Origin of the sequence: Roseisolibacter agri (assembly GCF_030159095.1) — a bacterium.
In the GTDB taxonomy this organism is placed as follows: domain Bacteria; phylum Gemmatimonadota; class Gemmatimonadetes; order Gemmatimonadales; family Gemmatimonadaceae; genus Roseisolibacter; species Roseisolibacter agri.
This window is the reverse complement of record NZ_BRXS01000005.1, coordinates 114,748-227,974: the sequence shown is the minus strand read 5'-3', so window position 1 is coordinate 227,974 and position 113,227 is coordinate 114,748. Positions and strand designations below refer to the sequence as shown.

103 protein-coding genes (2 of these 103 running past the window's edge) are annotated in these 113,227 nt (G+C 74.5%); 47 read left to right on the top strand and 56 right to left on the bottom strand.

What is annotated here, in order from left to right; genetic code table 11:
* The 6 genes from rosag_RS16605 to rosag_RS16580 form a co-directional block, all read right to left on the bottom strand.
* Positions 1-795 carry the 5' portion of a tetratricopeptide repeat protein gene (locus tag rosag_RS16605; protein WP_284351278.1) on the bottom strand. The gene continues 549 nt to the left of window position 1, outside the view, so 795 of the gene's 1,344 nt are visible here — the first part of the coding sequence; it begins with the start codon at positions 793-795; its stop codon lies beyond the left edge, outside the window.
* A 29-nt stretch (positions 796-824) separates the two neighbouring features.
* On the bottom strand, positions 825-1,412 hold the full coding sequence (locus tag rosag_RS16600) for a DUF4331 family protein (protein ID WP_284351277.1): 588 nt from the start codon (positions 1,410-1,412) through the stop codon (positions 825-827).
* A 45-nt stretch (positions 1,413-1,457) separates the two neighbouring features.
* The gene (locus rosag_RS16595; RefSeq protein ID WP_284351276.1) at positions 1,458-2,210 is read right to left on the bottom strand and encodes a DUF4331 family protein; all 753 of its coding nucleotides are present in this window, start codon (positions 2,208-2,210) and stop codon (positions 1,458-1,460) included.
* Positions 2,211-2,670: 460 nt separating this feature from the next.
* On the bottom strand, positions 2,671-2,991 hold the full coding sequence (locus rosag_RS16590) for a putative quinol monooxygenase (protein ID WP_284351275.1): 321 nt from the start codon (positions 2,989-2,991) through the stop codon (positions 2,671-2,673).
* A complete protein-coding gene (locus tag rosag_RS16585) occupies positions 2,985-4,127 on the bottom strand; it encodes a maleylacetate reductase (RefSeq protein ID WP_284351274.1) in 1,143 nt (380 codons plus the stop codon). The genes rosag_RS16590 and rosag_RS16585 overlap by 7 nt, the downstream gene beginning before the upstream one ends.
* A 105-nt stretch (positions 4,128-4,232) precedes the next feature.
* Complete coding sequence (locus tag rosag_RS16580) at positions 4,233-4,412, bottom strand: hypothetical protein (RefSeq protein ID WP_284351273.1); 180 nt, start codon at positions 4,410-4,412, stop codon at positions 4,233-4,235.
* A gap of 170 nt (positions 4,413-4,582) precedes the next feature.
* On the opposite strand from rosag_RS16580, the gene rosag_RS16575 reads away from it, so the two are divergent.
* The 4 genes from rosag_RS16575 to rosag_RS16560 all read left to right on the top strand — a co-directional run bounded on the left by rosag_RS16575 (position 4,583) and on the right by rosag_RS16560 (position 8,407).
* On the top strand, positions 4,583-5,911 hold the full coding sequence (locus rosag_RS16575) for a tetratricopeptide repeat protein (RefSeq protein WP_284351272.1): 1,329 nt from the start codon (positions 4,583-4,585) through the stop codon (positions 5,909-5,911).
* The gene (locus rosag_RS16570) at positions 5,908-7,683 is read left to right on the top strand and encodes a M48 family metalloprotease (RefSeq protein WP_284351271.1); all 1,776 of its coding nucleotides are present in this window, start codon (positions 5,908-5,910) and stop codon (positions 7,681-7,683) included. The genes rosag_RS16575 and rosag_RS16570 overlap by 4 nt, the downstream gene beginning before the upstream one ends.
* Before the next feature lie 149 nt (positions 7,684-7,832).
* Positions 7,833-8,051, top strand: a complete 219-nt coding sequence (infA, locus tag rosag_RS16565; protein WP_284351270.1) for a translation initiation factor IF-1 — start codon at positions 7,833-7,835, stop codon at positions 8,049-8,051.
* Between the two features lie 59 nt (positions 8,052-8,110).
* Positions 8,111-8,407: a hypothetical protein gene (locus tag rosag_RS16560; RefSeq protein WP_284351269.1), complete on the top strand. Its 297-nt coding sequence runs from the start codon at positions 8,111-8,113 to the stop codon at positions 8,405-8,407.
* Positions 8,408-8,447: 40 nt separating this feature from the next.
* On the opposite strand, the gene rosag_RS16555 is transcribed toward rosag_RS16560, so the two are convergent.
* Complete coding sequence (locus rosag_RS16555; RefSeq protein ID WP_284351268.1) at positions 8,448-10,958, bottom strand: hypothetical protein; 2,511 nt, start codon at positions 10,956-10,958, stop codon at positions 8,448-8,450.
* 103 nt (positions 10,959-11,061) lie between these two features.
* Between rosag_RS16555 and rosag_RS16550 the strand changes: the two genes are divergently transcribed.
* The gene (locus rosag_RS16550) at positions 11,062-11,703 is read left to right on the top strand and encodes a TetR/AcrR family transcriptional regulator (RefSeq protein ID WP_284351267.1); all 642 of its coding nucleotides are present in this window, start codon (positions 11,062-11,064) and stop codon (positions 11,701-11,703) included.
* 7 nt (positions 11,704-11,710) lie between these two features.
* On the opposite strand, the gene rosag_RS16545 is transcribed toward rosag_RS16550, so the two are convergent.
* The 7 genes from rosag_RS16545 to rosag_RS16515 form a co-directional block, all read right to left on the bottom strand.
* Positions 11,711-13,114 (bottom strand): aminotransferase class V-fold PLP-dependent enzyme, encoded by a 1,404-nt coding sequence (locus rosag_RS16545; protein ID WP_284351266.1) that lies wholly within the window; start codon positions 13,112-13,114, stop codon positions 11,711-11,713.
* On the bottom strand, positions 13,108-13,680 hold the full coding sequence (locus rosag_RS16540; RefSeq protein ID WP_284351265.1) for a rhodanese-like domain-containing protein: 573 nt from the start codon (positions 13,678-13,680) through the stop codon (positions 13,108-13,110). Before rosag_RS16540 ends, rosag_RS16545 begins: the two co-directional genes overlap by 7 nt.
* Positions 13,677-14,273, bottom strand: coding sequence for a YeeE/YedE thiosulfate transporter family protein (locus rosag_RS16535; protein WP_284351264.1), 597 nt, complete (start codon positions 14,271-14,273; stop codon positions 13,677-13,679). Before rosag_RS16535 ends, rosag_RS16540 begins: the two co-directional genes overlap by 4 nt.
* Positions 14,270-14,788: a YeeE/YedE thiosulfate transporter family protein gene (locus tag rosag_RS16530; protein ID WP_284351263.1), complete on the bottom strand. Its 519-nt coding sequence runs from the start codon at positions 14,786-14,788 to the stop codon at positions 14,270-14,272. Before rosag_RS16530 ends, rosag_RS16535 begins: the two co-directional genes overlap by 4 nt.
* Positions 14,785-15,774, bottom strand: coding sequence for a sulfurtransferase (locus rosag_RS16525; RefSeq protein ID WP_284351262.1), 990 nt, complete (start codon positions 15,772-15,774; stop codon positions 14,785-14,787). Before rosag_RS16525 ends, rosag_RS16530 begins: the two co-directional genes overlap by 4 nt.
* A 126-nt stretch (positions 15,775-15,900) precedes the next feature.
* Complete coding sequence (locus tag rosag_RS16520; RefSeq protein WP_284351261.1) at positions 15,901-16,605, bottom strand: response regulator transcription factor; 705 nt, start codon at positions 16,603-16,605, stop codon at positions 15,901-15,903.
* Positions 16,605-18,350: a sensor histidine kinase gene (locus rosag_RS16515; protein ID WP_284351260.1), complete on the bottom strand. Its 1,746-nt coding sequence runs from the start codon at positions 18,348-18,350 to the stop codon at positions 16,605-16,607. The genes rosag_RS16520 and rosag_RS16515 overlap by 1 nt, the downstream gene beginning before the upstream one ends.
* A 142-nt stretch (positions 18,351-18,492) precedes the next feature.
* On the opposite strand from rosag_RS16515, the gene rosag_RS16510 reads away from it, so the two are divergent.
* The 3 genes from rosag_RS16510 to rosag_RS16500 all read left to right on the top strand — a co-directional run bounded on the left by rosag_RS16510 (position 18,493) and on the right by rosag_RS16500 (position 23,521).
* Positions 18,493-19,815 (top strand): pyridoxal phosphate-dependent aminotransferase, encoded by a 1,323-nt coding sequence (locus rosag_RS16510; RefSeq protein ID WP_284351259.1) that lies wholly within the window; start codon positions 18,493-18,495, stop codon positions 19,813-19,815.
* A 311-nt stretch (positions 19,816-20,126) separates the two neighbouring features.
* Positions 20,127-20,660 (top strand): DUF6496 domain-containing protein, encoded by a 534-nt coding sequence (locus rosag_RS25425; protein ID WP_345784846.1) that lies wholly within the window; start codon positions 20,127-20,129, stop codon positions 20,658-20,660.
* A gap of 284 nt (positions 20,661-20,944) precedes the next feature.
* Positions 20,945-23,521: a TonB-dependent receptor domain-containing protein gene (locus rosag_RS16500; protein ID WP_284351257.1), complete on the top strand. Its 2,577-nt coding sequence runs from the start codon at positions 20,945-20,947 to the stop codon at positions 23,519-23,521.
* Between the two features lie 384 nt (positions 23,522-23,905).
* On the opposite strand, the gene rosag_RS16495 is transcribed toward rosag_RS16500, so the two are convergent.
* The 5 genes from rosag_RS16495 to rosag_RS16475 all read right to left on the bottom strand — a co-directional run bounded on the left by rosag_RS16495 (position 23,906) and on the right by rosag_RS16475 (position 27,170).
* Positions 23,906-24,352, bottom strand: coding sequence for a DoxX family protein (locus tag rosag_RS16495; protein WP_284351256.1), 447 nt, complete (start codon positions 24,350-24,352; stop codon positions 23,906-23,908).
* Between the two features lie 33 nt (positions 24,353-24,385).
* Complete coding sequence (locus rosag_RS16490; protein ID WP_284351255.1) at positions 24,386-25,009, bottom strand: hypothetical protein; 624 nt, start codon at positions 25,007-25,009, stop codon at positions 24,386-24,388.
* Positions 25,010-25,118: 109 nt separating this feature from the next.
* On the bottom strand, positions 25,119-25,688 hold the full coding sequence (locus tag rosag_RS16485) for a ComEA family DNA-binding protein (RefSeq protein ID WP_284351254.1): 570 nt from the start codon (positions 25,686-25,688) through the stop codon (positions 25,119-25,121).
* Complete coding sequence (locus rosag_RS16480) at positions 25,685-26,164, bottom strand: hypothetical protein (protein WP_284351253.1); 480 nt, start codon at positions 26,162-26,164, stop codon at positions 25,685-25,687. Before rosag_RS16480 ends, rosag_RS16485 begins: the two co-directional genes overlap by 4 nt.
* A 7-nt stretch (positions 26,165-26,171) precedes the next feature.
* A complete protein-coding gene (locus tag rosag_RS16475; RefSeq protein ID WP_284351252.1) occupies positions 26,172-27,170 on the bottom strand; it encodes an LLM class flavin-dependent oxidoreductase in 999 nt (332 codons plus the stop codon).
* Between the two features lie 110 nt (positions 27,171-27,280).
* On the opposite strand from rosag_RS16475, the gene rosag_RS16470 reads away from it, so the two are divergent.
* Both rosag_RS16470 and rosag_RS16465 read left to right on the top strand, forming a co-directional pair.
* A complete protein-coding gene (locus rosag_RS16470) occupies positions 27,281-27,688 on the top strand; it encodes a PCYCGC motif-containing (lipo)protein (protein ID WP_284351251.1) in 408 nt (135 codons plus the stop codon).
* 18 nt (positions 27,689-27,706) lie between these two features.
* Complete coding sequence (locus rosag_RS16465; RefSeq protein ID WP_284351250.1) at positions 27,707-28,591, top strand: DUF2911 domain-containing protein; 885 nt, start codon at positions 27,707-27,709, stop codon at positions 28,589-28,591.
* A 358-nt stretch (positions 28,592-28,949) separates the two neighbouring features.
* Here rosag_RS16465 and rosag_RS16460 read toward each other — a convergent pair whose 3' ends face one another.
* The 8 genes from rosag_RS16460 to rocF form a co-directional block, all read right to left on the bottom strand.
* Positions 28,950-30,506 carry an amidase family protein gene (locus rosag_RS16460; RefSeq protein ID WP_284351249.1) on the bottom strand — a complete coding sequence of 519 codons (1,557 nt, stop codon included), beginning with the start codon at positions 30,504-30,506 and terminating at the stop codon, positions 28,950-28,952.
* Positions 30,503-31,837, bottom strand: coding sequence for a Zn-dependent hydrolase (locus rosag_RS16455; protein WP_284351248.1), 1,335 nt, complete (start codon positions 31,835-31,837; stop codon positions 30,503-30,505). Before rosag_RS16455 ends, rosag_RS16460 begins: the two co-directional genes overlap by 4 nt.
* A gap of 14 nt (positions 31,838-31,851) precedes the next feature.
* Entirely contained in the window at positions 31,852-32,901 is a 1,050-nt protein-coding gene (locus rosag_RS16450; RefSeq protein WP_284351247.1) for a DUF1028 domain-containing protein, read from the bottom strand.
* Positions 32,902-32,993: 92 nt separating this feature from the next.
* A complete protein-coding gene (locus rosag_RS16445) occupies positions 32,994-33,842 on the bottom strand; it encodes an ion transporter (RefSeq protein ID WP_284351246.1) in 849 nt (282 codons plus the stop codon).
* A 67-nt stretch (positions 33,843-33,909) separates the two neighbouring features.
* Positions 33,910-34,320, bottom strand: coding sequence for a hypothetical protein (locus rosag_RS16440; protein ID WP_284351245.1), 411 nt, complete (start codon positions 34,318-34,320; stop codon positions 33,910-33,912).
* Between the two features lie 107 nt (positions 34,321-34,427).
* Positions 34,428-35,651, bottom strand: coding sequence for a metallophosphoesterase (locus tag rosag_RS16435; RefSeq protein WP_284351244.1), 1,224 nt, complete (start codon positions 35,649-35,651; stop codon positions 34,428-34,430).
* Positions 35,652-35,710: 59 nt separating this feature from the next.
* Positions 35,711-36,925, bottom strand: a complete 1,215-nt coding sequence (rocD, locus tag rosag_RS16430) for an ornithine--oxo-acid transaminase (protein WP_284351243.1) — start codon at positions 36,923-36,925, stop codon at positions 35,711-35,713.
* A 168-nt stretch (positions 36,926-37,093) separates the two neighbouring features.
* A complete protein-coding gene (gene rocF / locus rosag_RS16425; RefSeq protein ID WP_284351242.1) occupies positions 37,094-37,996 on the bottom strand; it encodes an arginase in 903 nt (300 codons plus the stop codon).
* 265 nt (positions 37,997-38,261) lie between these two features.
* Between rocF and rosag_RS16420 the strand changes: the two genes are divergently transcribed.
* The gene (locus rosag_RS16420) at positions 38,262-38,684 is read left to right on the top strand and encodes an Lrp/AsnC family transcriptional regulator (protein ID WP_284351241.1); all 423 of its coding nucleotides are present in this window, start codon (positions 38,262-38,264) and stop codon (positions 38,682-38,684) included.
* 11 nt (positions 38,685-38,695) lie between these two features.
* Here rosag_RS16420 and rosag_RS16415 read toward each other — a convergent pair whose 3' ends face one another.
* From rosag_RS16415 to rosag_RS16380, 8 genes are all read right to left on the bottom strand, one after another.
* A complete protein-coding gene (locus rosag_RS16415) occupies positions 38,696-40,234 on the bottom strand; it encodes a tetratricopeptide repeat protein (RefSeq protein ID WP_284351240.1) in 1,539 nt (512 codons plus the stop codon).
* A gap of 157 nt (positions 40,235-40,391) precedes the next feature.
* Positions 40,392-41,246 carry an oxidoreductase gene (locus rosag_RS16410; RefSeq protein WP_284351239.1) on the bottom strand — a complete coding sequence of 285 codons (855 nt, stop codon included), beginning with the start codon at positions 41,244-41,246 and terminating at the stop codon, positions 40,392-40,394.
* A 26-nt stretch (positions 41,247-41,272) separates the two neighbouring features.
* Positions 41,273-42,172, bottom strand: a complete 900-nt coding sequence (locus rosag_RS16405) for an HAD-IIB family hydrolase (protein ID WP_284351238.1) — start codon at positions 42,170-42,172, stop codon at positions 41,273-41,275.
* A 69-nt stretch (positions 42,173-42,241) separates the two neighbouring features.
* On the bottom strand, positions 42,242-42,718 hold the full coding sequence (locus tag rosag_RS16400; protein WP_284351237.1) for a hypothetical protein: 477 nt from the start codon (positions 42,716-42,718) through the stop codon (positions 42,242-42,244).
* Positions 42,715-43,974 carry a metallophosphoesterase gene (locus rosag_RS16395; protein ID WP_284351236.1) on the bottom strand — a complete coding sequence of 420 codons (1,260 nt, stop codon included), beginning with the start codon at positions 43,972-43,974 and terminating at the stop codon, positions 42,715-42,717. The genes rosag_RS16400 and rosag_RS16395 overlap by 4 nt, the downstream gene beginning before the upstream one ends.
* Positions 43,964-45,298 (bottom strand): protein kinase domain-containing protein, encoded by a 1,335-nt coding sequence (locus rosag_RS16390; RefSeq protein WP_284351235.1) that lies wholly within the window; start codon positions 45,296-45,298, stop codon positions 43,964-43,966. Before rosag_RS16390 ends, rosag_RS16395 begins: the two co-directional genes overlap by 11 nt.
* Positions 45,299-45,311: 13 nt before the next feature.
* The gene (locus rosag_RS16385) at positions 45,312-46,289 is read right to left on the bottom strand and encodes a vWA domain-containing protein (protein WP_284351234.1); all 978 of its coding nucleotides are present in this window, start codon (positions 46,287-46,289) and stop codon (positions 45,312-45,314) included.
* Positions 46,290-46,350: 61 nt separating this feature from the next.
* On the bottom strand, positions 46,351-48,801 hold the full coding sequence (locus rosag_RS16380) for an ABC transporter permease (RefSeq protein WP_284351233.1): 2,451 nt from the start codon (positions 48,799-48,801) through the stop codon (positions 46,351-46,353).
* A gap of 160 nt (positions 48,802-48,961) precedes the next feature.
* Between rosag_RS16380 and rosag_RS16375 the strand changes: the two genes are divergently transcribed.
* Complete coding sequence (locus rosag_RS16375) at positions 48,962-49,582, top strand: nitroreductase family protein (protein ID WP_284351232.1); 621 nt, start codon at positions 48,962-48,964, stop codon at positions 49,580-49,582.
* Between the two features lie 91 nt (positions 49,583-49,673).
* Here rosag_RS16375 and rosag_RS16370 read toward each other — a convergent pair whose 3' ends face one another.
* Together rosag_RS16370 and rosag_RS16365 are read right to left on the bottom strand one after the other, a co-directional pair.
* Positions 49,674-50,753, bottom strand: a complete 1,080-nt coding sequence (locus tag rosag_RS16370) for an alpha/beta fold hydrolase (protein ID WP_284351231.1) — start codon at positions 50,751-50,753, stop codon at positions 49,674-49,676.
* An 87-nt stretch (positions 50,754-50,840) separates the two neighbouring features.
* Complete coding sequence (locus rosag_RS16365; protein WP_284351230.1) at positions 50,841-52,874, bottom strand: M20/M25/M40 family metallo-hydrolase; 2,034 nt, start codon at positions 52,872-52,874, stop codon at positions 50,841-50,843.
* A gap of 195 nt (positions 52,875-53,069) precedes the next feature.
* On the opposite strand from rosag_RS16365, the gene rosag_RS16360 reads away from it, so the two are divergent.
* From rosag_RS16360 to rosag_RS16340, 5 genes are all read left to right on the top strand, one after another.
* Positions 53,070-53,681 carry an RNA polymerase sigma factor gene (locus rosag_RS16360; RefSeq protein ID WP_284351229.1) on the top strand — a complete coding sequence of 204 codons (612 nt, stop codon included), beginning with the start codon at positions 53,070-53,072 and terminating at the stop codon, positions 53,679-53,681.
* Entirely contained in the window at positions 53,678-54,577 is a 900-nt protein-coding gene (locus tag rosag_RS16355; protein WP_284351228.1) for a zf-HC2 domain-containing protein, read from the top strand. The genes rosag_RS16360 and rosag_RS16355 overlap by 4 nt, the downstream gene beginning before the upstream one ends.
* Positions 54,578-54,716: 139 nt before the next feature.
* Positions 54,717-56,057, top strand: coding sequence for a hypothetical protein (locus rosag_RS16350; protein ID WP_284351227.1), 1,341 nt, complete (start codon positions 54,717-54,719; stop codon positions 56,055-56,057).
* Positions 56,044-56,748: a cupredoxin domain-containing protein gene (locus rosag_RS16345; protein ID WP_284351226.1), complete on the top strand. Its 705-nt coding sequence runs from the start codon at positions 56,044-56,046 to the stop codon at positions 56,746-56,748. Before rosag_RS16350 ends, rosag_RS16345 begins: the two co-directional genes overlap by 14 nt.
* A 1-nt stretch (position 56,749) precedes the next feature.
* A complete protein-coding gene (locus rosag_RS16340) occupies positions 56,750-58,840 on the top strand; it encodes a protein kinase domain-containing protein (RefSeq protein WP_284351225.1) in 2,091 nt (696 codons plus the stop codon).
* Between the two features lie 21 nt (positions 58,841-58,861).
* Here the strand turns inward: rosag_RS16340 and rosag_RS16335 are convergent, their stop codons facing one another.
* Positions 58,862-59,374 carry a CHRD domain-containing protein gene (locus rosag_RS16335; protein WP_284351224.1) on the bottom strand — a complete coding sequence of 171 codons (513 nt, stop codon included), beginning with the start codon at positions 59,372-59,374 and terminating at the stop codon, positions 58,862-58,864.
* A gap of 228 nt (positions 59,375-59,602) precedes the next feature.
* On the opposite strand from rosag_RS16335, the gene rosag_RS16330 reads away from it, so the two are divergent.
* The 3 genes from rosag_RS16330 to rosag_RS16320 all read left to right on the top strand — a co-directional run bounded on the left by rosag_RS16330 (position 59,603) and on the right by rosag_RS16320 (position 62,837).
* A complete protein-coding gene (locus rosag_RS16330; RefSeq protein ID WP_284351223.1) occupies positions 59,603-60,130 on the top strand; it encodes a QcrA and Rieske domain-containing protein in 528 nt (175 codons plus the stop codon).
* A 5-nt stretch (positions 60,131-60,135) separates the two neighbouring features.
* The gene (locus rosag_RS16325) at positions 60,136-60,690 is read left to right on the top strand and encodes a QcrA and Rieske domain-containing protein (protein WP_284351222.1); all 555 of its coding nucleotides are present in this window, start codon (positions 60,136-60,138) and stop codon (positions 60,688-60,690) included.
* 89 nt (positions 60,691-60,779) lie between these two features.
* Positions 60,780-62,837, top strand: coding sequence for an Ig-like domain-containing protein (locus rosag_RS16320; protein WP_284351221.1), 2,058 nt, complete (start codon positions 60,780-60,782; stop codon positions 62,835-62,837).
* A gap of 29 nt (positions 62,838-62,866) precedes the next feature.
* Here the strand turns inward: rosag_RS16320 and rosag_RS16315 are convergent, their stop codons facing one another.
* From rosag_RS16315 to rosag_RS16305, 3 genes are all read right to left on the bottom strand, one after another.
* Positions 62,867-63,304: a hypothetical protein gene (locus rosag_RS16315; RefSeq protein WP_284351220.1), complete on the bottom strand. Its 438-nt coding sequence runs from the start codon at positions 63,302-63,304 to the stop codon at positions 62,867-62,869.
* Positions 63,305-63,490: 186 nt separating this feature from the next.
* Positions 63,491-63,982, bottom strand: coding sequence for a MarR family winged helix-turn-helix transcriptional regulator (locus rosag_RS16310; protein WP_284351219.1), 492 nt, complete (start codon positions 63,980-63,982; stop codon positions 63,491-63,493).
* Complete coding sequence (locus rosag_RS16305; RefSeq protein ID WP_284351218.1) at positions 63,979-64,536, bottom strand: PAS domain-containing protein; 558 nt, start codon at positions 64,534-64,536, stop codon at positions 63,979-63,981. The genes rosag_RS16310 and rosag_RS16305 overlap by 4 nt, the downstream gene beginning before the upstream one ends.
* A 194-nt stretch (positions 64,537-64,730) precedes the next feature.
* Between rosag_RS16305 and rosag_RS16300 the strand changes: the two genes are divergently transcribed.
* The 7 genes from rosag_RS16300 to rosag_RS16270 all read left to right on the top strand — a co-directional run bounded on the left by rosag_RS16300 (position 64,731) and on the right by rosag_RS16270 (position 73,988).
* Positions 64,731-65,900 (top strand): chemotaxis protein CheB, encoded by a 1,170-nt coding sequence (locus tag rosag_RS16300; protein WP_284351217.1) that lies wholly within the window; start codon positions 64,731-64,733, stop codon positions 65,898-65,900.
* Positions 65,901-65,926: 26 nt separating this feature from the next.
* Positions 65,927-67,804, top strand: a complete 1,878-nt coding sequence (locus rosag_RS16295) for a CheR family methyltransferase (protein ID WP_284351216.1) — start codon at positions 65,927-65,929, stop codon at positions 67,802-67,804.
* A 26-nt stretch (positions 67,805-67,830) separates the two neighbouring features.
* Positions 67,831-68,895, top strand: coding sequence for a patatin-like phospholipase family protein (locus tag rosag_RS16290; protein WP_284351215.1), 1,065 nt, complete (start codon positions 67,831-67,833; stop codon positions 68,893-68,895).
* Between the two features lie 170 nt (positions 68,896-69,065).
* The gene (locus rosag_RS16285; protein WP_284351214.1) at positions 69,066-70,700 is read left to right on the top strand and encodes a S8 family peptidase; all 1,635 of its coding nucleotides are present in this window, start codon (positions 69,066-69,068) and stop codon (positions 70,698-70,700) included.
* 25 nt (positions 70,701-70,725) lie between these two features.
* Positions 70,726-71,712 carry an alpha/beta fold hydrolase gene (locus rosag_RS16280; protein ID WP_284351213.1) on the top strand — a complete coding sequence of 329 codons (987 nt, stop codon included), beginning with the start codon at positions 70,726-70,728 and terminating at the stop codon, positions 71,710-71,712.
* 168 nt (positions 71,713-71,880) lie between these two features.
* A complete protein-coding gene (locus rosag_RS16275; protein WP_284351212.1) occupies positions 71,881-72,684 on the top strand; it encodes a matrixin family metalloprotease in 804 nt (267 codons plus the stop codon).
* Positions 72,685-72,884: 200 nt separating this feature from the next.
* On the top strand, positions 72,885-73,988 hold the full coding sequence (locus tag rosag_RS16270; RefSeq protein ID WP_284351211.1) for an NAD(P)/FAD-dependent oxidoreductase: 1,104 nt from the start codon (positions 72,885-72,887) through the stop codon (positions 73,986-73,988).
* Positions 73,989-74,167: 179 nt separating this feature from the next.
* Here rosag_RS16270 and rosag_RS16265 read toward each other — a convergent pair whose 3' ends face one another.
* From rosag_RS16265 to rosag_RS16255, 3 genes are read right to left on the bottom strand one after another with little or no spacing between them, the layout of a single operon-like run.
* Complete coding sequence (locus rosag_RS16265) at positions 74,168-75,352, bottom strand: PDZ domain-containing protein (RefSeq protein ID WP_284351210.1); 1,185 nt, start codon at positions 75,350-75,352, stop codon at positions 74,168-74,170.
* Between the two features lie 41 nt (positions 75,353-75,393).
* Positions 75,394-76,221: a hypothetical protein gene (locus rosag_RS16260; protein WP_284351209.1), complete on the bottom strand. Its 828-nt coding sequence runs from the start codon at positions 76,219-76,221 to the stop codon at positions 75,394-75,396.
* A complete protein-coding gene (locus rosag_RS16255; protein ID WP_284351208.1) occupies positions 76,202-76,954 on the bottom strand; it encodes an RNA polymerase sigma factor in 753 nt (250 codons plus the stop codon). Before rosag_RS16255 ends, rosag_RS16260 begins: the two co-directional genes overlap by 20 nt.
* Before the next feature lie 674 nt (positions 76,955-77,628).
* Here rosag_RS16255 and rosag_RS16250 point away from each other — a divergent pair.
* The gene (locus rosag_RS16250; RefSeq protein WP_284351207.1) at positions 77,629-79,236 is read left to right on the top strand and encodes a serine hydrolase domain-containing protein; all 1,608 of its coding nucleotides are present in this window, start codon (positions 77,629-77,631) and stop codon (positions 79,234-79,236) included.
* Between the two features lie 139 nt (positions 79,237-79,375).
* Complete coding sequence (locus rosag_RS16245; RefSeq protein WP_284351206.1) at positions 79,376-79,759, top strand: metal-sulfur cluster assembly factor; 384 nt, start codon at positions 79,376-79,378, stop codon at positions 79,757-79,759.
* 66 nt (positions 79,760-79,825) lie between these two features.
* Here rosag_RS16245 and rosag_RS16240 read toward each other — a convergent pair whose 3' ends face one another.
* Positions 79,826-80,539, bottom strand: a complete 714-nt coding sequence (locus tag rosag_RS16240; RefSeq protein WP_284351205.1) for a signal peptidase II — start codon at positions 80,537-80,539, stop codon at positions 79,826-79,828.
* Between the two features lie 253 nt (positions 80,540-80,792).
* The gene (locus rosag_RS16235) at positions 80,793-82,088 is read right to left on the bottom strand and encodes a ribonuclease D (RefSeq protein ID WP_284351204.1); all 1,296 of its coding nucleotides are present in this window, start codon (positions 82,086-82,088) and stop codon (positions 80,793-80,795) included.
* Between the two features lie 260 nt (positions 82,089-82,348).
* Between rosag_RS16235 and rosag_RS16230 the strand changes: the two genes are divergently transcribed.
* From rosag_RS16230 to rosag_RS16215, 4 genes are all read left to right on the top strand, one after another.
* Entirely contained in the window at positions 82,349-83,743 is a 1,395-nt protein-coding gene (locus rosag_RS16230) for an AI-2E family transporter (protein WP_284351203.1), read from the top strand.
* 1 nt (position 83,744) lies between these two features.
* Entirely contained in the window at positions 83,745-84,158 is a 414-nt protein-coding gene (locus tag rosag_RS16225) for an acyl-CoA thioesterase (RefSeq protein WP_284351202.1), read from the top strand.
* Positions 84,159-84,326: 168 nt separating this feature from the next.
* Positions 84,327-85,133 (top strand): alpha/beta fold hydrolase, encoded by an 807-nt coding sequence (locus rosag_RS16220; RefSeq protein WP_284351201.1) that lies wholly within the window; start codon positions 84,327-84,329, stop codon positions 85,131-85,133.
* Between the two features lie 203 nt (positions 85,134-85,336).
* Positions 85,337-85,978 carry a methyltransferase family protein gene (locus tag rosag_RS16215; RefSeq protein ID WP_284351200.1) on the top strand — a complete coding sequence of 214 codons (642 nt, stop codon included), beginning with the start codon at positions 85,337-85,339 and terminating at the stop codon, positions 85,976-85,978.
* Positions 85,979-86,074: 96 nt separating this feature from the next.
* Here rosag_RS16215 and rosag_RS16210 read toward each other — a convergent pair whose 3' ends face one another.
* Positions 86,075-86,338, bottom strand: coding sequence for a ferredoxin family protein (locus tag rosag_RS16210; RefSeq protein ID WP_284351199.1), 264 nt, complete (start codon positions 86,336-86,338; stop codon positions 86,075-86,077).
* 224 nt (positions 86,339-86,562) lie between these two features.
* Between rosag_RS16210 and rosag_RS16205 the strand changes: the two genes are divergently transcribed.
* The gene (locus rosag_RS16205) at positions 86,563-89,754 is read left to right on the top strand and encodes a basic secretory protein-like protein (protein ID WP_284351198.1); all 3,192 of its coding nucleotides are present in this window, start codon (positions 86,563-86,565) and stop codon (positions 89,752-89,754) included.
* A gap of 284 nt (positions 89,755-90,038) precedes the next feature.
* Entirely contained in the window at positions 90,039-90,452 is a 414-nt protein-coding gene (locus tag rosag_RS16200) for an energy transducer TonB (protein WP_284351197.1), read from the top strand.
* Positions 90,453-90,537: 85 nt separating this feature from the next.
* Here rosag_RS16200 and rosag_RS16195 read toward each other — a convergent pair whose 3' ends face one another.
* The gene (locus rosag_RS16195) at positions 90,538-90,849 is read right to left on the bottom strand and encodes a YhbY family RNA-binding protein (protein ID WP_284351196.1); all 312 of its coding nucleotides are present in this window, start codon (positions 90,847-90,849) and stop codon (positions 90,538-90,540) included.
* Between the two features lie 196 nt (positions 90,850-91,045).
* Positions 91,046-91,486 (bottom strand): thrombospondin type 3 repeat-containing protein, encoded by a 441-nt coding sequence (locus tag rosag_RS16190; RefSeq protein ID WP_284351195.1) that lies wholly within the window; start codon positions 91,484-91,486, stop codon positions 91,046-91,048.
* A 725-nt stretch (positions 91,487-92,211) separates the two neighbouring features.
* Here rosag_RS16190 and rosag_RS16185 point away from each other — a divergent pair.
* The 3 genes from rosag_RS16185 (at position 92,212) to rosag_RS16175 (ending at position 94,528) form a co-directional block, all read left to right on the top strand.
* Positions 92,212-92,520 (top strand): hypothetical protein, encoded by a 309-nt coding sequence (locus rosag_RS16185; RefSeq protein ID WP_284351194.1) that lies wholly within the window; start codon positions 92,212-92,214, stop codon positions 92,518-92,520.
* Positions 92,521-92,991: 471 nt separating this feature from the next.
* A complete protein-coding gene (locus rosag_RS16180; RefSeq protein ID WP_284351193.1) occupies positions 92,992-93,798 on the top strand; it encodes an SOS response-associated peptidase in 807 nt (268 codons plus the stop codon).
* A 172-nt stretch (positions 93,799-93,970) separates the two neighbouring features.
* Positions 93,971-94,528: a hypothetical protein gene (locus tag rosag_RS16175; RefSeq protein ID WP_284351192.1), complete on the top strand. Its 558-nt coding sequence runs from the start codon at positions 93,971-93,973 to the stop codon at positions 94,526-94,528.
* A gap of 59 nt (positions 94,529-94,587) precedes the next feature.
* Here rosag_RS16175 and rosag_RS16170 read toward each other — a convergent pair whose 3' ends face one another.
* The 4 genes from rosag_RS16170 to rosag_RS16155 form a co-directional block, all read right to left on the bottom strand.
* A complete protein-coding gene (locus rosag_RS16170) occupies positions 94,588-97,638 on the bottom strand; it encodes a serine/threonine-protein kinase (RefSeq protein ID WP_284351191.1) in 3,051 nt (1,016 codons plus the stop codon).
* A gap of 86 nt (positions 97,639-97,724) precedes the next feature.
* The gene (locus tag rosag_RS16165; RefSeq protein ID WP_284351190.1) at positions 97,725-98,315 is read right to left on the bottom strand and encodes a hypothetical protein; all 591 of its coding nucleotides are present in this window, start codon (positions 98,313-98,315) and stop codon (positions 97,725-97,727) included.
* A gap of 354 nt (positions 98,316-98,669) precedes the next feature.
* Entirely contained in the window at positions 98,670-99,101 is a 432-nt protein-coding gene (locus tag rosag_RS16160; RefSeq protein ID WP_284351189.1) for a hypothetical protein, read from the bottom strand.
* A 374-nt stretch (positions 99,102-99,475) separates the two neighbouring features.
* A complete protein-coding gene (locus tag rosag_RS16155; RefSeq protein WP_284351188.1) occupies positions 99,476-100,258 on the bottom strand; it encodes a M23 family metallopeptidase in 783 nt (260 codons plus the stop codon).
* 232 nt (positions 100,259-100,490) lie between these two features.
* Here rosag_RS16155 and rosag_RS16150 point away from each other — a divergent pair, with 232 nt between their 5' ends.
* Complete coding sequence (locus rosag_RS16150; protein ID WP_284351187.1) at positions 100,491-101,099, top strand: hypothetical protein; 609 nt, start codon at positions 100,491-100,493, stop codon at positions 101,097-101,099.
* A 358-nt stretch (positions 101,100-101,457) separates the two neighbouring features.
* Here the strand turns inward: rosag_RS16150 and rosag_RS16145 are convergent, their stop codons facing one another.
* A complete protein-coding gene (locus tag rosag_RS16145) occupies positions 101,458-103,122 on the bottom strand; it encodes an alkaline phosphatase family protein (RefSeq protein ID WP_284351186.1) in 1,665 nt (554 codons plus the stop codon).
* A 126-nt stretch (positions 103,123-103,248) separates the two neighbouring features.
* Here rosag_RS16145 and rosag_RS16140 point away from each other — a divergent pair, with 126 nt between their 5' ends.
* Together rosag_RS16140 and rosag_RS16135 are read left to right on the top strand one after the other, a co-directional pair.
* A complete protein-coding gene (locus rosag_RS16140) occupies positions 103,249-104,307 on the top strand; it encodes a DUF4956 domain-containing protein (protein WP_284351185.1) in 1,059 nt (352 codons plus the stop codon).
* Positions 104,308-104,319: 12 nt separating this feature from the next.
* Positions 104,320-105,411, top strand: a complete 1,092-nt coding sequence (locus rosag_RS16135; protein WP_284351184.1) for a CotH family protein — start codon at positions 104,320-104,322, stop codon at positions 105,409-105,411.
* A 181-nt stretch (positions 105,412-105,592) separates the two neighbouring features.
* Here the strand turns inward: rosag_RS16135 and rosag_RS16130 are convergent, their stop codons facing one another.
* Together rosag_RS16130 and rosag_RS16125 are read right to left on the bottom strand one after the other, a co-directional pair.
* Positions 105,593-107,269, bottom strand: coding sequence for a capsule assembly Wzi family protein (locus tag rosag_RS16130; protein ID WP_284351183.1), 1,677 nt, complete (start codon positions 107,267-107,269; stop codon positions 105,593-105,595).
* A 79-nt stretch (positions 107,270-107,348) separates the two neighbouring features.
* A complete protein-coding gene (locus tag rosag_RS16125) occupies positions 107,349-107,759 on the bottom strand; it encodes a hypothetical protein (RefSeq protein WP_284351182.1) in 411 nt (136 codons plus the stop codon).
* A gap of 148 nt (positions 107,760-107,907) precedes the next feature.
* Here rosag_RS16125 and rosag_RS16120 point away from each other — a divergent pair, with 148 nt between their 5' ends.
* The 6 genes from rosag_RS16120 to rosag_RS16095 form a co-directional block, all read left to right on the top strand.
* Positions 107,908-108,726, top strand: coding sequence for a helix-turn-helix transcriptional regulator (locus rosag_RS16120; RefSeq protein ID WP_284351181.1), 819 nt, complete (start codon positions 107,908-107,910; stop codon positions 108,724-108,726).
* On the top strand, positions 108,723-110,159 hold the full coding sequence (sufB, locus tag rosag_RS16115) for a Fe-S cluster assembly protein SufB (protein ID WP_284351180.1): 1,437 nt from the start codon (positions 108,723-108,725) through the stop codon (positions 110,157-110,159). The genes rosag_RS16120 and sufB overlap by 4 nt, the downstream gene beginning before the upstream one ends.
* A gap of 99 nt (positions 110,160-110,258) precedes the next feature.
* Entirely contained in the window at positions 110,259-111,011 is a 753-nt protein-coding gene (gene sufC, locus rosag_RS16110; RefSeq protein WP_284351179.1) for a Fe-S cluster assembly ATPase SufC, read from the top strand.
* A complete protein-coding gene (gene sufD, locus rosag_RS16105; protein WP_284351178.1) occupies positions 111,008-112,399 on the top strand; it encodes a Fe-S cluster assembly protein SufD in 1,392 nt (463 codons plus the stop codon). Before sufC ends, sufD begins: the two co-directional genes overlap by 4 nt.
* A 94-nt stretch (positions 112,400-112,493) precedes the next feature.
* The gene (gene sufU / locus rosag_RS16100; RefSeq protein WP_284351177.1) at positions 112,494-112,970 is read left to right on the top strand and encodes a Fe-S cluster assembly sulfur transfer protein SufU; all 477 of its coding nucleotides are present in this window, start codon (positions 112,494-112,496) and stop codon (positions 112,968-112,970) included.
* Positions 112,967-113,227, top strand: the 5' portion of a protein-coding gene (locus tag rosag_RS16095) for a Rieske (2Fe-2S) protein (RefSeq protein WP_284351176.1). Its footprint extends 69 nt past the window's final position; the window shows 261 of its 330 coding nt (coding positions 1-261); the start codon lies at positions 112,967-112,969; the stop codon falls past the right edge of the window. The genes sufU and rosag_RS16095 overlap by 4 nt, the downstream gene beginning before the upstream one ends.

Sequence of the window (113,227 nt, the reverse complement as noted above, 5' to 3'; positions counted from 1 at the left end):
CATCAGCCGCGCCACCGCGGCGTGCAGCCGGTGGTCCTCCGGCGACGCCGCGAGCCCCGCACGCAGCGCGCGCTCCGCCGATCGCGCGCGGCCCTGCCGCAGCTCGAGGTCGGCCACGCGCAGCTGCCACCACGCGACCCGCTCGCGCGGCACGCCGGGCTGCGACAGCGCGACCGCGCGCGCGCGATGCAGCAGCACGCGCGCGGTCGCGCTGTCGCCGCGCAGCTCGGCCCACCGCGCGAGCGTCGGCGCGACGATGCCGGACGTGCGCGCGCGCCCGTCGATCGAGTCCAGCGCCGCGCGCGCGCAGGCGTAGTCACCCAGCTCCAGGCACGCCTCGCCGAGCAGCGCGCGGTGGGCGGCGACCCACGGCGCGGCGGCCGAGAGCGGCGCCGCGACGCCGCGCGCGTCGGCGAAGCGGTGCTGCGACATCAGGCTCGACGCGAGCGCGACGGCCGCCGCCTCGTTGTGCACCGTGCGCAGCGCCAGCGACGCCCGCGCCGACCGCTCGGCGCGCAGCACGTCCGCGAAGTCCGCCGTCTCGCGCGAGCGCTGCAGGTACAGCGCGGCCAGCGTCGCGCGATCGATCGCGCTCTCCGGATCGCCGGCCGCGCGCGCCTCGTAGAACGCGACGTCGCGCGTGCGAACCTCGCGCTCCGCGGCGGCCGACGCCGTCGCCTCGCGCTCGTGCGTCGCGCGCTCCATCGCGAGCAGGCGGCGCGTCGTCCACCAGCCGCCGCCACCACCGACCGTGAGCGCGAGCAGCAGCCCCGCGCCGAGTCTCCGCCCGTTCATCCGTCACTCCTGGCGCGGTCCGCGCGGCCTCACAGCGTCGGGGAGGCGAGGTACGGGAACGCGTTCGAGAACGGCTTGTCGTTCGCGCCCACGTTGTCCGTGCACAGCGGCAGCGCGCCCGGTGCGCAGCTCGCGCCCGCGGGGCTCAGCAGGCTGCTGAAGATCGCGATCAGCCCGACGTCGACGACGTCGTCGGTCAGCTTGCGGCCGCCATAGCCCTCGGCCAGCGCCCACGAGAGCCAGCCCGCGGTGCTCGCCGGCTTCGACGCGTCGACGACCAGCATGTCGGGATAGAGCACGCCCGACACGGTCTGCGCGTAGGCCGCCGGACGGCCCGCGACGCCGGTGATGAACTGGTCCGTCTGCGGACGGAACGTCGCGGTGTTGTAGGGCTGCGTGCGGTTGTACGCCTCGTGCTGCGCCTTGACGATCGTGACCTCGCTGACCAGCGGGTTGCCGAGGAACTCGACCTGATCGTAGACGACGTCGCTGGCGGGATTGCCGGCGGCGAGCATCCCGGCGTCGGGACCGCTCACGCCGCTCGTGTTCGTGTCGGCGCATCCGGCGGCGACGAGCGCCAGGGCCGCGACGGCCGCCCACTGCATGGATTTCGACATGGCTCGCGTGCTCCTCGGGCGTGGGGTGTCGGCGTGCGGGCGCATTCAGCTCGCCCCGCCCGTGCGGGCGCGACTCGTCGTGCCCCACACGCCGAAGCGCTGCTGCTGGCCGTTGGTGAGCTCCTTGAGCGGCAGCTCGATCACGATCGCGAGGTCGTTGAGCCCGCGGACGAAGTCGACCGCGCTGCCGGCGGGCCGGAACGTCAGCGGCCCCTGCGTGATCGTCGACAGCGGGCCCGACTCCGGCTTCCGGTCGGGCAGGATGCGGAAGAACGCCTCGAGGTCGATGAAGAACGGATCGTCGCGCGGGCCGGCGAACACCTGCATCCCGTCCGCGCTGCCGAGCACCTGGTTCACGGGCCCCTCGACCTCGCGTCCGCCCTCGCTGCGCAGCAGCGTGTTGGCCGTGCCGACCTGTCGCGGCTTCGCGGGGCCGCGCACGTGCACGCGCTGCGCGCCGGGCCCGCCGGTGAACGTCACCTGGAGGACGAGGTCCTCGCGGGCGTCGCCGGTGTTGTCGATCTTGAGCTGGTAGAGGATCTGGCTCTCGTCGCCGAAGCGCGCGGTGGGCGTGCCCGCGGGCGTGAGCGGCGACGACGTCCCGAGCACGAGCGCGACGCGATCGGGGCTCGAGCCGGGGAAGGCGTAGACGTCGTTGACGTCGTAGCGCGGGTTGAACTCGACGAACGCGGTGTCCTGGTGGTCCGACGCGACGACGACGCCGGCCACGACGGTGGTGGCGAGCAGTGCGGCGGTCGTCGCCCTGATCGTCCGCCCGCGTGAGCGTGGGCTGCGCATGGGCTCTCCGGCTGCGTGGGTGCGGGAGCGGTCCTCGCTCCCCGAGGCGGCCTGGAGTGCCGATGCCGGACGCGGCGGCGGCGACAGGCCGTGGTGGGTGCGTGCGTGTGGGCTACGCCACCGACTCACGGCCGGATTGGAAAGAGCTGCGTGCTGCGTGCCGCGTGCTGCGTGTGGGCTCCTGCCCTCGGCAGTCGATGCCATGCCCGGCCTGCCCGAACTACTCGAGGGGGATACGGATGCTCCGGATGAGCCGGATCATCCGTGAACGGCGAACGGCTTTGACAGGATTGGACGGATTGAACGGACAGGAGCCGGATTACCTCCCGTGTGGTGGCGACGTTCTACGTGCCACGCGGAGCGTAATCCGGCTCCTGTCCGTCTAATCCGTTGTAATCCCGTCCAATGCCGTTCGGGTCTGGCGAGCCGATGTCGGCCACGCAGCACGCAGCACGCAGCGTTACTCCGGCGCCATCTCCCACCCCGCCGGCGCCGGCGACAGCGCGTGGTACTTCACGCTCCGCCGCGGCTCCGCCATCATCGGCTCCACCGCGTCGCGCCACGTCGCGTAGTGCGCGGTCGCCTTGTGCCGCGCCGGGTCCTCGCTCGTGCGATAGATCTCGACCAGCACGAAGCGCGTCGGGTCGTCCTGCTGCTGCACGACGTCGAAGCGCACGATGCCCGGCTCCTCGCGGCTGTGGCGCGCGTTCTCCAGCGAGGCCCTCGCGAACGCGTCGACGGCGTCGGGCTTCACGTGGACGTGCACGTGGACGATCAGCATGGCGGCTCGGAGTGAGGGTCGTCGGCCGGCGGCGCGCCGTCCAGCGCGCGCGCGAGCAGCGCGAGCAGCGCGCGCGGCTCCACCGGCCGTGGGTTGGGATACGGACGCGCGGTCGCCAGCGTCACCGCGCGATCGAGGTCGGCCTCGCGAAGGCCGAGCGCGCGCAGCGACGTGCGCGTGCCCGCGGCGTGCGCGACGTCCGCCAGCAGCGCGTGCAGCGCGCGCACTGCGTCGTCGGTCCCGAGCGCGCGCGCGGCCGCATCCATCGCGTCGCGCGCGGCCGGCGCGTTGTACGCCACCGTGTGCGGCAGCATCACCGCGTGCGTCTCGGCGTGCGGCAGCCCGAAGCTCCCGCCCAGCACGTGGCAGAGCTTGTGGTGCAGCCCCATCGTCGAGGCGCCGAGCGCGAGGCCCGCGAGCCACGCGCCATACAGCGCGCCGGTGCGCGCGGCGAGGTCGTCGGGCGCGCGCACGACGCGCGGGATCGCAGTGGCCAGCGCGCGCAGCCCCTCGGCCGCCAGCAGCGCGACCACCGGGTTCACGTCGGGCGCGTACAGCGCCTCCATGCAGTGCGCGATCGCGTTCAGCGCGCTCGGCCCCGACACCGCGGGCGGCAGGTCGAGGGTCAGCGCCGGGTCGTAGAGCACCGCGCGCGGCCGCACGCGCTCGTCGCGCCCGGTCTCCTTCGCGCCGTCGCGCGTGACGCCCCAGATCGGCGTCATCTCGGAGCCCGAGTACGTGGTCGGCACCGCGACGCTGCCCGGCCCGCCCGCGAGCGCGATCGCCTTCGCCATCCCGATCGCCGATCCGCCGCCGATCGCCACCACCAGGTCCGCGCCCACGTCGCGCGCGTTCGCGGCGACGGCGTCGGCGACGGCGGCGGGCACGTGCATCACCGCCCGCCGGTCGAGCCCCGCCAGTCGGGCGCCCAGCAGCGCCGATGCGCGCTCCACGAGGGCGGCGCGCCCCGCGCTCGCGACCAGCAGCACGCGCCGCGCGCCCAGCTCGTCCACCACGGACGGCAGCCGCTCGAGCGCGCCCGCGCCGAAGACCACGCGGGCCGGCATGGGCGCGACCGTGAAGCCGCCGCGCAGCAGGGCGTCGGTGAGGGGGGCGGGGCTGGACGGACCGCTCATGGCGCCTGGGTTCATGGCGCCTCAAGTATACCCGGCGCGCGCGACGACCGTCCCCGCACGAGTGGTGCGGGGACGGTCGTCAGATCGGCGGCCGCTGGCGGCGCCTCAGACCGTGAGCGCCGACGCGAGCTCCAGCTCGCGCTCGGCCAGCTGCTCGCGCAGGAAGCGCGACTGCGGGTCGTCCCGGTCGCGCGGCGGCAGCGCCTGCCGCACGTCGCGCAGGTCCCTCAGGTACCGCGCCTCACGGATGGCCAGCAGGTTCTCGATGTAGGCCGCAGCGGTCATGCGGAGCTCTCCCGGGTCAGGGGTCTGTCGGCCGCACATGCAGGCCCGGGGCCACGGCCGGCCGCGAGGCCCGACTGCCCCACCCTCGCCTCCGCCATGTCCGGCGCCGCCGGGGAATGCTACTATCGGCCGGTCGGACTCCAGCCGCCCCCCTCGCCGGCAGGTGAGCCATGCCCCTGCAGGACCCCACCGCCTGGATGGACGACCTCAACGTCTACCTCGACGACGAGGAGGTCGCCAGCACCGCCGCCCTCTGGGAGCCCGAGCTGCTCTACCGCGGCTCGCGCGTCGGCGCCGCCCTCTGGCTCGCGGTCGTCGGCCTCGTCGCCGGCGTGCTCGGCGCCGTCACGTTCAGCCCCGGCATCCGCGGCTCGCTCGCCGCGTTCGGCGCGTACCTGCTCGCGGTCCTCGTCGTGCTGCGCGCCGTGGGCCCGCTGACGCGCCGCCTGCTCGACGCGTCGATGACCTTCCACGCGAAGTCCACGGTCTTCTGGGCCGTGCTGCTGGCGGCGGCGGCGATGCTCGGCGCCGCGCGCGACGCGACGTGGGCCGCGTACGCCATCAGCGTCGGCGGCGGCGTGCTGCTCGGCATCGTCCACGGCGGCAACACGCCGCGCACCGTCCGGCGCGAGGACGCCTGGATGATGGCCGCGCTGCCGCTCGCGCCGCTCTGCACGGGCGTGGCCACCTGGGTGCACCGCAACGCGCTCGGATCGATGGGGAGCATCGCGGCGGCCGCGGTGGCGGGCGCGATCGCCGGCGCGTACTTCGTGCCGATGTCGGCGCTGCTGGCGTGGTCGCGCAACGAGGCGCACGGGCTCGCGCAGCTCGCGAAGCTCTACCTGCACAACGAGAACTTCGCGGCGCGCGCGGTGGCGTGCCTCGACCGCGCGATCGCGCTCGCGCCGGACGACGCGGAGCTCTACAACCTGCGCGGCACCGCGTACTCCAAGCTCGACGACGCCGAGCGCGCGGCGGCCGACTGGGCGCGCATGACGGCGCTCCTGCCGCAGCGCGCGGAGCCGATCATGAACCTGGGCGTCGACCACCTGCGGCGCGGGCAGCTCGACCGCGCCGTGGAGCTGCTGGAGCACGCGCTGCAGCTCGACGGCAACGACGCGACCATCCACAGCAACCTCGGCGCGGCGCTGGAGCGGCGCGGCGACCTCGATCGCGCCATCGCGCACTACGACCACGCGATCGCCATCCGCCCGCGCTACCCGAACGCGTTCGCCAACCGGGCGTTCGCGCACTTCCGCCGCGGCGACCACGCACGGGCGGTGGCGGACTGCGAGCGCGCGCTCACGCTGCAGCCGCACTTCGCCAACGCCGCCGTCAACCGCGCGCACGCCCTCGGCGCGATGGGCGAGCACGCGGCGGCGGCGCGGAGCTACCGCGAGGCGCTCGAGATGGACCCGTCGCCGGAGGTACGCGAGGAGGCGCTGCGCGGGCTCGAGGCGCTGGGCGCTGCCGCCGACGACGACTCGGCGCCGTCGTGACGCGGCCGGCGCGCGACACGTCGCCGTGGCGGCTCGCGCTGCTCGTCGCGGAGGGCTACGCCTGGCTGCTGGGCATCGTCGCCGCGTTCGCGGGCGTGGTCGCGTTCCTCGCCTGGGGCCTGCTCGCGCGCCGTCCGATGGTGGCGGTCGTCGCGCTCTTCGTCGGCGTGCCGTCCGTGCTCGTCACCGCGGCGGCGATCCGCGCGCTCTTCTTCCGGCTCCCCGCGCCGCGCGGCGTGGCGCTCGCGCCCGGCGACGCGCCCGCACTGGCGGCCGAGGTGGAAGCGCTCGCGCGCGCGATGGGCGCGCCGCGCGTGGAGCGCATCGTCGTCACGACCGCGTTCAACGCCAGCATCGTGCAGACGGGCTTCCCGTTCGGCCGCCCGCGCGGCACGCTGCTGCTGGGCTTCCCCGTGCTGGCGACGCTGTCGGTCGCGCAGCTGCGCGCCGTCGTCGCGCACGAGCTGGCGCACCTCGTCCACGCGCACGGCTGGCTCGCGGGCCTCGTCTACCGCACGCGCCGCTCGTGGATGCAGCTCGCCACGGCGGTGCACGAGCGCGGCACCATGCCGATCTTCGTGCGCTGGCCGCTCGCGCGCTACGTGCCGCGCCTGGAGGCGCAGTCGGCCGCGGTGGCGCGCACGCAGGAGCTGCTCGCCGACGGCATCGCGGCCGCGCACACCGACGCGCGCACGACCGCCGACACGCTGGCGCTCATCGACGTCGGCGGCCGGCTGCTGGACGAGCGCTTCTGGCCCGCCGTGCGCGCCGCGATCGACGACGAGCCCGAGCCGCCGCACGCGTTCGCGCGCCTGCGCCGCGACGGCGTGCGCACCGCCGACGACGCGGCCGAGCCGTCGCTGCTCGCGGAGCTGCTGGCGTCGTCCACCGAGCCGCACGACAGCCATCCCTGCCTCGCGGAGCGCCTCGCCGCGCTCGGCGAGCCCGCGCGCCTGCCGCCGCGCACCGAGCGTTCGGCCGGCGAGGCGCTGCTCGGCGCGCGCTTCGACACGCTCGCCGCGCAGCTCGACGACGAGTGGCGGGCCGCCTGCGCCGGCCCGTGGCGGGCGCGGCATGAATCGGTGCGGCGCCGGCGCGCCCGCCTCGCCGCGCTGGAGGCCGGCCCGCCGTCCGCCGACGCGACGTTCGAGCGCGCGACGCTCGTGGAGGCGCTGCGTGGCGCCGACGAGGCGCTCCCGCTCTACCGCGCGGCGCTCGACGCCGATCCCGAGCACGCGCGTGCGGCGCTGGCGATCGGCCGCCTCCTCCTGGACGCGGACGACGAGGCGGGCGTGCCGCTCGTGGAGCGCGCGCTGGCGCGCGATCCGGCGCTGGAGGGCGAGGGGTGCGCGCTGCTGGAGCGCTTCCACGCCGATCGCGGCCGCGAGGTCGAGGCGCATCGCTGGCACACGCGCGCCACGCGACACGCCACGCGCACCGCCATGGCGGAGGCCGAGCGGACGACGGTGAGCCCGCTCGACCGCTTCGTGCCGCACGAGCTGGACGCGGCGGCGCTGGCCCTCGTGCGCGAGGCGCTGGCCCGCGAGCCCGCGGTGCGCGAGGCCTTCCTCGCGGTGCGCGAGCTGCGCCACTCCCCCGGCCGGCCGTGCGTGCTCGGGCTGACGGCCGCGGGCGACGGCGCGGACGCCGTGGCGGACCGCGTGCGCGGCGCCGCGGCGCTGGGCGAGGAGACGGCGGTCGTGCTGCTGGACCGGCGGCAGCAGGCGCTGCGCGAGGTGCTGGCCGGCGTGCCCGGGGCGCGGATCGGCTGAGCGATCTGCCATGCCGCGCGCATTGCCCCAACCGGTGCGCCCGTCTAGCTTTAGGTCAGCGACACATGCGCCGACGCGCATACACCGCTGATGGACAAGGGCCCTCGCTCTCGCGGGGCCCTTTTTTCGTTCCGCCAAGGAGAGTGCGCTTGAAGGAAGAGGCCATCGAGCTCGAGGGCGTCATCACCGAGGTGCTGCCCAGCGCCATGTTCCGGGTCTCGCTCGACGCCGGCCACGTCGTCATGGCGACGCTCGCCGGGAAGATGCGGAAGTTCCGCATCCGCGTCCTCGCCGGGGACCGCGTGAAGGTCGACGTCTCGCCGTACGACCTCTCGCGCGGCCGCATCACGTTCCGCCACAAGACGTGATCGCGCGCCGGTCCGCCGCCGTCACCGATCCCGATTCCCTTCCGGTCCGAGGAGCAGCCATGAGCCAGACGCCCCAGCCCTTCGCCTTCGTCGACGCCGATCGCACCTTCACGTGCGTCGTCGAGGCGTCGCGCCACGCCCGCAACGACGCGTGGTGGTGGTTCCAGGTCTCGACCGAGCAGCACCAGCGCCACGCGCCCTTCCGCGCCGAGCCGGACGACACGCCCGCGACGGTCCAGGCGCGCGTGGTCGCGTACTACGACGAGCTGCTGGCGCGCCGCGCCGCGCCGGCGCCGAGCCGCTGGAACCGTCGCCCCACGACGACCGCGGCCGCCACGCCCGAGCAGACGTCCTGACCGTGCCACGCCGACGGTGCGCGTCGCGACGCGCGCACCGTCAGCGGAACTGCACCTCCGCGCCCGCCACCACGGTGCGCTGCGCGAAGAACGACGGTACCAGCGTGCGCGTGCGGTAGCGCGCGTCGTACGTCACGGCCGTCGCGTTGGCCCGCCCCGCGACGTTGAGCACCTCCACGAAGGGCGTCAGCAGCACGCTCGGCGTGCGCACGAAGCGCATCACGCGCAGGTCGGCGCGCGCGTGCGCCGGCAGCCGGTCGCCCATCGTCGCGCCGTAGGCCGGCGCGAACCGCCCGTCCGCCAGCGCGGTGCCGCCCACGACGGGCGTGAGGGGCGTGCCGGTGCCGTAACGCACCGTCGAGCCCACGCTCCACTCGCGCGGCAGCGCCACGGTCGCCGACGCGGTGACGGAGTGCGTGACGTCGAACGGCGCGCGCACGCGGGTGCCGTCGGCCAGGCGCACCGTCGCGTCCAGCAGCGACCACGCGAGCCATCCCGTGACGCGCCCACTGCCCGTGCGCTGCGCGATCAGGTCGAGCCCGCGCGACGTGCCGGACGTGATGCGCGGCCCGTCGCCGTGCGCGGCGTAGTCCGCGTACGCCTTGTGGTACCCCTCCACGCGGAGCGTGCCCGTTGGGGCCTCGCGCTCCAGCCCGACGACGAGGTGGCGCGCGGTACCCGGGATGCCGGACGGCGTCCCCGCATCCGGGACCGTCGGCGTCGCGCGCCAGCGGCCCTGGTGGAACACGCCGCCGCTCACGCGCCCCGTCCACGCGCCGCGCCGCGCGGCGACCGCCACGCGCGGATCGAGCGTCGTGCGCGACTCGCCGGGCAGACGGTCCGCGCGCACGCCCGCGGTCAGCGTCGCCGCGCCCTGCGTCCACTCGGCCTCCGCCCACCCGCCGTGGTGCCGCGCGCGGCTCGTAGCCCCGCCGAGCCCGCGCGTCGGTGAGGTCGGTGCGACGCTCGCCGTCGTCGGCAGCGTGCCGCGCTCGGTGCGCGCGAACGCGCCCTCCTCCGCGCCGCCGCGCACCGTGAGCGCGGTCGACGCCGTCCACTCGACGTCGGCGCGTGCGACGAGGCTTCCCTCGTCGCGGTCGCGCGCCAGCACGCCGAAGTCCCACGCGTTGTCGCGCCGGCTGCCCGCCACGCTCGCGCGCACGAGCACCGGCGCGCGCGGCGCCACCCAGCGCGACGACACGAGCAGCGCGCGCGTGCCGCCCGCCGAGTGGAACGGGCCCGTCCACCCGTGCGCGCCGACGATGCGCCGTGCCTCGTCGCGCTCGACGAGCGCCGTCGCGCGCAGCTCGCTGGTCGGCGACGGCGACGCGACGAACGATGCGATCGCCTCCTCGGAATGTGGCGCGCCGTCGAACTCGCGCGTCCGTCCGTGCGTCGCCAGCAGCGCGCCGGTATGGCTGACCCGCGCACTGGCCCACGCGCCCGCGCGCCGGCCGATGGGCGCGCGCGCGGTGCCGCTGGCCTGCACGAGGCTCGCGCCGGCACGCAGCTGCCGCTCGCGCGGCCGGCCGTCAGTCTCGATCTCGAGCACGCCCGAGAGCGCGTTGCCGTGGCGGGCCGAGAAGCCGCCGCTGGAGTAGCGCACGCCGCGCACGACGAAGGGCTCCAGCGCGCCGAACATCCCGCCGCCGAGCCCCTCGAACCGCGCGATCGAGAGCACGCGGCCGCCGTCCAGCGAGAGCGAGGTCTCGGCCGGGTCGCCGCCACGCGTGTAGACGTCGCTCCCCTCGCCCACGCGGGTCGCGCCGGGCTGCAGCTGCACCGCCTGCAGGACGTCGGCGCCCGCGCCAGCGGCCATCAGCACCTGCGCGCGCCCCACGGTCCGCACGGACGGCGTGGCCAAGAGCGGCGCGGACGCGGTGGCGACCACGCGCACGGCGTTCAGCGCCGCGGCCGACGACGGAGCGACCGGCGCCGTCGTGGCGCCCGCACTGTCGGCGAGGGCGCGCAGTGCGCCATCCGACGGGAAGAGGCGGGCGCCTCGGGCCCACACGGCGCGGGCGCTGTCCGCGCGACCGGCGCGACTCCACAGGACGCCGCGCATCTCGAAGGCGCGCGCGAGCCGCGGGTTGGCCGTCGCGTCGCCGGAGTGCTGCAGGAGCACGTCCAGCTCACGCGCCGCGCGCGGCGCCCGGCCCAGGAATGCTGGCGACCGGAAGTGGATGGACGCGAGCACGAAGCGGGCGACCCAGTGGTTCGTGTCGAGCTCGAGCGCCGTCTCCAGCAGCTCGATCGCCTGCGCGCTCAGCTCGCCCTGCGTCGCGAAGTCGGCGGACGGGAGGACGCACTGGCTGAGCGCGCGGGCGAGGCCGACGATCGCCTCGACGTCGCGGGGCTGGCGGGCGAGCCGCGCGCGGAAGAGCGCCTCCGCCCGACGCCCCGGCGGGAGGGCGGCCGCCGCCTGACCCCGCTCGGCCAGCCCGACGCACTCCTGCAGGTCGGGGTTCGGCGCGGCGGCCTGGGCAGCGGCGAGGGACGGGACCGAGCACAGGAGGGCGAGGACGGCGAGCGAGCGGCGGGCGGAGCGCATGGCGGGCACCTCAGGATGCGACGGGGTCGGCGACGGCCGGCGGAATGTTTACAGCGTCAACATTGTAGCGGATGTTGACGCTGTCAACACATATTTTCCGGACATGTCTCCCCGAGCCCGCTCCGACTCCGCCGCCGCCGACGAGCCGCGCGCCTACCACCACGGCGATCTCCGGCCCGCGCTCATCCGCGCCGCGCTGACGCTGCTGCGGACGGAGGGGCCCGAGGCGCTGACGCTACGCGGCGTCGCCCGAGCGGCCGGTGTCAGCCAGACGGCACCCTACCGCCACTTTGCCGACAGACGGGAGCTGGTGGCTGCGGTGGCGGAGGACGGCTTCCGCCGCATGCGCGAGGCGATGCTGGAGGCGGCGCGGTCGGCCGAGGGCCCGGCGGGCTTCCGGCAGGTGGCCTTCGCCTACGTGCGCTTCGCCCACGCGCACCCGGCCGAATACCGCGTGATGTTCGGGCCGGAGGTGGCGCGGCACGCCGACTTTCCCGATCTGCGCGCCGAGTCGCACGGAATCCTCGGCTTCGTGGCCGAGGGGATCGGCGCGCTGCAGACGGCGGGACTCGTGGGCCCCGGCGACCCCGCGATCATGGCCGTCGCGCTCTGGTCGATGCTGCACGGCCTCGTGATGCTCTCGCTCGACGGGCAGACGGCCGGCGTCGCGCCGTCGCTGGAGGCGCTGGTCGAGGAGACGACGCGGCTGATGATGTTCGGGATGGCGCGGCGGCCGGCGCCCTGACGCACCCTCAGCGGCCGCCCGGGTCGTCGGCCATCGCGGCCACCACCTCGACCAGCCGGTCGAGGTCCGCATCGCTCGTCGGGATCCCGACCGAGGCTCGCACCGCGCCCACCGCGTGGCCGCGCAGGCAGTCCGCGAACCGCTCCAGGCTCCACCCCGCGCGCGTCGTCGCCGCCAGACAGCGCGCGGTCGCCTCGAAGGGGAAGCCGAACGCCGCCTCCGACGCGCCCGGGTTGCAGAAGCAGCCGCCGCGCACCGACACGCGCGCCGCGCGCGCCCGCGCCTCCACGTCCGAGAACGGAATGGCGTCGCCGCGCGCGTCGAGCACGTTGAACGTCACCGTGCCGCCGCGGTCGCAGGGGTCCGCCGGGCCGTAGAGCCGCACCAGCGGCGCGCCGTCGCGGTGCGTGAGCGCGCCCAGCGCGGCGACGAGTCGCGCGGTGAGCGCCGCGACGCGCGTGCGCACGCGGTCGAGCCCCACGTCGTCGAGGAAGTCGAGCCCCGCGCCGATGGCACCGAGCGCGAGGAAGTCCGCCGTGCCGTCCTCGAAGCCGTCGGCGCCGGGCCGCAGCAGGTGCGTGCCGTGCTGCACCGAGACGTACTCCACCGTCCCGCCCGCGAACCACGGCCGCCGCAGCGCCGCCAGCGCGTCGTGGCGCGCGACCAGCGCGCCGACGCCGGTGGGATAGCCGAACATCTTGTAGAACGAGAGCGCGACGAAGTCCGCCGGCACCGCGCGCAGCGAGAGGGGGCTCGTCGGCACCCAGGCGGCTGCATCCAGCAGCACCGCGTAGCCCAGCGAGCGCGCCGCGCGCACGAGGGACAGCGGATGCCGCGCGCCCGAGAAGTTGGACTGCGCCGGAAACGCCAGCAGCCCCTGCCCCGCGTGCGTCGCGCGCAGCGCCCGCAGCGACGCCTCGGGGCGCGCGAGGCGGAGCTGTTCGTCCAGCGGCAGCACGTGCACCGCGGCGCCCGCGCGACGTGCGTGCTCGCGCAGCCCGTTCACCGAGTTGTGGTTGTCGGCCGAGAGCACGAGCGGTGCCTCGCGCCCGAACGCGTACGCCTCGCCCACCAGCCGCAGCGCGCCCGTGGCGTTCGGCGTGAAGACGACCGCGTACTCCGACGGATCGGCGTCGAGGAAGCGCAGCACGCGCGCGCGCGCCTCCGCGATGAGCGCGGAGCTGGCGAGCGACGCCGGGCTCTCCGCGTGCGGGTTGCCGAGCACGGCGCCGCGCAGCAGCTCCGCGTGCGCGGTGACCAGCGACTCGGGATAGAGCGCGCTGCCCGTGTAGTCGAGGTACGCGTGGGAGTCGGCGTCCAGCCGCGCGAACTCGCGCGCGCGCAGCGCGGCGAAGTCCACGTCCGCATCGATGCCGAATGCCTGCGTGCGGCGCAGCGTCTCGGTCAGCATCCGCGCCTCCGCATGCGCGCCACCGCGCCGCTGGCCGGGGTGAGCGTGGCACCAGGCTCCGGCACGGCGCCCGCGCGCGGGACGCCGCCGAAGTAGCGGCTCAGCTCCGCGACGCGCGCGTCGGCGTTCACCGGGTTCATCACCTGCTCCATCCAGTCGAGCAGCCCGCCGCGCAGGAAGTAGACGCGCTGGTGGCCGGCCGCGCGCAGCAGCACCCAGGCCTGCGCCGCGTGCGCGCCGCCCTCGCTGTAGAGCACGAGCGTCTGGCCCGCGCTCGGCCGCAATGCCGCCACCTCCGCCATCCCCAGTCGCTCGGCGCTCGGGATGTGGTAGGCCGCGTACTCGGAGTCCGCGCGCACGTCGATCACGCGCAGCCCGTCCTTCCGCTCGCGGATCCACTGCGCCAGCTCGACGGCGGTGACGTGGTCCGCCTCGCGGTCGATCTCGCGCGCCAGCGCCGCAACGTCGACGGCGCCACCGCGCGGCGCGGGCGCGGGGCTTCCCATGAGCGCCGCGCCGACCGCGAGCAGCGCGGCCACGCCCGCGAGGATGCGAGTGGTCGTCATGCGACGCGCCGCGCGCCGCGCGCCCGCTCGATCCGGCCCGCGACCGCGAAGCCGGCGAGCGCCAGCGCGACGATCAGCAGCACGACCGCGCCCTGCGACACGCCGAGCCGCGCGGGCAGCGTGTCCACGCCGCGCGCCGTGCTCGTGAAGAAGCCGGCGATGCGCGGCAGCGCCGCACCCGCGAGCAGCACGCCGGCGAGGAAGCCGGCGACGACCGCGAGCCCGTCGCCGCGGCCGGTCGCCGCGCTCACGCACGCGGTGCCCGGGCACAGCCCCGCCGTCGCCATCCCGACGCCGAACTGCGCGCCGCCCGCGAGCTGCGGCAGCAGCCACGTCTCGGGCACGTGCACCAGCGACAGGTCCAGCACTCCGAGACGCGACAGCCAGAACGCGCCCAGCATCGCCGTCACGATCGCGCTGAACATCACCTTGAAGACGGCGAGGTCCGTGAGGTAGAACTGCGCGACGAGCTTGCGCGCGTTCCCCAGCCCCGCGCGCTCCAGGCACCAGCCGAACGCGATGCCGACCAGCAGCGCGGCCGCGAGCGCGCCGGCCGCGCCCAGCGCGCCCGTCTCGGTGAGCGGGGCCGTCACGTCCACACCCGCCGCAGCGCCCACGCCGCGCCGTACGCCGTCGCGAACGCCGCCCCGACGAAGAGCCAGCTGCCGACGCTCAGCAGCGCGCCCCCGGTGAGCGCCTGGCCGCTGGTGCAGCCGCGCGCGAGCACCGCGCCCGCGCCCATCACCGCGCCGCCGCCGATCGCCAGCAGCACCCGCTCCGCGATCGACGTGCGCGGCCCGCGGTCCACCGCGAGGCGCAGCCGCCCCGCCAGCGCCGCCGACGCGAAGCCGCCGATCATCACGCCGAGGATCTCGACCACCAGCCAGTCGCGCAGCAGGCCGCCGGCGTCCAGGTGGTCGGCGAAGAACGCGTTCGCGCGCGCGGCCGCCGGCGACGCGGCGTCCACCACCGTCGCCGCGGCGGTCGCGAACGCGCCGGAGGCGCCGAGCCCGCGCCCCACCAGCACGAACGCGGCGAGCAGCACGAGCCCCAGGCCGACGCCGGTGAGGTACGGATCCGCGTACGGACGCGGCGCGCGAGCGCTCACGGCTTCGCGCTCCCGCTGGCGCCGCGGGCCGCCGGGTTCTCGACCGGCAGCTCGGGGCGGCGCCCCCACTCCTGGTACGAGCCGTCGAACAGCCGGACCGGATGCCCCAGCGTGCGCGCCGCGAACAGCACCGCGGTGGCCTGCTGCCCGATGTGGCAGTACGCGACCACCGTGTCGCGCGGCCCCACGCCCGCCGCGCGGAAGAGCGCCGTCAGCTCCTCGGCGCTGCGCAGGCGCATGCGGTCGTCGGTGACCTGCGTGAACGGCAGGCTGCGCGCGCCGGCGACGTGACCGCGGCGCGCGTCGTTCCCCTCCACGCCGTCGTAGAACACCGCCGCGCGCGCGTCGATGACGCGGCTGCCGGGCGCGTTCACGTGCGCCTTCACGTACTCGGCGTCCACGACCAGCGGCCGCGTGCGCAGCGGCGACAGCTTCCCGACCGTGCGCGCCGGCACCTCGGCCGTCGTCGGATGGCCGGCCGCCGACCACGCGCTCATGCCGCCGTCCAGCAGCGACGTGCGCGCGCCGAGCCCCGCGTGGTCGAGCGTGAAGACGATGCGCGTCGCGGGCGACACCCAGTCGTTGCCGTAGTACACGACCACGCGCGACCGGTCGGAGATGCCGAGCGCCTGCAGCTGCGCGCGGAGGGAGTCGGGCGAGGGGAGCTCCAGCATCAACCCGTTCGCGTGGTCCATGCTCGACACGGAGACGTCGCGCATCGACACGTAGCGCGCGCCGGGCAGGTGGGCGCGGTCGTACTCGGCCTTGTCGCCGACGTGCAGCAGCACGAGGTCGGGATCCCTCAGGTGCTCGGCCAGCCAGGTGGGCGTCACGAGCAGCGCGGCGCGCGAGTCGACCTGCGGCTGGCGGCCGGTCGATCGGTCGGTCGATCGGTCGGTCGTGCGGTCCGGCGGCAGCTCGAGGACCGGCGCGAGGAGCAGCGGGGCCGCCGCGAGGAGGCGGGCGGTGTGGCGTGGGATCGGCATCGGGGCTCCCGTCGGGGTGGTGCGCCGCGGTGTGCGGTGCGCAGGCCCACGATGCCGCGAACGCCGGCGGGAGTGGTGGAAGCCGGATGCCGAGCTTGTGCGGGAACTGTGACGTCCTAGGACGTCTCAGGACGTCCGCGGCGCCGCGTCGAAGCGGTAGCCCGACTTCCACACCGTGACGATGTGGCGCGGGTGCGCGGGATCGACCTCCAGCTTGCGGCGCAGCTCCGCGACGTGCGAGTCGACCGTCCGCGACAGCACGAACGCGCCGTAGCCCCACACCTCCGTCAGCAGCTCGACGCGCGTGGCGACCGCGCCGTCGCGGTGGATGAGCGCCAGCAGCAGCTCGAACGCCTTGGGCGTGAGCGCACACGGGCGCCCGCCCCGCGTGACGGTGCGCGCGGCGGTGTCCACCACCACGTCGCCGAAGCGGATCAGGTGCGCCGGCGCGGCGACCGGCGCCCGCGCGGCCGCGCGCCGCAGCAGCGCGTTGACGCGCTCGATCAGCTCCAGCACGCCGAACGGCTTGGTGACGTACTGGTCGGCGTCCAGGCGGAAGCCGCGCACCTTGTCGGCCTCCTCGCCGCGCGCGGTGAGGATGATGACGGGCACCGCGTTGCGCTCCTTCCGGATCGCCTGCAGCACCTGGTAGCCGTCGAGCTCCGGCAGCATCAGGTCGAGGATGACGAGATCGGGCGACCACGCGCGCACCGCCTCCAGCCCCGCGCGCCCGTCCTCGGCGATGCGCGCCTCGTGGCGCTCGTGCTCGAGGTTGTACGCGATCCCCTCGGCCAGCGGGAGGTTGTCCTCGACCACCAGGATGCGCGCCATCAGCCGTGCACCGGCTCGGGTGCCGTGTGCGACGCGACGGTCGACTCGACGGCGTCGGCCGGATCGACCGGGAGCACGACCACGAACGTCGCGCCGCGCCCGTCTGGCGTCGCCTCGATGAAGGCGCGGCCGCCGTGCTGCGCCGCGACGTCGCGCACCACCGCGAGGCCGATGCCGCTGCCCGCGGTGTGTCCCACCGTGCGCCCACGCTGGTAGGGCTTCCACACGCTCTCGCGCTCGTTCGCGGGAACGCCGGAGCCCTCGTCCGTCACCTCGAGCCGCAGGGCGCCGTCGGCGTGGCGCAGCCGCACGCGCACCGTCTGGCCCACCGGCCCGTACTTCACGGCGTTGTCCAGCAGGTTGAGCAGGAGGTGGCGCAGCGCGGACGGTCGCAGCCGCAGCACGGGCACCCGCGCGGCGTCCACCGCGAGCTGCGCGCGGCGCGCGGCCGCCAGTGGCGCGAACTCGCCGACGATGCGCGTCACCTCGTCGCCGACGTCCACCGGCGCGCGGGCGCCGTCGTCGTCGCGGCCGAGGCGCGAGAAGCGCAGCACGCGCTCGACGAGCTGGCCCAGCCGCATCGTCTCGCGCTCCACGTTGTCCAGCGAGCGCGCGCGCTGCGCCTCGGTCGTGAAGCGGCCCAGCCGCAGCGTCTCGAGGTAGAGGCGCATCTGCGCCAGCGGCGTGCGCAGCTCGTGCGAGATGCTGTCGACGAAGTCGCCGCGCATGCGCGCCAGCTCGCCCTCGCGGCGGATCTGCCCGACGGCCACCAGCGACAGCGCGGCGGCGACCGAGAGCAGCCCCACCAGGAACGGGAGCCGCGAGCGCGGCAGCCCGCCGATGACCAGCGTGCCGGCGAGCGCCGGCTGGATCTGCGCGCGCACGCGCAGCGAGCCCACGCCGGGCGGCAGGCGCGTGCTGTCGTCGAGCGTCCAGTCGCGCACCGGCGCGGAGGCGAACAGCGTGGCGCCGGTGGCGTCGTCCACCTGCAGGTGCACGACCTCCGTGGCCGCGCGCCCGCGCGTGAACGCCTCCGGCAGGAGCCCGCGGTCGTTCATCACGCGGCGCAGCATCCCCGCGAAGGCGCCGCGCGAGTACTCCGCGCCGTAGACCAGCGTGTCACCCCACGCGGTGGGCATCAGCGTGTAGACCAGCACGCGCGGCACCGAGTCCAGCCGCGCGATCACGAGCGGGAAGCGTCCGACATCGCCGCCCCGGCGGATGTGCCGCGTGAGCGTGTCGTTGATCCACGCGCGCTCCTCGGCCGTGAACGGCGTGCGGCGGTCGGCGGAGGCCGGGTACGCGAGCGGGCGGTCGACCTCCCACCCTTCCATCGGATCGGCGTGCGAGTTCACGCCCAGCCCCAGGGTGTCGGTGCCGAGCTTCCACCCGAAGAACACCGCCGGGCTCGGGCCGTGGCGCGGCCGGTGGCAGCCGCACTGCGCGTCCATGGGGATGTAGTGCGCCAGCTCGCGCGCGTCGGGCACGCGCGGCGACGTGTGCATCCCCTCGCCGTGGTTCACCGCGCCCAGCAGCTCCTGCGTGGCGGCGCCGAGGCTCTCGCGGAGGTGCTGCTGGTAGCTCCAGGCCGCGAAGCCCGCGTAGTCCCGCAGCGCATGCTCGGCCACCGCGCGGTGCGACCGGATCGCCCGGTTCGCCTCGACGACTCCCACGGTGGTGAGGGCGACGCTCGCGAGCAGCAGCAGCGTCGGCCAGCGGAGGGGCGGGAGCCGCCAGGGTCCCATCGACAGCGGGAGGGGAGAGTGCGCGTGGACGGACGGAGGGCACGTCCACGATGCGTCGCCGTGGCCGCTGCCGCCAATGGGGGGAGTGTGCGAGAATGATGAATCGCGCCGCTCGTCCCCCACTCTCCAGCCACCGCTGCCGATGCCCACGGGACCGTCCACCCTCGACGCGCACGGCACGGCCACCGCGGCCGTGCGCCCTGGCCGGCGGCTCTCCGCCGTGGCCGACGCGCTGGTCGGCTCGGAGATCCTGAAGATCGCCGGCGAGGTCCGTGCGATGGTCGCGGCGGGCGCGCCGGTGTGCAACCTCACGGTCGGCGACTTCAGCCCGAGCGAGTTCCGCATCCCGCCGCACCTGGCGACGGAGATCGAGGCGGCGCTGCTGGCCGGCGAGACGAACTACCCGCCGTCGGCGGGCGTGGCGTCGCTGCGCGAGGCGGTGAGCGCGTTCTACCGCGAGTGGCTGGGCCTCGACTATCCGGCCGAGCAGGTGCTGATCACGGGCGGCGCGCGGCCGGCGATCTACGGGACGTACCGCACGGTCGTCGATCCGGGCGACCGCGTGGTGTACCCGGTGCCGTCGTGGAACAACAACCACTACTGCCACCTGTCGGGCGCGACCGGCGTGGCGGTGGAGTGCGACGCGGCGCACGCGTTCCTCCCATCGCGCGACGCGCTGGCGGGCGTGCTGCGGGGCGCGCGGCTGCTGGCGCTGAACTCCCCGCTCAACCCGGCGGGCACCGCGTTCACGGCGGACGCGCTGGCGGACGTGTGCGACCTGGTGCTGGAGGAGAACCGCCGCCGCGCCGCCACGGGCGAGCGCGCGCTCTTCCTGATGTACGACCAGGTGTACTGGATGCTGACCTTCGGCGAGACGCGGCACGTGATGCCGACGGTGCTGCGTCCGGAGATGGCGGACTACACGATCTACGTCGACGGGATCTCGAAGGCGTTCGCGGCGACGGGGCTGCGCGTGGGCTGGGCGGCGGGCCCGAAGGACGTGATCGCGCGCATGAGCGACCTGCTGGGCCACGTGGGCGCGTGGGCGCCGCGTGCGGAGCAGGTGGCGTCGGCGAAGGTGCTGGCGGCGACGGCGGAGGTGCGCGCGTACCAGCGGCAGATCGTGGACGGCGCGCGGCAGCGGCTGGACGCGCTGTACGACGGGCTGCGCGCGATGCGCGACGCGGGCCTCGCCGTCGAGGCCATCCCCCCGATGGGCGCGATCTATCTCAGCGTGCGCTTCGCGCTGCTGGGCCGCCGCACGCCGTCGGGCGCGGTGCTGCGCACGAACGAGGACGTGCGCGAGTACCTGCTGGAGGCCGCGGGGCTGGCGATCGTGCCGTTCCAGGCGTTCGGGCTGATGGAGGACACGGGGTGGTTCCGCATGTCGGTGGGCGCCGTGTCGCCCGCGGAGATCGCGGCGATGCTGCCGCGGCTGCGCGCGGCGCTGGAGGCGGTGGCGTAGCGCGGCATCGACGCGCCGGACCCGAACTGCATTGGACAGGATTACGACGGATTAGACGGACAAGATCGGATGTACGCTCCTCGCGGCGCATCGAGCGTCGCCGCCACATGGGAGGTAATCCGATCGTGTCCGTTCAATCCGTCCAATCCTGTCAAAGCCGTTCGTAGTTCCGGGTCCGCTGCGACACGCGTTAGGCTCGACGGGCGACAAAATCGCGGGTCGGCGACGCGCGGGCCCTCGGTTTGCAAAGGCGCGCGCTCGCGCGGCGCCGGATCGAGCTGGCGTACGCCTCACCGCACGCGGGAGGAACGATGGCAACGAAGCGAGCGTCGGGACGTCGATACGGGAAGGCCGCCGGCAAGCGGGTGGCGAGCGCGATGCGGCGCCGGAAGTCGGGCACGCTGAAGCGCGGCAAGGCGGGACACGGCGGCCGCGTCACGAGCCGCGAGCAGGCGATCGCGATCGGCCTGTCGGAGGCCCGCGAGGAGGGCGCCAAGGTGCCGCGCAAGCGCACCGGCGCGAAGAAGTCGACGGCGAAGAAGTCGACGGCGAGGAAGTCGACGGCGAGGAAGTCGACGGCGAAGAAGTCCACCGCGAAGCGCGGCACTGCGAAGCGCGGCACCGCGAAGAAGTCGACGGCGAAGCGCTCGACCGCGAGGAAATCGTCGGCGCGCAAGTCGACCGCGAAGAAGTCGACGGCGCGGAAGTCGACGACCAAGCGCTCGACCGCGAAGAAGTCGACCGCGAAGAAGTCGACCGCGCGGAAGTCCACCGCACGGAAGTCGACGCGCAAGACGGCCGCGAAGCGCGGCGGGGGCCGCAAGCGCGCCACGTCCCGGTCGTAATCCGACGTAGCGACCGGTCGCGGGACCGGCCGACGGCGGGCCGGATCGAGGGCCCGGGGAGCGGATCCCCGGGCCCTCGGCCGTTTCCGGACGGTCCGGGTTTGTTCGCATTTCGTCATGCGGACCATCCCGCTGAATCCCGATTGTCAACGATGCGTATGGCGACGGGTCCGCTGGCATCCCTCCGCGCGCGGCCGGCTGTCGAAGTCCGGACCCTGCGCGCGACCCCACGGCCCCTCCTCCGGGGCCGTCGGTGCGCTCCACCCGTCGCCGTTCGCCATCCCATGCGTCCACTCGGTCGCCGTCTCTCCGCGCTCGCCCTCCTGGCGCCCGCCACGCTCGCCGCCCAGCAGCCCGCTGCCCAGCCGCCCGCCCAGCAGCAGCGCGCGCCCGGCGCCGGCGCTCCGCCGGCGGGCGCCCGTCCGGGTGGTCCGGGTGGCCCCGGCGGTCCCGGCGCCGCCGCGCGCGCCCAGGTCCCGGCGGGCCCCGGCCAGATCGGCGGCGTCGCGTTCAACGCCACCAGCGGCCAGGCCATCCCGTCGGCCGCGGTCACCATCCGGTCGGCCGCCGACTCGTCGCTCGTGGGCGGCGCGCTGGCCAAGGCGGACGGCACCTTCCGCATCGAGGGGCTGCGGCCGGGCCGCTACACGGTCCGCCTGCGCGCCCTCGGCTACACGCCGCTGCTGAAGACGAACGTCGTCGTGACGCCGGACAACCCGCGCATCGACCTCGGGCGGCTGGCGCTGGAGCCCGCGCCGACCCAGCTCTCCGGCGTGCAGGTGCAGGCCGAGCGCGAGGAGGTGGCGCTGGCGCCGGACCGGAACGCGTACTCGGTGAAGGACATGCCCGCGACGTCCGGCGGCACCGCCGTCGACGTCCTGCGCAACGTCCCCGCGGTCGAGGTGGACGGCGACAACAAGGTGAGCCTGCGCGGCAACAGCAGCGTCGTCGTGCAGATCAACGGCCGCGTCACGCCGATGCGCGGCGAGCAGCTCGGCAACTTCCTCGCGCAGCTTCCGGCCAACATCGTCTCCAAGGTCGAGGTGGTGTCCAACCCGTCGGCCAAGAACGACCCCGAGGGGATGGCCGGCATCATCAACCTCGTGCTGAAGCAGGAGGCCGACCTCGGGACGAGCGGCGCCTTCTCGTTCGGCGGCGGCAGCACGCGCCAGATGACCGCGAACGGGAACCTCGGCCACCAGGAAGGCCGGTGGACGTTCTTCTCGAGCTACGGCTTCATGAAGGACCGCCGCACCGTCGAGGGCTACTCGACGCGCGCCATCGTGTCGTCGGCGTTCCCGGGCTCGCTCGACTCGGACCTCGACGGCGTGATGCGCCCGCAGTCGCACAGCGCGACGCTGACGGCGGAGTACAAGGCCGACAAGGTGAACACGTTCAGCAACAACCTCGTGCTCAACAAGCGCGCGATGGGGCGCCTGAACGGGAGCTTCTACCGCGACGTCGACGGCGCGGGCGCGATCACGTCGCGCAGCAACCAGTTCACCGACCAGGACCAGGGGGGCCTGATGGCGGACTACGCGGCCACCTGGCGCCGCACGGTCAAGCCGAACGCCAACCAGCTCGTGGTCGAGGGGCGCGTCAACCACACCCGCGACGAGAACGACGTGCTGTTCACGCGCGAGACGCTGAGCGGCACGGGCGCGTCAACGGGCACGCCGGCCGGCCTCGAGACCAACGAGACGCAGGAGCGCAGCACCAACGCCTTCGCGCAGGTCGACTGGACGCGCGAGCTGCGCAAGGGCACGAAGCTCGAGTCGGGCTACAAGGGCACGTTCCGCCACCAGACGAGCGACTTCGACGTCGCCACGGGCGTGCAGGGCGGCACGCTCGGCGCGGACCTCGCCCGCAGCAACGCCTACACGTACGACGAGCAGGTCAACGCCGGCTACGCGGTGCTGAGCCAGAACGTGGGCAAGTTCGACCTGCAGGGCGGCCTGCGCCTGGAGCAGGCGGCCAGCACCTTCGACCTGCGCACGACGAACAAGACGTACGACAACGACTACAAGAGCGCGTTCCCGAGCGCGATCGTGTCGTACAACCTCGACCCGCAGCGCCAGCTGAAGGCGAGCTACTCGAAGCGCATCCAGCGCCCGTTCGTGCAGCAGCTCAACCCGTTCGGCTTCCGCGAGGACGCGCTGACGGTCTTCGAGGGCAACCCGCGCCTGCAGCCGGAGTACACGCACTCGTACGAGCTGGGCTACCAGCAGTCGCTGCCGCGGAACCTCGGCTCGCTGCAGATCACGCCCTACCTGCGCCACACGGTCAACGCGGTGCGTCAGATCGGCGTCGTGGACGAGGCGGGCATCCTGCGCATCTCGTTCCAGAACGCGGCGACGAGCGACTCGTACGGCACGGACGCGAACCTGACCTTCCGCGCGGGCAAGCTCACGGGCTTCGGCGGCGCGAGCGTCTTCGAGAACCGCACGGACGCGGCCAACCTGGAGAACGCCACGTCGGTGAAGGCGTTCGGCTGGGCGACGCGCGCCAACGTGACGTGGAAGATCCTCCCGACTACGGACCTGCAGGCGTTCGGCTCGTACCGCGCGAAGATGAAGACCGAGCAGGGCACGCAGTCGCGCTTCCTGATGACGAACCTGGCCGTGCGCCACAAGCTGCGCGGCGACAAGGCGACGGCGACGCTCCGCATCATGGATCCGCTCGGGACGATGGGCTGGACGATCCACGCCAGCGACGGCCGCGTGATCCAGCTGATGGACCGCCGCTTCGGCGCCCGCGGCGCGTTCCTGAACTTCAGCTGGAACTTCGGCCAGGCGCCGCGCCTCCGCCCGCGTCCGCAGGAGGAGTCGGTGCCGCAGGCGGGCCAGCCCGGGCTGCCGTGATCCGCCCGCGGACCGCGGAACTGCAACTGCATCGGCAAGGATGAAAGTCTGACAAGATCTGATGACAGCGGAGGGCTCCACGTCGTGGCGAGGAACGTCGCCCGACGCGGAGCCCTCCGTCGTTATCAGACGTTCTCGGACTTTCATCCTTGCTGCAGTTCCAGTTCGGGTCCGGCGCGCCGGACCCCTTTGGCATTTGGGGCGGACACGGATGCTCCGGATGAAGCGGATGCGTCGGATCGTCCCGCGTGGTGGCGACGTCCCGTGCGCCGGCGTGGAGCGATCCGAACGATCCGGCGCATCCGGAGCATCCGTATCCTCCCCAATAGGCCAACCGAACGGGCGCGACGTCGGATGCCAGCGCTCGACGCTGCGTCGCAGACGTCAGCGCAGCGCCGCGTTGCGCCGCCGCTCCGCGAGCAGCCAGTCGAGCGAGTAGTCGCCCGGCCCCGCGATCGCGAGCGTCACGCACGCCCCCAGCAGCGCGAGCACGAACTCCATCCCGTTGGGGAGGAAGAAGCCCGCGGGCAGGTGCACGATCAGGATCGCGCCGAGCATGTCGAGCGACACGCCGATCGCCGCCAGCCGCGTCAGGAGCCCGACGATCAGCGCCAGCCCGCCGAGCAGCTCCGTCAGCGTCACCAGCGGCCCGGTGAGGGCGGGCAGCGGGGCGCCCATCTGCGCGAGCGCGCCGCTGACGCCCCTCAAGCCGAACACGAACGCCTTCTGCGCGCCGTGCGCCAGCACGATGCCGCCGATCACCACGCGCAGCACGAGCAGCGCGAGGTCGGCGCGCGACGTGTCCTGCGGGACGCGGACGGGAGTGGCCATCGGGTCCTCCGAGCGGGCCGGTGGGCCGTGCGGTCAGGACTGGCCGAGCAGGGTCGCGGTGTGATGGACGAGCCGCGCGCCGACGACGATCGTCGCGCCGCCGAGCAGCAGCTCGACGCCGTGGAACAGCCGCGCCGGGAGTCGCGCCGAGAGCCGGAGCGGGACCGCGAGCGCCGCCGCCAGCGCGACCATCCCGACGATCGAGCCCGCGCCGAACAGGCCGATGTAGGCGAGCCCCGTCCACGGCGAGCGCGCGGCGGCCAGCGTCAGCACCAGCAGCGCCGCCGACCCGGCCAGCCCGTGCACCGCGCCCACCACCAGCGCGCGGCGTGGCAGCGCGACGACGTGCACGTGCGGCGTGTGCCGCGGCCGCCAGCGGCGCCACAGCACCTGCGCGCCGAGCAGCACGAGCATGACGCCGACGCCCAGCTCCAGCGCGGCCGAGGTGCGCTCCGGGATCGCGGCGCCGAGCAGCAGGCACACGCCGCCCACCAGCAGCAGCGTCGCCGTGTGTCCGAGCCCCCATGCGGCGCCCTGCAGCATCACCGACCGCGCGCTGCGCCCGCTGGTGGCGAGGCTGGCGACGGCGGCCAGGTGGTCGGCCTCCAGCGCGTGGCGCATGCCGGCCAGCAGGCCGAGAACGAGGATGGGGTGCATGGGGACTCGGCGGGAGACGGAGGCGCGGCGCCCCAACATCCACCGTTCGCCGGGATGCTACAAGCCCTGCGGGCTGCGGCTCCGAACCGCAGCCCGCAGTCCGCAGCCGTCACTTGATCGTCACGTACTTCTCGAGCCGCGCGACCTCGGTCGAATCGACGTACTTGCCGATCTCGCGGCGAAAGCGCGCGATGTCCTTGTACGGCCGGTACTCCTCGAACTCGTGGCGCATCTTGCGGCCGACGCCCGGGATCAGGACGATCTCCTCGCCCGTCGCCGTGTTCAGGTCGAGCGGCTTGAAGACGCGCGCGTACACCGTGCGGCGCGTCGCGGAGTCCAGCTGCGCGGTGGTCAGCACCTTGTCCACCGCGCGCATGTCGGCGTACGGGCGGCCCGCCACCAGCGCGTCGGCGGAGCCGGGCGTCATCCCGGGCACGGCGGCCAGCTGATCCCGCGTGGCCGAGTTGGGATCGAGCAGCGCACCATCCGCGGGCGCGGGCGTCGTGGCCGCCGTGGCGCTGTCCGTGGGCGCGGTGGCGGTGGGCGCCGCGGCGGCCGGCGCGACGGTGTCGCCGGCGACGGCGGCGGCGCTGTCGGCCGGCGCGTCCTTGGCGCCCGAGCAGGCGGTGAGCGCGAGCGCCGCGAGCGCGGCCGGCAGGAGCGTGGAGCGACGGATCATGCGGACTCTCCGGCGTGGTCGAGTGAGGGATCGCGTGGTGGATCGGTCAGCAGCGGATGGCGATGTGCGTACAGCAGGCCGAGCAGCCCGAGCTGCGCCAGCGCGCCCGGCGCCAGCGCGGGCGTCGCGCCGCGCACGGCCTCCCACAGCAGCGCGACGCCCGCGAGCGTCGGCTCGCGCTCCAGCTCGAACTCTACGTTGCCGCGGTAGTGCAGGTACACCCCGAGCACGCCCGCGATCAGGCAGGCGCCCATGAGCGCGCGGAACGCGCGCAGCAGCCCGCGCGTCGGCCGGCGCGCGAGCAGCCCGCCCAGCGCGAGCACGAGGCCGAGCAGCACGAGCGGCGTCCACTGCCACGGATCGTCCCAGTGCTCCAGCAGCAGCAGCTCGGCCACCAGTCCCACGGCGCCGAACAGCACGAGCAGAAGCAGCAGCCGCCGCAGCGGCGCGTCGCCCGTCGGGAGCGGGGCGTGCACGCGCGTGCTACGCGGCCCGCGCCATGCGCGCGCGCACGTCGGCCACGATCTCGAACGAGCGCAGGCGCGCCGCGTGGTCGTGCACCTGCGCGGTCACCATCAGCTCGTCCGCGCCCGTGTGCGCGACGAACGCGCGCAGCCCCTCGCGCACCGTGTCCGGCGCGCCGACGATGGAGCACGCGAGCGCCTGCTGCAGCCCCGCGACCTCCAGCGGGTGCGCCGTCCCCTCGAAGTCGTCGACGGGCGGCGGGAGCGGGCCAGGCGCGCCGCGGCGCAGGTTCACGAACGCCTGCTGCACCGACGAGAAGAGCCGCCGCGCCTCGGCGTCCGTGTCGGCGGCGGTGACGTTGACGCCGAGCATGACGTACGGCCGCTCCAGCCGCGCGGACGGCTCGAAGCGCTCGCGGTAGAGCGCGATCGCGTCCTCCATCATCGCCGGCGCGAAGTGCGACGCGAACGCGAACGGCAGCCCGAGCGCGGCGGCCAGCGACGCGCCGAACAGGCTGGAGCCGAGGATCCACACCGGCACCTCGAGCCCCGCGCCGGGCACCGCCTGCACCGCCTGTCCCGGCTCCGCCGCCTGGAACCAGCCGAGCAGCTCCATCACGTCCTGCGGGAAGCTGTCGGCGGCCGCGGGGCTGCGGCGCAGCGCGCGCGCCGTCGTCTGGTCGGAGCCCGGCGCGCGGCCGAGCCCGAGATCGATGCGGCCCGGATGCAGCGCGGCCAGCGTCCCGAACTGCTCGGCGATCAGCAGCGGCGCGTGGTTGGGGAGCATGATCCCGCCCGCGCCCACGCGGATCGTCGACGTGCCCGCCGCGACGTGCGCGATCACGACCGACGTCGCCGCGCTCGCGATCCCCGTCATGTTGTGGTGCTCCGCCAGCCAGAAGCGGTGGTAGCCCCACCGCTCGGCGTGCCGCGCGAGGTCCAGCGTGCGACGCAGCGACTCGCCGGCGTCGCTGCCGGCCGCGATGGGCGAGAGGTCGAGGACGGAGAGCGGGATCATGACGGGACAGTCTAGCGCGGGTGCAGGCTGGCCGACGGCGCCGGCCCGATGCTACCTTCGCGCCGCACGTGCCCGGATCGCCGAACGATCCTCCTGCTACGCGAGCCGCCATGCCGGGTTCCTCCCGACGGGACTTCCTCGTGCGCTGCCTGATCGCGGGCGCCGCGCTGCTGCCCCGGCGCGCCCTGGCCCTGCGCACCCGCCCGCCACACCCGGCGCCGCGGCCCGGCATCACGGGCGCGAAGGTCCTCACGCGCGCCCAGCTCGGCGACCATGCGCACCTCGCGCCGCTGTTCGACGGCGTGCGCGCGATCCCGCAGGTCGTCGACGGCATCGCCTGCAGCTGCGGCTGCGCCGAGCTGGCGGGCTTCTACTCGCTGCTCTCGTGCTACGAGGGCGACGGCATGGCGCGGCACTGCGAGATCTGCCAGGGGCAGGCGCGGCTCGCCGTGCGCATGCAGCGCGAGGGGAAGACGCTGCAGCAGATCCGCACCGCGATCGACGCCAAGTTCGGCTGACCCCTCACCTTCGGTCCCATGCTGCGTCGCCTCACGCTCGCCGCGTGCATCGCCCTCGCGATTCCGGCGCCGGCACGCGCACAGATCCGCGCCAGCGAGCCCGCGTCCGTCTCGCAGACGATCGACGGCACGAAGCTCACGGTCACCTACTCGCGCCCACGCGTGCGCGGCCGCGACCCGATCTTCGGCAGCCGCGCGGTGCGCTGGGGCGAGACGTGGACGCCGGGCGCCAACTGGGCCACCACGCTCGACGTGAGCCGCGCGATCACGCTCGGCGGCCGGCCGGTGCCGAAGGGCACCTACTCGGTGTGGATGGTCGTGCGCCAGGGCGGCGACTGGACGATGGTGCTGGAGCCGAAGGCGCGGCTGTTCCACATGGACCCGCCCGACAGCTCGGCGAAGCAGATCCGCTTTCCCGTCCGCGCGGAGACGGGCCCGTTCACCGAGGTGCTGACCTGGTCCTTCCCCGACGTGCGCTCGACGGGCGGCACGCTCGCGCTCCAGTGGGCGACGACGCGAGTGGCGATGGAGATCGGCGTCGAGCCGTCGCTCGTCACCACGCTGCCCGAGACGGAGGCGGCGCCGTACCTCGGCCGCTACGCCTACACCGAGATGGACACGCTCGGCAGGCCGACGCGCACGATCGAGCTCGTGGTGCTGTACGAGAACGGGACGCTGAAGGGCGAGTTCGTGCCGGAGGACGGCTACATGAAGCGGTTCGCGCTCATCCGCACGGGCCCCGACTTCTTCTTCCCGGGCATCTACGACCGGGACGGGAAGATCTACGAGGTGATCCGCCCCGACATGTCGATCGAGTTCACGCGCGCGAACGGGAAGGCGGAGACGCTCGAGGTGCGCTACGACACGGACTATCTCGCGGCGCGCGGGAAGCGGAAGCAGTGACACGAGACAGGCTCCGGCGCGGCAGCCCTGGACTGCAAGAGCAGACAGGATGACAGGATGAACCAGGAGGCTCCGTGAGGCGCGCTGTCCCGTGCGCTCTGCGGAGCCTCCTGGTCATCCCGTCATCCTGTCAGAGCGGTTCGCCGTTCACGGCCCGATGCACCGGACCCGATTTCCTGGTGGAGAGGACGCGGATGCTCCGGATGATGGCGGATGCTTCGGATCGTCCCGCGTGGCGACGGCGCCCCATGCGCCCCATACGCCCCATGCGCCCCATGCGCCCCATGGAGCGATCCGAAGTATCCGTTCTGATCCGCAGCATCCACCTCCCCCAAGAGGCAACAAGGGGCCGGCGCGCTCAGCGCAGCGGTGGCGTCGAGCTCGGTGGCCGCCGGTGCCGCGTCGCCTGCTCGTACGCGTACGCCAGCTTGAACAGCGTCGGCTCGCTCCACGCGCGGCCGAAGAACGTCATCCCTGCCGGCAGCGTGCCGCGCGTCCAGCCCATCGGCACCTGCACCGCGGGCCAGCCGGTGAGCGGCGAGAAGACCTGGCTGTTGTCGCCCGCCGGCGTGTTGAGGTCGCCGATGAGCCGGGGCGGGTTGCTCCACGTCGGATAGACGAACGCGTCGATACGCGCCGCATCCATCGCGCGCTGCAGCGCCACGCGCAGCGCCGCGCGCCGCCGCTCGCCCGCCTGGCAGCCGGGCTGCGAGTCGGGCGGCACCGTCGCGCGCTGCGCGTACTCCAGCCGCGTCTGGATGGTCGGGTGGAAGCGCCGCGAGCGCACGATCTCGTCGAGCGTCTTCACGGGCGCGCGGCCGCTCGTGCCGGCGAGGTACGTCTCGAGGTCGTACCGGAAGCGGTTGCACTCGCCGGTGCTCACGCGCAGCAGCGAGTCCACCGCGGGCATCGGCAGCGAGTCGAGCACCGTCGCGCCGGCGCGGCGCAGGTCCGCGACCGCGCGGCCGAAGACCGCCAGCACCTCGTCGTCCGCCGACGGGCGCTCGTACGCGGGGCGCAGCACGGCGATGCGCGCGCCGCGCAGCCCGTCGGCCACCAGCGACGCCGCGTAGCTGGGGATCGCGCGGCCACGCGCCGCCTCGGTGGCGGGATCGTCCGGATCGTGGCCCGCGATCGCCTGGAACACCGCGACGGCATCGGCGACGGTGCGCGCCATCGGACCCGCGACGTCGGCGGCGAAGTTCAGCGGCACCACGCCCGCACGGCTGGTGAGCCCCATCGTGCTGCGGATGCCGACCAGCGCCTGGTGCGACGACGGCCCGCGGATCGAGTTGCCCGTGTCGGTGCCGAGGCCGACCTCGCCGAAGTTGGCGGCGACGGCGGCCGCGGTGCCGCCGCTGGAGCCCGCGGTCACGCGGTCCAGCGCATACGGGTTGCGCGTGTAGCCGGGGAGGATCGAGCTCACGGTCTCGAACGGCGTGAACGCGAACTCCGCCATGTTCGACTTCGCCAGCACGATCGCGCCAGCCGCGCGCACGCGCCGCACCTGGAACGCGTCGCGATCGGGCACGAACGCGGCCATCGACAGCGAGCCCGCCGTCGTCGCCAGCCCCTTCGTCTCGAAGTTGTCCTTCACGATCACCGGCACGCAGTGCAGCGGGCCGACCGGGCCGCCCGCACGCATCCGCGCGTCCAGCGAGTCGGCGACGGTCAGCGCGTCCGGCGCGACGACGACGATCGCGTTCACGCCGGGGCCGTTCTTATCAAAGGCGTCGATGCGGCGCAGGTAGCGCGACACCAGATCGCGGCAGGTCAGCGTGCCCGCGCGCATCGCCGCGTGCACGTCGGCGATCGTCGTCTCCTCGATCACGAACGACGCGGGCGCACGCGGGGCGGCGGGCGCCTGCGCACCGAGCATCGCGGGCGCGAGCAGCAGGAGCGAGGCGCGCCTCACGCGGGCAGCCCCGCGTCGAGCTTCAGGAGCGTCTGCAGCAGCACGTTCGCACCGTTCACGATGTCCTCGGGCGTGCTGAACTCCTTCGGCGAGTGGCTGATGCCGCCGATGCTGGGGATGAAGATCATCCCCATCGGCCCGAGCGTCGCCATCGTCTGCGCGTCGTGCCCCGCGCCGCTCGGCATCACCTTCGTCGACAGCCCCAGCTCGCGCGCCGACGCCGCGATCAGCGCGCGCACGCGCGGATCGCTCGGCGCCGGGTGGTTGGTGTGCAGCTCCGTGTACGCGAACGTCGTCCCCGTGGCCCTCGCGATCGCGTCGGCCTCGGTGCGGATGCGCGCGTAGAGCGCCGCGATCTTCGCCGCGTCCAGGTCGCGCAGCTCCAGCGTGCACACCACGCGGCCGGGGATCACGTTCGGCGCGCCGGGGAACGCCTGCATCCGGCCCACGGTGCCGACCTGCCGCCCCGCGGTCGCCGTCACCACGCGGTGCACCATGTCGACGAAGCGCGCCGCCGCCAGCAGCGCATCCTGCCGCCCGGGCATCGGCGTCGTGCCGGCATGGTTCGCGAAGCCGGTGACCGTGACCTCCCACTGCCCGATGCCGACGATCCCTTCCACCACGCCGATCGCGATCTTCTCCTTCTCCAGCGTGCCGCCCTGCTCGATGTGCAGCTCCAGGTAGCCCGCGATGTCGCCCTTCCGACGCCGCGCCTCCGCGAGCCGCGCCGGATCGCCACCGAGGAAGCGGATGCCGTCGGCGATCGACTTGCCGCTGCGGCTGACGTTCGCCAGCTCCTTCTCCGTGAGCCCGAGCGCGACCGCGCTGCTGCCGTAGAGGCCCCCCTCCTCGTTCTGCCAGATGGTGACCTCCAGCGGATGGCGCGTCAGGATCCCCTGCTCCGCCAGCGTCTGCGCGACCTCGATCGCCGCCAGCGATCCCACGGGCCCGTCGTAGTTGCCGCCATCCGGCACGCTGTCCACGTGCGAGCCGAAGAGGATCGGCTTCAGCGACGCGTCGCGTCCCGCGCGCCGTCCGATGATGTTGCCCGCCGCGTCCACGCTCGGCTCCAGCTTCGCCGTGCGCATCGCCTGCATGACGTACGCGCGCGCCTCGCGGTCGGCGTCGCTGTAGGCCACGCGGTTCACGCCGCCCGCCTCCGTGCGCCCGAAGCGCGACAGCGCGGTGAGGTGCTCGTTGAGGCGTGCGCCGTTCACGCGGCGCGCGGGCTGCGATGCGCTGCCGATGTCCGTCCCTCGCGCGCCGCTCGGGATCACGGACGCGGCCGCGGCGCCGAGCAGCGTGGCGGAGAACTCCCGTCGATTCATCATCGTCGTCGCTCCGGTCAGCGCCGCACGGCGGTAATGTCGAGCAGCTGCGCGCGCACCGCCTGCGCCTTCCCCGCCCGCTCCAGCGCGGCCCACAGCCGCTCCACCGTCGCCGCGTCCACCAGCCCCGCCGGCGACCCGAGCGAGGGTGTGGCCAGCTGCTCCGACGCGCGGAACGCGTCCACCGCGGCCACCGCCTCGGGCGTGTAGAGCAGTGCCGTCGAGTCGCGCGCGAGCGTCGGCGTGCCCGCGCGGAAGAGGCCGAGCGCGTGCAGCATGATCTTCAGCTGCCAGACGTCGTTGCCCGACGGCTGCTCCAGCGTGCGGAAGCCGAGCGTCTGCGAGATCGTGTTGTAGATGCGGCGCATCTCGGCCACCGGCTCGGGATGCTCGCAGACGTTGATGAACGCCGTGATCCTGTCTGGCCGGCGCGAGCGCCCGGGGCGCGGATCCGCGACGACGACGGCGGCCGACTGCGCGCGCCCCTTGCGCGCGTCGCCGCCGGCCGCGTGTCCGGCCGCGACGGCGTCGATCAGACGGTCCGCGAGGTGGCGCGGCGCGCCCTCGCTGGCGGTGAAGCTCGCGGCGACCGCGTCGAGCACCGCGGGGCCGACGAGCAGGTTGCCCTGCGTGACGAAGTTGCGGCCCGCGCGGTGGCCCGCCCACGCGGTGGTGCCCGCGCCCGTGTGCTGCGCGCTCCGCCCGTCGAGCGCGATCACGCCCACCTGGCGGCTGGCCGCGTTGCTGTCGGCGGTGAGCGCGCGCTTCAGCGCCTCGTCGGGCGACGCCCCCTTGGCCATCGCGTCCAGCAGCTCCTGCCCGTACTCGGTGCGCGTGTTGGCCTGCGTGGCCACCGCGCCCACGCCGGCGCGCACCCAGGGCACGCCGTTGCCGACGCACGGCACGCGCGTGGTGACCGCGACGCCCGTCTCGCCCGTGCGCGGGTCGACGGCGGCGATGGAGAAGGTCGCGAAGTTCAGCGACGCGCCCCACGCCGCCGGCTCCTGCGCGGCGGCGATGGCGGGCGCGAGGAGGGCGAGGGCGAGCAGCGAGGCGAGGCGGGACATGAGGGCGGGACGCGGGGAGCGGACGCGATGCTGTCCCGCATACAGTCGCGCGCCGTCGTGCCGTCGGGCAAGTGCGTTCCTGCGTCGGCGCGTCAGAGCGCCGCGCCGCACATCCGACAGAAGCGCGCGTCCACGTCGTGCCCCTCGGCGCCGCACGACGGGCAGGCCTGCCCCGACACCGGTGCGGCGCGCGCGCCCTGCGTCAGCTCCGCCGTCACGATGCCGGTGGGCACGGCGATGATCCCGTAGCCCATGATCATCACGACCGACGCCAGCAGCTGGCCGAACGGCGTCTTGGGCGAGATGTCGCCGTAGCCGACCGTCGTGAGCGTCACCACCGTCCAGTACATGCTGACGGGGATGCTCGTGAAGCCGTGCGCCGCGCCCTCGACGACGTACATCAACGTGCCGATCACGACCACCAGCGTGCACACCGCGAGCAGGAAGACGGTGATCTTGCGCGAGCTGGCACGCAGCGCGCGGCCGAGCGTGTGCGCCTCGGTGAGGTGGCGCGAGAGCTTGAGGACGCGGAAGACGCGCAGCAGCCGCAGCACGCGCACCACCAGCAGCGCGTGCGCGCCCGGGAAGATCAGGCTGACGTACGTCGGCACGATCGCCAGCAGGTCCACGATGCCGAAGAAGCTGGCCGCGTAGGCCAGCGGGCGGCGCACCGCGACCAGCCGCACCACGTACTCGATGGTGAAGACGATCGTCAGCGTCCACTCGGCCGCCCGCAGCGCGCGGTAGGTCGCGGGCGCGAAGCCGCTCACCGTCTCGAGGCTGACGATCGCGACGCTCGCCAGCACGAGCGCGATCAGTGCCAGGTCGAAGGCGCGGCCCGCGGGCGTGTCGTTCTCGAAGACGACCTGATGGACCCGCGCACGCCAGGGTGTGCGCGCGGGCAGCTCCTCGCGGATCGTGCGGTGGTCGGGTCGGGGCATGGGCGGCGGCAGGCGCCGGCGGTGGCGCGCATCGCATGCTAGCGATGCGCGCCACCGCGCGCCGCGCTCAGTACAGGCGGGCCAGCACCTGGCGCAGCAGCGCGTCCGGCACGTTCTGGAACGTCAGCCGCTCCGTGCCCGGATAGACCACGGCGCGCCGCACGTCGCCGTCGGCCGCGCGGTAGTAGACGTAGCGGCGGTCGCCGTCCGCGCTCGTGCGCACGACCGTGTAGCCGTTGCGCCCGAAGACGTCGCGCAGCGCGACCACGCCGTCGTCCGCGCGGTAGAGCTTCTTCGCCTGGCCCGGCGGCAGGCCGCCCTTCTTCGCGAGGCCCGGCGGCACCTTGTGGCCGTTGCCGTGGCCGTTGCCGTGCCCCTGCCCGTGTGCGCGGCCCTGCGCCTGCGCCGGGTCGGCGTGCAGCAGCATCGCGGCGGCGACGGCCGCGGTCCCGAGGATGGTGGAGAGCGATCTGCGCATGCGCGCCTCCTTTGGTCGATGGTGAGGGGCGCGCCCACGCTCCAGCGCGCCATCGCCTCCCTGAGTGCAGGATCGGCGCCCGCGGGGCGGACGGACCACGTAAGTGCTTACGGGCGTGGGGGTTCCGGTAGGCCCAGCGGCACGAACCGGCCCGCGTCCACGACGCCGTCGCGCACGGTGTAGACGGTGATCCCCGAGGGGAAGCGCAGCCCCCGGACGGCGACCGACCCCACCACCGCCGCGGACTGCTCGAAGCGCGTCCGCAGCCCCTCGACCTCGTGCGAGATCCGCTCGGCGTGGTGGATGTGGCCGCCGAGCGCGAGGACGTGCCGCCGGCGCCGCAGGAGCGCGAGCACGTCACCGGCGTTGGAGACCGTGTGCCGGAAGACCGTGCGCCCGCCGACCGTGATGAGCGACGGCGCGGGCGGCCGGTCGGTGTAGCCGTGCAGGATCTCCGACGCCGAGAGCAGCGGGATGTGGTCGAAGGTGACGACGGGCATGTCGGGCGGCACCAGCGCCAGGTCGCGCTCCAGCCACGCCAGCTGCAGGCTGTCGACGTGGCCGTAGTACCACTGGTCTGCGACGTCGACGGTGTTGAGCCCCACGAAGTGCACGCCGCCGTACGTGAACGAGTAGTGCTCGGGCCCCAGGTAGTGGCGGTACATCCGGTGGCCGTAGAGCGGATGCGACGCGTCGACACCCGATTTGTCCCGCTCGATGCCGAACACCTCGTGGTTGCCGGGCACCGTCCACAGCGGCGTCGCGAACGCGGCGGCCTCGCGCGTCCACAGCTCGTAGTAGCCGCGCGCCTCCGCCTCGGGCACGCGCAGCGCGTCGCGCACCAGGTCGCCCGTGACGAGCGCGAACGCCGGTCGCAGCGAGTCCACCAGCGCGCGCAGGCGCTGCGTGCGCGCGACGACCGCCGGCGCGACGTGCGGATCGGACGCGTGGACGAAGGTGAACGTGCGCGCGCGCGGCACGGGCGCCAGCGCGAACGTCAGCGCGGTCGTCGTGTCGTGCAGCGCGCGCCAGAAGCGCCCGACCGACCGGTAGCCGTCGGGCACCGAGACGAACGCGACGCCGCGCCCGGCGCCCGGCAGCGCGAACGCGCCCGACGCGTCGGTGACGACGACCGCGTCCTGGTTGGAGACGGCGACGCCGGCCAGCCCCTGCTCTCGCGGGCCGCGCACGCCGTCGCCGTTCGCGTCCACGAAGACGACGCCGCGGACCGCTGCTGCGGCGGCGCGTGGCGTCTGCGAGAGGAGGCCCGCGGGCGCGGTCGGCGCGAGCAGGAGGAGCGCGAGTGAGGCGACGCGGCGTGGGGTGCGCATCGCGCGAATGTACGGCCGGCCACGCGCGGCGGCGACCGGCCGAGCATTGCCGGCGCGGCTCAGCGCGCGAACACCGCGCGGATCTGCGCCACCGCCCACGCCAGGTCGTCGCGCTTCACCACCAGCGGCGGCGCGAGGCGGATGACTGTGTCGTGCGTCTCCTTGCACAGCACCCCGCGCTCCTTCAGCGCCTCGCAGTACGGGCGCGCGGGCACGCGCAGCTGCAGCGCGGCCAGCAGCCCGCGCCCGCGCACCGCGACGAGGTCCGGATGCGCGATCGTGCGCAGCTCGTCGAGCAGCCACGCGCCCAGCTCCGCCGAGCGCTCCGCGAGCCGCTCGTCCTGCAGCACGCGGAGCGCCGTGCGCGCGACCGCGCAGCCCAGCGGGTTGCCGCCGAACGTGCTGCCGTGCGACCCCGGCCCGAACACGCCGAGCACCTCGCGCCGCGACACGACGGCGGAGACCGGATAGAAGCCGCCGGAGAGCGCCTTCCCGAGGATGTAGAGGTCGGGCCGCACGTTCTCGTGGTCGCACGCGAACGTCTGTCCGGTGCGGCCCAGACCCGTCTGGATCTCGTCGGCCATCAGCAGGACGTTGCGCTCGGTGCAGAGGGCGCGCAGCGCGCGAAGGTAGCCCGGCGGTGGCAGCAGGATGCCGGCCTCGCACTGGATCGGCTCGAGCAGCACCGCGCACGTCTCAGGCGTGATCGCCGCGCGCACCGCGTCGATGTCGCCGAACGGCAGCAGCCGGAAGCCGGGCGCGAACGGTCCGAACCCCTCGCGGTACGACGGCTCCGACGAGAAGCCGACGATGGTCGTCGTGCGCCCGTGGAAGTTGTTCGTGAACGCGAGGATCTCGGCGCGGTCGCGCGCGATCCCCTTCCGCTCGTACCCCCACCGCCGCGCCGCCTTGATGGCCGTCTCCACCGCCTCGGCGCCGGTGTTCATCGGGAGCACCATCTCCATCCCGCACAGCGCCGCCAGCTCCTCGCAGAACGCGGGCAGCTGCTCGTTGCGGAAGGCGCGCGACGTCAGCGTGACGCGCGACGCCTGCTCGACCATCGTGGCGAGGATGCGCGGATGGCAGTGCCCCTGGTTGACCGCGGAGTACGCGCTCAGGCAGTCGAGGTAGCGCCGCCCCTCGACGTCCCACACCCACGCGCCCTCGCCGCGCTCGATGACGAGATCCAGCGGATGGTAGTTGTGCGCGCCGTACCGCTCCTCACGCGCGATGAATTCCTGCGTGCGCTCGTGGTCGATCGACAGGGTCGCCATTGGAGTCGTCGGGTGGGCTGCGTGCCGAGTGCTGGGTGCGGGCCGTTCAGGTGTCATCCCCGGCCTGACCCTGAGCGGAGCGAGGGGGAAGGAGAGGGATCCGTTCCCCTGGCGAGGGGCATCCAACGCGTGACGCATACGAGGTCCCTCGCTGCGGTCGGGACGACCTCAGATAATCCGTCGCCCGAACGCGGAGGCCAGCAGATCGACCGCCAGCTCCGCCGTGTGGTTCCGCCGATCGAGGATCGGGTTGATCTCCACCAGGTCCATCCCCAGCATCGCGTCGGAGTCCGCGAGGATCTCCATCGCGAGGTGCGCCTCGCGCAGCGTCGCGCCGCCGCGCACCGGCGTGCCGACGCCCGGCGCCTCGGCCGGATCGATCCAGTCGGCGTCGCAGCTGACGTGGACGCCGCCCGTGCCGCGCGTCGCGATCTCGAGCGCGTCGCTCATCACCGCGCGCAGCCCGCGCTCGTCGATGTCGCGCATCGTGAACGCGCGGATCCCCGCCTGCCGGATGAACGCCTGCTCGGGCGGATCGAGGTCGCGCAGCCCGACGAACACCAGGTGCTCGGCCTTCACCGCGGGGCCCGGCTTCGCGAGCCCCGCGAGCCGCGGGTCGCCGAGTCCGAGCAGGTGCGCGACGGGCATCCCGTGCACGTTGCCGCTCGCGCTCGACTCGGGCGTGTGCAGGTCGCCGTGCGCGTCCAGCCAGATCAGCCCCAGCGCCTCGCCGCGCTCCGCGAGCGCGGTCGCGACGCCCGCCACCGATCCCGCGCCGAGCGAGTGGTCGCCGCCGAGGATCAGCGGCGTGCCGCCGCGCCGGACGACGCTCGCCGTGAACGCCGCCAGCTCCTCGCACACCTGCGCGATCGCGGGGAGGAACTCGCGTCCCGAGCCGGTCAGCGACGTGCGGTCGGGGACGCGGACGTTGCCGTGGTCCTCGACCGCGTGCCCGAGCGCGCGCAGCCGCTCCGCGACCCCCGCCAGCCGCATCGCCGACGGCCCCATGTCCACCCCGCGGCGGCTGGCGCCGAGGTCCATCGGGACGCCGACGACGTGGACGTCGCGCACGCGCCGGCGGGCGTCGGCGGAGGCGCCGGCCTCGCCGGAGGCGTGGCGCGGGCGGGGGGTGGGATGGGCAACGGACAGGGTCGCGGCGGACATCGGCTGGCGCATCGGTCGGCGGTGGGCGGACGCGGGATCGTCGCCCCCGTGGACGCAGGATGCCGGCCGGCGACGTCAGCAACAAGCCAGAAGTCCGTGCGATCAGCACGCCCATTCTCGCGATTCGCCAGCGTTCGTTGACATTCTGCGCAACCAGGGGCACTCATGCCCCATGGATGCCACCGACCTCCGCCTCGTCGGCCTGCTGCGTGAGAACGCCCGCGCCTCGGTCGCCAGCCTCGCCCAGCAGCTCAAGGTCTCGCGCGGCACGGTCCAGAACCGGATCGACCGGCTGACCGAGCGCGGGATCATCCTCGGCTTCACGGTCCGCACGACGCCGGACGCCGAGCCGCAGCCGGTGCGCGCCGTGATGATGATCGCGGTCGAGGGGGAGCGGGCGCGCGAGATCCTGAAGACGCTGCGCGGCTACCCCGAGGTGCGCGCGCTGCACACGACCAACGGCCGCTGGGACATCGTGGCCGAGCTGGCGACCGACAGCCTGGAGGCGTTCGACGAGGCGCTGCGGCGGATCCGCGAGATCCGCGGGATCTCGAGCTCCGAGACCAGCCTGCTGCTGTCGACGCACAAGCTGTAGGCGGCGCGCGATCAGCGCGCGGCGCCGCCCGTGCGAGCCACCGGCCGCGCCTTCATCGCCTCGCGCAGCTTCGCGATCACGTCGGCGCGCGCGCTGTCGCGCGCCGCGATGTCGAGCAGCTCCGATGCGCGCGCGAAGCCGCCAGTGCGCGCGTGCATGCTCGCCGCGTTGAACGCCGACGTGTGATAGCTGCGCCGCTGCTCCGCGCTGTCGGCCGCCAGCCGCGCGACGCGCGCGGCGGTGTACTCCGGGTTGCGCGCCGCGCTCGCCAGCAGCTCCTCGATGCGGGCGCGCAGCTGCGACACCTTGCCGTCGAAGCAGCCCATCGCGCCCTCGAACTGGGTCGCCGACTCGCGCCAGCGCTCCACGCGCGACAGCACGCGCGCCAGGTACGACGCCGCCGTGCAGTTCGCCGGCCCGCTCGGCGCATCCAGCGCCTCGCGCAGATCCCGCTCCGCTACCGGCAGGTCGCCCTGGTCGTGCTCGATCACGCCGGCCAGCGTCAGGACGTTCGCCGCGCGGCTGCGCGCCTTCGCGGTGTCGGCGTCGCCGCGTGCCGCCGCCAGCTCGGTGCGCCGCAGGTGGCTCAGCGCGCGCCAGTAGTAGCCGTCGCTCGCGTACGCGGAGCGCAGCGCGATCAGGCGCGTCGCCGACGCGATGGCGGCCGAGTCCTGGTGCATCGCGGACAGGCAGACGGTGCGTTGGAGCCACGCGCGCTCGTGTGCCGGCTCGCGCGCGATCGTCTCGTCATAGCGGCGCACCGCCGCCTCGCAGTCGCCGACGATCGTCTCCAGCCACCCGAACGCGAACGTCAGCCCCGGCGCGTCCGGGAAGCGCGCGTACGCGACCTCGAACAGCGCGCGCGCCTCGCCGCCGCCCGTCTCCGCGGCCAGGCCGGTCGCGGACTGCGCGCGGTAGTACGCGGTCTCGACGAAGCCGGGCACCTGCTCGTGCACGCGCCGGAGCGCCGCCGTGTCCACGCGCGCGCAGAAGCTCATGCGGTACGTGACGAGCGGCGGATCGCCCGCCGGACGCTCCCTGGGACGCCGCCCGTTGGAGCACTCGAGCGCGAGCGCGAGATACGCGCGCGCGGCGGGCGACCAGCCGCTCGCGGCCAGCCACCGGACGTCGCCGTCCATGCGGCCGAGCGCGGGCAGGTTGCGCCGGCGATGGCCGGCCATGACCTGCAGCGGGAGGCCGTCGGGATCGGGCAGCACCGCGTCCACCATCGCCAGCACGCGCGCGGGCTCCAGCGCGGCCGGCAGCCGCGGCGCGAGCGTTCGTGCGCGCTCCAGCGGCGCGGTCGCGTCCAGCGCGAGCTCCTTCTGCCGCAGCGCGAGCAGCACCTCGGTCTCGAACAGCCGCACGCGCACCGAGTCGGCGCCGCCTCCCGCGGCCAGCCGCTCGTACGCGTCGCGCGCCGCGCGCAGGCAGTCGTAGCAGCCCGCGAGCACCTGCGCGTCGGCGGCCGCGAGGGCGCGCGCGTCGGCCGCGCGCCGGGCACGGGCGGCGCCGCCGCAGCCGATGGCGAGGACGGCGGCCGCGAGCACGGCCACCCGGCTTCCGATCCCCCTGCAAACGGCACGCGTCCGGCGGTCCATGCGCGTCTCCCGCGAGGTCGGCCACCCGTCAGCACGAAGCGCCGCGGCAGCCGCCGCGGCGCTTCATACTATGCTGATAGTTGGTGCGCCGGGCGTCAAGAGGCGGTCAGCTGCCCTCCGGGAAGTCCGCGCCCACGGTCGTCGCCTCCCACGCGTCGAAGTTCGCCTTCAGCAGGTCGAGCTTCCACCGCGCGCCGCGCATCGCGCCCTTGCCCAGCAGCAGGTGCAGCGGCGGCTCGGGCGCCTCGACGGCCGCGATGATCGCCGCCGCCGCGCGCACCGGATCGCCCGGCTGCTTGCCGCTGTAGCCGCGGATGGTGCCCTGGTTCGTGTGCGCCGTCTCCGCGTAGTCGGCGATGCGCGTCGTCGCGTCGTTCGCGCTGCGGCCCGCCCAGTCGGTGCGGAACCCGCTCGGCTCCACGACGGTGACCTTGATGCCGAGCGGCGCCGTCTCGAGCGAGAGCGCCTCGGAGAGGCCGACGACCGCGAACTTCGTCGCGTTGTACCAGCCCACGCCCGGGAACGCGCGGATGCCGCCGATGGACGCGATGTTCACGACGTGGCCGGCGCGCCGCCGCCGCATGCCGGGCAGCACCGCGTTCGTCATGCGGCCCAGCCCGAACACGTTGATCTCGAACATGCGGCGCACCTCGGCCTCGTCGCTCTCCTCGATCGCGCCGAAGTAGCCGATGCCCGCGTTGTTCACCAGCACGTCGATGCGGCCGAAGCGCTCCTCGGCCGCGCGCACGCTCGCCTCGACCTCCGCGGGCACCGTGACGTCGAGCTTCGCGACCAGCGCGCGCTCGCCGTGCGCCTCGGCGATGTCGCGCACGCTGTCGGGATTGCGCGCGGTGACCACGCAACGGTAGCCGCGGTCGAGCACCGCGCGCGCCAGCTCGCGGCCGAAGCCGGTGGAGCAGCCGGTGATGAACCAGACGGGCGTGTCCTTCGTATCCTGCATGCGTTCCTGTCTCGAGTGGTGAAGCGTCAGCGATCGCCGTGCGAGTTGCCGTGCGTGGCCAGCGCGCGCGCCAGTGCATCGGCGAGGCCACCATCGTCCACGTGCGCGAAGACGTCGTGCGCGCGCTCCAGCGCCTCCGGCTCGGCGTTCGCGGGCGCGACGGGCCAGCCGCCCGCCTCGCCGACCGCCGTCATCGCCGCGGCGTCGTTGCCGCCGTCGCCCGCGAACATCACCGCCGACAGCGGCACGCCGTACGCCTCGGCCACGGTGCGCACGCCCACCACCTTGTCGATCTGCGGATCGAGCACGCTCACGAACGTCGTCTCGGGCATCAACGGGGAGAGCGACGGCACCAGCCGCGCGCGCGGCGCGGGATCGGCGAGCACCGCGTCCAGCTCGTCGTGCGCGAGCATCCACTGGCCGCGCACGATGACGCGGCCCGGCGTGCGCGCGAACGCGTCGGCGTCCACGGGCTGGTACGGCTCGCCGATGAGCGACGCGTGGCGCTGCGCGCGCTCGACGGCCTCCGCGCGCCCCGCGAGCACCGCGTAGCCGTCGTCGGAGTACAGCTCGAGCGCGCGCCCGGTCGCGCGCGCCTGCGCGAGCAGCGCCGCGACCGTCTCGTCGGAGAGGCCGGCCGAGCGCGAGCCGCCGTTGCCGAGGTGGGCGATGCTGGCGCCGTTCTGGAAGACGTGCCACGCATCGCCGTCCAGCCGCGTCGCGAGCGCGCGCGTGATGCCGAAGCCGGGCCGGCCGGTGCACACCGCGAGGTGCACGCCGGCGGCACGCAGCCGGTCGGCGGCGTCCCACACCGCCTGGTGCACCGTGCCCGAGGAGCCGACGAGCGTGCCGTCGACGTCGATGAAGACCAGCCGGATCGCGCTGCGTGCGGCGCTGCGCGTGGTGTGTGGCGTCGCGTGCGTCATGCGTCGCATGCTAGCGGGTCCGCGACGCGCATGCGACGTCGGCCATCAGCGGCGAGAATCAGTACCACCTCAATACCACACGACGTACACGAAGCCGGCCAGCAGCAGCGCCAGCAGGAAGAGCACGACCATCACGAGCCGGCCCATGCAGCCGAGGAACGACGGCAGCGCGACGCGCACGGCCGGGGGAATCACGTCGGGCACGACCGGTCCCGTCCGGGGCGGCGCGTGGGGCCGGGTCGTCGGGCGCCAGTCGGGCGCGATCGGCGGCACCGACATCGGATCGCGGCGCGTGACGCGACGCGGCGGCGGCGGCTCGGCCGGTGGTGGCGCGAAGGGCGGTGGCGGCGCGGGCGGGCGCGCGACGACGATGGGGCCGGCGTCGCGCGTGGCGCCGCACGCGTCGCAGCGCGGCGCGTCGAGCCAGCGGCCCGGCACGTGGTTCGGGCAGAAGAGCCGGACGTCTGCCTCGTGGCAGGTCTCGCACGTGCCCTCGTCGTCCTGCACCGAGCCGCAGTTGGGGCAGCGGAGGACCAGCGCGCTCACGCGTCGGGCTCCGTCGGCGCGTCGGGTGCCCCGTCCGCTTCGATCTCCTCGGGATAGAGCTCGCGCACGAGGGCCTCGGGCACGTGCAGCCGGTGCACCTGCGGCAGCGCGCCGGGCACCCAGCGCGCGATCGTCGGGATGCGCGCGTACGGGCCGAACACCTCGCGCGGCAGGCGACGCGCGAGCGCGACGGTGGTGAGCACGGGATGATCGGACGCGTAGTAGACGGCCCAGCGGTCGTCGACGTGGTCGTGCCCGCGCACCATGTGCGTCACCGGGCGCCCGAGCCGGCCGGCGAGCGCGCAGAAGTCCGCGAAGTCCTCGCGGCCGAACTGGCTGCCGCGCGACGCGCGGTTGGGCAGCTTGCGCCGCGCCTTCGGATGCGCGCGCGTCCAGACGAAGTCCGCCAGCGCGCGCGGATCGTTGAAGTCGCCGCTCGCCTCCAGCTCCGCGTGCAGGTCGACGAGCGGGAAGCCGCCGTGCGCGGCCAGCAGGCCGTCCGGGAAGAAGAGCGCGCGCGGCGCCCGCTCGAAGAAGCGCACGGCGAGCCGGCCCGCGCGCGGCCCCAGCGCGTCGGGCGATTCGCCCGCCAGCCCATCCGCGAAGTCCGACGGCGACACGCCCGACGCCAGGCGCTCGCCCGTCCAGCGCAGCGCCTCGTCGTGGTTGCCGGCGATCACGCACACGCGTTCCGGATGCTCCGCCGCGAGCTCGAACACGCGCAGCAGCAGCGCGAGCCCGAAGCCGCCGTCGTCGAACAGGTCGCCGAGGAAGACGAGGCGCGCGGCCGGGTCGTCGGCGCGCACGAGCGCGAGCGCCGCCTCGAGCGCCAGCAGGTCGCCGTGCAGGTCGCCGACGAACCAGAGCGGCGCGTCGCCCGGCTCCGTCACGCGGATCGCGCGGTCCTCCGGCGTCGCGCGGTCGGCGTCGAACAGGAAGCCCGGTCCGTCGGGCCGATCGAGGAGCGCGGTCATCGTCGCGACGATCGCGTCGCCGCGCGCGAGGATCGCGTCGGCATCGACCGCCTGCCGGATCGCCGCCCAGTCGAGCGACTCGACGTCCACCACCGGCGGGATCGCGATCGTGGACGGCGGCGGTGGCGGCGCGGGGTCCGGCACGGGCGCGTCGGCAGGCGCGGCGACGGGCGGCATCACGTGCCCCAGCACGCGCTCGGGCGGCGTGACGTCGGACGTGAACGCGCGCGGCGTCGAGTCGCGGGGCTGTTCGGGCGCGTCGCCCGGCGGCTCAGAGCGCACGGACCGTCAGTGGAAGCTTCACCACGCCCTTCGCCTGCCGCCCGACGGCCAGCACGTCGCCGTCGTGCAGCGCGCGCGGCGCGGCCAGCGCCTCGCCGTTCACCAGCGTCTCGTTCGTGGTGCCGGGCAGCGGCGCGACGTGCCATCGCCGATCGGGTCCGCGCTCCAGCACCATCTGCCGCGCGTCCCAGAACTCCGCGTCGGCGCCGAACTGCCGCGCGAGGTGCTTGCCGAGCTCCGTGCGCACGCCCAGCTGCAGCACGTGGCCGCTGGCGCCGACGAGCTGCACGCGGTCGCTCGTGAGCGCGGCGCGCGGCCCTGCAGCCGCCGCGGGCTGCGGACTGCGGACTGCGGGTTCCTTGGGGGGCGCGGGTGCCGTCGCGGCGACCGGTGCCGCCGCGGGCTTCGCCTCGCGGCCGCTCAGCACGGCGCGCAGCTCCGCGGCCGTGGGGCGCGCCGCCGGATCGGGCGACAGGCAGCGATGCAGCGCCGCCGACACGGCGGCGTTGTCCGCGGGCTTCGGCATCACGCCCGCGAGCACCGGCGGCTTGGCCGCATACGCGCGCACCAGCGCCGCGTACTCCGCCTGGTCGTCGCGCCAGTACGGGTGCACGCCCGCCAGCAGCTCGTAGAGCAGCAGCCCGCACGTGAAGACGTCCGACGCCAGCCCCGGCACCGCGCCGCGCGTCATGTGCTCGGGCGAGCGGTAGTTGTCCGAGCCCACGTAGCCCTGATGGCCGTGCCACGGCGCCCGCTTGTCCGCGAGCACAGAGAAGTCCATGTCGATCAGCTTCAGCTGGTAGCCGGCGCCGATCGACGGGTCGCGGATCAGGTAGACGTTGGGCGGCTTGAGGTCCGCGTGCACCACCTTCGACTCGTGCAGCGCGGCGATGCCCGCCATCAGCACCTTCGCCCACGTCACGTGCCGCGCCCACACGTCCGGATCGAGCAGTGGCGAGCGTCCGTCGCGCGCGTGCGCGGCGCGCTCCTCCTCGAACAGCTGCTGCAGGTCGCCGCCGTGCTCGACGAACTCGTACGCCTGGAAGTACGTCGGGCCGCCCCACCGCTCCTCGAACGCGTCGATCAGGCGCACCGCGTAGTTCGCCGCCTTGCCGCCGCGCACGCGCGCCGCCAGCTCCTGCTGGTAGTCGATGAAGGCGCCGTACCACACCACGGTCGGCGCGGGCGACTTGTACTGCTTGAGGAAGATGCGGCGCCCGTCGGGCGACTCGGCGGCGTACGAGATCGCCATCGCGCCGGGGCCGAACACCTTCGTCACGCGGTAGCCGCGCAGCGCGTCGCCGACCTTGAGCTTCTTCGCCATGTCGGAGCGCGCGCTACAGCGCCACGGTCTCGGCCGACTTCGACACGCTCGCCGCCAGCTGCTTGAGCGTGGTGCGGAAGTTCGCCGCGTCGGCCGTGTACTTCTGCAGCGCCTCCTGTGGCGACAGGCCCTCGTACTCGACCACCTCCCACTCCGACTTGTCGATCTGGCTCAGGCGGTCGTAGCCCTCGAAGTTCGGCGCGAACAGGCTGAGGATGATGCGGTTCGCCATCACCACGTTCGCCACGTCCTGCAGGCTGCCGCCCTTCGCCTGCGGGATCTGCAGCGTCTCCTTGAACGACGCGTCGGTGAAGACGACGACCACGCGCGCCGCCTCGCTGCGGTAGCGCCACTTGCCGGGATCCTCGCTCTGCGCGCCCTTCGGCGTCGCCTCCATCGTCGCGATGGTGTAGAGCGCGTCGAGCAGCGACTCCGGCTCGTCGCCGCCGCCCTGCGCCTGCAGCGTGCCGAGCTGCGCCTTCAACGCCACCGCGTCGCGCACGAACGGGTGGTCCTCGATCCACGGCAGCCCCTCGCTCTCCGCGTGGTCGATGTCGCGGTAGCCGACGACCTTGCCGCGCCAGTCCTTCACTGGCGCCGCGTTGTTGGCGTCGCCCTGGCTCAGCGAGTCGACGAACACCTCGATGTTGCGGCGCAGCGCGTCGATGATGGGCGCCATGCTGCCGGTGACGTCGACGAGGAAGACGATGTCGGCGACGCCCTTCGTCTTCGCGCGCGGCGCGGGCGCGGGTGCGGCGGTGATCGGCGCCGCGGCCGTCCCGGCACCCGCGTTCGCATCCACGTTCGCGCCCGCGTTCGGATCGGGCGCGAGCGGCTCGGTCACGATCGCATCGGTCGCGGACGCGGGGCTCGGCGGCGCGTTGGTCGCGGCGGCGGCGTCGACCGCCTCCGGCATGGGCGGCAGTGGCATACCGAGCTCGTCGGCGCTGCGCGTCGCGCCGCCGGCGTCGGGGGTCGGCGAGGTCTCCATCGGCGGCTCCTGTGTGCTGAAAGGGGGTGGGCCGCCCCCTCATGCAGGAGTGTTGCCGTCGTCACTCGCTGCGCAGCGCGATCGCGGGATCGACGCGTGCGGCGCGACGCGCGGGGATGAGCGTCGCCACCAGCGTCACCGCGCCCAGCACCGCCGGCACCGCGACGAAGGTCAGCGGATCGAGCGTGCCGACCCCGTAGACGAGCGTCGTCAGCAGTCGCGAGAGCAGCCCCGCCGCCAGCAGGCCCACGGCCACGCCCGCGCCGGCCACCGCCATGCCCTGCCCCAGCATCATGCGGCCGATGGCCGCGCGCCGCGCGCCGAGCGCCATGCGGATCCCGACCTCGTGCGTGCGCTGCGTGACGAGCAGCGACACCAGCCCGTAGATCCCGACCGCGGCCAGCGCGAGCGCGAGCCCCGCGAACAGCGCCAGCAGCACCGTCGTGAAGCGCGGCTCGGCCAGCGCGTCGTCGGTGACGCGCTCGAGCGTCTGCACGTCGGCGAGCGGGACGTTCGGATCGAGCTCGCGCACCACCGCGCGCAGCGGCGCGGCGAGCGCCAGCGGATCGCCCGCGGTGCGCAGCACCAGCGTCATCGCGCGCGGCGCGTTCCCCGTCTCCAGCGCGTAGTGCGCGGGCGTGACGTACATCTCCGCGCGCGGCTCCTCGACGATCGCGTTGTGCCGCACGACGCCGACGATGCCGACGATCGTCATCCACGGCTGGTCGGCGGTGCCCCACTTGAAGCGCTTGCCGAGCGCGTCGCCATCCGGCCAGTAGCGGTCGGCCATCGTCTGGTTGATGACGACCACCGGCACGCCGCGCGCGTCGTCCGTGCGCGCGAGCGTACGCCCCTGCCGCAGCGGGATGCGCATCGCCTCGAAGTAGCCGGGCATCACGACCTGCCAGTCGCCGTTCGGGTTGTCGCGCCCGTCGCGCGCGCGGCCCTCGATCGTGATCGACCAGTCGCCGATCGTGCCGGTGAGCGGCAGCAGCCGCGTGCCCGCCGCCGCACGCACGCCAGGGATCTGCGCGACGCGCTGCTGCAGCCGCTCGTGGAACGCGACCACCTGCGCGGGCTCGGGATACTCGGCCGCCGGCAGCGCCAGGCGTGCCGTGAGCGCGCCGCGCGGATCGAAGCCCAGGTCCACGCGCCGCAGCTCCACGAGGCTGCGCAGCAGGAGCGCGGCGCCCACCACCAGCACCACCGACATCGCGACCTGCACCACCGCGAGGCCGCGGCGGAAGCGCTGCCGCGCGCGGCCCGTGGTGCCCGAGCGCCCGCCGCTCTCGTGCAGCGCGCCGGCGACGTCGGGCCGCGACAGCTGCAGCGCCGGCGCGAGCCCGAACACGAAGCCCGTCGCCACCGCCAGCAGCGTCGTGAACGCCAGCACGCCCAGGTCCACGCGCACGTCGGCGACGCGCGGCAGCGACGCGGGCGCGAGCGACGCGAGCAGGCGCGTGCCCGCCCACGCGAGCGCGACGCCGCACGCGCCGCCCGCCGCCGCGAGCAGCACGCTCTCGGCCAGCAGCTGCCGCATCACGCGCGCGCGCGCCGCGCCCAGCGCCTTGCGCACCGCGATCTCGCGCCGCCGCTCGTCGGCACGCGCGAGCAGCAGGTTGGCGGCGTTCGCGCACGCGATCAGCAGCAGCAGCGCGACGGCGCCGAACAGGATCCAGAGCGGCCGTCGCATGTCGCCGAGCACCAGGTCGTGCACCGGGACCGCGGCGCGGTAGAGGCGTCCGCTCCCGTCGTCGATCACGAACCCCTCGCGCACCCAGCCCTGCGCGACGCGCCGCAGCTCGCGCGTGCCCTGCTCGGGCGCGACGCCCGGTCGCAGGCGCGCGAAGCCGATGAAGTTGCGGCTCCCCCATCCGCCGAGGTTCGCGGTGTCGACGACCTGCGGGATCCACAGCTCGGTCGGGCGTCCCTCTCGGAAGTCGAGCGGGAAGCGGAACGCCGCCGGCATCACGCCGACGATCGTGCGTGCGCGGCCGTTCACGCGCAGCGTGCGCCCCACCACGTCGGGCGCGCCGCCGTAGCGCCGCTGCCAGAGCGCGTGGCCGATCACCGCGACGTCGCCCGCGCCGGGCGCGCCCTCGTCGGGGCGGAAGGTGCGGCCCAGCAGCGGCGCCGCGGCGAGCGTCGCGAAGGCGTTGGCGGTGACGCTGCCGATCGCGACGCGCTCCGGCTCCACGTCGCCGGTGAGGTTCGCGCTGCCGCTGGTGAAGCCGGCGACGTGCGTGAAGGCGCGCGCGTCCGCGCCGATCGCCGCCAGCTCGCGCAGCGACAGCCAGGTCGTCTCCCCCTTCTCGGTCGCGTTCCAGAGGACCGTCAGCCGCTCGGGCGCGCCGTACGGCAGCGGCCGCAGCAGCACGGTGCGCACGAGGCTGAAGAGCGCCGTGTTGGCGCCGATCCCGAGCGCGAGCGTGAGGATCGCGACGGCGCTGACCGTGCGCGCCCGCCGCAGGCGCCGCAGCGCGTAGCGGAGGTCGGTGGCGAGGTGGGCCATGGGGGCGGTGGGAGTGGGGGGCCTGCGCCGGAGACCGCCCCGCTTGGACCGTCCCCCACCCCGCCGGGTTTGGGCGTGGAACTATCTCACCACTGAGGGTTATTCACCGCCACGCGCCGATCGCATGGCCGCGTCTCCCCCTACGAGAAGGACCGACTTCATGGATACCAGCATCAGCACCCTGCTAGACGTGCGCGAGGCCGCCGAACGGCGCCGCTCCATCCGCGCCTTCGAGCCGGAGCCCATCCCGGCCGCGGACCTCGAGGCGATCCTCGACGTCGTGCGCCTCGCGCCGTCGGCGTTCAACGTCCAGCCGTGGCGCTTCGTGATCGTCGAGACGCCGGAGCTGAAGGCGCGCCTCGCGGCCGCCGCGTTCAACCAGCGCCAGGTCACGTCGGCGCCCGCGGTGATCGCGCTCTACACCGACATGCAGGACGCGCTCGCCACGCTGGAGGAGACGGTGCACCCCGGCATGCCCGAGGCGCAGCGCGCGGCCACGGCCGCGCACATCCGCGGCATCCTCGGCAAGCAGAGCCCGGAGGATCAGGAGAGCTGGGCCGCCGGCCAGGGCTACATCGCCCTCGGCTACCTGCTGCTGGCGGCCGAGGCGCACGGCTACCAGACGTCGCCGATGACGGGCTTCGACGCCGCGCAGGTGCGCGAGGTGCTCGGCCTCCCTGACCACGTGCGGGTGCCGGCGCTCGTCGCCATCGGCCGCGGGACGGAGGAGGGCTTCACGCACCACCGCCATTCGCTCGATCGCATCGTCCGCGCGGCCTGACGCCGCGCGACGACGCTCCTGAACGCACGCACGCCCCGCGAGCTCTCCGGCTCGCGGGGCGTCGTCGTTCGGGTCGTGGCGTCGGCTCGTGTCAGCGGCAGGACACCGGCCGCCCGCGCAGGAAGTCGCGCACCAGCGCCACGACCTCGCGCTCGCGCTGCAGGTGCACGTGATGGATGGCGTCCATCTCGACGACGCAGCGCGCGCCGCCGGCCGCGCGGAACTGCGCGATGCTGGCGTCGGTCCACGCGCCGACGACGTCGCGCTCGAACGCGAGCACGCTGTCGCGCAGGCTCGCGCGGATGGTGGGCGCCAGCCGCTCCGCGAGCGACGCCGACATCTGGGGACCGCGCGCGTAGATGGCCAGCGAGGGCGCGCGCACCGCGGCGTACTCCGGCGGCGCGCCGGCGGTGGCCGTGAGCATCGCGCCGTAGCGCGCGAGCGGCGTGCGCCAGCGCAGCGTGCCGTCGCTCCCCTTCACCAGCGACGCGAGGTAGTCGCGCTCCACCGCCGGACCCCAGGCCTTCGCGAGGTCCGGGCGGGCGCGGCGCTGGTAGGCGAGGTACGCCGCGGGCGACGCGCGGTCGGCGTCGGTCATCGCGGGCGGGCCGGGATCGGGATCGCGGTCCATCCACGCCATCTGCGCCTGCCGGTCGTACGCCGCGTCCAGGTACACCAGGCGCCCCACGCGGTCCGGGTGGCGGGCGGCGAGGCGCGTCAGCTCCGCGCCCGCGAGCGAGTGTCCCACGAGGTGCGCGCGCCGCACGCCCAGCGAGTCGAGGAAGGCCACCACGTCGGCCGCCAGCGTGTCGAGCCCGTAGCCCGCGGCGGGCGCCTCGCTCTCGCCGTGCGCGCGGCGCGTGAGCGCGACGACGCGGAAGCCCTCGCGCGCGAGCGCCGGCCCGAACGCGCTGTAGCTCCACGCGGAGTTGCCGAGGCCCGCCAGCAGCACGACGGTCTCGCCGCGGCCGCCGAAGTCGAGCCACTGGAGCCGCGCCCCGGGCACCTGCACGAACGCGCGCCGCACGCCCGGCACGTCCGCGACCAGCGGCGAGGCGGCCGCGGCGACCACGGGGATCGGCGGGCGGGGAGCGGGCGCCGCGGCCTGCGCCCCCGCGAGCGCGGGCGCGACGGCGATAGCGAGAGCGACGAGGCGGACGACGATGGCCATGCGGATGCGAGCGGCAGGAGCGTCGGAGGCGATGCGGCGGGACGGCGAACACTCTGCGGGCCCGCGTGCGGACCCGCCAGGGCGCGCTCAGGGCGCCGCGATCACGAGCGCCAGCAGCCGCGCCAGCGCGGCCAGGTCGCGCAGGTCCAGCACCTCCGCCGGCGAGTGGCTGTACCGTCCCGGCCACGAGAGCCCCATCCCCGGCGCGCCCGCGTCGACGAACGGGCCGGCGTCGGTGGATCCGTGCGTCGTCCCGACCTGCAGCGGGATCCCCGCCGCCGCGGCCAGCCGACGCACCCGCGCGCGCTCCGCGCGCCCGGCGGCCATCCCGTCGTCCAGCCCGCGCAGCACCGCGCCCGCGCCGAGCGGTGCGTGCGCGAACACCGGCGACTCCAGCGGCGTGTCCGACGAGACGAACGTGTCGATCGCATAGGCGCGGCGCACCGACGCGCCCACACGCTCGGCGAGCGCCCGCGCGCCTTCCAGCCCGCCCTCCTCGCGCACGCTCCACGCGAGGATGACCTTGTGCGTGAGCCGCGCCGGGTCGAGCGCCCGCGCGGCCAGCAGCAGCGCGGCCGTGCCCGCGCGGTCGTCGAGCGAGCGCGCGGCGTAGCGCGTCGCGCCGAGCCGCACGCCGCCCTTGGTCGCGGTGACGCCCGCGCCCACGCGCACGCCGCGCGCGACCAGCGCGGCCGAGTCGAGCCCGAACCAGGCGCGCAGCGCGGCGGGACGCTTGCCGCTCACCTCGCGCGGCGCGCGCGGCACGAACGCGCCGGGAATCGACGCCGCGCCGTCGACGTGCAGCAGCGCGGGCTGCCCCTCCCACGCCGACGGGATGACGCCGCCCCGGGCGGTGAGCGCCACGGTGCCGTCGCCGCCGATCGACGCGACGGTCCACGACACCTCGTCCATGTGCGCCACCGCGACCACGGTGTCGCGGTCCGGCCCCGCCGCGACGACGACGTTGCCCGCGGAGTCGACGACCGCCGCCGCGCGCGCCCACGCGGGGAGCGCCGCGAGCACCGCCGCACGCACGGGCGCCTCGTGCCCCGGCACGCCCGGCAGCGCCACCAGCGTGTCGAGCAGCGCGGCGAGACGCGTGTGCGCGTCGGGCGCGCGGCGCGGCGCCGCATCGGTCGGCGCGGCGGGCATCGTCCACGGCGTCGCGCCGGCCGGCAGCCCCGCCGCCTCGCGCACGGCCGCCAGCAGCGAGTCGGCGTCCGCCGCCCGGACCGCCTCGACCAGCGTGCCGGGGTGCCGCGCCCGCACGCTCAGCGTCACGCCGTCCGGCAGGGCGCGACGGCGCACCGCGGCGTCGAGGCGCGCCGTGTCCGCGCCGGCGACGACGGTCTGGCTGTCGACGGGGCCGTGCCGCGCGACGGCCGCGTAGAGCCCGGCCCAGTTGAAGGCGCGGCGCGTGCTCAGCACGAACAGCGTCTCGCCGCGCGCGGGCGGCTGTCGCAGCGCGGCGGCGGCCACGCTCGCCACCGCGGCGCAGCCGGCGCGACCGGCGGCGTCGTTGCCCACCACGTGGTCGGCGACGATCCACGGGGCATGGCGGCGGCGCACGGGATCGAGCAGCTCGACGCCCATCGCCTCCACCTCGGCGCGCGAGCGGGCGCCGACGTCGAGCCACAGCTGGTCGGCCCCGACCACCGTCGTGTCGCCGCGGTGCTGCCGCGCGAAGTGGCCGTTGGCGATCGCGAACACGCCGGGCACCGCGCCGCGCGCGCCGAGGACCTCGATCTGCTGCCCCTCGTGCGCCTGCTCCCAGAGCGGGTGCGGGGCGGCGCGCCCGGCGCGGTGCACGCGCAGGTAGCCGGCGTCGGTGATCTGGCTGACGACGAGCCCCGCGGGGTCGAGCCCGCACGCCACCACGCGCCGCGGCCGGCCCTGCCCCACGCGCAGCACGAGGTTGTCGCTGGCGTCGCGCTGCCACCGCGGCTCCGCCGCGCGGACCGCCTCGCCCGCCGGGACCGCGTCGACCGGCGACGCGTCGAGCGCCATCCAGCGCGCGAGCGCGTCCAGCGTGCCGGCCCCTCGGGACTGCGCGGCGGCCGCCGACGGCGCGAGGACGCCGAGGGCGCACAGGAAGACGACGATGGGGCGAATGGATCGCATGCGACGGTCGGGAGCGAGGGGGCGACGGGGCGGGCGCAAGTGTGGGCCGCGTCGCAGGCCGTCGCTACCCCACCGCCACCCCGTCGGCGGCTGGCCGCCGGATGGCGCGGGAATAACTTCGGGACATGCGCCGTCCCCTGGGCGAGCGGCGGCCCCTGCGGGGCCCGCCCAGCCGCCCGGTCCCGCGCCCCCGCCGTGACGCCCTCGCCCGACCTCCTGACCGATCCGCACGCGCGCTTCGACGCCCTGGTGCTCCCGCACCTGGACCGCATGCTCGCGTTCGCCCGCCGCCGCGCCGACTCTCCCGAGGACGCCGAGGACGCGGTGCAGGAGGCCTGCGTGCGCGCGTGGCAGGCGCTCGGCGAGCTCCGCGACGCGGTGCGCGTGCGCCCGTGGCTCTACCGCATCCTGCGCACGGTGCTGGTGGACTCGTACGAGAAGGCGGGCCGTCGCCGCCGCCTCGTCTCGATCACCCGCCTCGAGGACGCGCACGAGCAGCTGGTGGGCGGCGACGTCGACGCGGTGTTCGACGAGGTCGTGGGCCGGCTGGTGGGCGAGGCCGTGCACGCCGCGCTCGCCGACCTGCCCGAGGACTTCGCCGCGCCGGTGGAGCTGCACGACATCGACGGCTTCAAGTACCACGAGATCGCCGACATCCTCGGCATCCCCCTCGGCACCGTGATGAGCCGCATCTCGCGCGGCCGCCGCCTGCTGGCCGGCGCGATCGTGGCCCGTCACGGCCTGCGGCCCACGGAGCTCCGTGCGGACGCCGCCGCCCGACGTCCACTGCGCGGAGGTGCGCGGTGACCGACCCCCGCCATCCCATCGGCCCGCTCGGCGCGCTGCCCGCGACCGACCCGCGCGACGACGCGGCCCGCGAGGCGCGCCACGCCCTCCTCCGCGACCTGCTGGCCGCCTACGGCGACGGCGAGCTGCCGGCCGAGACGGCGTCGCAGATCGAGGCGCACCTGGTGGGATGCGAGCGGTGCCGCCGCGAGCTGGACGTGCACGACAGCGTGCGCCGGCGCCTGGGCAGCGAGCCGACCGCGAGCGCCTCGCCCGCGCTGCGCGCGCGCATCGCCGCGGCCGTCGCGGCGACGCCGATTCCCGCGCCCGTCGTGGCGCCCGCGCCGCGCCGCGGCCTGCGCGTGGCCGTCGCCGCCGCGGCGGTGCTGGCCGCACTCGCGACGGGCGGGCTCGCGTGGCGCGCGCGCGTCGCGCCGGACGTCCCGCTGCAGCGCGTGGCGGCGACGGTGGCGGCCGTGCCGCTCCTGCACGACGTCGTCGCCGACTTCCGCCGCGTGGCGGCGGGCGACCTGCCGGGCCGTGCGCGCGACCTGGACGGCGTGCGCGCCGCGGTGCCGTTCCCGGTCGCGCCGCTGCAGTCGGACCGCCTGCGGCTGCTGGGCGCGTGGACGACCGACCTCGCGGGCGAGCCCGCGGCGGTGCTCGCGTACCGCTGGAACGACCGGCTGCTGCTGCAGTACATCGTCTCGGAGGAGCGGTTCTTCCGCGCGCCCGCGGTGCGCGCGAGCGTGGCGGGCGGGCACGTCGCGGGCGCGGTGGACGGCGCGCAGGCCATGGTCGCGTGGCCGGCGGCGGCGGCCGGGGTGGTGGTGGTGTCGGACGTCGCGCTCGAGCGGCTCGCCGCCGTGGTCGTGGCCGCACGGGTGGCCGGCCTCCCGGCCGGCGGTGCAGACTAGGGACGTCGCGGACGCGCGCGCCATCCGGCGCGTACGATCCCGCCGTCCCCTCCGCCCGCCCGACATGCCCCGATCGCGCCGGTCCGCGGTCCGCCGCGCGCTCGCCCGTGCGCCTTGGAGTGCGTTCGCCCGTGCGTCCGTGCTCGTGCTCGTCCACGCGACCGCCACCGGCGCTGCTCACGCGCAGACGCCCGCGGACACCGCGCGCCGTCCCGCGCCCGACTCGCTCTCCGCCGACTCGCTGGCGGCGCGGCTGGCGCGGGCGGAGGCGGCGATCGCGCTGCTGCGCCAGCAGATGGCGGAGGAGTCCGAGACGGCGGCTCGCACGCGCTCGCGCGCGCGGCTGGAGTTCTCGGCGCGGCTGCTGGCGAACGGGTTCTGGACGTCGGCGCGGGTGAACAACGTCGACGTGCCGCAGGTGGCGTCGCCGCCGGTGGCGGGCGGTGGCGGCGTGCTGGGCGCGACGGTGCGGCAGTCGCGCGTCGGCGCGGTCGCCGTCATCCCCGAGGTGCTCGGCGGCACGTTCGACGCGGGGATCGACGTCGACTTCTTCGGCGGCGTGCAGAACGGCGCCGGCGACCGGCGGCTCTTCCCCGAGCCGCGGCTGCGCACGGCGCGCGGCCGCCTGATCTGGGCGCGCACGGAGGTGCTGGTGGGCTCGGAGACGCCGCTCGTGTCCGACCTCGATCCGATCAGCGTGGCGTCGGTGGGCACGCCGAACTTCTCGGGCGCGGGCAACCTGTGGAACTGGCTGGCGCAGGTGCGCGTGACGCGCGAGGTCACCGACTCGGGCGCGCCGGTGCGCATCGCGCTGCAGGGCGCGGTGCTGGCGCCGTTCGCGGGCGCGCAGGTGGCCGGCGAGCCCGACGCCGTGGACGCGGCCGAGCGCTCGCGGCGGCCGTTCCTCGAGGCGCGCGTGCGCGGACGGTGGGGCGCCGCGGCGGCCGAGCACGACCTGCCCGCGCTGACGGAGCTGGTGGACGGCGGCGGCGAGGTCGGCGTCGGCGTGCACCATGGCTGGGTGGACATCGGCGGCGGCGTGCTGCGCGCCAGCCGCGCGTTCACGGTCGATGCGCGCGTCGCGCTGGCGCCCGGCGTGGAGCTGCGCGGCGAGGGCTACGCGGGCGGCCAGCTGCTGCGCGGGCTGGGCGGCGGCGGGATCGGCCAGGCGTTCGGGCGCGCCGCGGCGGGCGCGCCACCCGGTGCCCTCGGCCCGCCGCTGCGCGACGCCGCGGGGTGGGCGCAGCTCAACGTCCAGCCGCATCCGGTGCTGATGGGCGGCGCGGGGTGCGGGATCGATGGGGTACGTGCCGCGGATCGCGCGGTGCGGCAGCGCAACGCGGTGTGCGCGGCGCACGTCGCGTGGCGTCCCGTGCAGCCGCTGCTCGTCGGCTTCGAGTGGCGCCGCCTGCGCACGCGCTACGACGCGGGCGCGTTCGTGGCGCATCACCTCAACCTGGCCTTCGGTGTGGAGCTCTGACGGTCGCCGCGTCGCGCTGCTCGCGACCACGCTGCTCGTGACGCCGACCGTCGCCCATGCGCAGCGCGGCGCCGCGCCGGCCGTGCGCGGACAGGTCACGCTGCTGGAGCGCGCGGGCGCGACGCCGGGCGACGTGCGCGGCGCGGTCGTGTGGCTGGAGGAGCGCGGCCGGCCGGCGTCGCCGCGCACGCCGCGCGAGGGCCGCATCGCGATGCGCGGCCGCGAGTTCCTGCCGCACGTGCTGACGGTGCCCGTGGGCAGCGCGGTCGGCTTCCCGAACCAGGATCCGTTCAGCCACAACGTGTTCTCGAACGTCGACCACGGGCCGTTCGACCTGGGGCTGTATCGCCGCGGCGCGACGCGCAGCGCGACGTTCGCGCGCGCGGGCGTGTATCCGATCTACTGCAACATCCACTCGAAGATGGTGAGCTTCGTCGTCGCGGTGCCGACGGCGTGGGTGGTGCAGCCCGGCGCCGACGGCGCGTTCGCGATCGACGGCGTGCCCGAGGGGACGTACGTGCTGCATGCATGGCACGAGCGCAGCGCGACGGAGCTGGTGCAGGAGGTCGCCGTGACGGCGAACGGGCTCTCCGGCGTGCGCGTGGTGCTCGACGCGCGCGCGTGGGTGGCGGCGCCGCATCTCAACAAGTTCGGCCGCCCGTACGCGGTGACCCGTGCGGATCGCTACTGACATGCGTACCGACCTGCGCGCGCGGCTGCTGCCGGGGCTCACGGGGCGCGTCTTCCTCGTGACCGCGGCGATCGTGTGCGCGGTGCTGGCCGCGGCGCTCGCGGCGGCGTCGGTGTCGGCGCGCGCCGCGGCGGTGCGCGACGCGCGGCGCGGGCTGGAGCAGGCGGCCGACCTCACCGCGCAGCTGCTCGCGGGGCGCGGCCGCAGCCTCGCCGGCGGCGCGCGCGTGTTCGTGCAGGGTCCGTACTTCCGCGCGCTGGTGGCCGAGCGGCGCCGCGACGACATCCTCGACCAGGCGTTCGAGGGCGCAGAGCAGCTGGAGGCCGACTGGGTCTTCATCACCGACGAGCGCGGCGTGCTGCTGGCGAAGAGTGACGAGCCGGGCGCGGCGGGCGAGCCGATGGCGGGCATCCCGCTCGTGGCCGGCGCGCTCGAAGGGCGCGTGACGACGGGCTTCGGCGCGTCGCGCGACAGCGTCCTGTTCCAGACGGTCGCGGTGCCGATCGTGGTGCCGGGCGCCGCGCCGGTGGGGACGCTCGTCGCCACGCGCGTGGTGGACACGACGCTCGCGCGCGACGTGCAGGCGGCGACGGGCACGGACGTCGTCTTCTACACGCTGGAGCCGGACGGACGGCGGCGCGTCGCGGCGTCCACGATGCCGCGCGACGCGGCCGCGGCGCTGCTGCCCGCGAGCAACGCCGCGCGCGTGGACGACGATCGCTACCTCACGCAGCACGCGGCGCTGGTGACGGCGGGCGGCGATCCGGTGGGCGGGTTCATGGTGGTGCGCGCGGCCGCGGCGATCCCCACCGGCCTCGCGGGCGTGCGGCGCTCGCTGCTGGTCGCCGGCGCGCTCGGCCTGCTGCTCGCGCTGGCGGCGGCGTGGCTGGCCGCGCTGCGCGTGACGCGCCCCACGCGCACGCTCGCGGCGGCGGCCCGCGCGGCCATCGGCGGCGACTACGTGACGGCGGCGCGCACCGCGCGCGACGCGGCCGCGCGCACGTCGCCCGACGAGATCACCGCGCTCGCCGGCGCGCTGGGGACGCTGCTGGCGGAGCTGCGCGAGAAGGAGCTGCTGGTCGCGGTGCTGGAGGCGGCGGCGCCGCTGCCGGTCGCGGGCGCGCCGAGCGACGCGCCGGCGGCCGGTGGCAGCGCGGCGGTGCGCACCCGCGGCGCGCTCGTGCCGCGGCGCGCCACGCATCCGGCGCCGCACCGCGCGCCGCGCATCGGCGGCACGCTGTCGCCCGGCGACACCTTCGCGGGCCGCTACGCGGTGCAGGCGGAGCTGGGGCGCGGCGGCGCGGGCATCGTGTACCGCGCGCTCGACCTGCTGGTGGACGAGCGCGTCGCGCTCAAGCTGCTGCGCCCCGAGCTGCTCGCGACCGACGCGCAGGCGCGCGAGCGGCTGATCCGCGAGCTGCGGCTGGCGCGCCGCGTGTCGCACCGCAACGTCGTGCGCACGCACGACCTGATGGAGCACGACGGCACGCCCTTCATCACGATGGAGTTCGTCGAGGGCGCGTCGCTCGGCACCGTGCTGCGCGCGCGCGGCCCGCTGGCGGCCCACACCGCGCTCGCGCTCGCGCGGCAGCTGGCGCGCGCGCTGGAGGCGGCGCACGAGCAGGGCGTCGTGCACGGCGACCTGAAGCCCGAGAACCTGCTCGTGCGGCTGGACGGGCTGCTGAAGGTGGGCGACTTCGGCGTCGCGACGCTGATGCGGCGCGGCGGGCCGGCGGCGCCGCGGCTGCAGCTCGCGGGCACCATCGGCGGCGCGATCGTCGGCACGCCGGAGTACATGGCGCCCGAGGTGCTGCTGGGGAGCGAGCCGGACGTGCGCGCGGACCTCTACGCCATGGGGATGGTGCTGCACGCGTGCCTGTCGGGCGGCACGCCGTACCAGGTGGACACGCCGCGCGCCTTCCTCGCGCGCAAGCTCGACGCGCCCGCGCCGCGCACTCCGGATGCGCCGACGGCACTCACGGCGGTGCCGGGCGACCTGCACGCGCTCGTCGCGGACCTCACCGCGCCCGATCCCGACGCGCGCCCCGCGACGGCGGCGGCGGTCGCCGCGCGGCTGGCGCGCATCGCGTGATCGCGCAGGATCAGACCATCATCAGCGCGGGTTGAGCTGCCCGCGGATCTCGCCGCCCGCGTTCACGGAGGTGTGCACGTTGACGTACGCGTTGCCGGTGCGCATCAGCGCCACCAGCGAGTCCATCGACATCGGCGTCTGGCCGGCGGGCGCGCGGATGTCGGCCGCGGTGAAGGTGCCGGTGAGCGTGCCGGTGCTGGCCGTCGCGGTGGTGCGCGGGAAGTCCACGATCACGCCGGCCGTCTGCGACGCGCTCCCCGGCGCGTGGATGTGCGAGCCGGTGGGCGTGCCGTTGATGCCGCTGTACGTCACGACGTAGCTCGCGGTGCCGCCGCGCACCGTCACCGTGGCGGTGCCGGTGGCCGTCGTGGTCACGGGGTTCGGCCGCTCGTTCGCGCCGGTGAGCGTGGCGACGAACACGGGATCCGACGCGACGACCGGATCGTCGTCGTCGCTGCACGCCGCGCTCCCGAGCACGACGGCCGCGGTGGCCAGCAGCGAGAGGGTGCGGACGCGCGGGAACGGGTGGAACATGGCGGAGGCTCCGGCGAGAGGGGCGGGACGCGAGCGACGCGAGCGACGCGAGCGACGCGAGCGACGCGGGGTGCGCGGGGATGCGTCGGGGCGGACGGCGCGACGTCGTGCACTATTCCCGACGCGCGCCCCAGCACGCGCCGCGGGAATACTCCGCGTGACCGTGCCGTCTGCGGCGTGACGGCCCATGGTCGCCGTCCACACGGCTCACATCTCATCACGCGAGGCATGCCGCAGCTTCCCGTCCTGTCGTCGCATCCCGACCCCGCCGACGCGTGCCTCACGCGGCGCGACTTCGTCTCCACCACCGCGCTGTCCGTGCTGGCCGCGGCGCTCGCCGCGTCGTGCGGCGGCGGTGGCGGCGGCGACCCGACCGGCCCGCGGCCCACGCCCCCGCAGATCCCCGCCAACGCGGGCGCCAGCGTCGCCGGCAACGTGCTCACCGTGCAGCTGGCGCAGTTCCCGAGCCTCGCGCAGGCGAACGGCTTCCAGGTGTTCGGCACCGTCGGCGGGTCGGCGGTGGACGTGATCATCATCAACCTGGGCAACGACAGCTACCGCGCGTTCACCAGCATCTGCACGCACGAGCAGTGTCCGGTGAGCGGCTTCAACGGCACTCGCATCACGTGCCCGTGCCACGGCTCGGAGTACGACACCGCCGGTCGCAACGTGGCCGGGCCGGCGCCGCGCCCGCTCACCGAGTACCGCGCCGCGTACGACGCCGCCGCACGCACCGTCACCGTCACCAAGGGCTGAGCCACGTGCCGCAGGACGTGCGGGACGACGGTCGCGACGACGACGACGCGTGCGCGGCCTGCGACGACGCGTTTCCGGACGCGTTCCCGCGCGACCGCCGCGCCTTCCTGCGCGACGCCGCGGTTGCGGTGGCGGCCGCGCTGCTCGGACTCGGCGCATCGCCGCACGACGCCTGGGCGCGCCCGCTCGCCTTCGTGCCGGCGCGCCGCGCGCGCGGCGGCGGGCCGCGCTATCCCGTGCCCGCGCAGGACGGCGCCTCCATCGACCGCGACAACGAGGTGATCCTCGTGCGGTGGGAGGGCGCGGCGTACGCGTTCAACCTCGCGTGCCCGCACCAGAACACGGCGCTGCGCTGGATGGAGCGCGACCGGCGGTTCCAGTGCCCGAAGCACAAGTCGCGGTACCGGCCCGACGGCGGCTTCATCGAGGGGCGCGCGACGCGCGGCATGGACCGCTTCGCGCTGCGGCGCGACGGCGCCGAGATCGAGGTGGACCTCGACGTCCTGTACCGGCAGGACCGCGATCCGTCGGGGTGGAGCTCGGCCGTGCTGCGCCTGTGAGCCGCGTGAGCGGCCGCTGACCGGCGCACCGGTGCGCGGTGGCATGGACCTCGCCCCTGCACCCCTGCCACTGTCACCAGGGTGTGCCCATGCCTGCCTCTCCCTCGCGGACCCCACTCCGCGCCGCGTGTCGTCTGCTGCTCGTCCTGCTCGCCGCGTGCGGCGGCGGTGACGGTGCCGCTCCCACCGGCGCGCCGAGCGCCAGCGGATCGTCCGCGGCGCCGGCGGCGGTGCGCGTGGTGTCGGGCGCCGGCCAGTCGGGCGATCCGGGCAGCACCCTCGCGACGCCGCTCGTCGTGCAGGTGAGCAGCGCGAGCGGCGCGCCGGTCGCGGGCGTGCCGGTGACGTTCGTCGTCTCGTCGGGGAGCGCGACGGTCACCACGGGCACCGCCGTCACCGACGCCGCCGGCCGCGCGCAGACGCAGGTGGTGCTCGGCAGCGTCGCGGGTCCGGTGCAGGTCACCGCCAGCGTCGCCGGCACGTCGCTCACGACGACGCTCGGCGCCACGATCGCCGCCACGGCGACGGCATGCGATCCCGCGACGGCGGGCACGCTCACGCCCGGGCAGGTCATGGCGCCCGCCGGCACCACGCTGTGCGTCAACGGCGGTGCGACCGGCGGCGAGTTCGCGCTCGTCGCGTTCAACGCCGCCACCACGCCGCGCTCGCGCTCCGCGTTCGTGGTGCGGCCCACGGGGATCGAGACGGTGAGCGGCGCGCCGCTGCGCCCGAGCGCCAACGTCTTGGACGGGCGCCGCGCGCTGCTCGCCGCGATCGGCCAGCGTCCGGCGGGCGCCGCGTTCGGCGCGCGCGTGCGCGAGGCGGCCGCACGCGAGCTGCGGCCGCGCTTCGGCGCCGCGCGCGGGTGGCTGGCGTCGCGCGGCACCGCGGCCGAGGGGCCGCGCCGCGCGGTGATCCCCGGCAACGTCTCCGTCGGGCAGCTCGTGACGCTGAACGCCAACGGCGACGTCGCGTGCTCGCGTCCCGACAACCGCGTGTCGCGCGTCGCGGCCGTGTCGAATCGCGCCATCGTCGTCGCCGACACGACGAACCCGATGGGCGGCTTCACGGACGCGGACTACGCCGCCATCGCCGCGACGTTCGACACGCTGGTGTACGCGGTGGACGTGCGCAACTTCGGCGCGCCCACCGACATCGACGGCAACGGCAAGGTCGTGCTGTACTACACGGCCGCCGTGAACGCGCTGACGCCGAAGAACTCCGACTTCTACATCGGCGGCTTCTTCACCCCGCGCGACCTCTTCCCCACGCGCGGCACCTCCGCCTCGCCCGACGCCTGCGCCGCCAGCAACGTGGCCGAGATGTTCTACCTGCTGGTGCCCGATCCCGGCGGGATGATCAACGGCAACCGCTACTCCAAGTCGTTCGTCACCAACGTCACGATCGCGACCGTCGCGCACGAGTTCGAGCACCTCATCAACGCGTCGCGGCGGCTGTACGTGAACACGAGCGCCGACGACTACGAGGCGACGTGGCTGGACGAGGGGCTCGCGCACGTCGCGGAGGAGCTGGTGTTCCTCGCGCGCACGGGGCTGCAGCCGCGGCAGAACCTCGACGCGACGATGCTCCGCAGCACGCCGCCCATCGCCACCGCCTTCACCGAGCAGGCGATCGACAACTTCGACCGGCTGGGGCTCTTCCTGGAGGGGCCCACGCGCAACTCGCCGTACGCCGACGACGACTCGCTGGCGACGCGCGGCGCGACGTGGGCGTTCCTCCGCTACGCTGCCGACCAGCAGCAGGCGACCGCGCAGGAGACGCTCTGGCAGCGGCTCGTGAACGGGACCGCGAGCGGGCTGCCCAACCTGCATGCCGTCTTCGGCACCGACGTCGCGACGCGCTTCCGCGACTGGGCGACGATGCTCCTGATGGACGACGTGCCGGGCGCGGACGCGCGCTTCCAGATGCTCAGCTGGAACCTGCGCTCGGTGTTCGCGGCCATCGACGGCTCGGGCACGTACCCGTTGCAGACCACCGCGCTCGTGAGCGGATCCAGCAGCACGGCCAGCATCCTCGCCGGCGGCGCGGCGTACATGCGCTTCGGCGTCGGGGCCGGGCGCACGGCGTCGCTCACCTGGGAGGCGCTGCCGCCGACGGTGACGCTGTCGCTGGTGCGGCTGCGATAGGGGCGGCGGCGTACGGCGCGTCGCGTGCCCTACGCCGCCGGGTAGTAGGCGTCGATGCTCCAGCGCACCACGTCCTCCATCAGCGCGCGGCGCTCGCTCGGGTCGCACTCGGGCGGCAGCGCGGCGGCGACGGTCGACTTCACCAGCACCAGCATGCGCTGCGGCGGCTCGCCGTCGTCGTGGAGGTGCTGCACCAGCGCCGTCACGGACGCCCGCAGCTCGGCCCGCAGCGCCTGGGACTGGCGGATGGCCCGATCGGACGCCGCCAGCAGCGCCGAGCCGCGCGCGAACAGGGCCAGCAGCGTCTCCCGGTGCTCGCGCGACGCGGCGATGGACGCGCGCGCCCGCCGCAGCGTCTCGCCGACGTGCTCGCTCGTGCCGAGCAGCGGGGCGCGGCCGTCCACCCGCGGCTCCACGCGCCGCTCGACGTGCGTGGGGGCGCCGCGGCCCGGGGCGCGCCGATCCACGAACCGCTCGCCGGCGTCCCCGGCGTGGCCGGACGAACGATGGTGCTGATCGCGATCCTGCATGGTCCGTGTGCGGTTCGGCGTGCGTGCTCCTCGCGGTCCCGGCCAGCTCCCCCGCCCAGTGTAGCACCAACCGTTTGGATCGCAAGTATCGGCCCGCACGACGCGGGCGGCCCGCGGCACGGCTCAGCCGTCGGCGTCGTCGGTGTCGCCGGCCGGCTGCCGCAGCACCCGCGACAGCGCGTGCAGCGAGCGCACGAGCGTCGACGTCCGCGCCGGCCCCAGCGTCTCGACGGCCGCGGCGAGCCGGTCGGCGGCGATGGCGGGCGAGCGCCGCACCAGCGCGCGCCCTGCGGCGGTGATGCCGAGCTCCGTGCGGCGCCGGTCGTCGGCCGCGGGCGTGCGCTCCACCAGCCCCCGCTCCACCAGGCGCTGCACCACCACCGACGCCGAGCTCGGGTCGGTGTGCGTGCGCTCCGCCAGCTCGGCCAGCGACGACGCGGGCCGCTCGGCGAGGCGCTGCAGCGTGTGCAGCTGCGCGGGGTGCAGCCCCACGCGCTGCTCGGCCTCGCGGTCGGCCACGCGCAGCTGGCGCCCTACCGCGCGCAGCGCGTCCAGCAGTGCCTCCGCGTCGCTGGGCGCCGCGGTGGCGGTCGGGGAGCGGCGTCGGCCCGTCATCCGAGATCGACGGTGGAAGGGTGGGTCTCGGTGATCAGCCAGCCGAGCAGCCGCTCGCCGCGCTCGCCGTCGGGCAGGCGCGACACGCGCAGCCGGCAGTCCACCATGGCGCCCTCGCGTGGGAGCATCAGCATCGGCCATTCCTCCACGCCGGGCGCGTGCGCGGCGCGCTCGAGTGCCGTCCGGAACGCGCCCCGCTCGTCGAGCGCGACGTAGCACGCCATCGGCTTGCCGACGAGCGCGTTCACCGGCCGCCGCAGCAGCGCGCAGGCTGCGGCGTTCGCCTGCACCACGACCGCGTCGAGCGTGGTCACGAGGTAGGCCGCGGGCGCCAGCTCGAACAGCGCACGCCAGCGCGCCTCGCGGCCCTCCTGGGCCAGCTGCGCCTGCAGCAGGTCGTCGTTCTGCGCGCGCAGCTCCTCCTCGGCCTCGCCCAGCTCGGCCAGCGTCGCGTGCAGGAGCCCCGCGGCCGCGGCGGGCGCGGCCTGCGTCGCGTGCTGGCGGCGCGCCCGCAGCGCGTCCGCGTACTCGGCGTAGTCGGAGATGGTCGGCACGTGGCTCCGGGACGGAAGGGGAGCGCCGCGCGGCGCGGGGCTCGTGTCGCGACGCGGCTCGTCGCGCACACCTTGCAACGCTATCGCGTGGGACGCGCCGGCGCACCATCGGCGCTCCCGCGTCGCACTTCCGGCGGCTATTCTAGCAGCTCTGCATCCGGCCATGTACGCCGGTCCTCACTACCCCCCTCGCGATGCCCACTCCGCCGCTCGTCGTCGTCGGCGCTTCCGCCGGCGGGGTGGAGGCACTGTCCGAGCTCGTCCGGGGCCTGCCCGCCGACCTCCCGGCCGCCGTCCTCGTGGTCCTGCACATCCCGGCCCAGGCGCCCAGCGTGCTGCCGCGCATCCTGGCGCGCGCCGGCCATCTCCCCGCCGACACGGCGCGCGACGGCGACGTGCTGCAGGGTGGCCGCGTCTACGTGGCGCCGCCGGACTGCCACATGATCGTCGACGGCGACCGGCTGCGCCTCGTCCGCGGGCCGCGCGAGAACGGCCACCGCCCCGCCATCGATCCGCTCTTCCGCAGCGCGGCGCGGATGCACGGCGGCCGCGTCGCCGGCGTGGTGCTCACCGGCAACCTCGGCGACGGCTCGCTGGGGCTCGCGCAGGTGAAGGACCACGGCGGCGTGGCGATCGTGCAGTCGCCGGCCGAGGCGCTCTATCCCGGCATGCCGCGCTCGGCGCTGACGCACGTGGACGTGGACTACGTGCTTCCCGTCGCCGGGATCGCCACCACCCTCGTGCAGCTGATGCCCGCGCTCGCCGCGCAGCCGGCTTCCGTGATGGCGAGCGCCCCTGACCGCGATCCGACCATGTCCACTTCGGACGATCCGGGCGCGCCGCCTCGCGACGAGGTGGAGCGCGTCGGCACCGAGGCCGTGGATGCGAGCGTCGCCACGAACGAGGAGCTGGGCGGCCGCATCTCGCACTTCACCTGCCCGGAATGCAGCGGCTCCCTGTGGGAGATCCGCGACGGCCGGCAGGTGCGCTTCCGCTGCCGCGTCGGGCACTCCTACAGCGAGCCCGCGCTGGTGCACGCCAAGGACGAGGCGCTGGAGGCGGCCATGTGGACCGCCGTCACCGCGCTCGAGGAGAACGCCTCCCTCTCGCGCCGGCTGGCCGAGCGGTTCGCGAGCGGCGGGCGGGCGACCGCGGCGCACAGCTTCGAGCGGCGCGCGCAGGAGCTGGAGGCGCGCGCGCGGGCCGTGCGCGAGGTGCTCGAGGCCGTGCCGCCCGAGCCGCTGGACGCCGCCGCCGACGCGGCCGCCATCGCGGAGGCGAGCGCGCTCGAGCGCGACGACGTCACCATCGACGGCGTCGTCGACGACGTGATGCGCGACCTGCCCACCCCCGGCCGCTCCTGATCCCGCGCCACCGCTCCGCCGCACCGATGTCCGCCCCCGAGACCGCCACGCCGCCCGACGACGACGAGTTCGAGCAGCTGCTCGAGCACCTCCGCAGCACCCGCGGCCTGGAGCTCGGGGGCTACAAGCGGATCGGGCTCATGCGGCGCGTCGCCAAGCGCATGCGCAGCGTCGGCGTCGAGTCGTTCGGCGAGTACATCAGCTACCTGCAGGCGCACGACGACGAGTTCTCGCAGCTGTTCAACACGCTCCTGATCAACGTGACTGCCTTCTTCCGCGACGACGTGCCCTGGGAGTACCTCCGCACGGAGGTCATCCCGCGGCTGCTCGAGCAGCGCCTGCCCTCCGACCCGATCCGCATCTGGTGCGCCGGCTGCGCGACCGGCGAGGAGGCGTACACGCTCGCGATCGTGCTCGCCGAGGCGATCGGGCCCGACCAGTTCCGCGAGCGCGCGAAGGTGTACGCCACGGACCTCGACGACGACGCGCTGGCGCAGGCGCGCCAGGGCGCGTACACGGAGCGCGACGTCGAGGGCGTGCCGCCCGAGCTGCTGGACCGCTACTTCGAGCGCTACGATCAGCGCTACGTGTTCCGCAAGGACCTGCGGCGCTCGATCATCTTCGGGCGCAACGACCTGCTGCAGGACGCGCCGATCTCGCGCATCGACCTGCTGGCGTGCCGCAACACGCTGATGTACTTCGACGCGCCCACGCAGGCGAAGATCCTCACGCGCTTCCACTTCGCGCTCAACGACGACGGCTTCCTCTTCCTCGGCCGCGCCGAGACGCTGCTGACGCACAACTCGCTGTTCGCGCCGCTCGACCTGCGCCGCCGCGTGTTCACCAAGGTGCCGCGCTACCCGTCGCGCGACCGCGCGTTCGTGATGGCGCGCGGCGCGCGCGTGCCGCTGCTGGCCGGCGACGCCCCCGACCGCCTCGTGCTCGGCGCCGCCTTCGACACGGGGAACGTCGCGCAGTTCGTGGTGGACCGCACGGGCCGGCTCGTGCTCGTCAACGGCCGCGCGCGCGCGCTCTTCCAGCTCGGGACGGCGGACATCGGCCGCCCGCTGCAGGACCTCGAGGTCTCGTACCGCCCGTTCGAGCTGCGCTCCGCGATCGACCAGGCGTACGCCGACGCGCTGTCGGTGACGCGCAGCGAGGTGCCGTGGCGCGCGCCGAACGGCGACCAGCGCTGGTTCGACATCGTCATCGTCCCCATCGCGACGCCGGGCGGCGAGGCCGCCGGCGCCAGCGTCTCGTTCGTAGAGGTCACGCGCTACAAGCAGATGCAGCACCAGCTCGAGGAGTCGCAGGCCGAGCTGGAGACCGCGTACCAGGAGCTGCAGTCCACCAACGAGGAGCTCGAGACTACGAACGAGGAGCTGCACTCCACCGTCGAGGAGCTGGAGACGACGAACGAGGAGCTGCAGTCCACGAACGAGGAGCTCGAGACGATGAACGAGGAGCTCCAGTCGACCAACGAGGAGCTGCAGACGATCAACGACGAGCTGCGCGTGCGCAGCGAGGAGCTGAACCGGCTGAACGCGTTCCTCGAGTCGGTGTTCACCAGCCTGCGGGCCGGCGTCGCGGTGCTCGACCGCGAGCTGCGCGTCCTGGTCTGGAACAGCAACGCCGAGGACCTGTGGGGGCTGCGCGCCGACGAGGTGGAGCAGACGAACTTCCTCGGCCTCGACATCGGGCTGCCCGTCGCGCAGCTGCTGCCGACGATCCGCGCCTGCCTCGCGGGCGAGCAGACGAACGCCGCGATCGCGCTGCCGGCCACCAACCGCCGCGGCCGCGCGATCACCTGCCAGACGACCGTCGTGCCGCTCGTGGGGCGCGGCGACGAGCGGCCCCAGGGCGTGATCGTGATGATGACCGAGGAGCCGGCGCCGGCCGCGTGATCGGCGCCTGACGCGCGCTCGGCCCGATGGCATCCGCCCTCACCCTCCGCGCCGGTCCCGCGGCGCTCGCGCTCGTGCGCGAGCGCGGCCTGCGCGCCGAGGACGTCGACGTCCTGCCCGGCGCGTCCGGCGGCGCGAAGTGGCTCGCCCTCGCGGGGCTCGACCGCTTCCTCTTCGGCGAGCTCCTGCAGGCGCCGCGCACGCGCCCGCTGCACCTCATCGGCTCGTCCATCGGCAGCTGGCGGATGGCGTGCCTCGCGCAGCGCGATCCGGTCGCGGCGCTCGCGCGCGGGCACCACGCGTACATCTACGAGCAGCGCTACTCGCCGAAGCCGTCCACGCGCGAGGTGACCGAGGTCCTCACGCGCGCGCTCGACCTGCTGCTCGGCCCCAGCGGCGTGGACGAGATCCTGTCGCATCCGTGGGCGCGGCTGCACGTCATCACGGCCGAGGGGCGCGGGCTGGCGGCGAGCGAGCGGCGGATGCTGCTGACCGCGGGGCTGGCCATCGCCGCCGCGGGCAACCTGCTCGCGCGGCGCACGCTCGCGCTGCAGATGCGGCGCTGCATCTTCCACTCGGCCGGCGACGTGACGCCGTTCGCGCACCTGTCCGACCTGCCGACGACGCACGTCGCGCTGACGCGCGAGAACCTGCGCGCCGCGCTGCTGGCGTCCGGCTCGATTCCGCTGCTGGTGGACGGCGTGAAGATCCCCGGCACGCCGCGCGGCGTGTACTGGGACGGCGGGGTGCTCGACTACCACCTGGACCTCGACTTCGGCGCGGGCGAGGGGCTGGTGCTCTACCCGCACTTCTACGCGCACGTCGTCCCCGGCTGGTTCGACAAGGGGCTGCGCTGGCGACTGGCGCGCGGCGACAACTTCCGGCGCGCGCTGCTGATCGCGCCGAGCGACGCCTTCGTGGCGGCGCTGCCGGGCGGGAAGATCCCGGACCGCCGCGACTTCTACGGCATGCCCGAGGCGGAGCGCATGCGCCGCTGGCAGGCGGTGGTGGACGCGAGCGCGCGGCTGGGCGACGAGCTGCGCGAGCTGCTGGCGACGGGGCGGCTGGCGGACGCGGTGAAGCCCTGGTGACGCGCGCTCTGACGGGCTGAGGCGGAGCGCGCACCGCGCCTGAACGGCATCGCGACGCGGCGCCGCTGGCGCGCGCGCGCGTCACTCCGCAGACTGCGTGGTTCACGTTCGCACGTCGTCGCGCGTCGCCCGTTCCGGTGCCGCGCTCCGCATTCCCGTGTCCCGTCGCGATGTCGCTCCGCCGCTGGGCTCCCGCCCTCCTCGTCATTGCCGCGTGCGCTCCGGCGCGCGGCCCCGTCGCCCCGGCGCCGACGCCCGAGCCCACTCCCGCGCCCGCCACGCCGGCCCCAGCGCCGGCGCCCGTCGCGGCCACCGGTCCGGCGCCCGACTGGCACCTGCGCGACCCCGCCACCGACGGCGTCCCGGGCACCGGCGCCGCGCGCGCGCTGCGCGAGCTGCTGAACGGCGCGGCGCCCAGGCGCACCGTCGTCGTCGCGGTCATCGACGGCGGCGTCGACACGGCGCACGTCGCGCTGCGTCCGTCGCTCTCGACCAACAAGGGCGAGCAGCCCAACAACCGCGCCGACGACGACGGCAACGGCTACGTCGACGACGTGCGCGGCTGGAACTTCATCGGCGGCGCGGACGGCCGGAACGTCGATCACGAGCGCCTCGAGATCGCGCGCCTGGCCGCGGGCTGCCGGCGCGGCGAGCCGTCGCGCGTGGAGGTCGCCTGCCCCGTGCTGCAGCAGCGCTTCGACTCCATGCGCACCGAGGCGTCGGGGCTGCAGACGCAGTACGCCGCGCTGGGCGCGGCGCTCGACGCGGCCGTCGCGACGCTTGCGTCGGCGATGAGCGTCCCGGCCGACCAGGTGACGCAGGCGCGCGTGACCGCGTTCCGGCCGGCGAACGAGGCGCAGCAGCGCGCGAAGGCGCAGTTCCTCTACCTCGCCACCAACGGCGTCACGCCCGAGGCGCTGAAGGACGCCCGCGAGGCGATGGACGCGCGCGTGAAGTACGAGCTCAATCTCGACTTCGATCCGCGCGCCATCGTCGGCGACACGCCGGCCAGCGGGCGCCGCTACGGCAACGGCGACGTGACGGGCCCGGACGCGAGCCACGGCAGCCACGTCGCCGGCATCATCGCCGCGGCGCGCGGCGACAGCGGCACGGTCGGCATCGCGCCCGGCGTCGTGATCCTGCCCGTGCGCGCGATCCCCAACGGCGACGAGCGCGACAAGGACGTCGCCAACGCGATCCGCTACGCGGTCGATCGCGGCGCGAACATCATCAACATGAGCTTCGGCAAGGGCTACTCGCCCGAGAAGGCGACGGTCGACAGCGCCGTGCGCTACGCCGAGTCGAAGGGCGTGCTCATGGTGCACGCGGCGGGGAACGACGCGGAGGACGCCGACGACCATCCGAGCTTCCCGCTCGCCGACTACACGGGCGGCGGGCGCGCGAGCACCTGGATCGAGGTGGGCGCGTCGTCGTGGAAGGGGGGCGAGGCGCTGGCCGCGCCCTTCTCCAACTACGGGCAGAAGCGCGTGGACCTGTTCGCGCCGGGCGTCGACATCCTCTCGACCGTGCCGGGCGGGAAGTACAAGCGGGAGGACGGCACGAGCATGGCCGCGCCCGTGGTGAGCGGCGTTGCCGCGCTGCTGATGGCGCACTTCCCGACGCTCACCGCGGCCGACGTGAAGCGCATCCTCCTGCAGACGGTGACGCGCTACGCCGACCGGCAGGTGACGGTGCCCGGTGGCGCCGAGCGCGCGGCGTTCGGCACGCTGTCGGCCACCGGCGGCGTGGTGAACGCGTACGAGGCGGTGAAGAAGGCGATGGACGAGACGCGCACCCGTCCGTGAGCCGCTGCCTCGTGAGCCGCCGCCCGTGAGCTCCAGCTCCCTCGCGCCGTCCGGCGAGGTGCACGACGCGGCTCCGCTGGCCGCGGCACCGGACGCCGGCGACACGCCGCGCGCCCGCTTCCTCGCCCATCGCAGCGCCGCCGGCCGCTCCCCGCGGCTGACGCGGCACGCCGTGCGCGCGCGCGGATTGGAGTTCGCGGTCTGGACGTCGCCACCGGTGCCGGGCGCCGTGCCGCTCGTGGCGGTGAACGGCGGGCTGCTCTTCGACCACCGGAGCCTCTGGCCGACGCTCGCGCCGCTGGCCGCGCGCCGGCAGGTGATCCTCTACGACCAGCGCGGCCGCGGGCGGTCCGCGCCCCCGCCGGGCGTCCGCGCCGCGCGCATCGAGCACGACGCCGGCGACCTCCCCGCCATCCGCCAGGCGCTGGGCCTGGAGCGCTGGGACCTCCTCGGCCACTCGTGGGGCGGCGGGATCGCCATGCTCGCCGCCGCGCAGGACCCGGGCGTCCGCCGGCTCGTCCTCGTCGACGCGGTGGGCGTGACGGGCGACTGGCTGCCGGGGCTCCACGCGGCGGGCCTCGAGCGGCTCGGCGCGCAGGACCCGGAGGCGGCCGACCGGCTGGCGGCGTTCGACCCCGACGTGCTGGGCGATCCGGACCCGGAGACGCACGCCGACTACACGATGGCGTTCTACCCGGCGTGGTTCGCCGACCCGACGCTCGCCCCCCTGATCCCGACCACGCGGGCCCTCAGCCCGACCGGCGCCGCGGTGGTCGCCCGCCTCCGCCGCGAGGGCTACGACTGGCGCGACGCGCTGCGTGCCCTTTCGGCCCCATCGCTCGTCCTCCACGGTGAACGCGACGTGCTCCCGGCCGCCCAGGCCCGGCGCACCGTCGCGCAGCTCCCCGGGTCGCGCCTGATCGTCCTCGCGGACGCCGGCCACATGCCCTTCTGGGAGGCGCCCGACCGCTTCTTCCCCCTCGTCGCGTCGTTCCTGGACGACGCGGCCTGACCGCACGCCCGCAGTCGTCACACCCGCAGTCGTCACACCCGCAGCACCCCGCAGGCCCCCCGCCCGACCCCCTCGTTCGACCCGCTCGACCCCTCGAAGGACCCGCAGTCCCGCAGCTCGCGGCCGCCAGGCCGTCCCGTCGTCCCGCGCCTCCCACCCGCGCGATCCATGCAGCGCACCGAGCTCTCCCTCCTCGGCGCCCTCGGCGCCCTTGCCCTCTTCGTCGGCGCGCAGGCGTACGCGTCGGCGCATCCGCACCGCACCGAGAGCGTGTCGTCGGGGTCCGTGGGCAGCGTCACGCGCGGCCTGCGCAAGGACCGCCCGGGCAGCCGCAGCGTCCGCGAGACGGAGCGCGACCACGCGCACGCCGTGGCCGTGGAGCTCTCGAAGTCGCGCACCCTGAACCGCGACGAGGTCCGCCGCCGCATCCAGATGGCGGAGGAGGGCACGTACATCGGCGAGCTGCTGCTCGACCGCGACTCCGCCCTCACGCGCTGGCCCGACCGCGCGGAGCGCCCGCTGCGCGTGTTCATCGGCAACGGCGACGGCATGACCGGCTGGAAGGACGAGTACCGCCAGCAGGTCCGCCAGGCGTTCGAGGCGTGGCAGCACGCGGGCATCCCGGTGCGCTTCACCTTCGTCGCGGACTCCGTCGGCTCCGACGTGCACGTGACCTGGATCGACCGCTTCACCGATCCGATCTCGGGCAAGACGCTCTGGTCGCGCGACGACCGCTGGTGGATCGTCGACGCCGACATCACGCTCGCGCTGCACCACCGCGACGGCGACCCGCTGGACGCGCAGCAGACGCGCGCGATCGCGCTCCACGAGATCGGCCACCTGCTGGGACTCGACCACACGACCGACGCGACGAACATCATGGCGCCGCGCGTGCGGGTGCGGGACCTGTCGGCGGCGGACAAGGCCACCGTCCAACTGCTGTATTCCGTGCCGGCCGGGCGAGTCCGATAAGGCGGAGGACGGAACCGCGGAGGACGGAACGGCGGAAACCGGAACGGCGTGAAACGGAACGGCGGACCTCTCGGCTCGATGCTTCGAGCTCGAAGGGCCCGCCTCTTCGTTTCACGCCCTTCCGTCCTCCGCCTCATCGTTCTCCGCCGTTCCGTCCTCCGCCGTTTCGGGCGGTTCCGAACTTGCCCCCGCGACCCCCCATGTCGCACAAGATCCACGATGTCGCCATCGTCGGCGGCGGCCCCGCCGGCCTCTCCGCCGCTGTCTGGCTCGGCCGCTATCTCCACGACGTCGTCCTCATCGACTCCGGCGACCCGCGCAACTGGGAGACGCGCGGCGTGAACGGCTACCTCGGCCTCCCCGGCATCCGCCCGTCGGAGTTGCGCGGCGCCGGGCGCGACGAGGCGCGGAAGTACGGCGTCACCCTCGCCGACGGGTTCGTCGTGCGCGCCACCCGCGAGGGCGACGAGCGCTTCGTCCTCGAGTGGGACCCGATGCCCACCACGAAGGCCGAGGAGGACCGGACGGGCCCGGGGACGCCGCGACGCCCGGACGACAACGAGCCCTGCGAGCGCACGCGGACGCTCGTCGCGCGACGCGTGCTGCTCGCCATCGGACTGAAGGACGTGTGGCCGCGCGTCCCCGGGCTCGAGCAGGTCTACGGCGACCGCGCGCACGTCTGCCCCGACTGCGACGGCTACGAGGCGCGCGGGAAGAAGACCGTGATCCTCGGGCGCGGCCGCAAGGCGGTCGGCATGGCGCTCAACCTCACGACCTGGACGCGCGACCTCGTCATCTGCACCAACGGCGAGCCGCTCGGCGCCGAGCCGGACGTCGAGGCCAAGCTCGCGCCGCTCGGGATCGCGGTGCGCACCGAGCCCGTGCTCGGCATCGCGCTGCGCGAAGGGACGCTCCGCTCGCTGCAGTTCGCCGACGGCACGACCCTCGGCTGCGAGAAGATCTTCTTCGCCATCGGCCAGTACCCGAGCGACGACCTCGGCGCGCAGCTCGGCTGCGCGCGCGACCCCGACGGCCACATCGAGGTCGACGACGCCTACCACACCTCGGTGCGCAACGTCTTCGCCGCCGGCGACATCGTGCCCGGCCCGCAGCTCGGCATCGCCGCGGCGGCGGACGGCGCCATCGCCGCGCTGGCGATCCACAAGTCGCTCGTCCCCGAGGAGCGGAAGCTCAAGCGCCAGCGTCCCAGCGAGGACGCCAAGCCGCACCGCGCGCAGCCGCCGCACCCGGAGGACGAGGACGCAGCGGCGCCGCCCTGGCAGGAGACGACCACCGCGCCCTGAGCGCGGAGCACCGGTCGGCGAACGGCTCTGACAGGATTGGACGGATTAGACGGACAAGGTCTGATGTACGCTCCTCGCGGCGCACGGAGCCACGCGCTTGGAGGAGTTCACATCAGATCTTGTCCGTCAATCCGTTTGAATCCTGTCTGCTGTTGTAGTTCGGGTCCGCCGCGACGGCGCTACCAGCGCAGCGTGACGTCCTTCTCCTGTCCGCGGCGGTCCACCTTCAGCACCAGCGCGCGCGCCTCGGTCACGCGGAGCACCATGCGGTGCAGCGCGGTCGGCGTCAGCACCTCCATCCCGTTGGCGCGCACGATCACGTCGCCGCCGCGGAGCCCCGCCTGCGCCGCGGGCGTGCCGGGCAGCACCTTCACCACCAGCAGGCCGCGCGCGTCGGCGCGCAGCGCCTCGCGCAGGTCGTCGTCGGCCGCCACCACCTGCGCGCCCACCACCACCGACGGCCCGCCGTAGCCGATGACGTACGGCACCGGCGGCAGCGCGGGCGCCGGCGCGGGCGCCTCGCCCCACACGGCCGGCGGCGTGGGCGTCGACGGCGCCACGGGCGCGCTCGGCGCCGCGGCGGGCGTCACGCTCCCGTACACGCGCGGCGGCCGCGGCGTCCGTACCTCGACCCGCTCGCCCGGCCCCACCCGCTCGGTGATGACCGTCTGCCCGTTGGCGGTGCGCTCGGTGTAGACGCGCACCTGCCCCTCCACCGGGATCGACCGGAAGAAGGTGTACGTCGGCCGCTCCGCCACGACGATGGGCTTCACCATCGTCCGGCCGTCGCGGCGCACCGTGACCTTCAGCGTCTGCCCGGGGACCAGCAGCTTGTCGAGCTCCACCTCCCCGGCCTTCACCAGGTCGCGCCCGGCGTAGGCGACGATCGTGTCGCCCGCGGCCAGCCCGCCCTTCTCCGCCGGCGACCCCGGCTCCACGGTGACCACCACCGGATACGCGCAGTAGCGCACCAAGCGGCCCGCGGGCGTCATCCGCAGGTCCGACACGTCCACCGTGCTGATGCCCAGCCACCCCGACGGCCGCCGGAGCAGCACGCGCGCCGTGCGCGGCGCCTCGGCGGCCGGCGCCTGCCCCGCCATCGAGCGGCGCACCATCTCGCGCTCCGCCGCCTCCACCCGCCGGCGCGCCTCGGCGCTCGCGGCGGTGCGCGTCGGCGCCGTCGCGTCGCACGGGCCCACCTGCGCCATCGACGGCAGGAGCGTCATCGCCCCCGTGCCACCGCCGCCCACGGCCCCCTGCGCGCCGGCCGGCCGCACCGCCGCCGCCGACGCGGCCGCCGCGCCCACCAGCGCGAGCCGCCGCGCGGCGAGCCGCGTCCGTCCGGTTCCTGCGCGTCCCTGCATGCCTGCCTCTCCCGTCACAGCGTGTCCTTCTCCGAATTCGATCAGTAGCCGTTCACGCGCGCGCCCACCGGCAGCGTGCGGCCCAGCTGCCGCAGCGTCGACTCGCGCACGTCGTAGGTCGTGAGGTAGACCTGGTTCAGCACCGGGTCCTGCGGCGCCTCGTTCAGCGCCTCGCGCACGCGCGGCATCATGTCGTCCAGCGCCGCGAGGCGCGCGCGCAGCACGTCGGAGCTGCCGACCGCCGCGCTCGAGTCGTGCTCCGCCAGGAAGACGGCCGCCCGCTGGTAGTCGCGCTGCGCGCGCGCCAGCACCTGCGACGCCTCGTCCACCGACGCGAAGCTCGACGCCCCGGCCGTCAGCAGCGCGTCGCCCGCCGGGACGTCCGCGGTCGCCACGGCCGGCGCCGCCGCATCGGTGAGCGGCAGCGCGGGCGCTCCGACGCTCACGCGCCCGGCCGCCGCGCCACCCGCCACGAACAGCGCCGCCGCGGCCACCCGCCGCAGCGCCGCCCCGCTCAACGCGCCGCCGAACGCGCGCCGCGCAGGCGACGCCATCGGGCGCGCGGTGGGCAGCGGGAGCACGCGGACGTCCGGGTGCTCGACGGGCGACGCCACCGGGGAGGTCAGCAGCCCCTCGGCCCGCAGCGCGGTGGAGAGCGACGCCCACGACGTGAGCGGCTCGGCCTCCCGGCCATCGAGGTCGTATCCGTCGGCGGCCGCGCGCCCCTCGCGCTGCGCCAGCGCGAGCAGCGCCACGTAGGCGTCGCGCTCGCGGCGGCAGGCGAGGCAGTGCGCCAGGTGCGCGCCTTCCTCGGCGGTGGGGGCTTCGTCGGCGAGCGCGGCGAGGCGCTCAGGATCGAGGTGCAGCATGCGCGGATTGGAGCGGTTGGAGCGAGGCGAGCTTGGAGAGCGCGGATGGTGAGCGGTGCGTGCCGGAGGTCGTCAGGGCGGCGGCACGCTCACCGCCCCCGTGTCCGGAGGACGAGCTGCCGGCCGGCGGGCCGGTCGCGCCGTCCACCAGATGCCCCAGCAGGCGGCGCAGCTTCGCGCGCGCCTTGAACAGCTGCGACTTCGACCCGCCCGAGGTGATGCCCAGCGACTCGGCGATCTCCTCGTGCGTGTAGCCCTCCACGTCGTGCAGCAGGAACACCTGCCGGGCGCCCGGCGCGAGCTGCCGCGTCGCCTCCTCGATGGTCGCGGCGAGCAGCGCGCGCTCCCCCTCCGGCTCGACGGCGGAGGCGGCCAGGGCCGCGCGCACCGCGCCCGCCCCGCCCCCACTCCCCCGCGCCTCGTCGGCGTCGAGCGCCTCGTCCAGCGAGGCTTCGTGCTTGCCCAGCCGGCGCACCCGCCGGAGGGCGTTGAGCGTGCGGTTCACCGCGATGCGGTGCGCCCAGGTGCCGAACTGCGAGTCGCCCCGCCACGACGGCAGCGCGCGGAAGATCTGGATCCAGACCTCCTGCGCGACGTCCGCGGCCTGGTCGGGATCCCCGACCAGACGGCGCACGACCGCGTCCACGTGCGGGGCGTGGCGCGTCCAGAGGAGGCGCATCGCCCGCTCGTCGCCGTCGAGGGCGCGTCGGACCAGGTGAGCGTCGGAGTCCATGTTCGTGGGATTGGTCACCCGCTGACCTACGCGGGGTTTCCTTCGAGTGTTGCCGGCCGACGCCGCGCGCTCGAACCTGGGGACCTTCCTGCGCTGTGCCCTCGGCGCCCTGCGTCGCGCCAGGGCTGTCTGCCTCTGGAGGAATGCGGATGCTTCGGATCGGAACGGATCGTTCGGATCGCTCCGCACCGGCGCATGGGACGCCGCCGCCACGCGGAGCGATCCGCAGCATCCGTCTTCATCCGGAGGATCCGAATCCCCCAACGGGAAAAAGGACCGGTGCGCCGGTGCCGATACTCGTGAAGAGGACGCGAGGCGCGCCGTACGGCCCGGCTCGTCGGGCCGACGCCGCACGTCCGTCGCGCGTCCTCGACACCGGACGCCGCCTGTCGTGCGGATGTGACGCCTTGCTCGCACTCGCGTCTTGACCTTCGACAGGTCGTGGCGGCATTCTGCGCCCACCGGCCCGACGTGCGGAACCACGCTCAACTGCGTGTGGTACTGGCACTTCGGACCCGGCACCTCACGCCGCGCTGCGCTCGCCTCCGGATCCCCCTCCTGCGAGCTCGGCGCGCGAGCACGTCCCCTGCACTTCTGACCGATCGGCCAGGCGCGCGTGACCTCCCTCACGCCGTGCCGGTTTCCCGTTGTCCCGTCGTCGAAGGAGCCGCTCGTTGTCCAGAGCCACGGCCGCCGCAGTCACCGCAGCGCTGGGTGCCACGCTCGCGTTCGCGACGTCCGCCCCCGAGGCGTTCGCCGGTCGCCCTGACGACCCGCGCCTCGCCCCGGCGGCCCGTCACGCGGCGCCGCACGTCGCGCTGCGCGCGGTCGCCACGCGCCCCGACGCCACCCGCACGCGCACGGACGCCGCGCTCTCCGACGGCATCCCCTTCCGCTCGGCCACCGCGGTCGGCATGTCGGCCGAGCGGCTGGCGGCGGTCGATCGCGTGGTGCTGCGCGGCATCGGCGCGGGCGGCTTCCCCGGCGCCAGCGTCGTCGTCGGCCGCAAGGGCTATGCGGTCGTGAAGCGCGGCTACGGCGCCCTCTCGTGGGGCGGCGCGCCGGTCGACGAGCACACCATCTACGACGTCGCCTCCCTCACCAAGGTCGTCGGCACCACCGCCGCGATCATGGTGCTCTACGACGAGGGCAAGCTCGATCTCGACGCGCCGGTCCGCTCCTACCTGCCGGCCTTCACCGGCGGCGCGAAGGACCGCGTCACGCTGCGCCACCTGCTGACGCACCGCTCCGGGCTCCCCGCGGGCCGCGAGCTGTGGCGCACCGCGTCGTCGCCGGCCGAGGCGCGCCGCCAGGTCATCGAGACCCCGCTGTACTGCGCGCCGGGCGCCTGCTTCGAGTACTCCGACCTCGGTGCCGACATCCTCGGCTTCGTGGCTGAGGCGGTGAGCGGCCAGCGGCTCGACGTCTTCCTCGACGAGCGCGTGTTCCGCCCGCTCGGCATGACCGACACGTACTTCCGTCCGCCCGCCGCGCTGCGCGCGCGCATCGCGCCGACGGAGGTCGCCCCGCCGCGCGGCTATCCGCTCCGCGGCGAGGTGCACGACGAGAACGCGTTCGCGCTCGGCGGCATCGCGGGCCACGCGGGGCTGTTCAGCACCGCGGCCGACCTGTCGATCTACGCCGCGATGCTGCTCAACGGCGGCGAGTACGGCGGCGTGCGCGTCATCGCCGACAGCACGGTGCGCCTGTTCACCGCCCGCGCGGCCGGCACGCGCGCGCTCGGCTGGGACACCTGCAACCAGCGCGGCAGCTGCGGCTCGCTGATGGGCGCGAACGCGTTCGGGCACACGGGCTTCACGGGCACGTCGCTCTGGCTCGACCCGGAGCGCGACATGTTCGTGCTGCTGCTGACGAACCGCGTGCACGCCGCGCGCGCGCTGCGCCCAGCGAAAGTGATCGCCGACGTGCGCGCCGACCTCGCCGACGCGGCGGAGCTGGCGGTGGCCGACGATCCGATGGGGCTGCGCGCGATGCCCGCGTCCTTCCGCGCCGACGAGGCGTCGGGGTGGAACCGCTCCGCGCGCACCGTGAGCCGCGGCAAGGCGCGCAAGTCGAGCAGCAAGGCGTCGCGCAGCAAGAGCGCGCGCGGCAAGGCGTCGTCGAGCAGGAGCAAGTCGGCGAAGTCCTCGTCCGCGAAGAAGTCGAGCGCGAAGTCGACGTCCAAGAAGTCGACGGTGAAGAAGTCGAGCGCCAAGTCGACGAAGAAGTCGAGCGCCAAGAAGGTGACGGCGAAGAAGCCCACCGCGAAGAAGCGCACATGACGGTGAGGCAGGACCGCCGCACGAACGGTCGGGGGCGGCGATGAGCCGCCCCTCGTCGCGTCCGGGCCCTCGATCGGCCGACCTTGTTGCGCTGCGCCGCGCCGGTGATGTTCCGGGGGTCTCCCACGCCGTGCCCCTCGTGACTCCCGACGACACTCCCGCGCCGACGCCGGCGCCCGATGCGGCAGCCGCCGCGCCTTCCGATGCTCCCGCCACGGGCGCTCCGGCGCCAACGCTCGACCAGGTGCGCCTGGCGCTGCGGCGCGTGAAGGACCCGGAGCTCAACCTCAACATCGTCGACCTCGGCCTGGTCTACGACATGGCGGTCGAGGAGCGCACGCTGCGCATCGACATGAGCCTCACGTCGCCGGGCTGCCCGTCGGGCCCCGAGATCATGGGCGAGGCGGAGCAGCAGCTGCGCTCCCTGCCGGGCGTCGAGGACGTGGTGGTGAACCTCGTCTGGTCGCCGCCCTGGTCGCCCGAGCGCATCGAGCCACGCGTCCGCGCCTACCTCGGCTTCTGAGTCCTGGAACGACGTCGCCCCCGTCCGGCAGTGCCGGACGGGGGCGATTCGACGGGAGCGCGAGGGTCAGCGCGGCGCGAGCACCGCGTCCGTTCGCTGCCGCGGCCCGTGCGTGCGCATCGCCAGCACCAGCACGCCGATCGTGCGCATCAGGAGCAGCAGCCCCGCGAACATGAAGAGGTCGGCGACGTTCATGATCCACGCGCCGTCCTGGTGGTGCAGCGCGAGGAAGTCGGGGACGCCGCGCGGCGACGACACCAGGCTGGCGAGGTTGCCCGCGCCGCCGCCGGCCATCAGCGCCAGCGCGGTGGGCGCGTGGCGATCGAGGCGCGCCAGCACCGGCACCAGCATCACCAGCATCCCGATGACGACACCGGTCGCCACCATGTTCAGCTCGCGCGTGTGCGCCCCCAGCCACACGCCGCCGGCCGACGCGGTGTTGTAGACGAGGTGCAGCGACAGCGGCCCGCCGAGCGCGATCGACTCCTGGCCGCCGAGGAGGGCGACGGCGATCGCCTTGGTGACGAGGTCCGCGATCGCGACCAGCGCCAGCAGCGGGAAGAAGCGCTTCGCCAGCGCGCGCTCCGAGAGCGGGGCCGGCGCCGCCGCCACCGCTGGCGCGATCCGCGTCGTCGGCAGCGCGGTGACGCGGTCCGCCGTCCGGCTCACCGGGATCGGGACGACGCGCTCCTGGCGCTCCCGCTCGCCGCGCGGCGGGGTGGCCGGCGTGGCGGGGGTGCGGCGGCGCGCGTGCGGGTCGAACGGCAGGACGGTGGCCATGACGACGGGGCGGGACGGGGAACGACGGACGGCTCTGCCCCCCGACAGGGCAGGCGGCATGCCCGCCTCCGGGGTCGCGTGCGCACCGCCGCGACGCGCGCCCCATAGTCCGCTCCCGCAACGGGTTACGCCAGAGGCCCCACCCGCGGGATCACCCGTCCCACCCGTTCCGCCAGCCCCCGATCCTGGCGACCACGGCCGCGCCGCCACGACAGGCGTGGCGGCCGCGCCACAGCGTGGCGCGCGATCGCCGTCAGGCGTCGCGGTACGGCGAGCGATCGTCCGTGGGCTCCGCGGCCGGCTGTGGGGCCGCCGTGGGAGCGGGTGCGGTGGGCGCCGCGCCTCCGCGCCCCGCGACCGACGCGTCCACCGCGCGCAGCCCCTCCAGCAGCGCGGGCCCCAGCTCCGCCACCTGCCACCGCCGCAGCTCGGGCATCGCCGCCAGCTCGTCGGGCGTCTTCGGGTTCTTCCGCGCCACCGCCTCCAGCCGCTCGCGCGACAGCAGCACGCCCGGATCGAGATCCAGCCGCTGCGCGGCGTCGTCGCGCACGCCGCGGAGCCTCGACACGCGCGCGTCGAAGTCGGGATCGCGGTCCCAGCGCGGCGCGCGCGGGAAGCGCGGCAGCTCGGCGTCCGGCACCGCGAGGCCGCGCTTCACCGCGTCCAGCATCTCGCCGCCGCGCGCGTCCAGCGAGCCGCGCGGCACGCCCTTGATCGACGCCAGCTCGTCCTTCGTGCGCGGCGCGCGGCGCGCGATCTCCAGCAGCACCTCGTTGCCCGCGACGCGGAACGTCGCGCGATCGAGCGACGCGGCCACGCCGTCGCGCCAGATCACCAGCTCGCGCAGCAGCGCCAGCTCGCGGCGATTGAGGTCGCGCGCGCCCTTCAGCCGCATGAACGCCTGCGAGGGGTCCTCCTCCGCCCAGCGCGTGCCCTCCAGCCGCGCGAACTCCTCCTCCGCCCACGCCAGGCGCCCCGCCTTCTCCAGCTGGTGCCGCAGGCGGTCGCGCAGCTCGGGGAGGAAGCGCGTGTCCTGCGCCGCGTAGTCCAGCATGTCCGCGGTGAGCGGCCGCATCGACCAGTCGGCGCGCTGGTGCTTCTTGTCCAGCTTCACGCCGAACTCGCGCTCCAGCAGCGCCGCCAGCCCGAACGCGCGCAGCCCGAGGAGCTGCGCCGCGATGCGCGTGTCGAACAGCGGCCGCGGATGCCAGCCGTAGTCCTGGTGCAGCAGCCGCAGGTCGTAGTCGGCGTCGTGGAACACCACCTCGACCTTCGGATCCTCCAGCAGCGCGCCGAGGGCGGGCAGCGGGCCCACGGCGAGCGGGTCGAGGATCGCGCTCGTCTCGGTGCCGTCGGACGTCCGCGCCGTCAGCTGCAGCAGGTAGATGCGGTCGACGAAGCGGTGGAAGCTCGCGCCCTCCGTGTCGAGCGCCAGCTCGCGCACGTCGCGCAGCTCGCGCAGGAACGCGTCCGCCGTCTCGGGCGTGTCGAGGTAGCGCACCGCGTCGGACGAGGGCGAGCTGTTGGCGCTGGAGGCGGACTTCGGCACGGCGGCGGGTGCGGGGAGGGTGTGAGGCGTCGACGCCGACAATCTAGCCCGCGAGCGGTGCGACGGAGGACGGAACGGCGGGAGACGATACGGCGGAGGACGGAAGGGCGTGAGACGGTGGGGCGTGAGACCGATGAGCAAAGCGAGGGGGGCGTGGACCGTTCTTCGCTTCCAGCGTCCGCCGCCGTATCGTTTCGCGCCGTATCGTCTTCCGCGCCATCGTCCTCCGCCGTTCCGTCCTCCGCTTCAGTGCACCCGACATGACCGATCCGTCCGCCGCGGCCGGCGCCCCCGGCCGCCGCAACGTCGACCTGCCGCCGTCGGGCCCGGTCGCGCAGCGCCCCATCGCCGCGCCGCCCCTGGGCCAGCGCGAGCGGCGCACGCGCAACGTCGGCTGGCGCAGCCGCGACGTCATCCGCGCCGCGGCGCTGGTGTTCGGGCTCTACGTGCTGGGCCAGCTGCTCTGGTTCGCCAACTCGCTCGTCTTCGTCGTCTTCCTCGGCACCCTGTTCGGGCTCGCCGTGGGCTCGGCGGTCGACCGGCTGGAGCGGTTCAAGATCCGCCGCGGGGTCGCCTCGGCCGGCGTCGTCTTCGGGTCGCTCGGGCTGCTCGTCCTCGCCGGCCGGCTGATGGCCCCGACGCTCACCGAGCAGTTCGCGGTGCTGCGCGGCCAGATCCCGGCCGCGATCGATCGGGCCGAGGTGTGGGTGAACGAGCACCAGTCGGGCGTGATCGGGACCGTGCTGCGCGGGGCCACCGCGCCGCCGGCCGCCACCACGCCCGCCGCGGCCACGCCCGGCACGCCCACCCCCGCGCCGACCACGCAGCCTGGCACCGCCGCGCGGCAGCAGATCACGGACGCGGCGCGCACGCAGGCGCAGCGCGCGGCCGGCCAGGCGGCCGCCGGCCAGTCGAAGGACGCGGAGGGCACCGCGCCGTCGGCCACCGAGAGCCTGAAGGCGCGCCTCGGCTCCCAGCTCTCGGGCGCCACGCGCTACCTCTTCCCGTTCCTGTCGTCGACGCTGGCGGTGATGGGCGGCCTGCTGCTCATCATCTTCCTCGCGATCTACATCGGCGCGGAGCCGCAGCTCTACCACGACGGGTTGATGCACCTCTTCCCGCACCGCGCGCGCAAGCGCGCCGGCGAGGTGCTGACCGAGATGGCGACCGTGCTGCGCAAGTGGCTCGTCGTGCAGCTGATCGCGATGGTGACGATCGGCGTGGTGACGACGGTCGCGATGCTCGTGCTGAAGGTGAAGGCGGCGTACGCGCTCGGCTTCATCGCGGGATTGCTCGAGTTCATCCCGACGGTGGGCCCGATCCTCAGCGCGATCCCGGCGCTCGCGATGGGCTTCGTCGACGGCCCCGAGAAGGCGGTGGCGGTGCTGATCGCCTACTGGGGGATCCAGTTCCTCGAGAACAACCTGCTGATCCCGTGGCTGATGCGCGGCGGCATGGACCTGCCGCCGGCGCTGACGCTGGTCGCGCAGGCGCTCATGACGCTCGTCTTCGGCTTCCTCGGCCTGATGGTCGCGGTGCCGATCACCGCGGCGATCCTGGTGCCGATCAAGATGCTGTACGTGCGCGACGTGGTGGGCGACGACGTGCCGCTGATGTCCGACGGCAGCGAGGACGACGACGAGGACGACGACTAGCATGGCGCACGAGATCCCGTACCACGTCTACCCGACGGACTGCGACGTCTTCGGGCACGTGAACCACGCGACGATGATCACGATTCTCGAGCACGCGCGCTGGGCGCTGCTGGAGACGGTGATCTCGCTGCGCGACGTGACGCGGCGCGACCTGTGGGCCGACGGCGTGTGGTCGGTGGTGCGCCACGTGGACATCGGCTACCACTGGCAGTCGCTGCCCGGTGACGACCTCGCGATCCGCTCGGGCCTCGTCGAGATCGGCCGCACGTCGTACCGCATTCGCCAGGCGGTCTCGCACCGCGACACGGGACGGCTGCACGCGGAGGCGACGATCACGTTCGTCTGTCTGGACACTGACGGAAGGCCGGTGCCGGTGCCGGAGCGGTGGCGGTCGGTGTTCCCAACCTGGGACTGAACGGCGGAGGACGGAACGGCGGAGAACGTTGAAGCGGAGGACGAGGAAGCGTGAGACGGTGGGGCGGCCTTTCGAGCTTCAAGCGTCGAGCGAACGGGTCCGCCTCTTCGTTTCACGCCGTTTCGTCTTCCGCCGTTCCGTCCTCCGCTTCACCGTCCTCCGAGTCTCATGCTTCTCGCCCACGACGACACCGGCAGCGGCACCCCGCTCCTTCTCGTGCACGGGTTTCCCCACTCCCGCGCCTTCTGGTCGCCGATGGTCGCGGCGCTGCGCGAGCTTCCGGACGGTGCGCGCGTGCGCGCGATCGCGCCCGACCTGCGCGGCTTCGGCGACACGCCCGCGCGCGCGCCGATGACGCTCGACCAGCATGCGGACGATCTCGTCGCGCTGCTCGATCACCTGGCCGTCGCGCGTGCGGTCGTGTGCGGGCTGTCGATGGGCGGCTACGTCGCGCTCGCGCTCTGGCGGCGGCATCCGGAGCGCGTGCGGGCGCTGGTGCTGGCCGACACGCGCGCCACCGCCGACGACGACGCGCAGCGTGCGAAGCGCGTCGAGCTGGCGGGCGTCGCGCGCGCGCAGGGGAGCGGTGCGGTCGCCGACCGGCAGCTGCCCGGCGCGCTCGGGAAGACGGCGCGCGAGGGCGATCCCACGTGCGTGGCCGGGCTGCGCGCGCTGATGGCCGGCGCCTCCGTCGACGGCATCATCGGCGCGTTGGACGCGATGCGCGAGCGCCCCGACGCGACGCCCACGCTCGCCGGCATCACCGTGCCGACGCTGGTCGTCGTCGGGAGCGAGGACGTGCTGACGCCGCCGAAGGACGCCCGGGCGCTGGCTGCCGGCATCCCCGGCGGGCGGCTGGTCGAGATCCCCGCGGCCGGCCACGTCAGCGCGTGGGAGCGGCCCCACGCGTTCGCGGCGGCGCTGGCGGCGTTCGTCGGCGGGCTGGACAGCAGCGATGATCGCGGGGTAGCGTAACCCCCGGCACAGTTCCGTGCGGTCGCGCGCTTGAAGCCGGCGGCTTCGGCGGTGACCTTTCGGTGCTGCGCCAGTCCGGGAACGGCTCCGTCCCTCCCTCCTGCCGTCGTTCCCCGCCGCCCGCCCGCCGTCCTGGCGGCCCCGGCATCTGCCTTGCCTCGTCGTCCGCGTTCGCGTCGACGAGCCCCCCGCACCCGAGTCTGGTGTCCGCCGCTCCCATCCCGACCGCCGCGGCTCCCGCCGCGTCCGCCAAGTGCGCCGCCGAGTGCACCCGTGCCGCCGAGCTGGGGGCGGTGCTCTTCCGCAACCGCGGCTGGCTGCCGGTCCCGTTCTTCGTCGTGCCGCTGGTGGTCCCCGGCACGCAGACCGCCGCCTCGTGGATCGCCGGCGCCGCGCTCGTCGCGGCCGGTGAGGCCGTGCGGCTGGCCGGCGTGGCGGCGGCGGGGACGGTCACCCGCCGCCGATCGCGCGCCGTGCAGCGCCTGGTGACCTACGGGATCTTCGGCTGGATGCGGAACCCGCTCTACGTCGGGAACTTCCTCGCCTGGCTGGGCGTCGTCGTCGCCTCGGGGGTGTTCTGGTTCCTCCCGGTCGCCGCGCTGCTGTTCGCGCTCGAGTACTCGCTCATCGTGCGCTACGAGGAGGGCGTGCTGGAGTCGTTCTTCGGCCGCGAGTACCTGGACTACAAGGCGCGCACGCCGCGCTGGTTCCCGCGTCCGCCCGCGGAGCCCGAGTCGGGGCCGCACCACTGGGGCGAGGCGTGGCGCAGCGAGGTCTCGACGCTGCTGCAGTACGTCGTCTTCGCCGGCGTGCTGGTGGCCAAGCAGATGTGGCTCGCGCGCTGACCGCGCTGCCGGCGCGGCTGGCACGGAACGCAGAACCCCCGCCCGCGAGCGCTCGCGGGCGGGGGTTCGTGCATCAGGACCAGGCGAGCGACGCGCTCAGCGCGTCGGGCGGCCCGGGGGCGCGTCGCTCTTGAAGACCTCGCGGTTCTTCGCGATGTAGCTCTTCAGGTTCCCCGGCACGTCCTCCTCGGGGAAGATCGCCGTCACGGGGCACTCCGGCTCGCAGGCGCCGCAGTCGATGCACTCGTCGGGGTGGATGTACAGCTGGTCCCCTCCCTCGTAGATGCAGTCCACCGGGCAGACGTCCACGCAGGACTTGTCCTTGACGTTGATGCAGGCTTCGGTGATCACGTACGGCATGGGCGTGCGCCTCGGAATTTGAACGGGTTGGGGAGACCCGAAACATAGAGGGCCTCCGGCGGGCGCGCCAAGCGCCCCGACCGCCATCAACGCCGCACCGCCCCCCGCCGTGCCTGCCGCGTCGCGCTCCTACGTCCCAGGTAGGGTGGAAGCAGGCATGGCTGTTGCCCCCACAGCAGCGATGACCGCCAACGGTGGCGGCGTCTCACGGAGGGGAGGAAGGCATGTCAGGCCACGCATCCACGCGTGCCCGTGCGGCCGGCCGGCCGACGCGCGTCGCGCTCGTCTCGCACGCGGCGCGACGCGCCGTCGCGCACGCCAGTGCGCTCCTGGCCGCGGGGGCGGCCGTCCTGTCCATCGCGCTGTCGATCGTGGCCGCGAGCGCCGCGCCCGCCCACGCGCAGTACTTCGGCCGCAACAAGGTCAACTACGAGACCTTCGACTTCCGCATCCTCGCCACGCCCCGCTTCGACGTGCACTACTACCCGTCGATGGAGGAGGCGTCGCGCGATGCCGGACGCATGGCCGAGCGCTGGTACGAGCGCCTCGCGCCGTTCATGCGCGACTCGCTCGGCCGCCGGTCGCTGATCTTCTTCGCCGACCAGCCCGACTTCCAGCAGAACAACGTCACCGACATCGAGAGCGAGGGCACCGGCGGCGTCACCGAGAGCTTCCGCTCGCGCGTGATCATGCCGTTCACCGGCGTCTACGAGGACAACCACCACGTCCTCGGGCACGAGCTGGTGCACGTGTTCCAGTACGACCTGGCGGAGAAGGCCGGCGGCGTGCAGCGCCTCAACGCGCTCCCGCTCTGGCTCGTCGAGGGGATGGCGGAGTACCTCTCGCTCGGGCGCGAGGACGTGAACACCGCGACGTGGCTGCGCGACGCCGCGCGCCGCAACGACGTGCCCACCATCAAGCAGCTCACGAACGACCCGCGCTACTTCCCGTACCGCTACGGCCAGGCGCTGTGGGCGTACGTCGGCGGACGGTGGGGCGACCAGGCGGTCGTCGACGTCTACAAGCAGTCGCTGCGCTACGGCTTCGAGGGCGCGATCCGCCGCGTGCTCGACGTCTCGACCGACCAGCTGTCGAAGGACTGGGGCGCGGCGATCCGGGGCGCGTACCTGCCGCTGATGGCGGGGCGTTCGGCCCCCGACAGCACGGCGAACCTGATCATCGGCCAGCGCAACCGCCGCGGCGGCGAGTACAACCTCGCGCCGGTGCTGAGCCCCGACGGGAAGACGGTCGCGTTCTACTCGTCGCGCGGGCTGTTCGAGATCGACCTGTTCATCGCCGACGCCGAGACGGGCCGCGTGATCCAGCAGCTCGGCTCCCTCAACCGCGCGCGGCACTTCGACGCGATGAGCTTCATCGCCTCGGCCGGCAGCTGGAGCCCCGACGGCCGGCAGCTCGCGTACGTCGTGTACCGCCAGGGCGACCAGGTGATCGAGATCTACGACCTGGCCGCGCGCCGCTCGGTGCGCACGCTGCGCACGCCCAACCTCGGCGCCGCGCTCGATCCCGCGTGGAGCCCCGACGGCCGCTACCTCGCGTTCTCGGGCAGCGTCGGCGGCATCAGCGACCTGTATCTGTACGACCTGCAGGCCGACCGCATGGAGCAGCTGACGCGCGGCCGCGAGGCGGAGCTGCAGCCGTCGTGGAGCCCGGACGGCCGCACGCTCGCGTTCGTGACCGATCGCGGGCCCGGCACCGACTTCGAGCGGCTGACGTTCGCGCCCACGCGCCTGGCCACGATGGACGTCGCGTCGCGCGAGATCCGCGTCATCCCCGGCTTCGTGGGCGCGCGCCACATCAACCCCAACTGGTCGCCCGACGGCCGCTCGCTGTACTTCGTCGCCGATCCGGACGGCTTCTCCGACGTGTACCGCCTGGACGTCGCGAGCGGCGCGCGCTCGCGCGTGACGCGCGTCGCCACCGGCGTCTCGGGCATCACCGACCTGTCGCCCGCGCTCAGCGTGGCGCGCACGACGGGGCGCCTCAGCTTCTCGGTGTTCGACCGCGGTGGCTACAACATCGTGCGCATGGAGGCCGCGGACGCGCAGGGCACGCCCGTCGATGCGGCGCCCGACGGGCGCGCGGTGGCCGCCGGCGCGACGGTGGGCGACGGCGGCACGCTGCCGCCCGTGAACCCCTCGGCGCCGAGCCGCATCGAGCGCTACCTCGCGGACGCGACGACGGGGCTGCCCGAGGGGCGCACCGTGTTCCAGAACGAGCGCTACTCGGCCAAGCTGCGGCTGGACTACATCGCGCCGCCGACGGTCGGCATCGGCACGAGCAGCCAGTTCGGCACGACCGTGGGCGGCGGCATCGGCGCCGCGTTCAGCGACAACCTGGGCAATCAGTCGCTGCAGGCCGTCGTGCAGGCGCAGGGGCAGGTGCAGGACATCGGCGGGCAGCTGTTCTACCTGAACCGCAAGAATCGCTGGAACTGGGGCGCGGGCGTCGGGCACATCCCGATCCTCACGGGCTACACGGCGGCGGGCGAGGTCTCGCCCGGCCAGTTCGCGTACCAGCAGGTGCTGCAGCGCATCTTCATCGACCAGGCGCAGGCGCTCGCGCAGTATCCCCTCTCGTCGACCAGGCGCTTCGAGTTCGCGCTCGGCGCGACGCGGCAGGGGTACAGCCAGGAAGCGATCAACATCTACGTCGACGACTTCGGCAACCCGATCGGCCAGGACCGCACGAAGCTGCCGGCACCCGACGCGATCTACTACGCGCAGGGCTCCGCGGCCTTCGTGGGCGACTGGACGTACTTCGGGCTCACGTCGCCCATCGCGGGCGGCCGCTATCGCTTCGAGGTCTCGCCGACGGTCGGCACGCTGAGCTTCACGACCGGCACCGCGGACTACCGCCGCTACTTCCTGGCGCGGCCGGTGACGTTCGCGTTCCGCGGGCTGCACTACGGCCGCTACGGCAAGGGCGCGGAGGACTCGCTGCGCCTGGCGCCGCTGTACGCGGGCTACGGCACGCTGATCCGCGGCTACGACGTGGCGAACAACATCGAGGCCGGCGAGTGCGGCACCACGGCGGCGCGCTGCCCCGTGTTCGACCGCCTGATCGGCAGCCGGCTGGCCGTCGCCAACGTCGAGATGCGCATTCCGCTGCTCGGCCCCGAGGGGCTGGGGCTGATCCGCACCAACCTGCTGCCGGTGGAGATCGCGCCGTTCTTCGACGCGGGCGTGGCGTGGAACAGCGCGCAGAGCCCGGACTTCCGCTTCGTGGGCGGCGACGCGTCGCGCAACGACCTGGCGCGTATCCCGGTGTTCAGCACGGGTGTCACCGCGCGCATAAACCTGCTCGGCTTCGCGGTGGTGGAGGCGTTCTACGCGTACCCGTTCCAGCGGCCCGACAAGGGGGCGCACTTCGGCTTCCAGCTGGCGCCGGGGTGGTGAGCGGATCGTGAGCGGCGCCTGACGGGGAGGATGGTGGCGGCGGGGCGGGTCCGGACATCGGGCCCGCCCCGCCGCCGTTCTGGGAAGGCGTCGGGAAGGCGGGCCGATGACCGCCGTGTCATTCGCAGGGCGGCAGCAGAGGCTAAAGAAGTGGGCTGGATCGGCCGATTCTCTGAAGCGTCACGACCAACGGCCCCACGGGCGCTGGCCTCCCGTGAGCCGCGCGCTGCGCGCCGGTGCGCCGGTGCCCATCCCGCTCGCGCCAATCCCAGAGGATCTCCGCCATGCACACGTCGTCCGATCGTCGCTTCCGTCGCCTGTCCACCGCCGCCGCCGCCGTCGCGTTCGCGCTCTGCGCGGCTCCGCGCCTCGTCGCCGCGCAGGAGGCGGTGTACGGGGGCGAGGACCTGACGTCCCCGCCGAAGCTCGTCTCCGCCGCCGCGGCCGCGCGCCTCGTGGCGCGCTCGTTCCCCGAGGAGATGCGCAAGGCCGGCACGGGTGGCACCGTCCAGCTGCAGTTCGTGATCGGCAAGGACGGCAAGGTGGAGCCGAGCAGCATCGAGGTCGTGCAGGCGCCGGCGCCGGCGCTGGGCGACGCGGCCAAGACGGTCGCCGAGAAGATGCAGTTCGTGCCGGGCAAGAAGGACGGGAGCGCGGTGCGCGCGCGCGTGCAGCTGCCGATCGTCTACAAGCCGTGATCGGCTGATCGATCCGAACGTCCCGAACGCGACGCGCCCCCCGGCCATCGAGTGGCCGGGGGGCGCGTCGCGTTTCGCTTGCCGCTCAGCGGCGCCAGGGGGGCGGATCGCCGGCCTTGCGCTTGAGCTCCGGGTTGCGGCGGTAGAGCGTCGCCGTCTTGCCGATCACCTGCACCACCTCGGCCGCGACGGCGGTGGCGAGCGCGTTGGCGGCGTCCTTGGCGGGAACGTCGGCGGTGCGGGTGAGGGCGATCTTCACCAGCTCGTGCGTGCGCAGGGCGTCGTCGAGCGCCTGGAACACCGCGGGGGCGAGCCCCTGGTGTCCGACGTGGAGCATGGCGTCGAGGTGGTGGGCTTCGGCGCGCAGGGCGGCGCGCTCCTTTCCGGTCATGGGCATGGCAACAGGTCGATCGAAGTCGGCGCGCCGCTAAATACGGCGCTGTGTTTCACTTACGAGCGAGACCGTTCGTAGCATGCCCGGTCGACTTTCGCTCTGGGAAGGCGATGGGAAGGTCCGTGTGCCCGTTCGAGGTGCGCAAGCTCCCAACGTTTCGCTCTGAGCGCAATGCACGCGCCTCGTCTTCACCGCCCGTCTAGCGACTCACGCACTCATCCGGGACGCCGTCGCCATCCGTATCGATGGGCACGCTGCCCTCTGGGCATACGAACTCGCAGACGTCGCCCACGCCGTTGCGGTCATCGTCCCTCTGATCAGGGTTCGCCGTCAGGGGGCAATTATCAGAGCTGTCCGACACGCCATCGTTGTCGTCGTCCGCATCACACGCGTCGCCGAGACCGTCGCCGTCAGTGTCTGTCTGGTCGGCGTTGGCGGTGAGCGGGCAGTTGTCCGCGCTGTTGGCGCGGCCGTCGCCATCAGGGTCGCCGCGCGGTCCTCCCGGCGGCGGCTTCACACCACCGCGAACGAGAGACAGCGCGTTGTCTGGCCCAAGCAGTCCGGAGGCCGCCGGGTCGTGGCACGCTGCGAGCAGCATTGCAAGCACGAGCACGAGCGCGGGAGGAGCCTGACGACACATGGGTGGCCTCCGGAGCTGAGGGTGCGCCGGCGTGCACGACCGCAACGCCGGGCCATGCGGTGCGAGAGCGCCATGGTACGGACGTTTCCCACGGCTGTCGAGAGCGCCCAACCTGTGCCGATCGCGTCTCCGTCTGCTGCGGCGTACTGATTGCGCAGTCCGCTCCTACGCCCACTCATGCCACTCGCGCGTCAGCGCGGTTGATGCACCGGCGCTGCGCCCGCTCTGCTATGCCGTACTAGGTCCCGCCTACGCGACGTGGGCCCCTCTCGAGCCGCTGATGGTGATCTTCACCGATAAGTGGGTGATGAAGAGCATTACGCCACGTTAGCCTCGGTAGCATCGTTGAGCTGCTGCTGCGGAACGGGGCAGCCGAACCTCCTCGTCCGGATCTGAGCCTGTGTTCTACATGGTCGCCCCCGCCCTCGTGTGCGGGCAAGCCGCGATCCTGTGGGCCACAGGCCTTCCCGGTTCGGAGGGGCCATCGGCCCTCGCGCTCCCGCGTCGGCGCGGGCCGCAACGGACTATGAGCCGGGTGCGTGGTGAGAAGCGCCAGACTTAGGATGTGGTGCGCTGTGAGTCCGCTCGTCACTATGGAGCGCCCGCCGTCCGATGAGGGCGCTGCTGACGTGGCGTCCTGACGACTTGCCGTCATTCCTCCATTCAGTCCCATGCGCCCTACGGCGTCGCCTCAACAGAGCTCAAAGGTCGCACGTGCCTGCCGCGTGCTCGGCAAGATCGCGCTCGGTATGGGCGGGCTCTGCCTGCTGTACCTGCTGCTGCTGATGGCGACGGACTTTAACGATGGGTTGGGTCTGTTCTCGCTCGCAGGCGCGTTTGGCGCTGCGGTCGTAGGGAACCTGCTCCTCGCTGTGGCACAACATCTCGATCGCCAGGACGAGATCGCGCAGGCGCTCCGCGCGATCGCCCGACAGCTGCACAGCGACGCCGTGGAAGTCGAACTGGAGCCGATCAGCGCGCCCGTGGACGGGCCCGCAGCCATGCGCAGCGGGGCGGCGCACGCCTCTCGGTGATCCGGCGCCTCAAGTACCACTGTGCCGCGAGCACCGCGCGGCTGCGAGTGAGCGCAAGGCTCCTCCCACGCTGCGACCGGTGCCTCGACCCGTCACGCACGGTGTAGCCGGCCAAGGCCGCGATCACGTGGTCGCCGTACCCGAGGGCCTCGTGCGACGGTCGTGAAGCTGTGGCGGAGGTCGTGGAGCCGCGCCGCGGCCGCCTCCATTACCTCGGCAGAGGATTGCCCTGCGGCGTTCTACACCGCCGCCCGCGGCCGCCAGAGGTTCGACTGACACTGGCCACTAGACGTTCGTTCCGCCAACGCCCGGGACAGGAAGTCCTGGCGCACGTGAGAGGCCCGCGAACTCGCAGCAGCTGCCGGAGCAGTGAGACGTCGGGGTCGTCGAACGTCCGCGAAGTCGCCGCCGGCTAGTGGTCGGCATGTAGAGTGCGACGGCCGGCGTGCATCACTCCGGAATCCCCTCGCCATGTGCGGTCGCTTCGGCCTGACGAACCCCCAGCGCCTCGCCGAGGCGGGCCTGCTCGCGGATCTCGCGATCACGTCCGTCGCGGCGGACCTGCCGAACCCCTATCCGGCCCGCCACAACGTCGCGCCGTCGCAGCCCGTGCTCGCGGTGCTGGACCGCACGCGCGACGGTGAGCGGGAGCGGACGCTCGCCGCGCTGCAGTGGGGCCTCGTGCCACGGTGGGCGAAGGACGCGACGATCGGCCACAAGCTGGTGAACGCGCGCGCCGAGACGCTGGTCGAGAAGCCGACCTTCCGCGCGCCGTTCACGAAGGGGAAGCGGTGCGTCGTGCTGGCCGACGTGTTCTACGAGTGGCAGGACCTGCGCGACGCGACGGCCGACCCGCGCAACGGGGACCGCGGCACCACGGGACGGCGTCCGGTCGCGAAGCTCGCCAAGCCGGGCAAGCAGCCGTGGGCGATCCGGCTGCGCGACGGCGAGCCGTTCGCCTTCGCGGGGCTGTGGGAGACGTGGCGCGATCCCGCGGACCCGGGCGCGGCGTGGCTGGCCACCTGCACGCTGATCACGACGACGCCGAACGCGCTCGTGCGCCGCGTGCACGACCGGATGCCGGTGCTCCTCCCGCCCGGCGCGGTGGGCGAGTGGCTCGACCCGGACACGCCGCCCGAGCGCGCGCGTGAGCTGCTGGTGCCGTACGACGCGACGGCGATGGAGGCGTGGCCGATCAGCCTGCGGATCAACACACCCGCGTACGACGAGCCGGACGTGCTGGAGCCGACGGGCGCCCTGATCCACGGCGGTCGCTGAGGCTTCGCCGCGGGTCTGCGGCATCGATTGACGCGCGCGCGACGCCGTCGACCCTTGCGCCCCGCCGCGCCGGCGTGCACGGCTACAGCGCTCGGGATCGGACGCGCGATCCCGAGCGCCGTGGTGCCTCACCGCCGCGGCCCCGTGCCCGCACGCCTCACCGACCGAATCCGTGACCACACCCCGTCTGGCCCTCGCGCTGCTCGCCTCCCTCACCGTCGCCGCCTGCACCGGCGACACCGGCCCCGTGGGTCCCACCGGCCCCGCCGGTCCCCAGGGCCCCGCCGGCCCGACCGGCCCTGCCGGCCCCGCCGGCGCGACCGGCCCTGCCGGCGCCACCGGTCCGCAGGGCCCCGCCGGTCCCGCGGGCGCCACGGGTCCCGCCGGCCCTGCCGGCCCGACCGGACCCACCGGCCCCGCGGGCGCCGCCGGCCCCGGCACGCGCCTCGTGCTGACCGGCCGCCTGGCCGCGAACGGCGACGTGTCGTCGGCCGCCATCCGCACGCTGCCGACGGGGCTGACGTTCGCGTCGCCGCCGATCGTGGCCTGCTACTACGAGGACGGCGCCGCGCCCGGGACGTGGCGCAACGTCTTCGACTTCACGTCGACCGCGGACAACGTCTACGCCTGCGTGCTGCGCGAGGTCAGCGCGGGCGGGCCGTTGAGCGTCACCATGCTCGCGCCGTCGGCGTTCGTGGGCGCGAACTACGCGATCGTCGTCGTGTTCTGATCGCGCGGCCGTGACGACGAGCGCCCCGCGTGCCAGGCCGGCACGCGGGGCGCTCGCGTTCACCGCGCCGACAGTCGACGCGCCGCCTCGCGCGACTCGCGCACCAGCGGCTGCAGCGTCGCGTCCCCGTGCGCCCAGGCCGCCGCGACGAAGGCGTACTCGCGCGCGGCCAGCGCGCGGCTCCCCGCGCGCGCCGCGATCCGCGCGCGCTCCAGCGCGAACAGGCCCTCGCTCGGCGCCAGCAGGATCTGCAGCCGCTCGTCGAGGACGGCGAGCGCGTTGGCATGACGGCCCGCGGCGGAGAGCAGCCGGGCCTTCGCGATCCGGTCGGGATAGCACATCAGGCACGCGGAGTCGACCACCTGCTCGAACAGGCGCGTCGCCGTGACCGTGTCGCGGCGCGCGAGCGCGAGGTACGCATTGGCCACCCGCCGCCGGTACTCGTCATCGCGTCGCAGGTGCGCGGAGTCGGGCGCGGGACGCGCGGTGCTCATGCGTGCGAGCAGGCGCTGCAGCGAGGACGTGTCGCCGCGCGCGGCCCACCATGGCAGCATGGCGTGCGCCTTCGCGAGCGCGTCCGAGCCCTCGTCCAGCCAGCGTCCGAACACCGCGTCGGCCGTGTCCGCGGGCACCGCGCCCAGCCAGGCCAGCTCGGCGAACGTCCGCGGCGCAGTGGCGGCGAGACGACCGCCCAGCAGGGCGAACGCTTCCCGGTAGTGTCCGCGATACGCCAGCTGCTGGATCAGCAGCAGGCGCCGCCGAGCGGGCGTCGTGAACCACTCGCCCGAGGTGCGCCGCCCCTCGACGTCGAGCCGCGCGACGCGCAGCGCCGACTCGGTCGAGTCGGGCCAGTGGCGGAGGACCTGCCACGCCGTGAAGAGCGCGTCGGCGGACGCGGAGTCGAGCTGCCGCTGCGCGGACGCTGCGCCCGCGCGCGCGGGGTCGAGCAGCGCGTTCACGAGGCGGATGCCGTCCGCGGAGGCGTCGCCCGGCGCCAGCGCGAGGAACGCGGCCGCGAACCGGCGCGCGGCCACGGGCCCGTCGTGCGTCAGCGCCAGCTCGACCGCGTGCAGGTAGGCCGGCGCGAAGGTGGAGTCGAGGGCCACCGCGCGCTCGAACGCCGCGAGCGCGCGCCGGTCGTGCGCCGGGAACGTGGGGCCGTAGCCGTGGTGGAACCGCGCCTCGCCGAGCTGGAACCAGACCTCGGGATCGTGCTGGCCGTCGCGCCGCGCGGCGTCGAGCACCGCGAACATGCGGTGCACGCGCGACCAGTAGCCCGTGTCGGACTCGAAGGCCGTGAGCGACGCGCGGATGGAGTCGGCCAGCACGAGCAGGCTGTCGCGCGGCGACAGGCCGCGGTTGTGCCGGCCGGCGCGCAGCAGGAACGCGCGCGACGTCGAGTCGAGCTGGTCGCGCTGCCAGCCCATCACGAGGCCGATGCGCCGCAGCGGCAGCGCGAACGTGCTGTCCTCGTGCACCGCGCGCCGGTAGCTCGCGACGGCCGAGTCCCACTGCGTGCGCCGGTAGTACTGCTCCCCGTGCAGGAACGCCTTGAGCGACGACAGCGACGTCGTGCCGAGCCGGCTGCCGCGCGACTCGACGAGGGCGCCGCTGCGCCCGAGCGCGTCGAGCAGCGCGATCGTCACCGAATCGGGGAGCCCTGCGAGCGACCCACGGTACTCGATCTCGCCGCTGGGGAGCACCGCGCCCGACGCCGCGTCCAGGATCGACGCGTTGAGCACGACGCGCCCGTCCTCCGCGGGGACGAGGCTCCCGAAGACGACGAAGCTCGCGCCGGTGCGCGCCGCGAGGTGCGCCGCGGCCGCGCGGTCGGTGCGGGCCTGCTTCCGCCAGCTCGCGATGACGACCGTCGGCGACACGGTGCGCAGCGAGCCCGCGCCGTCCAGGCTGCGCGAGAGCACGTCCACGAGCCCCTCGCCCCAGATCCCCCTGAGCTGCGGCGAGAGCACCGCGAACGGCGCGATGGCCACCAGCGACGGCTCGGCCCCGCGCTGCACGCGGCGGAGCAGCTCGTAGCCGGCGACGCCGACGGCCGCCGCCAGCGCGATGCCCGCGACGGCGAGCGCCGCGCGCCGGTGGCGCGCGCCATCGGACCCGAGGCCGACGGGCCACGGCAGCGTGATGCCGTGCGCCGGCGTGGTGTGCGCCGCCTCCAGCTCCGCCAGCAGCAGCTCCGCGCTGGCGGGCCGGCGCGCGGGCTCCTTCGCCAGGCAGCGGTGCACGAGTGCGGCGAGTGGCGCGGGGACCTCGGGACGCACGCCACGCAACGGCGCGGGCTCGCGCGTCATCTGCGCGAGGAAGAGCTGCTGCGGGCGCAGGTCCGCGAACGGGTGCCGCCCCGCGAGCAGCTCGTACGCGACCATGCCGAGCGCGTAGACGTCGGCGCGCGCGTCGACCGCGTCGTCGCCCGCGACCTGCTCGGGCGCCATGTACGCGGGCGTGCCGATCGACGCTCCGAGCTCCGTCATCGTTCCGCAGCCGGCGGTCGCCATCGCGAGGTCGTCGGCGACCGCGCCCGGCGCGCGCGCCGACCGGATCGCCTTGGCGATGCCGAAGTCCGTGACGACGGCGGTGTCGCCCGAGAGCAGGACGTTCTCGGGCTTGATGTCGCGGTGCACGACGCTGTGCGCGTGCGCGTAGTGGAGCGCGCGCGCGACGTCGCGGACGATGCTCACCGCCTCCGCGACGGGCAGCCGCTCGCCGGGCGCCAGCCGCGCGCGCAGCGACTGCCCCTCGACGAAGGGCATCACGTAGTACGGCAGCCCGGCGACGGCGCCGGTGGCCAGCACGGGGACGATGTTCGCCTGCTGCAGGCGCGCCGCCAGCCGCACCTCGCGCAGGAAGCGGTCGGCCGAGAGTCCGCGCGCGAGCTCCGGCGCCAGCACCTTGACGACGACGCGGCGCGAGAGCGCGTGGTCGCGCGCCACGAAGACGCGGCTCATGCCGCCGCCCCCGAGCTCGCGCTCGATGGTGTGGTCGGCGCCGAGCGTCGTGCTCAGATGCGCGCGCAGCCACGACGCGTCGGACGACACGTCGGGCGGCGCGGCCTCCGACGCACGCGGCAGCGCGACCGCGACGTCGCTGGACACGGACGACCGCGCCGCCACCGCGCGCGCGGAGCCTGCGTCGTGCCGATCGATGCCTGCGTCGCGGTCACGCACGGCCCGGCCCGCGTTCAGTACAGGTACGACAACACCGCGTAGCGCAACCAGGTCGTGCCGCCAGACAGCAGGATGTCGGAACCGTCCGGATACGTCAGGTCCGCGCGGAGGAAGGCGGACTGCGCGCCCGTCGGCGTGAGCGGCATGATCCAGCCGGTGACCGTGGACAGATCGATCACCCCGACCGACCCGCTCACCCCGGTGTAGCTGCTGATCGGGACCGTGATCGTGCCGCGTCCCACGAGCCCCTTGTCAGTCTCGTGCACCCGCGCGTCGGGGCTGACGACGATGTTCGGGTTCGTGCTGGAGAAGCTGATGAAGGCATTCGTGCCCGGCCGGTTCGCGAAGACCGTGGCCTGAACGCCGGAGACGAAGAACGTCAGGACGCTGGGCGGCGGCGGCGGTGGGCAGATGGGGCTTCCCGGCAGCGGCACGCACCCAGTTCCCCCACCTCCTCCCGGGCCCTCGATGCCATCCGCCGGCGGCGGCGGTGGATTGCCGTCACCCGCCTCGAAGGCCGGCTGTGCGCGCGGCGCGAGCGCTGCGGGAGCAACGGGTGCGTCGGCGCAGGCGGCGATCGCCGCCAGCGCGCCGAGCAGGGTCACGCGAACCACGGTGAATCGCATCATCGCGGCTTCCCCTCCCCTGTGGCATGCCGGCCCGACACGCGGCCGGCAGCGAGGTCCAACGTGCGCGGTGAGCCGTCACACCATCGTCGATGCAGCGCGCGATGCCGCCACGACCAGGACCCGAACACAGTGTGGACCGACGGCGCGGCGAGCAAGACCGACGTTTACGCCCTGCACGCCACTCACGGCGACATGGCCGAGCACGGCAGAACGCCGCACCGCGTCCGGGAAATCGCGCAGGGGATGGCCATCCATGCAACGAGGGGGCGACCGAAGTCGCCCCCTCGCCATACCGCGAGCGTGTCGCGTTCGAGCCGTCGGCGCGCGTCGTCAGATCGCGCGCGCGCCCGACACCGCCCACGTGCGCTTGCCGATCTTCAGGTCACCGACCACGCCCTCGTCCGTCGTGCGCAGCGTCAGCGTGCCCTTCCCCTCGGCCGTCACGACGCGCGCCACGAGCGCCTCGTTCTCGATCTTCACGTCGGTGATGCCCGACGCGTGCTGGTCGACCATCAGCATGCCCATGAGGTTCTGGCCGTTCGGCTCGATCAGCACGCGCGCATCGACCATCGCGCCGTCCTTCCGCTCCGCGAGCGTGATGCGGTACACGCCGACCCAGCGCGCCGACGACGCGGGCAGATCGGCCTTGGCGACCAGCGTGGTCTCGGCGGCGACGACCGGGCGCGCGTGCAGCGGCGCGAAGGCGATCGTGGAGAGCGCGAGGGCGGCGAACAGCGAGCGGCTATTGATCGAGACGCGCATGGCGTGATCCTCGGAGTGTTCGAGTGTGGTCCCGGCCCCTGCACCGCGGCCGGCGCGGGCGCAGTGCGCACACACCATCGCTGCACGGCGTGTGTGCGTCGCTGCGTCGACGTCGCGAGCACGATCGTGATCGGCGACGGATTCCCATACGCAGCGCCCGGATCTCGGTTTCACCCGATCGCGTCGGCCCCATGGTGCACCATGCGGCGCGACGCGCTCCATCGCCTGCGTGACCCTTCGACACGGCGATGCGCGCGAGGGTTTCCTGGCCTTACGGCCCATCGCACGCGCGAGTTGTTCACGCGCGGTTCACGCGACGTTCGCATGCATGCGTGGGCGCGAGGCCGCGCATGCCGGCGAGACGACCCGGGTCGTCAGCGCTTGCGTGCGGGCGTGCGCGGCGCGAGCACGCTGTCGGTCGCGGCCGACGAGTCGTCGTCGAACGTCGGCACCGTGGGACGCGGCACGACGCGACGCGCCGACGTGTCACGCGCCGCGGCGACGGGCGTCGGCGACGGCGTGGACACCGCGCGTCGCACGGCGACGGCGCGCGGCGGCATTCCCGCGGACTCGCGCAGGTACGGCAGCGGATCGATGGGCGTGCCGGTCCACCAGCGCCGGTCGGCGCCGAGGCGCGCCACCTGGAAGTGCAGGTGCGGGACGTCGGGCGGCGCGTTGCCGGTGGTGCCCACGAAGCCCAGCGTGTCGCCGCGCAGCACCGGCATCCCCTCGAGCAGCCCGTCGCGATAGCGATCGAGGTGCGCGTAGTAGTAGACGAAGCGCTCGTCCGGATCGGTCGTGTAGATCGTGATCCCGCCGAGGGCGTTCGAGCGCAGCTTCCAGATGCGGCCATCGTCCGCGCTCAGCACGGGCGTGCCGCGCGGCGCCATGATGTCCACCGCGAGATGCAGCCGCTCCCCGCGCCCGTCGGCGAACGCGTCGCGCACCTCCTCCACGCGCACGCCCGCCACCGGCACGCGCAGCCGGCGCTCGCGCAGCCGCTCGGCGTCCTCCTCGGACGGCGGCGCCGGGAGCGAGGCGACGACGGGGACGCTCGGACGCGCCGGCGGTGCGGGGCGCAGGCCCCCCGCGCACGCGGTCAGCAGGAGCGCGGCCGGGAGGGCGAGCGGAAGGGAGGCGACGACGGACGGACGCACGGCGGGATGCTGCGACAGGCGGGAACCGCAGGAACGGAGGGGGGCGCAGGGGTGACGAGCGGGCACGCCCAAGGTCTCGCGGCCCGACCCGAAGTCAAGCCGCCGCGGGCCGCGCCGACGTCGCGGCACCCCTCCTGCCCCACTGCACGGTCGCGGCCGCCCGTCCGAGCTCCGGCGGCGCCATCCCACGAAGCACCGCGGCCTCGGACAGGCCGCCCCGACAGGAGGACCCATGCGACGACTCGCCCGCGCCCTCGGCGCGCTCTCCCTGACCCTCTGCGCCGGCGGCGCCGTGGCCCTCGCGCCCGACCGGGCCGACGCCCAGGGCAAGGGGCGTAAGTCCTGGCAGCAGAACGAGAAGCAGTACCGCAAGGAGCTCAAGCGGCAGGCCAAGGCGGAGCGCAAGGAGGCCCGCCGCCTGGACACCACGCGCCTCTACGACCGCCGCGGCGACGGCCGCTGGGACGACCGCTTCGACGACCGGTACGACGCCCGCTACGACCAGCGCCGCTTCGTCCCGAGCCGCCGCGTCCCCGTCCGGACCTACAATTCGGGCGCCTCGCGGGTCCCGCCGGGGCACCTGCCACCGCCGGGCATGTGTCGAATCTGGATCGACGGTGTCCCCCCGGGGAGACAGCCGCGCCCGACGACCTGCGCCGCGGCCGAGCGGAATCGTCCCTACAATGCCCGGGTCATCTACGGGACGCCGCGCTACGGCGACTTCGACGATCGCCGGGACGGAGACATCTACGACCGCAGCCGCACCCGCTATCCGGACGGCCGCACGGCGGATCCGCGACTGCCGCAGCCGCGACAGAGGGTCCCGCTGCCATTCCCGTGAGGCGCCGCGGACAGCGGACTGCGTGGCCTGAGAACGACGAAGCAGACAGGATGAACCAGGAGGCTCCGCCGAGCGCATGGCACGTCGCGCCGGACGGAGCCTCTTCGTCATCCTGTCATCCTGTCCGGTGTCGTGCCGGATTCGGCGCGCCGGACCCCTTTGGCCTGTGGGGAGGGTACGGATGCTCCGGATCGGAGCGGATCATTCGGATCGCTCCCCGTGGAGGCGACGCCCCACGCGCCGGTGCGGAGCGATTCGCAGCCTCCGTCGTGATCCGGAGCATCCGCGTCCGTCCCGGAGGGCAGACGGCCCCGGCGCGCCGGCACCTCCCGGATGAGGATCCCGAGTCCGCAGCGCCCTACTTCCTGAGCACGAACTCCAGCACCCGTCCGTCCACCCGCTCCGCGGGGCGAAGGCCGAGGACGCGCGCCAGCGTCGGCGCCAGGTCCACCACGCCCGTGGGCTGGTCGTAGCGCCCCGCCTTGAAAGGAGCGCCCCACAGCACGAGCGGCACGTGCGCGTCGTCGTCGTACGGCGAGCCGTGCTCCGCGGCGATGCGCGTGCTCCACACGCTCCCCGAGTCGAGCGTCACGACGACCGAGATCGGGTAGTCCGCCGGCACGCTGTGCAGCCACCGGCGCGCGATCGCGTCGCGCACCGTGTCGGCCTTCGCCAGCCGCTCCAGCCGGTCCACGCGCCGCACGCCCGGCACCGCGCGCAGCGTCGACTCGGCCGCCGACAGCAGCGAGTCCTCGCGGATGCGCGCGGCGGCGAGCGCGCGGCGGTCGAGGTAGAGCGCGCCGTTGTCGAGCAGCATGGCCCATGGCGAGACGCCGCGCGCCGCGAGCCCCGCGCGCACCGCCGCCAGCGCGCTGTCCGGATCGACGCGGCGCGGCACCAGCTGCGCGGGCCGACGCGGGTCGTTCGCGGCGATCTCGGGGAAGCGCGTGATGCCGTGATCCGACGTCAGCGCGACCACGATGCGCGACGAGTCGCGCAGCGCGAACAGCGAGTCGAGGAAGCCGCCGAGCGCGCGGTCGACGCGCAGCACCTGGTCGTGCAGCTCGCGCGAGTCGGGCCCGTACTGGTGCCCCACCGCGTCGGTCGACGAGAGCGAGACGACCAGCAGGTCGGTGCGCCCCGACGCGCCCAGCCTCAACGCGCGTAGACCCTCCAGCGCGAACGCCAGCGTCAGCTCGTCCATGAACGGCGTCGCGCGGACGACGTCCGCCGCCAGCAGCGAGTCCTGCGGCAGCACGTGCGGGAAGGGCGCCGACGCGCCGCCGGGCGCGGGCACGTTCGCCGGCTCGGGATACGAGTCCGTCGGGAAGAGCGGCGTCCACGCGCGGCCGGCCATGCGCTGCCCCAGCTGCCGTCGATCGAACGCCTCCACCCACGCGGGCAGCCGCTCGGCGTACCAGCGGCTGGTCGTGAAGCGGCCGTTGGTCGCGTACCAGTACGCCTGCGCGGTCGTGCGGTCGCCGGTGCGCGCGCGCCCCAGCGGGAGGATCGCACCGCGGTCCTTGCGCGAGACCGCCAGCACCTGCGCACGGCCGTCGCGCGCCACCAGCCAGTCGGCCAGCGTGGTGCCGCGGAAGCGGCGCGGCGACGCGGGGTCGCCCATGCCGCTGTCCACGCCCACGAGCGGGCTCCCCGGATCGTCGACGCCGAGCAGGTTGCCGATGATGCCGTGCGAGCGCGGATACCGGCCCGACAGCACCGTCGCGTGCCCGGGCGCCGTCTCGGTGATCGCGTGGTCGTGCACCGCGCGCGTCAGCACCGCGCCGCCGCGCGCGAGGCGCGCCAGCCCGCCGCTCAGCTGCGGCCCGAAGCGGTCCAGGTAGTCGGCGCGCAGCTGGTCGACGACGACCACCACGACCAGCGTCGGCGCGGGCGGCTGCCGGGCGGCGCCGGACGTCGCCACCGGCGCGGGCACGGTCGACAGCGCGCCCACCAGCCCGAGGCCGCCGGCGGCGAGGTCGAACGCGGAGAGGCGCGCGAGGAGGGCGGGCAGCAGCGGCACGCCCCGAATGTACGTCGCCGGGCCGACCGCGCCACGCGGACGTGCGTGCTGGCGCCCCCTCGGGGACGGTCGTATGGTAGACCCGTCCGCCCCGCTGCTGCTGCGCCGCTCCCCCACGCGACGTCCATGTCCGCCTGGCTGCGCCGGCTGCTCTCGGACGACCGGCTGGTCGTCCGCATCGCGCTCCACTACGCGCTGCTGTTCGGCGGTGGCGCGCTGTTGTGGCGGACGATCCCCGACGACGCGCGGCGCGCGACGATGGCCGCGTTCGCGCCGATGCTGCTCTCCGATGCGGGCGCGCTGGCCGCGCTGCTACGCGGCGACGCCGTCACCGCGCTCACGCCCACGGTCGCCTCGCCCCGCTCGATCGCGCTCACCGTCCTCGGCGCCACGCTGGGCGCGTTCCTGCTGGCGCTGCCCGTGGCGTGGACGTACATGCTGACGCGCGAGCGGAAGGGCTACCGCCAGAGCGTGGTGCACACGCTCGTGCTGCTGCCGGTGGTCGTGGCGGGCGTCGTCGTGCTGGTGAAGACGAGCCTCGCGCTCGCGTTCAGCCTCGCGGGCATCGTGGCGGCGGTGCGCTTCCGCAACACGCTCGACGACAGCAAGGACGCGACGTTCCTCTTCCTCGCGGTGGGGCTGGGGCTGGCCGCGGGCGTGGAGCTGGACGTCGCGATGGTGCTGTCGGTGCTGTTCAACGTCGCGACGCTGGTGCTGTTCTACACCGACTTCGCACGCACGCCGCCGGCGGTGGAGGGCGAGCGCGCGAAGCGGCAGCTGGAGCGCGCGATGGCGATCGCCAACCGCACCAGCCAGTTCGTGGCGCGCGTGGACGAGGAGGTGCTGCGCACGCTGGCGCCCGCGCAGCTGGACGCGCTGGCGACGCGCGTGCGCCGCCGCCGCGAGGAGGTCGGCGCCGACCTGCCGAGCGTGCCCGAGCTGGAGTTCGACGCGCGGCTGCTGGTCGAGACGACCGACGCCGACGCCGCGCGCGCGCTCGTGGAGTCGGTGCTGGAGACGCGCGTGAAGCGCTGGGCGGTCGAGGAGTCCGCACACGGCGCGGGCGACGGCGACCAGGTGCTCGCGTACCACGTGCGCTGGAAGAAGGGGACGTCGCCGGCCGCCGTGCTGGACGCCGTGCAGGCCGAGGCGACGCCGTTCGTCGTCCGCGCGGAGATCGCCTGAGGAGATCGTCCGATGACCCCACTGCGACGCATCCACCCCGAGACGTGGCGCCGCGCGGCGCTGCTGACGCTCCTCGCGCTCGCGGCGGCGCTGCCGCTGTGCGCGCAGGACGCGCCCAAGGCCAAGAAGACGCCGAAGCCGAGCGCGCTCTTCGCGACCGACTCGCTGCTGACGTTCACGCTGGTGACCGACTTCCAGGGATTGGCCGGCCAGCGCGACACGATGAAGCACAAGGCGTTTCCCGGCGTCGTGCGCATCGCGGGCGCGCAGGGGGAGCGGTCGATCCCGGTGGAGGTCTACACGCGCGGGCACTACCGCCTGCGCTCCGACCGCTGCTCGTTCCCGCCGCTGCGCCTCGTGTTCGGGAAGGGGACGAAGGACACGCCGTTCGACGACCAGAAGGCGCTGAAGCTGATCACGCACTGCCGCGACAACTCGGACGACTACCAGGACTACGTGCTGCGCGAGTTCCTGGCCTACCGCGCGCACGCGCTGGTGACGCCCGCGAGCTTCCGCGCGCGGCTGGCGCGCGTGCGCTACGTGCGGTCGCGCGACACGACGAAGGTGCTGGAGCGCTACGGCTTCCTGCTCGAGAGCGAGCGCGAGCTGGCGCGACGGATGGGCGGGCGGCTGCTGGAGGCGAAGAACGCGCGCTACGGCGACATCGCCCCCGACTCCGCCGTCACCCTCTCGATGTGGCAGTACTTCCTGGGGAACACGGACTGGTCGCTGTCGGCGCTGCACAACGTGCGGCTGGTGCAGCGCGAGCAGGACGTGTTCGCGGTGCCGTACGACTTCGACTTCTCGGGCTTCGTGGGCGCGAGCTACGCGATCCCCGACCCGATGCTGCCCATCAAGTCGGTGACGGAGCGGCTCTGGCGCGGCCCGTGCCCCACGCGCGAGGCGATCGCCGCGGCGACCGCGCCCTTCCTTGCGCAGCGCGCGGCCATCGAGGCCGTGCCGCGCTCGCTGCCCGGGGTCGAGAACGGCTGGGCCGAGCGCGCGCAGCGCTACATCCGGCAGTTCTACGACGACGTGCGCGACCCGGGGCGCTTCGCGTCGTTCGCGCGCTCGGTGCGGCCGGGGTGTCCGCTGAGCAACTGAGTGGTGGTGGAACGGCGAACGGCATTGCAAGGATGAAGATCGGATAAGGTCCGATAACGACGGATGGCTCCGGTGGAGTGCGACGATCTTCGCACCACATGGAGCCATCCGTCGTTATCAGATCTTGTCCGATCTCATCCTTGCTGCAGTTGAAGTTCGGGTCCGGCGCGACGGCGCGTGATCAGAACCGCACGCCCACCCCCGCCTCGCCGAACGCGCGCAGCTGCGCCGGGCGGCCGCGCACGTAGCCGGCGTTCGTCGCGCGCTCCAGCCCCGCGCGCGCGAACCAGCCGCGGCCCGCGCCGGGTGCGTCGCGGCGCGACTCCACCGACGCGCGCGTGCGCCCTTCCTTCACGCCGGGCGCGACGCGCACGAAGTCGAAGCCGCTCTCATCGGCGCTCGTGACGCGCGAGCGCCACTGGCTGGAGTCGCGCACCTCCTGCGCGAGCGCGAGGCGCCACGTCGTGCGCACGTCGGGGCGCCACGCGAGCGACACGTAGCCGGCCTGCGCCGCGGGGCCGAGCGGGCTGCCGATGATGCGGCCGTGGTACGTGAGCCCGTCCGTGAACTGGTAGTGCTGCGACAGCCGCAGCGACGTGTGGTGCCACTGCACGTCGAGCGCGAGCGAGCCGTCGTCGCGCAGGCGCGGGAGCGTCAGCGCCATCAGGTGGCCCGTGTCCTCCCAGAACATCCGCCGCACGCGCCGCAGGTCGAAGTCGTCGATCGCCATCTCCCACGCGAAGGTGGCCGAGCGCCAGGGCGGGATGCGCAGCCGCATGTGGGCGTTGGCGACCTTGTTGGTGGCCAGCGGGTCGCTCCCCTCGTCGACGATCCAGAACAGGTAGGGCGCGAGGTCGCGCAGCCGCTGCGCCGTGCTCAGCTCGGGCGCGCCGCGGCCGCCCATCTGGCTCATCACGCCCGCGCCCAGCTCGAGCCACGGCACGATGGAGAGGTCCAGCTTGTACGCGGCGAGCTGGCTGTGCGGGAACTCGCGATGCCGTCCCAGGTCCGCGACGAACCCCTCCGCGCGCCACCGTCCCATCTTCCGGAAGACCCACGGCAGCGCGAACGCGGTGTCGGTCCCCAGGCTCAGCGCGCGCAGCGGGCCCGCGTTGCCGGAGACGAAGAGGGAGCGCTCGCCCCCCTGCCCCCAGTGGCGCGACTCGAGGCCGGCGTGGACGGCGAGGTTCCAGCGCGTCGCGCGGACGCCCGCGCGCTGCAGCGCCCCCTCCCACCGGGTGCCCCCGTCCGTCGCGGCGACGAGCGAGAGCCGGGGCTGCGCGACCACCGCCAGCCAGCTCCCCACGCCGAGCGCGTGCGCCGTCTCGAGCGAGAGGGCGGCGCCCTCGACCGACGGGCGGCCGGCGCGGGCGTCGAGCGCGGGCGTGGTGACCGCGCGGATCGACCCGATGCCGTTGTCGCGCGGGACCGCGCGGGTCGACGTGTTGGAGGCCAGCGCGTGCAGCCAGGCGCCCTCCAGCGCGCGGCCCGAGAGGGGCGCCGGCGCGCGGAGGGCGGCGGCACAGCCGTTCGCGGTGTCGGCGGCCGGGGCGTGGGCGGCCAGGAGCGTCGCGACGAGGCTCCGGGCGCGGGCGCGCCGGGCGTCGCCGTCCGCGACGGTGTCGCGCGCGATCGCCGCGCAGCCGGCGCGCGCCAGCCGGACCACCTCGCGGCGCGAGTAGGGGCGCACCCCGGCGACCATCCCGCGCACGGGAACCAGCGCCGCCAGCTCGTCGAGCAGGGCGTAGGTCGGGTCGTCGACGGGGACGAGCGCGGCGGGCTGGGCGGCGAGGGGCGCGGTGGTCGCACCGGCGAGCAGGGCCGCGAGGGCGAGGGCGAGGGCGGGTCGGGGCGTCACGCGGGCAAGCCTACCGGGCCGGACGCACGAAGGGGAGGCCGCGCGGCCTCCCCGTTCACTACTCCCTCGACGGCCGCGCTCAGGCCGCCATCGGCACCGCGACGAACGGGTGCAGGAAGCTCAGCAGGTCCTCGACCGTGCGCACCGACTCGTCGAGCTGGTCGAGGTCGTGCGCGGTCGGGATGCGGCCCTGGCAGCGCGCCGCGATCAGGAGCGCGACGTCCTCCGCGTCCATGCGGCTGAAGCCCAGGTCGGCGGCCAGCTGCGTCGCGGGCCCGATGGCCACGCCCGGCGGCGAGACGCGGCGCGTGAGCGCGTCGTAGGCCTGGATCAGCAGCTCGGCCGGCAGCCGGTGCGCGTTGAAGGCCGAGAGGAAGCGGTGGCGCCCCAACTCGTCGCGCTGCGCGGCCGCGGAGATGGTCCGCGACGAGACGGCGGCGAAGGTGCCGGCGACGACGAGGAGCGTGACGACGATGACGATCTGGAGCACCGGGGCATTCCTCTGGGCGGGAGTACGGCACGGAGTATCGGCGCATCCGCAGGACGACTGAAGACGCCGCGACGGAACGTGCGCCGCACGACCGTGATTCGCGCACGGTTTCGTTGACGAATTCCCGGAGGCCGTCTAACTTGCGTGCATGCAACACGTTCCCGGCACGCTCGGTGGCTTTCGCGGACTGCGCGCCGAGCTGCTGATCGCCCTCAAGAAGGCCCCGCACCCGCTCACGGCGAAGGAGCTGGCCGACCGCTTCGGGCTCACGCCCAACGCGCTGCGGCGGCACCTCGACTCGCTCGAGGCCGAGGAGCTGGTGCGGCACCGCCGCGAGGTCCGCGGGGTGGGGGCGCCGGTGCACGCCTACGGGCTCACCGCGGCCGGCGAGGCGCTCTTCCCGCAGGCCTACGCGCCCGTGCTGGCCGCCGTCCTCGAGGCGGTGCGCGAGACGGCCGGCCCCGCCGGGGTGCGGCAGGTCCTCGCCCGGCAGTGGGCGGGGCTGGTCGAGGGGGCCGGCGACCGGCTGGCGGAGCTCCCGCTGCCCGAGCGCGCGCAGCTGGTGGCCGAGCTGCGGTCGTCGCAGGGCTACATGGCGGAGGCGGTCCCGCTGGGCGACGGCGACGCGGTGATCCGCGAGCACCACTGCGCGATCCGCGACGTGGCCGCGCAGTTCCCCGAGATCTGCGAGGCCGAGCACGAGCTGATGGAGCGGCTGCTCGGCGTGCCGGTGGAGCGCACCGGGCACATGCTGCACGGCTGCACGACCTGTGAGTACACGGTGCGCGCGTCCGCGCCCGTCGGCGACGGGGGCCCTGGCCCCGCGGCGCCGCGCGCGGACGAGCTCGCGCCCGTTGCAGTGCCCGCGGCGCCCCCGGCTCTCGCCGACGCCGCGGTTCGATCCACGACCCACCTCCCTACGTGCACGTGCGCGTCCCACCGGGCCGCGCCCCAGGAGCAGGCATGAGCGCCACCATCGAGACCCTCGTCAACCGCGAGTACCAGCACGGCTTCGTCACCGAGGTCGATGCGGACCAGCTGCCGCCGGGGCTGAGCGAGGACGTCATCCGCGCGATCTCCGCGCGCAAGAACGAGCCGCAGTGGCTGCTCGACTGGCGGCTGAAGGCGTACCGCCGCTGGCTGACGATGCGCGAGCCGCACTGGCCGAACGTCAAGTACCCGGCGATCGACTACCAGGCGGTGAGCTACTACTCGGCGCCCAAGCAGGCCGCCAAGAAGGCGTCGCTCGACGAGGTCGATCCGGCGATCCTGGAGACGTACAAGAAGCTCGGCATCTCGCTCAACGAGCAGAAGCGGCTCGAGGGCGTGGCCGTGGACGCCGTGTTCGACTCGGTGTCGGTGGGCACGACGTACAAGGCGGAGCTGGCGAAGCACGGGATCATCTTCTGCTCGTTCGGCGAGGCGGTGCAGGAGCACCCCGAGCTGGTGCAGAAGTACCTCGGCTCCGTCGTTCCCTACAGCGACAACTTCTTCGCGGCGCTGAACAGCGCGGTGTTCTCCGACGGGTCGTTCGTCTACATCCCGAAGGGCGTGCGCTGCCCGATGGAGCTGTCGACGTACTTCCGCATCAACGCCAGCGGCACCGGCCAGTTCGAGCGCACGCTGATCGTCGCCGACGAGGGCGCGTACGTGTCGTACCTCGAGGGGTGCACGGCGCCCAAGCGCGACGAGAACCAGCTGCACGCCGCGGTCGTCGAGATCGTGGCGCTGGACGACGCGACGGTGAAGTACAGCACGGTGCAGAACTGGTACGCCGGCGACGCCGAGGGGAACGGCGGGATCTACAACTTCGTGACCAAGCGCGGCGCGTGCCGCGGGGCGCGCAGCAAGATCTCGTGGACGCAGGTGGAGACCGGCTCGGCCATCACGTGGAAGTACCCGAGCGTGATCCTGCAGGGCGACGACTCGACCGGCGAGTTCTACTCGGTGGCCGTGGTGAACGGGCGCCAGCAGGCCGACACGGGGACGAAGATGATCCACATCGGCCGCAACACGAAGTCGAACATCGTCAGCAAGGGCATCTCGGCCGGCCAGGGGAACAACGCCTACCGCGGCGCGGTGAAGGTGCTGCCGAAGGCCGAGGGCGCGCGCAACTACACGCAGTGCGACTCGATGCTGGTCGGCAACGCGTGCGGCGCGCACACCTTCCCGTACATCGAGGTCCAGAACAACAGCGCCATCGTCGAGCACGAGGCGTCGACCTCGAAGATCGGCGAGGACCAGATCTTCTACCTGAAGCAGCGCGGCCTGAGTGCCGAGCAGGCGGTCAGCATGATCGTCAGCGGCTTCTGCAAGGAGGTCTTCCAGGAGCTGCCGATGGAGTTCGCGCTCGAGGCGCAGCAGCTGCTCGGCATCACCCTCGAAGGCTCGGTCGGCTGAGCGGCGAGCGGCGAGCGTCTCGAGGAGCCCCTCGACGCTCACCGCTCGACGCTCGCTCCACGTTCGAAGTCGCGTCCCATTTCCATAGAGATCCTCCCCGTGCTCGATATCAAGAATCTGACGGCCACCGTCGGCGACAAGCAGATCCTCAACGGCATCTCCCTGACCGTGCGGCCGGGCGAGGTGCACGCCATCATGGGCCCCAACGGCTCGGGCAAGAGCACGCTCGCGCAGGTGCTGGCCGGCCACCCCGCGTACGAGGTGACGGGCGGCGAGGTCACGTTCGACGGCCGCGACCTGCTGGAGATGGAGGCCGAGGAGCGCGCGCAGGCGGGCGTGTTCCTGGCGTTCCAGTACCCGGTCGAGATCCCCGGCGTCTCCAACGCCTACTTCCTGCGCGCCGCGTACAACGAGATGCGCAAGGCGCGCGGCGAGGACGAGGTCGATCCGCTCGAGTTCCTCGACATCGTCGAGGAGCGCGCGAAGCTGGTCGAGATGGACCCGGCGTTCCTCAACCGCTCGGTGAACACGGGCTTCTCGGGCGGCGAGAAGAAGCGCAACGAGATCCTGCAGATGGCGGTGCTGGCGCCGAAGCTGGCGATCCTCGACGAGACCGACTCGGGGCTCGACATCGACGCGCTGCGCATCGTGGCCGACGGCGTGAACTCGCTGAAGCGCCCCGACAACGCGACGATCGTCGTCACGCACTACCAGCGCCTGCTGAACTACATCGTGCCCGACTACGTGCACGTGCTGGCGGGCGGCCGCATCGTGAAGAGCGGCGGCAAGGAGCTGGCGCTGGAGCTCGAGGCGAAGGGCTACGACTGGCTGCTCGAGGGGGCGACGGCGTGATCACCGAGACGCAGCAGAGCCTCGCGCAGGCGGTCGTCGCCAGCGCGCAGGCCGACGCCGCGGCCGCGCCGGGCCAGTCGCTGGCGCTTCCCGACGTCTACGCCGCCGAGCTGGGCGCGTCGATCGCGGCCGCCGAGGCGAACGGCCCGTCGTGGCTCGCCGACCTGCGCCGCGCCGGCGCGGCCGCCGCGCGCGCGCAGGGCTTCCCGACCACCAAGCACGAGGACTGGCACTACACGTCCACCGCCGCGCTGGCGGAGGCCGGGTATCCGACGCTCGCCAGCGCCTCGGGCGCGGTGACGGCGGCGGACCTCGCGCCGTACACGTTCGGGCACGACGAGTGGCCGACGGTGGTGTTCGTGAACGGACGCTTCGACGCGTCGCGCTCGACGCTCGACCGCCTGCCGGAGGGCGTGCGCGTGCTGCCCCTGGCGCAGGCGCTCGGCGAGGAGCCCGAGACGCTGGAGCGCGTGCTCGGCAAGATCGCGACGCCGGACGCGCAGCCGTTCGTGGCGCTGAACCAGGGGCTGTTCGTCGACGGCGCGCTGCTGGTGGTGCAGAAGGAGATGGAGGCCGACGTCCCCGTCCACCTGCTGTACGTCACCGACGCGTCGGGCGCGCGCGGCGCGACGCACCCGCGCACCGTGATCGTCGCCGAGCGGCACTCGAAGGTGACGGTGATCGAGAGCCACGTGGGGCTGGGCGACGCGGCGTACCTCGCGAACCCGGTGACGGAGGTCGAGGTCGCGGACGGCGCGACGGTGCACCACGTCCTGCAGCAGCGGCAGAGCCAGCGCGCGTTCCACCTCGCGCACGTCGAGGCGCGGCAGGGGCGCGACAGCCACTTCGTGCAGTTCTCGTTCGCGATCGGCGGGCTGCTCTCGCGCACCAACGTCTACACGCTGCTGGGCGGCGAGGGGTGCGGCGCGACGCTGAACGGGCTGTACCTGCTGGACGGCGCGCAGCACTGCGACCATCAGACGCGCATCGAGCACGCGCAGCCGAACACGTACAGCCGGGAGCTCTACAAGGGGATCCTGGACGGGCAGTCGCACGGCGTGTTCAACGGCAAGGTGTACGTCCGCCCGGTGGCGCAGAAGACCGACGGCAAGCAGACGAACAACACGCTGCTGCTCTCGGAGCAGGCGCAGATCGACACGAAGCCGCAGCTGGAGATCTTCGCGGACGACGTGAAGTGCACGCACGGCGCGACGGTGGGCCGGCTGGACCAGACGGCGCTCTTCTACATGAAGAGCCGCGGCCTGACCGACGAGACGGCGCGCAAGCTCCTGACGTACGCCTTCGCGGCGGATGCGCTGGAGACGATCGAGCTGGAGGCGGTGCGGGACGGGCTGGAGGCCCTCACCATGGCACGCTACACCACGTGAGCGGCTGCGTGCATCGTGCTGCGTGCTGCGTGTCCGGCCACTCGGGACGCCCCTCACGCAGCACGCAGCACGTCACACGCAGCCGAGGAACGACATGAGTGATCTCACGGAGCTCTACCAGGCCGTCATCCTCGACCACAACCGCAAGCCCCGCAACCACGGGCAGCCGGAGCGGTTCGACGGGACGGCGGACGGGCGCAACACGCTGTGCGGCGACGCGCTGACGGTGTGGGTGGCGCTCGACGGCGACACGCTGGCCGACGTGCGCTTCGTCGGCGAGGGGTGCGCGATCTCCAAGGCGTCGGCGTCGCTCATGACGCAGGCGGTGAAGGGGAAGTCGCGCGCCGAGGCGGAGGCGCTGTTCGAGCGGTTCCACGCGCTCGTCACCGGGCGCGAGGCGCCGCCCGCCGACGGCGTCCGCGGGTCGCTCGGCCCCCTGGCCGCGCTGGCCGGCGTGTCGCGCTTCCCCATCCGCGTGAAGTGCGCGTCGCTGGCGTGGCACACGCTGAAGGCGGCGCTCGATGCGCCGGCGGACGCGGATGCATCGCACGCGCCGGTGACGACCGAATGACCGAGCCGCCCACCGGCTGGTCGCGCGCCGCGGCGCTGGCCGCGGTGTCGGAGGGCGGGCTGCTGGGCGTCGCGATCGGTGCGCGGCGCGTGTGCCTGACGCGGCAGGGCGACGCGGTCACGGCGCTCGACGACCGGTGCCCGCACGCCGAGTTCTCGCTGTCGGCCGGCGAGCTGCTGGCCGACGGCAGCGTGGAGTGCGCCTGGCACGGCGCGCGCTTCGACCGCGCCACCGGCGCGGTGCTTCAGGGGCCGGCC

What these genes read in the sequence shown, in the direction of transcription:
- rosag_RS16445 (WP_284351246.1), bottom strand. Translation starts at nt 33,842, where the DNA reads ATGCCCCGACCCGACCACCGCACGATCCGCGAGGAGCTGCCCGCGCGC.
- rosag_RS16310 (WP_284351219.1), bottom strand. Translation starts at nt 63,982, where the DNA reads ATGACGGGCCGACGCCGCTCCCCGACCGCCACCGCGGCGCCCAGCGAC.
- rosag_RS25425 (WP_345784846.1), top strand. Translation starts at nt 20,127, where the DNA reads ATGGCAACGAAGCGAGCGTCGGGACGTCGATACGGGAAGGCCGCCGGC.
- rosag_RS16225 (WP_284351202.1), top strand. Translation starts at nt 83,745, where the DNA reads ATGGCGCACGAGATCCCGTACCACGTCTACCCGACGGACTGCGACGTC.
- sufU (WP_284351177.1), top strand. Translation starts at nt 112,494, where the DNA reads ATGAGTGATCTCACGGAGCTCTACCAGGCCGTCATCCTCGACCACAAC.
- rosag_RS16255 (WP_284351208.1), bottom strand. Translation starts at nt 76,954, where the DNA reads ATGGACTCCGACGCTCACCTGGTCCGACGCGCCCTCGACGGCGACGAG.
- rosag_RS16380 (WP_284351233.1), bottom strand. Translation starts at nt 48,801, where the DNA reads ATGGCCCACCTCGCCACCGACCTCCGCTACGCGCTGCGGCGCCTGCGG.
- rosag_RS16490 (WP_284351255.1), bottom strand. Translation starts at nt 25,009, where the DNA reads ATGCACCCCATCCTCGTTCTCGGCCTGCTGGCCGGCATGCGCCACGCG.
- rosag_RS16540 (WP_284351265.1), bottom strand. Translation starts at nt 13,680, where the DNA reads ATGACGACCACTCGCATCCTCGCGGGCGTGGCCGCGCTGCTCGCGGTC.
- rosag_RS16580 (WP_284351273.1), bottom strand. Translation starts at nt 4,412, where the DNA reads ATGACCGCTGCGGCCTACATCGAGAACCTGCTGGCCATCCGTGAGGCG.
- rosag_RS16330 (WP_284351223.1), top strand. Translation starts at nt 59,603, where the DNA reads ATGCCGCAGCTTCCCGTCCTGTCGTCGCATCCCGACCCCGCCGACGCG.
- rosag_RS16475 (WP_284351252.1), bottom strand. Translation starts at nt 27,170, where the DNA reads ATGATCCCGCTCTCCGTCCTCGACCTCTCGCCCATCGCGGCCGGCAGC.
- rosag_RS16410 (WP_284351239.1), bottom strand. Translation starts at nt 41,246, where the DNA reads ATGCAGGATACGAAGGACACGCCCGTCTGGTTCATCACCGGCTGCTCC.
- rosag_RS16275 (WP_284351212.1), top strand. Translation starts at nt 71,881, where the DNA reads ATGCAGCGCACCGAGCTCTCCCTCCTCGGCGCCCTCGGCGCCCTTGCC.
- rosag_RS16385 (WP_284351234.1), bottom strand. Translation starts at nt 46,289, where the DNA reads ATGGAGACCTCGCCGACCCCCGACGCCGGCGGCGCGACGCGCAGCGCC.
- rosag_RS16270 (WP_284351211.1), top strand. Translation starts at nt 72,885, where the DNA reads ATGTCGCACAAGATCCACGATGTCGCCATCGTCGGCGGCGGCCCCGCC.
- rosag_RS16585 (WP_284351274.1), bottom strand. Translation starts at nt 4,127, where the DNA reads ATGAGCGGTCCGTCCAGCCCCGCCCCCCTCACCGACGCCCTGCTGCGC.
- rosag_RS16600 (WP_284351277.1), bottom strand. Translation starts at nt 1,412, where the DNA reads ATGTCGAAATCCATGCAGTGGGCGGCCGTCGCGGCCCTGGCGCTCGTC.
- sufB (WP_284351180.1), top strand. Translation starts at nt 108,723, where the DNA reads ATGAGCGCCACCATCGAGACCCTCGTCAACCGCGAGTACCAGCACGGC.
- rosag_RS16495 (WP_284351256.1), bottom strand. Translation starts at nt 24,352, where the DNA reads ATGGCCACTCCCGTCCGCGTCCCGCAGGACACGTCGCGCGCCGACCTC.
- rosag_RS16595 (WP_284351276.1), bottom strand. Translation starts at nt 2,210, where the DNA reads ATGCGCAGCCCACGCTCACGCGGGCGGACGATCAGGGCGACGACCGCC.
- rosag_RS16515 (WP_284351260.1), bottom strand. Translation starts at nt 18,350, where the DNA reads ATGGGACCCTGGCGGCTCCCGCCCCTCCGCTGGCCGACGCTGCTGCTG.
- rosag_RS16300 (WP_284351217.1), top strand. Translation starts at nt 64,731, where the DNA reads ATGCCCACTCCGCCGCTCGTCGTCGTCGGCGCTTCCGCCGGCGGGGTG.
- rosag_RS16240 (WP_284351205.1), bottom strand. Translation starts at nt 80,539, where the DNA reads ATGGCCACCGTCCTGCCGTTCGACCCGCACGCGCGCCGCCGCACCCCC.
- rosag_RS16265 (WP_284351210.1), bottom strand. Translation starts at nt 75,352, where the DNA reads ATGCAGGGACGCGCAGGAACCGGACGGACGCGGCTCGCCGCGCGGCGG.
- rosag_RS16375 (WP_284351232.1), top strand. Translation starts at nt 48,962, where the DNA reads ATGGATACCAGCATCAGCACCCTGCTAGACGTGCGCGAGGCCGCCGAA.
- rosag_RS16135 (WP_284351184.1), top strand. Translation starts at nt 104,320, where the DNA reads ATGACCCCACTGCGACGCATCCACCCCGAGACGTGGCGCCGCGCGGCG.
- rosag_RS16465 (WP_284351250.1), top strand. Translation starts at nt 27,707, where the DNA reads ATGCTGCGTCGCCTCACGCTCGCCGCGTGCATCGCCCTCGCGATTCCG.
- rosag_RS16150 (WP_284351187.1), top strand. Translation starts at nt 100,491, where the DNA reads ATGCGACGACTCGCCCGCGCCCTCGGCGCGCTCTCCCTGACCCTCTGC.
- rosag_RS16590 (WP_284351275.1), bottom strand. Translation starts at nt 2,991, where the DNA reads ATGCTGATCGTCCACGTGCACGTCCACGTGAAGCCCGACGCCGTCGAC.
- rosag_RS16190 (WP_284351195.1), bottom strand. Translation starts at nt 91,486, where the DNA reads ATGTGTCGTCAGGCTCCTCCCGCGCTCGTGCTCGTGCTTGCAATGCTG.
- rosag_RS16210 (WP_284351199.1), bottom strand. Translation starts at nt 86,338, where the DNA reads ATGCCGTACGTGATCACCGAAGCCTGCATCAACGTCAAGGACAAGTCC.
- rosag_RS16230 (WP_284351203.1), top strand. Translation starts at nt 82,349, where the DNA reads ATGACCGATCCGTCCGCCGCGGCCGGCGCCCCCGGCCGCCGCAACGTC.
- rosag_RS16195 (WP_284351196.1), bottom strand. Translation starts at nt 90,849, where the DNA reads ATGCCCATGACCGGAAAGGAGCGCGCCGCCCTGCGCGCCGAAGCCCAC.
- rosag_RS16575 (WP_284351272.1), top strand. Translation starts at nt 4,583, where the DNA reads ATGCCCCTGCAGGACCCCACCGCCTGGATGGACGACCTCAACGTCTAC.
- rosag_RS16510 (WP_284351259.1), top strand. Translation starts at nt 18,493, where the DNA reads ATGCCCACGGGACCGTCCACCCTCGACGCGCACGGCACGGCCACCGCG.
- rosag_RS16520 (WP_284351261.1), bottom strand. Translation starts at nt 16,605, where the DNA reads ATGGCGCGCATCCTGGTGGTCGAGGACAACCTCCCGCTGGCCGAGGGG.
- rosag_RS16160 (WP_284351189.1), bottom strand. Translation starts at nt 99,101, where the DNA reads ATGCGCGTCTCGATCAATAGCCGCTCGCTGTTCGCCGCCCTCGCGCTC.
- rosag_RS16560 (WP_284351269.1), top strand. Translation starts at nt 8,111, where the DNA reads ATGAGCCAGACGCCCCAGCCCTTCGCCTTCGTCGACGCCGATCGCACC.
- rosag_RS16390 (WP_284351235.1), bottom strand. Translation starts at nt 45,298, where the DNA reads ATGGCGAAGAAGCTCAAGGTCGGCGACGCGCTGCGCGGCTACCGCGTG.
- rosag_RS16340 (WP_284351225.1), top strand. Translation starts at nt 56,750, where the DNA reads ATGCGTACCGACCTGCGCGCGCGGCTGCTGCCGGGGCTCACGGGGCGC.
- rosag_RS16420 (WP_284351241.1), top strand. Translation starts at nt 38,262, where the DNA reads ATGGATGCCACCGACCTCCGCCTCGTCGGCCTGCTGCGTGAGAACGCC.
- rosag_RS16320 (WP_284351221.1), top strand. Translation starts at nt 60,780, where the DNA reads ATGCCTGCCTCTCCCTCGCGGACCCCACTCCGCGCCGCGTGTCGTCTG.
- rosag_RS16295 (WP_284351216.1), top strand. Translation starts at nt 65,927, where the DNA reads ATGTCCGCCCCCGAGACCGCCACGCCGCCCGACGACGACGAGTTCGAG.
- rocD (WP_284351243.1), bottom strand. Translation starts at nt 36,925, where the DNA reads ATGGCGACCCTGTCGATCGACCACGAGCGCACGCAGGAATTCATCGCG.
- rosag_RS16285 (WP_284351214.1), top strand. Translation starts at nt 69,066, where the DNA reads ATGTCGCTCCGCCGCTGGGCTCCCGCCCTCCTCGTCATTGCCGCGTGC.
- rosag_RS16365 (WP_284351230.1), bottom strand. Translation starts at nt 52,874, where the DNA reads ATGCGATCCATTCGCCCCATCGTCGTCTTCCTGTGCGCCCTCGGCGTC.
- rosag_RS16485 (WP_284351254.1), bottom strand. Translation starts at nt 25,688, where the DNA reads ATGATCCGTCGCTCCACGCTCCTGCCGGCCGCGCTCGCGGCGCTCGCG.
- rosag_RS16200 (WP_284351197.1), top strand. Translation starts at nt 90,039, where the DNA reads ATGCACACGTCGTCCGATCGTCGCTTCCGTCGCCTGTCCACCGCCGCC.
- rosag_RS16220 (WP_284351201.1), top strand. Translation starts at nt 84,327, where the DNA reads ATGCTTCTCGCCCACGACGACACCGGCAGCGGCACCCCGCTCCTTCTC.
- rosag_RS16260 (WP_284351209.1), bottom strand. Translation starts at nt 76,221, where the DNA reads ATGCTGCACCTCGATCCTGAGCGCCTCGCCGCGCTCGCCGACGAAGCC.
- rosag_RS16550 (WP_284351267.1), top strand. Translation starts at nt 11,062, where the DNA reads ATGTCTCCCCGAGCCCGCTCCGACTCCGCCGCCGCCGACGAGCCGCGC.
- rosag_RS16180 (WP_284351193.1), top strand. Translation starts at nt 92,992, where the DNA reads ATGTGCGGTCGCTTCGGCCTGACGAACCCCCAGCGCCTCGCCGAGGCG.
- rosag_RS16500 (WP_284351257.1), top strand. Translation starts at nt 20,945, where the DNA reads ATGCGTCCACTCGGTCGCCGTCTCTCCGCGCTCGCCCTCCTGGCGCCC.
- rosag_RS16470 (WP_284351251.1), top strand. Translation starts at nt 27,281, where the DNA reads ATGCCGGGTTCCTCCCGACGGGACTTCCTCGTGCGCTGCCTGATCGCG.
- rosag_RS16545 (WP_284351266.1), bottom strand. Translation starts at nt 13,114, where the DNA reads ATGCTGACCGAGACGCTGCGCCGCACGCAGGCATTCGGCATCGATGCG.
- rosag_RS16290 (WP_284351215.1), top strand. Translation starts at nt 67,831, where the DNA reads ATGGCATCCGCCCTCACCCTCCGCGCCGGTCCCGCGGCGCTCGCGCTC.
- rosag_RS16205 (WP_284351198.1), top strand. Translation starts at nt 86,563, where the DNA reads ATGTCAGGCCACGCATCCACGCGTGCCCGTGCGGCCGGCCGGCCGACG.
- rosag_RS16455 (WP_284351248.1), bottom strand. Translation starts at nt 31,837, where the DNA reads ATGATGAATCGACGGGAGTTCTCCGCCACGCTGCTCGGCGCCGCGGCC.
- rosag_RS16450 (WP_284351247.1), bottom strand. Translation starts at nt 32,901, where the DNA reads ATGTCCCGCCTCGCCTCGCTGCTCGCCCTCGCCCTCCTCGCGCCCGCC.
- rosag_RS16405 (WP_284351238.1), bottom strand. Translation starts at nt 42,172, where the DNA reads ATGACGCACGCGACGCCACACACCACGCGCAGCGCCGCACGCAGCGCG.
- rosag_RS16435 (WP_284351244.1), bottom strand. Translation starts at nt 35,651, where the DNA reads ATGCGCACCCCACGCCGCGTCGCCTCACTCGCGCTCCTCCTGCTCGCG.
- rosag_RS16140 (WP_284351185.1), top strand. Translation starts at nt 103,249, where the DNA reads ATGTCCGCCTGGCTGCGCCGGCTGCTCTCGGACGACCGGCTGGTCGTC.
- rosag_RS16440 (WP_284351245.1), bottom strand. Translation starts at nt 34,320, where the DNA reads ATGCGCAGATCGCTCTCCACCATCCTCGGGACCGCGGCCGTCGCCGCC.
- rosag_RS16335 (WP_284351224.1), bottom strand. Translation starts at nt 59,374, where the DNA reads ATGTTCCACCCGTTCCCGCGCGTCCGCACCCTCTCGCTGCTGGCCACC.
- rosag_RS16120 (WP_284351181.1), top strand. Translation starts at nt 107,908, where the DNA reads ATGCAACACGTTCCCGGCACGCTCGGTGGCTTTCGCGGACTGCGCGCC.
- rosag_RS16370 (WP_284351231.1), bottom strand. Translation starts at nt 50,753, where the DNA reads ATGGCCATCGTCGTCCGCCTCGTCGCTCTCGCTATCGCCGTCGCGCCC.
- rosag_RS16555 (WP_284351268.1), bottom strand. Translation starts at nt 10,958, where the DNA reads ATGCGCTCCGCCCGCCGCTCGCTCGCCGTCCTCGCCCTCCTGTGCTCG.
- rosag_RS16525 (WP_284351262.1), bottom strand. Translation starts at nt 15,774, where the DNA reads ATGCCGATCCCACGCCACACCGCCCGCCTCCTCGCGGCGGCCCCGCTG.